This window comes from Phosphitispora fastidiosa (assembly GCF_019008365.1).
GTDB classification, from domain to species: domain Bacteria; phylum Bacillota; class Thermincolia; order Thermincolales; family UBA2595; genus Phosphitispora; species Phosphitispora fastidiosa.
Genome location: NZ_JAHHUL010000003.1, coordinates 1 through 115,343 on the forward strand (window position 1 = coordinate 1; position 115,343 = coordinate 115,343).

75 protein-coding genes (1 of these 75 running past the window's edge) are annotated in these 115,343 nt (G+C 43.6%); 56 read left to right on the top strand and 19 right to left on the bottom strand.

Going from position 1 to position 115,343, the window contains the following annotated elements:
• The 13 genes from Ga0451573_RS04235 to Ga0451573_RS04295 all read left to right on the top strand — a co-directional run.
• Positions 1-2,047 (top strand): LuxR C-terminal-related transcriptional regulator (locus Ga0451573_RS04235; RefSeq protein WP_231682642.1); only part of this gene is annotated, 2,047 nt, incomplete at its 5' end.
• Between the two features lie 99 nt (positions 2,048-2,146).
• On the top strand, positions 2,147-2,395 hold the full coding sequence (locus Ga0451573_RS04240; protein WP_231682643.1) for a DUF2442 domain-containing protein: 249 nt from the start codon (positions 2,147-2,149) through the stop codon (positions 2,393-2,395).
• A 52-nt stretch (positions 2,396-2,447) separates the two neighbouring features.
• Positions 2,448-6,953 carry a GLUG motif-containing protein gene (locus tag Ga0451573_RS04245; RefSeq protein ID WP_231682644.1) on the top strand — a complete coding sequence of 1,502 codons (4,506 nt, stop codon included), beginning with the start codon at positions 2,448-2,450 and terminating at the stop codon, positions 6,951-6,953.
• Between the two features lie 296 nt (positions 6,954-7,249).
• Positions 7,250-12,010, top strand: coding sequence for an S-layer homology domain-containing protein (locus Ga0451573_RS04250; protein ID WP_231682645.1), 4,761 nt, complete (start codon positions 7,250-7,252; stop codon positions 12,008-12,010).
• Positions 12,011-12,199: 189 nt separating this feature from the next.
• On the top strand, positions 12,200-12,676 hold the full coding sequence (locus Ga0451573_RS04255) for a DUF2975 domain-containing protein (protein WP_231682646.1): 477 nt from the start codon (positions 12,200-12,202) through the stop codon (positions 12,674-12,676).
• A 10-nt stretch (positions 12,677-12,686) separates the two neighbouring features.
• Positions 12,687-12,905 carry a helix-turn-helix domain-containing protein gene (locus Ga0451573_RS04260; protein ID WP_231682647.1) on the top strand — a complete coding sequence of 73 codons (219 nt, stop codon included), beginning with the start codon at positions 12,687-12,689 and terminating at the stop codon, positions 12,903-12,905.
• Between the two features lie 41 nt (positions 12,906-12,946).
• Entirely contained in the window at positions 12,947-14,005 is a 1,059-nt protein-coding gene (locus Ga0451573_RS04265) for an FAD-binding protein (RefSeq protein ID WP_231682648.1), read from the top strand.
• Positions 14,006-14,043: 38 nt separating this feature from the next.
• Positions 14,044-15,291 (top strand): DUF4153 domain-containing protein, encoded by a 1,248-nt coding sequence (locus tag Ga0451573_RS04270; RefSeq protein WP_231682649.1) that lies wholly within the window; start codon positions 14,044-14,046, stop codon positions 15,289-15,291.
• Positions 15,292-15,607: 316 nt separating this feature from the next.
• Positions 15,608-17,116, top strand: coding sequence for a L,D-transpeptidase family protein (locus Ga0451573_RS04275; protein ID WP_231682650.1), 1,509 nt, complete (start codon positions 15,608-15,610; stop codon positions 17,114-17,116).
• 215 nt (positions 17,117-17,331) lie between these two features.
• A complete protein-coding gene (locus Ga0451573_RS04280; protein ID WP_231682651.1) occupies positions 17,332-17,718 on the top strand; it encodes a BlaI/MecI/CopY family transcriptional regulator in 387 nt (128 codons plus the stop codon).
• Positions 17,711-19,570, top strand: a complete 1,860-nt coding sequence (locus Ga0451573_RS04285; RefSeq protein WP_231682652.1) for a M56 family metallopeptidase — start codon at positions 17,711-17,713, stop codon at positions 19,568-19,570. Before Ga0451573_RS04280 ends, Ga0451573_RS04285 begins: the two co-directional genes overlap by 8 nt.
• A 513-nt stretch (positions 19,571-20,083) precedes the next feature.
• Positions 20,084-21,328, top strand: a complete 1,245-nt coding sequence (locus Ga0451573_RS04290; RefSeq protein WP_231682653.1) for a DEAD/DEAH box helicase — start codon at positions 20,084-20,086, stop codon at positions 21,326-21,328.
• Positions 21,329-21,600: 272 nt separating this feature from the next.
• On the top strand, positions 21,601-22,545 hold the full coding sequence (locus tag Ga0451573_RS04295; protein ID WP_231682654.1) for a glycoside hydrolase family 130 protein: 945 nt from the start codon (positions 21,601-21,603) through the stop codon (positions 22,543-22,545).
• 5 nt (positions 22,546-22,550) lie between these two features.
• Here Ga0451573_RS04295 and Ga0451573_RS04300 read toward each other — a convergent pair whose 3' ends face one another.
• The 3 genes from Ga0451573_RS04300 to carB all read right to left on the bottom strand — a co-directional run bounded on the left by Ga0451573_RS04300 (position 22,551) and on the right by carB (position 28,547).
• A complete protein-coding gene (locus Ga0451573_RS04300; protein ID WP_231682655.1) occupies positions 22,551-23,558 on the bottom strand; it encodes a glycosyltransferase family 4 protein in 1,008 nt (335 codons plus the stop codon).
• A 308-nt stretch (positions 23,559-23,866) separates the two neighbouring features.
• Positions 23,867-25,267 carry an amidophosphoribosyltransferase gene (locus Ga0451573_RS04305; RefSeq protein ID WP_231682656.1) on the bottom strand — a complete coding sequence of 467 codons (1,401 nt, stop codon included), beginning with the start codon at positions 25,265-25,267 and terminating at the stop codon, positions 23,867-23,869.
• 52 nt (positions 25,268-25,319) lie between these two features.
• Positions 25,320-28,547, bottom strand: a complete 3,228-nt coding sequence (gene carB, locus Ga0451573_RS04310; RefSeq protein ID WP_231682657.1) for a carbamoyl-phosphate synthase large subunit — start codon at positions 28,545-28,547, stop codon at positions 25,320-25,322.
• A gap of 266 nt (positions 28,548-28,813) precedes the next feature.
• On the opposite strand from carB, the gene Ga0451573_RS04315 reads away from it, so the two are divergent.
• Together Ga0451573_RS04315 and Ga0451573_RS04320 are read left to right on the top strand one after the other, a co-directional pair.
• Positions 28,814-31,960, top strand: coding sequence for an InlB B-repeat-containing protein (locus Ga0451573_RS04315; protein WP_231682658.1), 3,147 nt, complete (start codon positions 28,814-28,816; stop codon positions 31,958-31,960).
• 198 nt (positions 31,961-32,158) lie between these two features.
• The gene (locus Ga0451573_RS04320; RefSeq protein ID WP_231682659.1) at positions 32,159-33,421 is read left to right on the top strand and encodes a copper amine oxidase N-terminal domain-containing protein; all 1,263 of its coding nucleotides are present in this window, start codon (positions 32,159-32,161) and stop codon (positions 33,419-33,421) included.
• 94 nt (positions 33,422-33,515) lie between these two features.
• On the opposite strand, the gene Ga0451573_RS04325 is transcribed toward Ga0451573_RS04320, so the two are convergent.
• Positions 33,516-34,274 (bottom strand): Uma2 family endonuclease, encoded by a 759-nt coding sequence (locus Ga0451573_RS04325; RefSeq protein ID WP_231682660.1) that lies wholly within the window; start codon positions 34,272-34,274, stop codon positions 33,516-33,518.
• 449 nt (positions 34,275-34,723) lie between these two features.
• Between Ga0451573_RS04325 and Ga0451573_RS04330 the strand changes: the two genes are divergently transcribed.
• The 8 genes from Ga0451573_RS04330 to Ga0451573_RS04365 all read left to right on the top strand — a co-directional run bounded on the left by Ga0451573_RS04330 (position 34,724) and on the right by Ga0451573_RS04365 (position 48,735).
• Positions 34,724-34,975 (top strand): S-layer homology domain-containing protein, encoded by a 252-nt coding sequence (locus Ga0451573_RS04330; protein ID WP_231682661.1) that lies wholly within the window; start codon positions 34,724-34,726, stop codon positions 34,973-34,975.
• Entirely contained in the window at positions 34,957-39,636 is a 4,680-nt protein-coding gene (locus Ga0451573_RS04335; protein ID WP_231682662.1) for a S8 family serine peptidase, read from the top strand. Before Ga0451573_RS04330 ends, Ga0451573_RS04335 begins: the two co-directional genes overlap by 19 nt.
• A gap of 201 nt (positions 39,637-39,837) precedes the next feature.
• A complete protein-coding gene (locus Ga0451573_RS04340; RefSeq protein WP_231682857.1) occupies positions 39,838-40,233 on the top strand; it encodes a GntR family transcriptional regulator in 396 nt (131 codons plus the stop codon).
• Complete coding sequence (locus tag Ga0451573_RS04345; RefSeq protein WP_231682663.1) at positions 40,220-41,122, top strand: ABC transporter ATP-binding protein; 903 nt, start codon at positions 40,220-40,222, stop codon at positions 41,120-41,122. Before Ga0451573_RS04340 ends, Ga0451573_RS04345 begins: the two co-directional genes overlap by 14 nt.
• Complete coding sequence (locus tag Ga0451573_RS04350; protein WP_231682664.1) at positions 41,100-41,858, top strand: hypothetical protein; 759 nt, start codon at positions 41,100-41,102, stop codon at positions 41,856-41,858. The genes Ga0451573_RS04345 and Ga0451573_RS04350 overlap by 23 nt, the downstream gene beginning before the upstream one ends.
• Positions 41,855-42,487, top strand: a complete 633-nt coding sequence (locus tag Ga0451573_RS04355) for a hypothetical protein (protein WP_231682665.1) — start codon at positions 41,855-41,857, stop codon at positions 42,485-42,487. Before Ga0451573_RS04350 ends, Ga0451573_RS04355 begins: the two co-directional genes overlap by 4 nt.
• A 117-nt stretch (positions 42,488-42,604) precedes the next feature.
• The gene (gene proA, locus Ga0451573_RS04360) at positions 42,605-48,457 is read left to right on the top strand and encodes an anti-phage protein ProA (RefSeq protein WP_231682666.1); all 5,853 of its coding nucleotides are present in this window, start codon (positions 42,605-42,607) and stop codon (positions 48,455-48,457) included.
• Positions 48,454-48,735 carry a hypothetical protein gene (locus Ga0451573_RS04365; RefSeq protein WP_231682667.1) on the top strand — a complete coding sequence of 94 codons (282 nt, stop codon included), beginning with the start codon at positions 48,454-48,456 and terminating at the stop codon, positions 48,733-48,735. Before proA ends, Ga0451573_RS04365 begins: the two co-directional genes overlap by 4 nt.
• 79 nt (positions 48,736-48,814) lie before the next feature.
• On the opposite strand, the gene Ga0451573_RS04370 is transcribed toward Ga0451573_RS04365, so the two are convergent.
• Complete coding sequence (locus Ga0451573_RS04370; RefSeq protein WP_231682668.1) at positions 48,815-49,564, bottom strand: type II toxin-antitoxin system Phd/YefM family antitoxin; 750 nt, start codon at positions 49,562-49,564, stop codon at positions 48,815-48,817.
• Positions 49,565-49,865: 301 nt separating this feature from the next.
• On the opposite strand from Ga0451573_RS04370, the gene mscL reads away from it, so the two are divergent.
• From mscL to Ga0451573_RS04400, 7 genes are all read left to right on the top strand, one after another.
• Positions 49,866-50,303, top strand: coding sequence for a large conductance mechanosensitive channel protein MscL (gene mscL / locus Ga0451573_RS04375; RefSeq protein WP_231682669.1), 438 nt, complete (start codon positions 49,866-49,868; stop codon positions 50,301-50,303).
• 156 nt (positions 50,304-50,459) lie between these two features.
• Positions 50,460-54,851, top strand: a complete 4,392-nt coding sequence (locus Ga0451573_RS04380) for an MBG domain-containing protein (protein WP_231682670.1) — start codon at positions 50,460-50,462, stop codon at positions 54,849-54,851.
• A 109-nt stretch (positions 54,852-54,960) separates the two neighbouring features.
• On the top strand, positions 54,961-55,395 hold the full coding sequence (gene mntA, locus Ga0451573_RS04385; protein ID WP_231682671.1) for a type VII toxin-antitoxin system MntA family adenylyltransferase antitoxin: 435 nt from the start codon (positions 54,961-54,963) through the stop codon (positions 55,393-55,395).
• Positions 55,376-55,501, top strand: a complete 126-nt coding sequence (locus Ga0451573_RS19690) for a hypothetical protein (protein ID WP_269438106.1) — start codon at positions 55,376-55,378, stop codon at positions 55,499-55,501. The genes mntA and Ga0451573_RS19690 overlap by 20 nt, the downstream gene beginning before the upstream one ends.
• A 15-nt stretch (positions 55,502-55,516) precedes the next feature.
• Positions 55,517-59,005, top strand: a complete 3,489-nt coding sequence (hepT, locus tag Ga0451573_RS04390) for a type VII toxin-antitoxin system HepT family RNase toxin (RefSeq protein WP_331459382.1) — start codon at positions 55,517-55,519, stop codon at positions 59,003-59,005.
• 1 nt (position 59,006) lies between these two features.
• Entirely contained in the window at positions 59,007-60,104 is a 1,098-nt protein-coding gene (locus tag Ga0451573_RS04395) for a response regulator (protein ID WP_231682673.1), read from the top strand.
• Positions 60,105-60,293: 189 nt separating this feature from the next.
• On the top strand, positions 60,294-61,898 hold the full coding sequence (locus tag Ga0451573_RS04400) for a stalk domain-containing protein (RefSeq protein ID WP_231682674.1): 1,605 nt from the start codon (positions 60,294-60,296) through the stop codon (positions 61,896-61,898).
• A 14-nt stretch (positions 61,899-61,912) separates the two neighbouring features.
• Here the strand turns inward: Ga0451573_RS04400 and Ga0451573_RS04405 are convergent, their stop codons facing one another.
• Positions 61,913-62,791, bottom strand: a complete 879-nt coding sequence (locus tag Ga0451573_RS04405; RefSeq protein WP_231682675.1) for an AraC family transcriptional regulator — start codon at positions 62,789-62,791, stop codon at positions 61,913-61,915.
• 258 nt (positions 62,792-63,049) lie between these two features.
• Here Ga0451573_RS04405 and Ga0451573_RS04410 point away from each other — a divergent pair, with 258 nt between their 5' ends.
• The 15 genes from Ga0451573_RS04410 (at position 63,050) to Ga0451573_RS04485 (ending at position 80,242) form a co-directional block, all read left to right on the top strand.
• Positions 63,050-64,789, top strand: coding sequence for a histidine kinase N-terminal 7TM domain-containing protein (locus Ga0451573_RS04410; RefSeq protein WP_231682676.1), 1,740 nt, complete (start codon positions 63,050-63,052; stop codon positions 64,787-64,789).
• A complete protein-coding gene (locus Ga0451573_RS04415; RefSeq protein WP_231682677.1) occupies positions 64,767-65,441 on the top strand; it encodes a response regulator transcription factor in 675 nt (224 codons plus the stop codon). Before Ga0451573_RS04410 ends, Ga0451573_RS04415 begins: the two co-directional genes overlap by 23 nt.
• 131 nt (positions 65,442-65,572) lie before the next feature.
• Complete coding sequence (locus tag Ga0451573_RS04420; protein ID WP_231682678.1) at positions 65,573-68,959, top strand: S-layer homology domain-containing protein; 3,387 nt, start codon at positions 65,573-65,575, stop codon at positions 68,957-68,959.
• Between the two features lie 146 nt (positions 68,960-69,105).
• Positions 69,106-69,264, top strand: a complete 159-nt coding sequence (locus Ga0451573_RS04425) for an ATP-binding cassette domain-containing protein (protein ID WP_231682679.1) — start codon at positions 69,106-69,108, stop codon at positions 69,262-69,264.
• Between the two features lie 65 nt (positions 69,265-69,329).
• Positions 69,330-70,475: an ATP-binding cassette domain-containing protein gene (locus Ga0451573_RS04430; RefSeq protein ID WP_231682680.1), complete on the top strand. Its 1,146-nt coding sequence runs from the start codon at positions 69,330-69,332 to the stop codon at positions 70,473-70,475.
• A 74-nt stretch (positions 70,476-70,549) separates the two neighbouring features.
• The gene (locus tag Ga0451573_RS04435; protein ID WP_231682681.1) at positions 70,550-71,659 is read left to right on the top strand and encodes a diguanylate cyclase; all 1,110 of its coding nucleotides are present in this window, start codon (positions 70,550-70,552) and stop codon (positions 71,657-71,659) included.
• A gap of 72 nt (positions 71,660-71,731) precedes the next feature.
• On the top strand, positions 71,732-72,445 hold the full coding sequence (gene rd, locus Ga0451573_RS04440; RefSeq protein WP_231682682.1) for a rubredoxin: 714 nt from the start codon (positions 71,732-71,734) through the stop codon (positions 72,443-72,445).
• A 22-nt stretch (positions 72,446-72,467) separates the two neighbouring features.
• Entirely contained in the window at positions 72,468-73,004 is a 537-nt protein-coding gene (rbr, locus tag Ga0451573_RS04445) for a rubrerythrin (protein WP_231682683.1), read from the top strand.
• Positions 73,005-73,243: 239 nt separating this feature from the next.
• Positions 73,244-73,711 (top strand): MarR family winged helix-turn-helix transcriptional regulator, encoded by a 468-nt coding sequence (locus Ga0451573_RS04450; protein ID WP_231682684.1) that lies wholly within the window; start codon positions 73,244-73,246, stop codon positions 73,709-73,711.
• A 97-nt stretch (positions 73,712-73,808) separates the two neighbouring features.
• Positions 73,809-74,978, top strand: a complete 1,170-nt coding sequence (locus Ga0451573_RS04455; protein ID WP_231682685.1) for an efflux RND transporter periplasmic adaptor subunit — start codon at positions 73,809-73,811, stop codon at positions 74,976-74,978.
• A gap of 3 nt (positions 74,979-74,981) precedes the next feature.
• The gene (locus tag Ga0451573_RS04460; RefSeq protein WP_231682686.1) at positions 74,982-78,101 is read left to right on the top strand and encodes an efflux RND transporter permease subunit; all 3,120 of its coding nucleotides are present in this window, start codon (positions 74,982-74,984) and stop codon (positions 78,099-78,101) included.
• A gap of 226 nt (positions 78,102-78,327) precedes the next feature.
• On the top strand, positions 78,328-79,236 hold the full coding sequence (locus Ga0451573_RS04470; RefSeq protein ID WP_231682687.1) for a peptidylprolyl isomerase: 909 nt from the start codon (positions 78,328-78,330) through the stop codon (positions 79,234-79,236).
• Positions 79,237-79,358: 122 nt separating this feature from the next.
• Complete coding sequence (locus Ga0451573_RS04475) at positions 79,359-79,541, top strand: hypothetical protein (RefSeq protein ID WP_231682688.1); 183 nt, start codon at positions 79,359-79,361, stop codon at positions 79,539-79,541.
• Between the two features lie 96 nt (positions 79,542-79,637).
• Positions 79,638-79,919, top strand: coding sequence for a type II toxin-antitoxin system Phd/YefM family antitoxin (locus tag Ga0451573_RS04480; protein ID WP_231682689.1), 282 nt, complete (start codon positions 79,638-79,640; stop codon positions 79,917-79,919).
• Positions 79,916-80,242 carry a type II toxin-antitoxin system RelE/ParE family toxin gene (locus Ga0451573_RS04485; RefSeq protein ID WP_231682690.1) on the top strand — a complete coding sequence of 109 codons (327 nt, stop codon included), beginning with the start codon at positions 79,916-79,918 and terminating at the stop codon, positions 80,240-80,242. Before Ga0451573_RS04480 ends, Ga0451573_RS04485 begins: the two co-directional genes overlap by 4 nt.
• Before the next feature lie 558 nt (positions 80,243-80,800).
• On the opposite strand, the gene Ga0451573_RS04490 is transcribed toward Ga0451573_RS04485, so the two are convergent.
• Together Ga0451573_RS04490 and Ga0451573_RS04495 are read right to left on the bottom strand one after the other, a co-directional pair.
• The gene (locus tag Ga0451573_RS04490; protein WP_231682691.1) at positions 80,801-82,411 is read right to left on the bottom strand and encodes an MDR family MFS transporter; all 1,611 of its coding nucleotides are present in this window, start codon (positions 82,409-82,411) and stop codon (positions 80,801-80,803) included.
• Between the two features lie 25 nt (positions 82,412-82,436).
• Positions 82,437-82,856, bottom strand: coding sequence for a MarR family winged helix-turn-helix transcriptional regulator (locus Ga0451573_RS04495; protein WP_231682692.1), 420 nt, complete (start codon positions 82,854-82,856; stop codon positions 82,437-82,439).
• A 211-nt stretch (positions 82,857-83,067) separates the two neighbouring features.
• On the opposite strand from Ga0451573_RS04495, the gene Ga0451573_RS04500 reads away from it, so the two are divergent.
• Positions 83,068-83,406 (top strand): response regulator, encoded by a 339-nt coding sequence (locus Ga0451573_RS04500; protein WP_231682693.1) that lies wholly within the window; start codon positions 83,068-83,070, stop codon positions 83,404-83,406.
• Here the strand turns inward: Ga0451573_RS04500 and Ga0451573_RS04505 are convergent.
• Complete coding sequence (locus Ga0451573_RS04505) at positions 83,372-84,718, bottom strand: DUF6179 domain-containing protein (RefSeq protein WP_231682694.1); 1,347 nt, start codon at positions 84,716-84,718, stop codon at positions 83,372-83,374. The two genes, Ga0451573_RS04500 and Ga0451573_RS04505, sit on opposite strands and share 35 nt — an antisense overlap.
• Positions 84,711-85,208 carry a DUF6323 family protein gene (locus Ga0451573_RS04510; RefSeq protein ID WP_231682695.1) on the bottom strand — a complete coding sequence of 166 codons (498 nt, stop codon included), beginning with the start codon at positions 85,206-85,208 and terminating at the stop codon, positions 84,711-84,713. Before Ga0451573_RS04510 ends, Ga0451573_RS04505 begins: the two co-directional genes overlap by 8 nt.
• 375 nt (positions 85,209-85,583) lie before the next feature.
• On the opposite strand from Ga0451573_RS04510, the gene Ga0451573_RS04515 reads away from it, so the two are divergent.
• Positions 85,584-86,063 (top strand): DUF6530 family protein, encoded by a 480-nt coding sequence (locus Ga0451573_RS04515; RefSeq protein ID WP_231682696.1) that lies wholly within the window; start codon positions 85,584-85,586, stop codon positions 86,061-86,063.
• Between the two features lie 132 nt (positions 86,064-86,195).
• Positions 86,196-88,079, top strand: a complete 1,884-nt coding sequence (gene htpG / locus Ga0451573_RS04520; protein WP_231682697.1) for a molecular chaperone HtpG — start codon at positions 86,196-86,198, stop codon at positions 88,077-88,079.
• Between the two features lie 121 nt (positions 88,080-88,200).
• Here htpG and yedF read toward each other — a convergent pair whose 3' ends face one another.
• Positions 88,201-88,785: a sulfurtransferase-like selenium metabolism protein YedF gene (gene yedF / locus Ga0451573_RS04525; protein WP_231682698.1), complete on the bottom strand. Its 585-nt coding sequence runs from the start codon at positions 88,783-88,785 to the stop codon at positions 88,201-88,203.
• A 271-nt stretch (positions 88,786-89,056) separates the two neighbouring features.
• On the opposite strand from yedF, the gene Ga0451573_RS04530 reads away from it, so the two are divergent.
• Complete coding sequence (locus tag Ga0451573_RS04530; RefSeq protein WP_231682699.1) at positions 89,057-90,367, top strand: DUF3298 domain-containing protein; 1,311 nt, start codon at positions 89,057-89,059, stop codon at positions 90,365-90,367.
• Between the two features lie 53 nt (positions 90,368-90,420).
• Here Ga0451573_RS04530 and Ga0451573_RS04535 read toward each other — a convergent pair whose 3' ends face one another.
• Positions 90,421-90,816, bottom strand: coding sequence for a hypothetical protein (locus Ga0451573_RS04535; protein ID WP_231682700.1), 396 nt, complete (start codon positions 90,814-90,816; stop codon positions 90,421-90,423).
• Between the two features lie 164 nt (positions 90,817-90,980).
• Here Ga0451573_RS04535 and Ga0451573_RS04540 point away from each other — a divergent pair, with 164 nt between their 5' ends.
• The 3 genes from Ga0451573_RS04540 to Ga0451573_RS04550 all read left to right on the top strand — a co-directional run bounded on the left by Ga0451573_RS04540 (position 90,981) and on the right by Ga0451573_RS04550 (position 96,113).
• Positions 90,981-91,757, top strand: a complete 777-nt coding sequence (locus Ga0451573_RS04540) for a MerR family transcriptional regulator (protein WP_231682701.1) — start codon at positions 90,981-90,983, stop codon at positions 91,755-91,757.
• 541 nt (positions 91,758-92,298) lie between these two features.
• Positions 92,299-95,025 (top strand): phosphotransferase, encoded by a 2,727-nt coding sequence (locus Ga0451573_RS04545; protein ID WP_231682702.1) that lies wholly within the window; start codon positions 92,299-92,301, stop codon positions 95,023-95,025.
• The gene (locus Ga0451573_RS04550) at positions 95,025-96,113 is read left to right on the top strand and encodes a BtaA family protein (protein ID WP_231682703.1); all 1,089 of its coding nucleotides are present in this window, start codon (positions 95,025-95,027) and stop codon (positions 96,111-96,113) included. The genes Ga0451573_RS04545 and Ga0451573_RS04550 overlap by 1 nt, the downstream gene beginning before the upstream one ends.
• A gap of 46 nt (positions 96,114-96,159) precedes the next feature.
• On the opposite strand, the gene Ga0451573_RS04555 is transcribed toward Ga0451573_RS04550, so the two are convergent.
• From Ga0451573_RS04555 to Ga0451573_RS04575, 5 genes are all read right to left on the bottom strand, one after another.
• Positions 96,160-96,918, bottom strand: a complete 759-nt coding sequence (locus Ga0451573_RS04555) for a formyltransferase family protein (protein ID WP_231682704.1) — start codon at positions 96,916-96,918, stop codon at positions 96,160-96,162.
• 917 nt (positions 96,919-97,835) lie between these two features.
• Positions 97,836-98,081, bottom strand: coding sequence for a hypothetical protein (locus Ga0451573_RS04560; protein ID WP_231682705.1), 246 nt, complete (start codon positions 98,079-98,081; stop codon positions 97,836-97,838).
• 15 nt (positions 98,082-98,096) lie between these two features.
• Positions 98,097-103,373 carry an RHS repeat domain-containing protein gene (locus tag Ga0451573_RS04565; protein ID WP_231682706.1) on the bottom strand — a complete coding sequence of 1,759 codons (5,277 nt, stop codon included), beginning with the start codon at positions 103,371-103,373 and terminating at the stop codon, positions 98,097-98,099.
• A gap of 16 nt (positions 103,374-103,389) precedes the next feature.
• The gene (locus Ga0451573_RS04570; RefSeq protein ID WP_231682707.1) at positions 103,390-104,334 is read right to left on the bottom strand and encodes a hypothetical protein; all 945 of its coding nucleotides are present in this window, start codon (positions 104,332-104,334) and stop codon (positions 103,390-103,392) included.
• A gap of 28 nt (positions 104,335-104,362) precedes the next feature.
• Positions 104,363-108,328 carry an RCC1 domain-containing protein gene (locus tag Ga0451573_RS04575; RefSeq protein WP_231682708.1) on the bottom strand — a complete coding sequence of 1,322 codons (3,966 nt, stop codon included), beginning with the start codon at positions 108,326-108,328 and terminating at the stop codon, positions 104,363-104,365.
• An 850-nt stretch (positions 108,329-109,178) separates the two neighbouring features.
• On the opposite strand from Ga0451573_RS04575, the gene Ga0451573_RS04580 reads away from it, so the two are divergent.
• Positions 109,179-112,244, top strand: coding sequence for an ATP-binding protein (locus Ga0451573_RS04580; protein ID WP_231682709.1), 3,066 nt, complete (start codon positions 109,179-109,181; stop codon positions 112,242-112,244).
• A 2-nt stretch (positions 112,245-112,246) separates the two neighbouring features.
• Positions 112,247-113,341, top strand: a complete 1,095-nt coding sequence (locus tag Ga0451573_RS04585) for a response regulator (RefSeq protein WP_231682710.1) — start codon at positions 112,247-112,249, stop codon at positions 113,339-113,341.
• 15 nt (positions 113,342-113,356) lie between these two features.
• On the opposite strand, the gene Ga0451573_RS04590 is transcribed toward Ga0451573_RS04585, so the two are convergent.
• Both Ga0451573_RS04590 and Ga0451573_RS04595 read right to left on the bottom strand, forming a co-directional pair.
• Positions 113,357-113,674, bottom strand: coding sequence for a type II toxin-antitoxin system RelE/ParE family toxin (locus tag Ga0451573_RS04590; protein ID WP_231682711.1), 318 nt, complete (start codon positions 113,672-113,674; stop codon positions 113,357-113,359).
• The gene (locus tag Ga0451573_RS04595) at positions 113,661-113,930 is read right to left on the bottom strand and encodes a type II toxin-antitoxin system Phd/YefM family antitoxin (protein ID WP_231682712.1); all 270 of its coding nucleotides are present in this window, start codon (positions 113,928-113,930) and stop codon (positions 113,661-113,663) included. Before Ga0451573_RS04595 ends, Ga0451573_RS04590 begins: the two co-directional genes overlap by 14 nt.
• A gap of 240 nt (positions 113,931-114,170) precedes the next feature.
• Between Ga0451573_RS04595 and Ga0451573_RS04600 the strand changes: the two genes are divergently transcribed.
• Together Ga0451573_RS04600 and Ga0451573_RS04605 are read left to right on the top strand one after the other, a co-directional pair.
• Entirely contained in the window at positions 114,171-114,590 is a 420-nt protein-coding gene (locus Ga0451573_RS04600; protein WP_231682713.1) for a LytR/AlgR family response regulator transcription factor, read from the top strand.
• Between the two features lie 70 nt (positions 114,591-114,660).
• Positions 114,661-115,343 carry the beginning of an S-layer homology domain-containing protein gene (locus tag Ga0451573_RS04605; RefSeq protein WP_231682714.1) on the top strand. It continues 3,514 nt past the right edge of the window, so 683 of the gene's 4,197 nt are visible here — the first part of the coding sequence; the start codon lies at positions 114,661-114,663; its stop codon lies off the right edge, out of view.

Here is a 115,343-nt window from a genome sequence, read left to right on the forward strand (position 1 = left end):
GAATGAACGAATTTTTGGGGGAGGAAACAAAACAGCCAGTTTTAGCCAGCCACCGCGTCAGCGGTTTCGTTCAACAAAGGAAACCTTCGAGCTTATGCCAAAGGAAATCATGGCGTATTACAAGACCTGCGGGATAACCCTTAGTGACAGTGAAGCACAGCAGCTTTATGCGGATACTGAGGGATGGATCAGCGCCCTGCACCTGATCATGCTGGAATACGCAGCCACGGGCAGCTATACGCCAGCCGAAAGCATCTATAAGCTGATTGAAAAGGCTGTATATATACCGCTTCCGGATGATATAAAAGAGTTCTTGATTACGCTGTGCATTTTTGACAGCTTTACGCTTAAACAAGCCACATATATGTGGGGGCAGGAAAATGCCGGTCGGTTCCTTGACCGGCTCACCGGTAATAACTCCTTCGTTAAATATGACAGCAAGTTTAAAACCTATCATATTCACACCATCTTCACAGAATTCCTGAAAGAACTGCTTGAGAGAAAAGAGGTAAGCAATCAACAAAACCTTTATAGAAAAGCGGCACAGTGGTTCATGGAAAACGGTGATTACCCCTCAGCCCGGCGATATTATTATGAGAGCGGGGATTTTGACGGTATTTTGCTGGCCCTGGAAGCGGACAGATCTAACGATTATACCGCTTTGAACAAAGAGCTGCTCACAAAGTATATGGCCGAATGTCCGGAGGAGATCAAGTCCCGGCACCACTATGCGCTGCTCATCTATGCCATGTACTTGTTTGTCCACAAAGAGCTTGAATTGTTTCATAAAACATGCGATGAACTCAGGGTCAATATAGAAAGGGATGAAGGCCTGGACCCCGGCATGCGAAACAGGTTTCTGGGCGAATATGAGCTTTTGCTCAGTTTTGCTGAATTCAATGACCTGAAAAAAATGTCGGTACGACATCAAAAGGCCTGGCAATTGTTGAATCAGCCGACATCCATTTATGATACCGGAATGAATTGGACTTTTGGGTCACCATCGGTATTGAGTCTGTATTACAGAGAAAGCGGCAGGCTCGAAGAGCATATAAGAGATTTAAAAAAGGCCATGCCTCACTTTAACCGTCTCACAAAGGGACATGGTTCAGGTGCGGAATATGTCATGGAGGCCGAAAGCTGCTTTAATCAGGGTGATTTTGAAAATGCTGAGATTCTGGCGGAAAAGGCATTGCTTAAGGCGAAGTCAGGTAAGGACGAAAATATTGTTTTTAGCGCACAATACTTTCAGATACTTATTGCTTTCATGAAAGGTAATTTATCCAGGGTAATGGAGCTTATGAATATAATTCATGAGTATATGCCGGACACAAACGAGTATTATTTTATCCATACGGTTGAAATCTGTGAGGGCTGCATCTACGCCTACCTTGACCAAACGGATAAACTACCTGAAAGGCTGCTGAAAGTTGATTTTGGCAATCCCCGGCTGAGATTTCCCGCATATCCGTTTTTTAATGTCATGTATGGCAGGGCGCTGTTAATCAAAGGAGAATACTTAAAGCTGATTGGCAGTGCGGAGCATTTTATCTCCATAGCCTCTGTTTTTTCCAATCTGCTGGGATATATTTATACATACATTTATCTGGCGGCAGCATATAGAAAGATATTCAGGGAGGATGAAGCGCTGTCCAGTCTGAAAAAGGCCCTTGATGTTGCCATGCCGGACAAGCAGTACATGCTCTTTGCGGAAAACTGTGATTACATTGCACCCCTCCTTGAGAAAATTGCCGCAGAAGGCAGTTACCGGGAGGATATTGCCAAAATATTGACACTGTATAAGACCTTCAAGAGTTCCAAAGAGCAAATGATTAAAGAATATTTTACGGAACAAAAGCCCAAGCTTACCCTAAGGGAAATCGAGGTAGCCCGTCTGGCGGCAGCGGGAATGACCAACATCGAAATAGGAAGACAGCTTTTCATATCGCCCAATACGGTAAAAATGACGTTAAAATCCATCTATGCAAAGCTTTCCATCAATAACAGGGTACTGTTGCAACAGCATTTGAATGGCCTTGGTTTGTAAAAAACTTAAAAATACTACCCGATGGGTAGTATCATCTCAAAAGGATCCACTATATCATTTTGGTATAGTGGGTTTTTATTTGTACGGAGGTGATGCTTCATGATTAGAATAAAAGGTGTCATACCGAAGAGTGGCTGCCGTTTGGAGGTACAGCTTGAAAACGGCAGCAGCATTATACTGGATTTTTCAGACAGGCTGCATACCGTCCGCTTTGGTTTGCTTACCGACAGAGACTTTTTCCGGCGTGCAGTCACAGATGGCGACTTTGTCAGGTGGGATAACAAAATCGAAATATCCGTCAGCGAGATATTTCAACTGGCACAAAAAGAAAAATTCCCGTCCGCATGACGGTGGACAACCACTGTTTATCATAAGGAGATAATAAAGGAGGTTGAAGGAAATGAAAATAGCAAGCAGAATCCTGCTGTTTGCAGCAGGCATGGTCTTGGTACTGGCTGTAATGTTTTTCGGAGGCGGTACGGCCTTGGCCCAAGGCGGATTTGCAGGTGGTACAGGTACTTTGGAAGACCCCTGGCTGATTGAGACCCCTGAGCAGTTGGCCAGGATTGCGGAAACGGTTTATAGCGACAGCCATTTCAAATTGAATACCGACATTGACCTTACCGGTTACCTGTCGGAGGGAGGCGGCGGCTGGAATGATGGCGCGGGCTGGGAGCCCGTCGGCACGTGGATCGACGTATCGGATCCGGGTAATCCCTTCACCGGTAGTTTCGACGGTGGCGGGCATACCATCAGCAACCTTTACATCAACCGGGATGAGACGGAGGGTGTGGGACTATTCGGTTACACGAATGGCGCTGTCATTAAAGACGTGAGGCTGGAGAATGCTGATATTACCGGTTATTGTTACGTCGGCAGCCTGGTGGGCTACAATAAAAACAGCACTATTGACGGTTCTTCCACTGATTCGGTGGTAATACAGGGCTATGGGTCAATAGGCGGCCTGGTGGGGTACAATCGTGAAGGCACGATCATTAACTCAAATGCCGCAGGCAATGTAACCGGTACTTTTTATACAATCGGCGGCCTGGCGGGCAGCAATGCTTTGGGAGAGATTACTAACTCATACGCCGAGGCTGTTGTACAAGGGGATTATATGGTCGGCGGCCTGGTGGGAGATAACTCTAACGGAAGCATTGAAAGCTCTTACGCTACAGGCACTGTGTCGGACATTGCTGTCCCAGATCCTGAAAGCGAGGGATACTTCGGCGGATTGGTAGGGCGTAACACTTACGATGGAACGATCACCGATTCCTATGCCACGGGCAATGTAGACGGCACTGTTTATGTCGGCGGCTTGGCGGGAAGTAATAAAGACGGCGGAATTATCACCAACTCTTACGCCACCGGTGATGTGACCGGCGCCAATCATGTCGGCGGTCTGGTGGGGTTCAATTTTCTGGATGACTATCTTTTTTACGATGATCCCCAGATTAACGGCTGCTATGCCAGAGGCGCCGTGGCAGGGACTCAATACATCGGTGGTTTGGTGGGGGTAAATGACGGCGGTAAGATTACTCAAGCTTACGCTGCCGGCGCTGTCACCGGCACTGATTATGTCGGCGGTTTGGTGGGGAGTAATAACAGTCCCATTACCTCCATTACCGGTTCTTATTACGACAGTGAAACCACTGGTTCGGAAACCGGTGATGGTGAATCTAAAACCACAATTCAGATGCAAACCCCTGTTACTTTTATTGATTGGGATTTTGCCGCGGTCTGGGGAATAAATCCGGAACAAAACGGCGGTTATCCTTTCTTTAGATGGCAGGCGGAATACACAGATGCCCAATTTGCCGGCGGCACGGGCGAGGCTGCAACACCATATCAGGTGGCGGCGCCGTGGCAGCTAAACAATGCAAGACTTTATCTGGATAAGCATTTTATCCTGGTGGCAGATATTAACCTGTCCACTTACCTATCGGCAGGAGGTGGAGGTTATAACGAGGGTGAAGGTTGGGAGCCCGTCGGTACAAGTGAAAATCCTTTCACAGGCAGCTTCGACGGCGCCTGGTATGCCATCAGTAACCTCCTTACAGATAAGCCGGGGACCAATTATGTGGGTTTGTTCGGTTATGTAGGCGAGAATGGCGAAATTCGTAATCTGGGTCTCGATAATGTGGATGTCACCGGCGGAGATTACGTTGGCGGTCTGGCAGGGTTTAACTACAAAGGAACAATTACCAACTCCCGCGTTATGGGCAGTGTTAACGGCTTCGACACTATCGGCGGCCTGACCGGGCAAAACCAGGGTACCGTTACCGGTTGCTATGCCATAGTTGATGTTACCGGCGCCCAAAACGCTGGCGGCTTATCGGGATTAAACTTCCAAAGTGACATCGAAAACTCCTACGCTGCAGGCACTGCAAATGGTGATTATTACATTGGCGGGTTGGTAGGGTATAACTACTCAAGCGGCAGTATCACTAATTCTTACGCCACAGTCGTTGTCGAGGGCAATAGTTCAGTCGCCGGGCTGGGAGTGAACGATGACGGTACGATCACCAGTTCATTTTGGGACACCCAGACATCAGGTCAGTCAGGCGCTTCCGGCGGCACAGGAAAAACTACCGCGGAAATGAAACAGCAAACTACTTTTACGGGAAACGGGTGGGATTTTGATAATATATGGGAAATTAATGTGGGCACATATCCTTATCTTTCATGGCAGACCGATAATTATGACTTTGCCCCTCCTGTCTTTGCCAGTGTTTACCCGCAGGCTGACAATGTTACCCATAATGCATTGGACCTGCTGCTTCAAATAGATGAAAACGCCACCGCTTGCTACGTGGTATTGTCCGATGAGGCCGCTGCGCCCACCGCCGCCCAGGTCAGGGCAGGTACCGGCGCTGATGATGAAGTGTTGGATGCAAACCGTAAGGGAAGCATCGGGCTAACGACCGGCACGGAAGAAACGGTATCCATTACCGGACTGGAACCGGAAACGTCCTACCATATCTACGTGACAGCCGAGGATGCCGCCGGCAACCTGCAGCCTGATTTGCTGATGGCCATGACGGCGGTGACTACGATAGAAGCGTCAGACACCACCGTCAACATTGCAGCTATCCCCGGCGTAACCCCTCCGGCAACTGGCGGCGTTCCGGTGACAACTATTAATGAAACAGAGCAGTACACCGGAACCATAAGCTGGGAGCCAGACCATGACCCGATCCAGGGGGAAACGGTGTATACAGCTGTTATAACCTTGACAGCTAAAGAAGGCTTTACTTTTAATGGCGTGGCTGCCGGCTTCTTTACAGTAGCGGGAGCCGAAACAGTGACTAATGAAGTCAATTCAGGAGTTGTAACGGCAGTATTCCCGGAGACAGCAGCAGTACCTGAAACGCAATATATCACAGTAACGTCCACCGGCCCGGTGAACGGCGCCACGGGTGTATCGCTGACGCCGACCGTTACCATAACCTTCAGCGAGAACATAGAGGCGGACAGCAGTTACGGCGGCATTACGATGAAAAACGCCGGAGGCGGCACCGTAGGCATCAGCAAAAGCATCAGCGGCAAAGTATTGACCATCACCCCGGACAGCAGCCTCTCCTATAGCACCACTTACACGGTAACCGTACCGGTGGCAGCCTTAAAAAGCACCGCCACGGGGGCTAACCTGGAAGAACAGTACCAAATCAGCTTCACTGTCCGGTCAGCGCCTTCGGGTGGAAGCGGAGGCAGCAGAAGTAGTACACCTGTTTACAATGCCGCGATTACAGGCGGCAGTGCTTCGGGAACCGGCTTATCGATTGATGTCAGCACCCGGCCGGGCAGCGCAGTGGTTAACCTGGGAGAACAGGCGGGAGATATTCTGGACGGTGAAGGAATTACGGTCATCACAGTACCCACCATCCCCGGAGTGAATAATTACACTTTGGAAATCCCCGGTTCTTCACTGTCCGGTACTTTAGGGGAAAACATCCTTACCTTCTCTACCGATTCCGGCAGTATTACTATACCGGACAACATGCTGTCCGGCACCGGATTAGAGGATAAAGGCGATATAGGGATTACCATAGGCGAAGGAGATAAATCCGGATTGCCGGACTATGTGAGGGATGACATTGGCGACAGACCCATTATCCGGCTTACCCTGACTTTGAACCAGGAGCAAACCGACTGGAACAATTCCGATGCCCGGGTTACGGTATCTATACCCTATCAGCCCACAGCCGATGAGCTTGCCAACCCCGAGCATATCACGATATGGTACATAGACGGTGCGGGCAATGTGGTGGAAATGCCCAATGGCCGCTATGACCCCGGAACCGGAACCGTAACCTTCAGCACTACCCATTTCAGCCGGTATGCAGTGGTATATGTAACCAAAACCTTTGACGATCTGGAAAGTGCTGTATGGGCTAAGAAGCCCATCGAAGTTCTTGCCTCTAAAGGCATATTGAAGGGCATATCGGAAAAGGAATACGCCCCACAGACAAATATAACAAGGGCGGACTTCCTGTATTACCTGGTCAGAACCCTGGGAGTTGATGCAAGGGTTGACGGAAACTTTGATGACATAAGCCGGGACGCCTATTATTACAAAGAGATAGGCATAGCTAAAAAGCTGGGTATCACCCATGGTACGGGAAACAACAAATTCAGCCCTGACGAGAGCATCACAAGGCTTGATATGATGGTATTGGCAGAGAGAGCGCTAAGAATGTTGGAAAAGCTTGAAGTGCAGGGTACGGCTTCAGACCTTGACAGGTTTGCCGACAAATCACTGATAGCGGACTATGCCTCAGATAGCATAGCCTCCGTTGTCAGGGAAGGATTGATCGTTGGCAGCGGCGACAGGCTTAATCCCCTTGGCCATACCACAAGAGCGGAGGCAGCGGCGTTCCTGTACAGGATATATAACAAGTATTGAACTTCAGGTTAGGTAGAAGGATTGGCTTTTGGGCGCATTGCCCGGCATAAATATAGTTACTCTGGAACAGAATTTGGCTAAAGCCTGTGCAGCTTGCTGTAGAGGCTTTTTAGCTTTATGCCCTGGATTACATACTAAAGCCGATTGCCAAAGAGCGCTTTGTACGTCTGTAATTTGACTAATGTGCGCTTATTTTTTTTTGGTTCGTATCGCATATGGGAGAATTTTGGGAGAATCGGGTGGTACAATGGGATACAGTTCAAGTAAGTATCGAATGAAAGGGGCTGGAAAGTAGGATGGCGAAAAAAAGGCAATGGAAAAAAGCAGGGGTTATCTTAACTGTAATGGTCTTATTGATGCAGTTGATTATACCGGCTGGCGGCGTTTATGCTGAAGCAGCTGCTGCAGCTCAACCCCCTGGAAGTGGAATGGAAGGAGACCCGTATCTGATTTCAACACCTGGCCATCTGTTATGGATGTCCGAAAATAATACCAGTAATTGGAGCTTTGACGGGAAGTATTTTATACAGAAAGCGGATATTGATATGACTGGGATAGACTTTTTGCCAATAGGGGATATGTGGAATTATTTCGCGGGCAAATATAATGGGAACGGTCATAAAATTTCTAATCTGTCCATAGATGCCGGCACTCGTACTGGTGTAGGATTATTCGGTTGTATTAAAGGGAACCAAACACTGGTAAAAAGCCTGACACTTGAAAATGTTACTATGATCAATAGTAAGACAACAGGGACATATAATTACGTTGGCGGTATTGCCGGTGAAAATGAAGCTACTATTGAATACTGCAATGTAACGGGCACAAGTACCATTTCTGCAACCGGTAATGCTATGGCCGGAGGTATTACAGGTTACAGTGCGGGTGGAACGGTAAGGAATTGTTCAAACTCAGCCGATGTTTTCACTAACTATACCGGCGATGGAGGTTCCCGCTCTGCCGGTGGGATAGTTGGAGAAAATGCTTCCTTCAGTGTTATAGAAAATTGTTTGAACACCGGAAGTATTACTCTGGGTTCTGCCACTTCAGCAGAGGCCGGCAGTGGTGGAATTACCGGTAAAAACTATAACAGCTATGGAGATCAGGGTACTGTACGATATACTTTGAATTTAGGTACTGTTACCAAAACCGATAATGGTCAGGCAGGCGGGATTATCGGCTATGATGAAGGCGGGATAACTACTTCAACTTACTTCCTGAGTAGCGCAGCTCCCAATGGAATTGGTTATGATGCTGCACTGGCGGGAGCAACAGATACTAATGCTGAGCCCCAGACTGCCGAAAATCTAAAGGATGTCAATACCTATACCGGTTGGGATTTTGACACGGTTTGGAAGCTGGACCCGCCGGTTAATAACGGATTTCCTCATTTGATTCCGCTGCTGCCGGAATTTGACGGTATTTCTGCGGAAATCGGCAATGACATGGGGGAAACGTTAATTAACATTGCGGATACTTTAGGGATCGACAACCGCCTGGTCATTAAGTTTGCCGAAGCGCCGATAGCAACACCTCTGTACGGGTCGGCGGCGCCGCAGGGCGAAACCGTAACAGATCCATATACATCCGGCCAAAACTTCAGTATCGATGCTGATGTCTATAAATATATTGGTGTATATGAAGTTAATCAAACTGATGAAGTAGTCAAATTCAGCGAGGTTACGCCAAACGTCAGGTATATGGAGGGACTTGGCACTGAAGAAGCCCCGTTTCAGGTTACCAATGCTCTTCAGCTTTCGAGGGTATATGGTAACCCCGATGCTTATTACAGGCTTATGGCCGATATTGATATGACCGGAATTTCTGACTACATTCCAATAGGCACAGAAAGTTTACATAGGTTCAATGGAACATTTGACGGAGACAACCATATCATAAGCAATTTGACATTAACCAGCGGTGATTACTCTTATTTAGGACTGTTTGGACAGATTGGCACCGGGACTGTTAAAGACCTGGAATTGAAAGATGTCTCAATAACCAATACACAGGCATGGCCGGACGGAACCGGAGGTTTAACCGGCTTGAATACAGAAGGGACAATTTCGGATTGCCGGGTCACTGGAAACAGTACCATTACCGGTGGTGCATCAGTAGGCGGTATAGCCGGTGAACATGATGGCGGCAGCATTGCTCAGTGCTCGAATAATGCAAGTATTGCAGCCAATGAAGATTCTTCCTATTATGTGGGCGGCATTGCCGGTGGATACTGGGGAGGCAATATTACAGACTGTTACAATACCGGTTCTGTCACAGGGGTCGATGGCGCTGAAACAGGGGGCATTGTCGGTGAAGCATGGCCATGGCCAGACGATTTCATCAGAAATTGTTACAATACAGGAACGGTTAGCACCGGCTCTAGTGTAGGAGGTATTGCGGGATATTGTGGCGACGGCATTCTGGAGAATACTTATTTTCTTGATACGTCAGCAGAATTACCTTATGGTGCCGATGACACGGGAAGTGCACAGGCAGTGGCCAGGACTTCTGCGGAGATGCAGGACCAGAATACTTACGCCGGCTGGGATTTTACAGCAATTTGGGCTATCGACAGTGATATCAATTCCGGGTTTCCCTATTTGCAGGGGGCCCAGGAGGAATTAACTCCAGTAGGGATAACCGGCAACTGGGCAGACAATGCAGCTGCAGTTGAGGGCACTGACTATTCCGTAATTGGAGCTGTTTATACCATTAAAACAGCTACAGGGCTTGCCTGGTTGGCCCAGCAGGTGAATGGCGGGGATTCGTTCAGTGGTAATACGGTTGAACTGGAACGTGATCTGGATATCTCAGGCCATTATTGGACACCTATTGGAACTGCTCATCCCAACTATTATTCATTTGCCGGTATTTTTGACGGAAAAGGCCATAAAATTACCGGACTCTATATTGGGACCAGTGTTGAGTCACCTGGTACAAATGGCTTTGAGGGACTTTTTAGCGTTATTGGCAGTGATGGTGAAATAAAGCGCCTGGGTGTTGAAGTGGCAGCAATATATGCCGGTGCCGGTGAGTATGGCGGAATACTTGCAGCAGTCAATTACGGTGAAATAACAGATTGTTATACAACAGGAGAAATAGTCGGCGCTAACGGTGCAGCATTTATTGGCGGATTAGTTGCCTCCAATGAAGAGGGGCTGATAGCAAACAGTTTTTCTACAGCTAATGCATCAGGCAATGATTACGATACTTTGCCTCCCGCAGCCGGGGGATTGGTCGGCAGAAATACGGGCAGCGGTGACTATGGAGTTATTGTCAACAGTTTTGCCACAGGTAATGTCAGTGTAGGTTCAGGCTCATTCGGAAATACCGCTTATGCCGGCGGACTGGTTGGAGTAAATGAAAACAAAGGCAGGATTGAAAACTGCTTTGCCGGCGGAAACATCACCGGTGGAGCAACTGCAGGAATTGGCGGAGTGGTTGGCTTTCTGCATAACGGCTTTGATGAACTGGTGCCTAATGCGAAGAATATTTACTGGAACAGTGATGCAGTCCATACGCTAAACGGCAGCGCCTTAGATTTGGCTGATAAAAAAGGCGCCGGTGAGATGCTGGTTGGTTTGGATACCACAACATCTAAGACAGCAGACGATATAAATGCCGCCGCTTTTGTTACTGAGCTCAATAACAATATAACCGAGAGCACGTCTGTGCCAGATATTGTCTATTTGGCCTGGGGTCCGGATGAGGCTAATGAAAATAACGGTTATCCTGTAATAACTGATGAACCTGTCAACACAGGTACACAGCCAAGCGGCGGCAGCGGCGGAGGCTCCACCGGTGACACCATCTCTGTAGAACAGGATGGCTGGAGCACTCAGGTGCCCGGAACAATTTCTACAGATACCGATGGAGAGAGGACTACTGCAACAATCAAGGCTGATGATGCGGCTATCCGGAAACTCGTGAACGCCGGCGCCAAGGGAACCGTGATTACCCTGCCGGTAAACAGCGGCGCCGATGTCGTTATCGGTCAGTTAAACGGGCAGACCGTGAAAACCATGGAACAGAGGGAAGCTGTTCTGGAAGTCAAAACAAGCAATGTAACCTATAAATTGCCGGCATCGGAAATAAATATTGATGACATAAGCAAACAATTGGGCCAACAGGTTGAACTTAAAGATATCAGGGTAGAAGTCACCATAGCCGCACCTTCCGCAGATACAGTCAAAATGGTTGAGGATACGGCTAATAAGGATAACTATCAAATAGTTGTCAAACCGGTAGAATTTAATATTACCTGCACCAGCGGCGGCAAAACGGTTGAAGTCAACAAATTCAATGCCTATATTGAAAGGGCCATAGCCATACCGGATGGGGTTGATACGGCCAAAATCACTACTGGGATTATCGTGGAGCCTGATGGAACCACAAGACACGTGCCAACAAAGATAACTGTGGTCAACGGCAGATATTATGCTGTCATCAACAGCCTGACCAACAGTACCTATTCAGTCATATGGCATCCCCTGGAGTTCAGTGATGTAACCGGCCACTGGGCCAGGGAAACCGTCAACGATATGGGCTCAAGAATGGTCATCAGCGGAATTGGCAACGGTATGTTTGACCCTGACCGTGATATCACCAGGGCTGAATTTGCGGCTATTCTGGTAAGGGGACTGGGCCTGCAGCCGGGAGAAGGGAGCAAGAGCTTTAAAGACGTGGATTCTTCCCAGTGGTACTCTGACTACATCAAAACGGCTTATGAATACAAGATTATCTCAGGCTATGATGCAGATACCTTCGGACCATCGGATAAAATCACCCGTGAACAGGCAATGGCCATGACAGCCAGGGCAATGGCAATCACCGGGCTGCCGGCGGATATTTCATCAGGTGAAACAGATGAACTTCTGGCCGGCTTTACAGATGCAGTCCAGGCGGCAGATTACGCCAAAGACAGCATAGCGGCATGTGTAAAGACCGGAGTTGTCTCCGGCAGAAGCAGCGCTATAGTTGCTCCGAAGGATAACATAACGAGGGCCGAAATTGCGGTTATCATCGGGAGACTGTTACAGAACTCGGACTTGATATAACTATAATCAAACGGCTTTTGTGTACGAACGTCAGGCAATTCACTGCCTGGCGTTTTCTTAATTGGTGCGCCCGGGCATGGGCGCAGTATAACGGGTGAAACACCCGAATTAGAAACGATAAAATTTTATTGTAAAACAATAAAATATATGTTAATATCAAATTAACATTAAATAAGTGAGGTGCTTAGCGTGAAACGAGAAACCCTCTTTTTAAAGGTAGTTGTTTTTCTTATTGGAATTGCGGTTCTTGCTTTGTGTATCTTTGGGTTGCCTGTGTTAGCCGAATTTGAAGAGTGGATTCCTGAGCTGGCTTATTTGCAATATCCCTTTTTAACCGGTGTGTATGCAGCGGCGATACCGTTTTTCTTTGCTCTGTATCAGACTTTAAAACTTTTAAGTTACATTGACAAGAACGAAGCCTTCTCGGAGCTATCGGTAAAGGCTTTAAAGAACATAAAATACTGTGCAATCACAATCAGTATCTTGTATATGGTAGAAATGCCAGTCTTATTTCTTATAGCACAGGCAGACGATGCCCCAGGTCTGGTAGCGCTCGGATTGGTCATTATTTTTGCTTCATTCGTGATTGCAGTCTTTGCCGCTGTCCTTCAAAAGCTGTTAAAAAGTGCTATCGATATAAAAACAGAAAATGATTTAACGGTTTGAGGTGAATAACATGGCGATTATAGTAAATATTGATGTTATGCTGGCTAAAAGGAAAATGAGTGTCACCGAACTTTCGGGGAGGGTTGGAATAACAATGGCTAACCTTTCTATATTGAAAAATGGAAAGGCAAAAGCGATTCGATTATCAACCTTAGAGGCGATTTGTAAGGCTTTAGAATGTCAGCCTGGAGATGTTTTAGAATATAAAAGAGACGAAGACAGTCTTTGAAATAGTTTGGGGATATTATAATTATTTTGAGAGGTTATTTTATGTATGATATTGTAATAGTAGGGTCAGGCCCTGCGGGATCTACCTTGGCAAGATTAATTGGTGACAAATATAAGGTTTTATTAATAGATAAACGGGACCTGGAAAATGAAAATCCTAAAAACCGCACAACTAAATGCTGTGGAGGATTATTAGCCCCCGATGCTCAGGAAATGGTTGCCAAGTTGGGTTTAGGGATACCTAAAGATATTCTGGTTGATCCGCAGCTTTTTGCAGTTAGAACCATTGATCTACCTAATAAGATAGAAAGGCTATACCAGAGATTCTATTTTAATATGGACAGGGATAAATTTGATAGATGGCTGGTTTCTATACTTCCAACCGGAGTTGATAAAAAGTTCAACTCATTTTTTAAAAACTTTGCTGAAATTCCAGGAGGATATGAAATCAGATATATTTTTAATGGACAAGAAATATCTGCAAAGACAAGAGTTATTATAGGCGCTGATGGTGCTCTTTCTAGGATAAGGAAATCCATTACTAAAGATACTCCTGAAAAGTACATTGCAATTCAGGAATGGTTTGAGAGTACAAATTATATCCCCCATTTCACAGCAATTTTTGATGAAGAAATAAGTGATTTCTACTCTTGGATAATACCAAAGGAGAATTATCTTTTATTAGGATCAGCCCTTAGACCTAGGGAGAGCACTTGGAAAAAGTATGATATGTTGAAAACAAAACTAAGACAGTTAGGCTTTAATTTTGATACCAAAATAAAAACAGAGGGGGCATATATCTATAGGCCTAAGAAGGTATCACAGCTTTATGTAGGCAGGGATGGTATAGCCCTGGTTGGAGAAGCTGCAGGTGCGATTAGCCCTAGCTCTGCAGAAGGAATCAGCTACGCATTAAAAAGTTCTTTATATTTAGCTCAGAGTCTTGAAGAGGGAATAGATGGATTTTTGGATAGATATAAACAGAAGGTTAAGGATATCAAGTTAAATTTACTCATTAAAAATTTAAAATCCCCAGCTATGTATAATCCTTTTCTTAGACAGTTAGCTATGAAATCAGGTTTGCGAAGTATTAAACAGTGATAATGGTTAATCTGACAATTATTACGGGAGGTATAACTATGGAGATTAATAATCCGGTTATTGAAAATATTGCCAACCCCCATGAGCTGGAGAGAATGTTTAGAAAAGAACCCGAAGCTTTTAAAAAGTCATTATCATCCGCCTGGGAACAAAACCCTGATTCGCAGGTTCTGGCCGTTTGGTATGAAAGATTGCATTTCAGGGAGATGGCAAATACAGAAAAAGCTTCCTTGCTTCAGAAAGATTTCTTAGCCATGGGCATTTTAGCGATTCTGGCCGGGATAAGCACCAGGATAATTTTGCATTTTGTCGAACAGCAGGCAATAGCCCCTATTAACCTTGTTTTTGGGATACTTCCCTTTATTGCCGCCTATTTTGTATACAATAATACCCCCAAAAGAAATGTTCTTTACACCCTTGCAGCGTTATTCCTAATCACCGGAATTTATATTAATATGCTGCCACTGGAGGAAAAAGACAGTATTATCCTGGCTTATCTACACCTTCCCGTTTTTTTATGGGTATTATTAGGGCTTGCATTTACAGGAAATGAATATGGTATAGGCAGCACAAGATTAGCCTATCTTAAATTTAATGGGGAATTTTGCATACTTTACGCCAGCATGGCAATCAGCGGAATGCTGCTAGCAGCATTAACCATGCAGTTATTTAGATTTGTCGGCATGGATATCGAGGAATTCTATTTTAGAAATGTCGTTTTATTTGGTGCTGCCGCGCTCGCTGTTGTGGCTGCATACCTGGTCTCAAAGAACCTTAAACTTGCTAAAAATATTGCGCCATATATAGCCAAAATTTTTAGTCCCCTTGTAATGGCCACATTATTGGTCTATCTTATAATGGTTATTTGGGTCGGGAAAAATCCATTTTTGGACCGCGATTTCCTCCTATCCTTCAACGGGGTACTCCTTATTGTATTAGCGGTCACCATTTTCTCCATTACCGAAAGCGGCACAGACGAGAAAAAGAGCATTTCTGATTATATAAATTTCGCCCTGATTGTTCTTGCTCTTATCATTGACTGTGTGGCTTTATCAGCCATAGTGTTCAGGCTTTCTTCCTATGGGATTACGCCCAACAGACTTGCTGTTTTAGGGGTAAACATACTTATCTGGGCCAATCTGATTTGGATTATGCTCTCCTATATGCGTTTTCTGCAAAACAAAACCGGACCTTCAACCATCCAAGATGCCGTTACTAAGTATTTGCCGGTCTACGGACTTTGGGCAGCTTTCGTTACATTTACTTTTCCTTTAATTTTTTATTAGAATGAGTAGGCAGCAGGATTTTTTATCATCTAGAGGCCTGGATGCAGTCTCCTCAGAATGCTGATTGAAGTATTCTGAGGGATTTTTTATTACCCGCATTTAATCCTGCCTAAAGTTTACTTAGAGTATGATGCATTTGTAAAAAATTAACTTGAAAAACTGTCAAGATAACTGTTTTAAGTATAAATTTTGAAACATAAAATGCGATGGAGGCTAATTAATAGATGCTTTAACCTCTAAAAGGGCAATGCCCTATCCGAGTTTTGTTGAAAAAGAGGTGAGCCATACGGAAAAGGAAACGGGAGGCACAGCAGAAATGCCTGCCAAAGAGCTCATAGAGACACCTGAAGAAGGACCGCCAGATGAACCGCCAGAAGAACCGCCAGATGAACCGCCAGAAGAACCGCCAGAAGAACCGCCAGAAGAACCAACAGAAGAAACTGTAAAGCAGCTGGCCCAACAGTATAGAAAATTTCTTGCCGACGGCATGATCCTGCTTTTTACGTTACTTGTTATTTATTTGGGAGTGGCATATTATTTTAGGGACCATTTTTATATTGGCACTGAAATCAGTGGCATAGATGTTGCAGGAAAGACTGTAGAGGACGTACAGGCACTAATGGCAGCGGAACTTAATGCTTATACCCTGAACCTGAAAGAACGGGGGGGTAAAATTGAACAGATAAAAGCTGGTGATGTGGGCTTACAGTTTGCTTCAGAGGGAGAATTTAAAGAAATTAAAGACAGTCAGAATTGTTTTAAGTGGATTTTAGGGTGTTTGCTAACTGAAGACTCAAAAAAGACAGTTGCCTTAAAATATGATGAGAAGCTGCTGCAGGAACGAATAGGCCGGCTGTCCTGTTTTAAGCCGGAAAATATAATTGAACCTGCAAATCCTGGCTTTAAATATGTGAATAACAGTTATGTAATTGTGGATGAAGTCATTGGAAACAAAGTGGATAAAGACCTGTTATACTCTCTGGCAGCGAGTGCCATGAGTAATCTGGAAGCTGAAATAGATTTGGAAGCAATGGGCTGTTATATAGAACCACAATATGATTCCAAGTCACCAAAAGTCATAGAAGTCAAAAACATCCTTAACAGGTATATTGCCACAAAAATCACCTATACTTCCGGAGACATTACAAAAACCCTGGACGGATCCCGGATAAATGAATGGCTTACAGTCGATGAAAATTTAAATATTATAGTCAGTGAAGAAAAGGTAAACGGTTATGTGAGTGAACTTTCCGCTGCTTTTAACACAGTTGGTAAGACAAGAAGTTTTACTGCATCATCAGGAGAAACAATCACAGTCAGCGGTGGTGATTATGGAAGGTCTGTAAATAAGGTTGAAGAAACCCAATTCTTACTCTCTGCCATCAGCAAAGGGGAGACCACAACCAAAGAACCGGTATTCAATCAAAATACTTTTTCCCAGGGCAATAATGATCTTGGAAATACCTATGTGGAAATATCCCTGGCAAACCAGCATTTATGGTTTTACAAAAACGGCTCTCTAATAGTACAGGGAGATACTGTTACAGGAAATGTAAGTCAAAATTATGCAACCCGTAAAGGAGTTTTCCGCTTAAAATATAAATCAGGAAATGTAATCCTGAGAGGCCCGGATTACGCTGTCCATGTAGACTTCTGGATGCCCTTTGACGGTGGTATAGGGATGCATGATGCTACCTGGAGAAGTGCGTTTGGACGTAATATCTATCTGACAAACGGTTCACACGGCTGTGTAAATCTGCCATACAATGTAGCCGAAAAGATATTCAACAATATTACGTCAGGTACTCCTGTCATTTGTTATTAGCTACTTGCACAAAATCACTTACATGATAATTTTAAGCCCCCTGTGAAAATTGCTCCCAGGGGGCTTATTTAATTTGGAGACATTTATGAACAATTTTGATTGACATTTACAGGTTACAAATGTAAACTATACATACAGGTTACGTCTGTAACCTGTATGGTGGGTTCCAATATAACCAATGTGGCGGGCTGTGCAACCCAAAAGGAGGGGCAGATGTGAGTACATTAGTTTCCAGGATTACAGATTCTGAGCTGGAGGTTATGCGGGTTTTGTGGCAAGCTGATGGTGAACTTTCCCTGGCAGCCATAAGAAAAACCCTGGAGCAGACCAGTAACTGGGAAACATCTACAATAAAGACCCTGCTGCGCAGATTGTGCAACAAAGGGGTGGTTGCAGCAGCAAAAAAAGAAGTATACTATTACAAACCCCTGGTCAGTGAGGAGGAATATACCGAATATACAACTCAGAGTCTGATTGACCGCTTATACTCAGGCAGCGCCAAAAACCTGGTAGCATCCCTTTTGGGCAGCAAAAAGCTTGATGACAAAGAGATTGAGGAGCTGCGCACGCTGTTTAAGGTAGGTGATGATAGGGATGAATGAGACAGTCAGGTTATTACTATCACTCTCCTTATCGGGGAGCATTCTCGGTCTGCTAATCCTGGTCCTTAAACCTTTGATAAAACACAGGGTCCCCAAATCAATCCAATACTATATATGGCTGATTGTGTTATTGAGGCTGGTGACCCCGTTTTCTCCGGAAAACAGCCTCATGAATGATGTCTTTTACAGCAGCGGTCCTGCAGGAGAGACCAATCCTGCAGGCGTACATAATCCTGAGGAAGTAAACAGTCAAACCGGTAACCAGTCCGGTATCCCCTTCGGTGTTCGGACTGGGGGCCGTACCGGTGAGCATAGCGGCATTTCGTTAACAATACCCAATATTAAGGATAATGCAGACCGCGGGGTTTATAACAATGATGCTGACCACATCAGGTATCTTCAGGACTTATTTACCCAGTATGTTATATACCTTTGGTTACTGGGGGTTGTCATCGCAATTACGGTAAATTTAGCCGGATATATAAGGTTTTTGCACTGCCTGAGGCAGGGATACAGGGAAGCCACGGATGATGAAAACAGCCTGCTGGCCGCCTTATTAAGGGGCCGAAAACGGGTAAGGCTGCTGCGTAATAAGTTTGTGCCCACGCCCATGTTAATTGGTATTTGGAGACCTTGTATAATTATTCCTGATGTTGATTTTGATGAAAAACAGCTAAAGAACATTTTACTGCATGAGGTCACACACCTGCGCCGTTTTGATATCCAGGTAAAATGGCTGACCATGACAGCTGCTTCCATTCACTGGTTCAATCCCCTGGTGTACCTCTTTAAGAGGAAAATCAATCAAGCCTGTGAACTGGCCTGTGATGAAGCAGTTATCAACAATCTCAGTCCGGCAGAAAAACAGGCTTATGGTGACACCTTAATCTCTGTGATAGCAGAGCATAAGTACCCTGTGGGGGTCCTGCAGGCGACCATGAGTGAAGAAAAAAAGAGTTTGCAGGAAAGACTGGTGGCTATTATGAAGCACCATCAGAAATCAAGGCAGATAATTATTTTATCGGGGGTTTTATTAGCAGTTTTCCTGTTCGGTGCGATATATCTGGGCGCCGGAGTGGGGACTGGAGCAGCTTCACCGCCTAACCTGTATATTGCCGCAGAAGGGGGAAAAACCAAAGCAGCCCTTAAAGGCAGTTATTCCTGGACAAATGGTAAACGACACATTCAGGCCGATTCCGACCACCCCGTCAATTTCGTATATAGTCTGGATAACACCGTTTCCGTAACAGGTAAGGAACAGCTTATTCTTGATACCCGGAAAACAAAAAATGATAAACAGTATGACTTTACCATTGAGGATTTAACTGTATATAAAGACAAACAGCCCGTAGATTTTGCGGCTGTAGAACCGGGCTTTATGAACAGAAGCCTATATCTTCAGGCGCCGCCGAACCCGGGAGAATACATCTACGTATTGATATTAAACATTAAGGATGATAAGGGTAAGGCTAAGGGAACTGTCAGCTACGGACTTGTTGTCAGAGTAGATATGATGACCTACAATCTGGCTGAGTATCCCAGGGAAGTTATTGACCTGGTGGAAAATAACCTGGAAATTATCATGTCATCTCCTAAAGAATCATCTAACCCAATGGATTACATCAAAGCTCATCAAAACGAATACGAAGCCATTATTAAATACAGCTATAGTTATAACAATGAAGAAGTACTAACTTACATGCTTTCTCAATTTGAAGAAGGAAATGCAGAAGGTTTGCGCGGGCATCTTTTGATGGGGCTATGCAAGGAATTATTAGGTGAAAGAAATAATGTAACAGATGAGTCTTTATCACCTATGCAATGGTATGAACAATATGACTTTCTCACTTGAAATGGGATGGTTTGATGTGATATCTAATATTATGGTATAATTAGCCGATAGTGCGAGCTGCGAAGCAGCACGCTAAGGCGTGATGTTTCCTCTTGAAAATGGAAGTAATTCTGTTTTCATTAGTAAGTTATTAACATATAGTAGGGAAATCCTATCAGGTAATACCTAACCAGTAGCCTGTACCTAGTCCTTGGAGCCGAAATGGTAACATTAGGTTTAAGCGTAGGGCGGGGAGCAAACGAGCCGAAACGAAAGTGAAGCTATTGAGCCACGAAATTATTATCTAAACGAAGAGGTCGATGCCATTATCGTGGTAGCAGACAAGATTATGCAAATCGTAATGGTGAGAATTGCATGACTCTTCCGGGGTCTGAGGGCTTGGCGAGTTTGATGTGAAGAGCCGTATGCCTTAATAGGGCACGTACGGTTCCGTCGAGGAGCATGGGCGGTAACGCCCATGTTTACTCAAGATAAATATGATGAGCAGAAAATGTTAAAGGAGACATAAAATTAATGTTATTTAAGGAATTGAACATCATTGATCCTATCCTGGAGGCCCTAACAAAAGAAGGGTATACCGAACCTACACCGATTCAGGAACAGGCTATTCCTGTTATCCTTGACAAAAGAGACCTGATTGGATTAGCCCAGACCGGGACCGGTAAGACAGCCGCCTTTGCTGTTCCCATCCTGCAGATTCTCGATGCTGGGCCTAAGAACGTCCAAGGGAAGCGCGCCCTTAAAGCGCTGATACTAACTCCAACCCGGGAGTTGGCCATTCAAATCGGTGAGAGCTTTACAGCGTATGGCAGGAATCTTGGTTTACGGCATACTGTTATTTTTGGCGGCGTATCCCAGGTATCACAGACCGACTCTTTAAAGGCAGGGGTAGACATCCTGATTGCCACGCCGGGTAGGCTGCTTGACCTAATGAATCAGAAATACATTAACCTGCGGCATATCAAGATGTTCGTGCTTGATGAGGCTGACCGCATGTTGGATATGGGATTTTCCCATGATGTTAAAAAAGTTGTTGCCCACTTGCCTGAGAGAAGGCAAACAATACTATTCTCCGCCACTATGCCCCGGGAAATTGCTAAATTGGCCGGGGATATTTTAGAAAATCCGGTCAGGGTTGCTGTAACGCCCACCTTATCTACGGTAGATGCTATTGAGCAAACCGTCTATTTTGTGGGGAAAAAGGACAAGAAACAGCTGTTGATACACCTGCTCAAAAACAGAGCCGTTGTCTCCGCATTGGTATTTACCCGTACCAAGCATGGCGCAGACAAGGTAACCAGAAACCTCATTAGAGCCGGGGTACAGGCCGAGGCTATTCACGGCAATAAATCACAAACGGCCAGGCAGCGGGCTTTGACAAAATTTAAAAACAGGGAGACCAGGGTTTTGGTGGCGACAGATATCGCGGCCAGGGGCATTGATATCGAAGAATTGTCCCATGTAATAAATTACGATTTGCCTAATGTGCCGGAAACGTATGTTCACCGCATTGGGAGAACCGGCAGGGCCGGTCTGGCCGGGGTGGCGCTTTCTTTTTGTGATCAGGAAGAAAAGGCATATCTCAAGGACATCCAGAAGCTTATTGCCAAGCCAATACCGGTAATTGAGGATCACCCCTACCCCCTAAGCGAAGATTCGCCAATGCCCTCCAAGGATATTCCCCCGCAAGCGGCTGTGCGCCAGACCGGGAAAATCGGGTATTTTAGGAGAAGCGGAAAAAAGAAATGCGGAAAATAATCAAGTGATTATAAGCTGGTGTTTTGGACAACCACCCCTGCTTTTTAATCGGACTTGAACCATTGAAAAGGTGAAGAAGACTACATTGGGATTGCAGCGCCCATATGAAATTGAAAGGATGTAAAGAAATCGTTGATTGAATCCATTCTTAATCTTGGTACAAGAGCATCGTCGTATAAGGACATTTTTAAATGTGATTATAGCAAATTTATTAAGCTTATTTGCGGGAGGATACATAATTACCGTTCTTCCGATATAACGAGAGGGGAAAGATGATGACTAACCCAATTGTAAAGCGCTATCAGGACAATCCTATATTAACCAAAAAAGATATACCTTATCCTGTACACACCGTACACAATGCAGGTGTAGCGAAGCATAACGGTAAATATTACATGCTTTTCAGGTCACACCTGGATACCGGACGCTCTATAATAGGTTTGGCTGAGAGTGATGATGGGTATAAATTCAAAGCACATGATAAGCCATTTCTCATCCCTGCAAAAGATGGATTTTTCAAGGAATACGAAGCACATGGTGTTGAAGACCCTCGTATTGCTTGTATAGAAGGTGAATATTATATAACATACAGCGCTTACTCAAAGCACGGAGTAAGAATAGGACTGGCAAAAACCAATGACTTTAAATCAATTGAAAAAATATCCTTGATTACCGAAGCTGACTATCGAAATACCGTCCTTTTCCCTAAAAAAATAAATGGGCGATATGTAAGACTGGATAGACCACACTCCGAAATCTCCCCCTGGTCAATATGGATTAGTTATTCAAAGGACTTAATATACTGGGGTGAATCTGAACTAATTATGAAACCTGAGCCTTATCATTGGGATGAGATGAAAATCGGTCCAGGGGCTACTCCTATAGAAACAGATAAAGGGTGGCTATCGATATACCATGGTGTTTTCCCGACTATGTGCGGTTCAGTTTACAGATTAGGTGTTGCCTTGCACGACCTCGAAAATCCTGCCAGAATACTTGGCGTTAGTGACAGTTGGATTTTACAGCCTGAGGACCCATGGGAAGTAACCGGGTATGTTAATAATGTTGTGTTTACTTGTGGCGCTGTTCCTGAAAATGACGGGACAGTTAAAATATATTGGGGAGCCGCTGATTCAGTGATGTGTGTAGGAACCGCCCAAATTGATGATCTCATAAACTGCTGCCTGAATAATGCCAGGCCGCCTATACCTGTTTAAACAGGCTATTTATTCACTATTTCCTTATACACTTCGATATACTCTTTAACCATTTTCTCCTGTGAAAATCTCTTGATAACTGTCTCCCGGCATAATTTTCTGGAAACATTCTCTACATCTTTCACCTTTTGTGCCATTTCTTCTATATTTGAGACAATAAAACCATTCCGGCCATTTTCAATGATCTCAGGCATGGAACCTTTCCCAAAGGCAAGTACAGGCGTACCACAGGCCATTGCTTCAACAACACTTAACCCAAAAGGCTCGTTAAAATTAATTGCATGAAGTAATGCGTAGGCATTGCTTAAAACAGAATCCTTTTCTGGCGGTGAGACACAACCGATATAAGTAATATCATCATTCAAGTAAGGCTGAACATATTCTTCATAATACCTCCGGTCCTGAATAAGCCCAGCAATAACCAGCTTCATTTTCGCCATTTTGGCGACCTGAATAGCCTCCCAGGTACCTTTATCAGAGTGTATTCTGCCAAAATAGAGCAAATAATCCCCTTTATTTTCATTAAAGGGGAAATTACTAATATCTATACCATGATAGACAGTCCTGATATAATCAAGGTCTGAGCTCCTATCAGCGTCACTTATGGAAACATAATGGGTTGTTGCATTATATTTCTGATAAACAGGCAAAATCTTCGGTGAAGAAAAACCATGAATTGTGGTAACCATTGGAGTTTTTATTAACCCACTATAAGTCAAAGGCAAAAAGTCATAGTTATTATGTATAATATCAAATTCGTCTGCCTGCTCCATTACTTCTGATATATGAAGGCATTCCCATACTTTGGGATCTATGGCTTTATCCTCCTCGTAAGGCGCTTGGCATATACTTCTTAACTTAGCCGACGTCAAGGAATCACCGGTGGCAAATAAGGTAACATCTATTTTTTCCTTAACAAGTCCCTCTGTAAGCAGTGATGCTACTGTCTCCCATGGGCCATAGTGTCTTGGCGGGGTTCTCCAAGCAATTGGTGAAATTATTGCAACTCTCATATAAAATTGCCTCCATATCATTATTCTATTATTTAACCAATTATACACAAATTGACCAATCAAAGCAATTTACACTACATAACTGTGCAGGAATTGTCGGATAGATGTGTACAATTTCTGCTAAGCAGAAGGGCCAGAAATCTTGTGGACCGAGAATAAAGATATAACTTCACCAAATCTGACTCGTGACTGGCAAAATGCCCTCTCGCAAGGCGCACGGTTCAACCCAACCGGAGGCATAATGGAATTATTCCGAGGATTGGGTTGAACCGCGTAACGAAGCGAGAGGGCATTTTGACGCACATGCACTATTCTTTGCCGTTCCAGCAATAGGTACACACATTGTCCCAGGGCAAGCCGATTGCATCCAGCATATCATACAGGGATTGATATTTTAATGTGGTAAAGTTCAAACGCATTTTAATCCAGTCAATCATACAACTGTATTTTTCTGAATCCGGTTTGCAATACTCATCCAGCGAAGCCGGCTCATTACCTTCCAGGTCCCGTATAGCCCGCCGGGCTACCAGGTCCATCTCTGAGTTTGACCTGGAGAAATTAAGGTATTTGCAGCCGAAAACCAGTGGGGGACAAGCGGACCGAATGTGCACTTCTTTGGCATTACAGTTGTAAAGCAGCTCAGTTGTCTCCCTCATTTGGGTACCGCGCACAATGGAGTCATCACAGAAAAGAATCCGCTTTTCTGCCACTAATTCAGTGATAGGTATAAGCTTCATCCTGGCGACAAGATTTCGGATATTCTGGTCCTGTGGCATAAAACTTCTGGCCCAGGTGGGTGTATATTTGATGAAAGGCCTGCCGTAAGGAACCCGGGATTCATTAGAATAACCTATGGCATGGGCGATACCGGAATCAGGTATTCCGGCGATTAGGTCTGCTTCCACATCATCATTGCGGGCTAAGGCAGCGCCATTACGATACCGCATGACCTCGACATTCATTCCTTCATATGATGAAGAAGGATAACCATAATAGACCCATAGGAAAGCACATATTTTCATTTTTTCACGGGGAGGTGAAATTTTTTCGATACCTTCAGGTGTTACAAGAATGGTTTCTCCAGGTCCAAGCTCATATTTCATCTGATATCCCATATTGGGAAAAGCACAAGACTCGAAGGATACACAGTAAGCTCCTTCTTTTTCACCGACAATCAGAGGTGTTCTGCCGAAACGGTCCCTGGCGGCATAGATTCCTTCTGAAGTCAGTATCAGCATAGTGCATGAACCGTCAATAGCTTCCTGCGCTTTTTGGATACCTTCTTTAAAGGACTCTCCTTCATCTATCAAAGAGGAAACTACTTCAGTAGGATTGATTACACCCCTGCTCATCTCTAAAAAATGAGTATTTTTTTTTGCTAAGGATTTATTGGCCAGATTCTGAATATTGTTAATCCGTCCTACAGTGGTTATTGCATAGTGGCCCAGGTGGGAATAAACCAACAGAGGTTGGGCCTCATTATCACTGATGCACCCAATGCCCATATTGCCCTCCAGACCTGATAAATCGTTCTCAAATTTTGCTCTGAACTGAATGTTTTCGATATTATGGATGGATCTTACAAAACTATTTCCGGTCCAAACTGCCATTCCACCCCGGCTTGTACCTAAGTGTGAGTGATAATCAGTACCGAAATATAAATCCATAACACAATTGCCTTTTGACGCTACCCCAAATAGTCCCCCCATAATATATTCACTCTCCTGCGTTTATTTAAAATACCTTGACTCCTGTTGATTATTATTCTTCTATAATGTCAGTATGGTAATCTTGCAGGGATCTTGCCTTATCTTCTTTCGAATGAGTTTCCCTGTAGGCTTTGATTCCTTTAACACTTGCCATTGCGGCAGTAAGGGTGGTGATATATGGTATCTTATGTTTGATAGCGGTCTTCCGAATATAGGAATCATCATGCTGGCCTTGTTTACCGATTGGTGTATTTACAATCAGCTGTACTTTTTTGTTCATTATAGCATCTGTTATATTTGGACGGCCCTCGTATAATTTCTTAATTAATTCTGATTTAATGCCGTTTTTGGCTAAAAAGCTGTGGGTCCCTTTAGTAGCTTTTATTTTAAAGTCAAGCTCGGTGAACATCCTGGCGACCTGAAGCGCAGCGGCTTTATCCTGCTGGGCGACACTGATTAAAACAGTTCCTGAGGTCGGCAGGGATACCTGGGTGCCCTCCTCTGCTTTGAAGAAAGCAAGTCCGAAGGAATTTGCAATACCTAAGACTTCTCCGGTAGAACGCATTTCCGGTCCTAGAAGAGGATCTACCTCAGGGAACATGCTAAATGGGAAAACAGCCTCTTTTACTCCAAAATGGGTAATCTTCCTGGGTTTTAACTCCTTGATCAGCGATTTTTTTCCTGTCAGGTTAGACAGAATAATTTCTGTGGCGATATGTGCCATGGATATATTGCAGACCTTTGAAACCAGAGGAACTGTTCGTGAAGCGCGGGGATTGGCTTCCAGAACATAAACACGATCATCTGCAATAGCATACTGCATGTTCATCAGACCGATGACTTTCATTTTGCTGGCGATTTTTGAGGTATATTCGTAAATGGTCTGCAGATGCGTCGGTGCAATATTGATTGGAGGGATTACACATGCTGAATCCCCGGAATGAACACCTGCCAATTCGATATGTTCCATTACAGCGGGTACAAAAGCGTCGGTTCCATCAGCAATGGCATCTGCTTCTGCTTCGATAGCATTTTCCAGGAACCTGTCTATCAGAATAGGCCGTTCCGGGGTTACATCAACAGCGGCTTTCACATATTGGTGAAGCATTCCCTCATCATAAATAATTTCCATGCCGCGTCCGCCGAGAACATATGATGGCCTAACCATCAATGGATATCCGATTTTGCCGGCAATCGAAAGCGCCTCTTCCAGGGTGCTGGCCATGCCGGATTCAGGCATTGGGATATCGAGTTCTTCCATAATTTGACGGAACATGTCGCGGTCTTCGGCAAGATCTATTGTTTCCGGGGTAGTGCCCAGAATTCTGGCTCCGGCTTTAGCAAGTTCTCCGGCAATATTCAACGGAGTCTGCCCGCCAAATTGAATGATTATCCCCAGGGGGTTTTCTTTGTGGTAAATGCTGAGTACATCTTCAACAGTCAGTGGCTCAAAATACAGCTTATCTGATGTATCATAGTCAGTGGAAACCGTTTCGGGATTGCAGTTTACCATTATGGTCTCATAGCCCATATCACGCAAAGCAAAGGCTGCATGTACACAACAGTAATCAAACTCTATTCCCTGACCGATCCGGTTAGGACCTCCTCCGAGTATCATGACCTTCTGCCTGTTGCTGGACTGGGTTTTGTCCTCTGCATTATAGGTTGAAAAATAATATGCCGCATCCTCTACACCACTTACAGGAACCGGTTCCCAGCCTTCAACTACTCCTAAAGCAATACGCCGGTTCCTGATTTGTTCCTCCGGGATCCCTAAAAGCAGAGCCAGGTAACGATCGGCAAAACCGTCTTTTTTTGCCTGGATAAGTAAAGCGTCAGGCAGTGAGTCCCCGGCATATTTCAGGATTTCTTCCTCCAATAAAACCAGTTCCTTCATTTGTTCAATGAACCAGGGTTTGATATAAGTTAAATTGCTGAGTTCATTAATATCTGCTCCCTTGCGTAATGCTTCATACATAATGAACTGCCGCTCACTGGATGGCTCTGTGAGCAATTCCAGAAGCTGCTTCAGGGAACACTTATTGAAGTCCTTGGCAAACCCCAGGCCATAACGGCCAATTTCAAGGGAACGAATAGATTTTTGGAAGGCTTCTTTATAGTTTTTCCCGATACTCATGACTTCACCGACAGCCTTCATCTGGGTGCCAAGTTTGTCGTGAGAACCTTTGAACTTCTCAAAGGCCCAGCGCGGAAATTTAACAACCACATAATCACCGGATGGAGTATATTTATCAAGTGTCCCCTCACGCCAATAAGGAATTTCATCTAAAGTAAGACCTGCGGCCAGCATTGAAGAAATCAGGGCAATAGGAAAACCTGTGGCTTTAGATGCTAAGGCTGAAGATCGTGAAGTCCGGGGGTTTATTTCAATAACCACTACCCGGCCGGTTTTCGGGTCATGAGCAAATTGCACATTAGTGCCGCCAATTACCTGTATTGCTTCTACGATATCGTAAGAGTATTTCTGCAAACGCTGTTGCAGTTCAGGACTAATTGTCAGCATTGGTGCCGAGCAGAAGGAGTCACCTGTATGCACACCAATGGCATCTATATTTTCTATAAAACACACAGTAATCATTTGGTTTTTGGCATCACGTACGACTTCGAGTTCCAGCTCCTCCCAGCCAAGTACCGATTCTTCAACAAGGATCTGTCCAATAAGGCTGGCGGCAATCCCCCGTTGAGCAATAACCCTGAGTTCCTCAACATTATATACCAGTCCGCCCCCTGTGCCGCCCATAGTATAAGCAGGGCGGATAACTACAGGGAATCCAAGTTCCAGGGCAATTTTTTCTGCTTCATCGATACTGTAAGCAGGTTTGCTTTGAGGCATCTCAATACCAAGTTTATTCATGGTTTCTTTAAAGGCAATTCTGTCTTCACCGCGTTCTATTGCATCTACCTGAACTCCAATTACTTTAACGTCATATTTTTCAAGAACTCCTGCTTTTGAAAGCTCTAAGCACAGGTTAAGGGCGGATTGACCTCCTAAATTAGGCAGCAGCGCATCAGGGCGCTCCTTAGCAATTATCTCAGATACCCTTTCCAGGTTAAGCGGTTCGATATAAGTTGCATCAGCCATAGCAGGGTCAGTCATAATAGTTGCCGGATTTGAGTTAACCAGTACGATTTTATAACCCAGCTTTCGCAGAGCTTTACAAGCCTGAGTACCGGAATAATCAAATTCACAGGCTTGTCCTATAATTATGGGTCCTGAGCCTATAATCAGTATTTTGTTGATGTCAGTTCGTTTTGGCATGTTTTATCTCCTTACTTTATTAATGTAGAGTCTCTCATGAAACATTATATAATAATTTAAACTTAATAACATTTTTTCTATGAAATTTTTTTCTATAAAATTTAAAAATGAAGGTTTATCAAGGTCTCTGGGTCTGTCCATGATGTTTGAGAAGGAAGTTCAATAACCTGAAGAAATTAAATTCGCCAAAATTTGTCGAAATAAAGGGAAACTTTGTATCAATCAATAATTATATTTATATATGTTTCAGGGAGGTGTTTCATGAGATGAATTATTACAAGAGAAGTTTGGAAATTTACGGTAAATTTTTCTTCGGTTGTTTAGCTTTGGTAATAGCGGTACTTACATTTTTGCCAGTACAGGTAAGTGCAGCGGAAATTTATGATGTGGATATACTCTTAAACGGTAATTGTGCCAATGGGTTCAATAACTGGGAGGGGGATACCGGAAGTTTTATTTCAGACACATCAGCTAATCTTGGATTGGATCCAAGTCCTGATGCGACTGATCCGGCAGGCTGGTGCTTTACTTTTTATCCAGGAGCGGCGGCAGCTGCATCTCTTTCACAGACAGTATCATTGACAGATTATGCTGTAAATATTTCAAATGGAGCAGTTAATCTTGAATTATCCGGATATGTTTCAAGATATAAAGCAGTATCTGCCAATAAAATAAGAATACAGTTACTGGACAATAGTGGAGTTCTTATTTCAGGGGAGGAATATGAAACTGTTGGAAGCACTGCCGATACGGATGTTTCATGGGAGCAAAAAACTATTAATATATCATCAATTCATCCAAACACGCGAAGTGTAAAAGTGATTCTGGAAGCTACAATAAACGTTTCGCCGGATGTAATAGCAGATTATATCCAGTATGATGGTATCCAACTTAAGTTACATGAAGTACCTACCTATACAGTAACTTATGATGGCAACAGCAACACCGGGGGTGCGGTACCCACTGATGCTACCAGCTACCATAATGGCGACACTGCAACCGTCATGGGAAATACGGGAAGCCTTGTCAGGACAGGATATACTTTTGCGGGCTGGAATACGGCGGCCAATGGGAGCGGTACGAGCTACACCGGGGGAGACACCTTTGCCATAGGCACCAGTAATGTCACCCTGTATGCCCAGTGGACAGTCGTGGATTACACCGTGACCTATAATGGCAATACAAATACAGGCGGTTCGGTGCCCACAGATGGCAATACATATAACATCACAGATACAGTTACCGTCCTGGGGAATACCGGAAGCCTGGTCAAGGCAGGCTACACCTTTGCAGGCTGGAATACAGCGGCTAATGGGAGCGGTACCAGCTACACCGGGGGAGACACCTTTGCCATGGGCAGCAGCAATGTCACCCTGTATGCCCAGTGGACCGAAAATACCTATACAGTAACTTATGACGGCAACAGCAACACCGGGGGTGCGGTACCCACTGATGCTACCAGCTACCATAATGGCGACACTGCAACCGTCCTGGGAAATACGGGAAGCCTTGTCAGGACAGGATATACTTTTGCGGGCTGGAATACGGCGGCCAATGGGAGCGGTACCAGCTACACCGGGGGAGACACCTTTGCCATAGGCACCAGTAATGTCACCTTATATGCCCAGTGGACAGCCGTGGATTACACCGTGACCTATAATGGCAATACAAATACAGGCGGTTCGGTGCCCACAGATGGCAATACATATAATATTACGGATACAGTCATCGTACTGGGGAATACCGGCTCCCTGGTGAAAACAGGCTACACCTTTGCAGGCTGGAATACAGCGGCTAATGGGAGCGGTACCAGCTACACCGGAGGAGACACCTTTGCCATGGGCAGCAGCAATGTCACCCTGTATGCCCAGTGGACCGAAAATACCTATACAGTAACTTATGACGGCAACAGCAACACCGGGGGTGCGGTACCCACTGATGCTACCAGCTACCATAATGGCGACACTGCAACCGTCCTGGGAAATACGGGAAGCCTTGTCAGGACAGGATATGCTTTTGCGGGCTGGAATACAGCGGCTAATGGGAGCGGTACCAGCTACACCGGGGGAGACACCTTTGCCATGGGCAGCAGCAATGTCACCCTGTATGCCCAGTGGAGAAAAAATAGTTCCGGAGGCTCAACAACACCGACACCAACTATAGATACCAAAACCGAGGTAGTCGTTGACGGTCAAGTGGAATTGGCCGGAACAACCACAAATGAATTAGTAAATGGAGAGACTGTAACAACTGTTACTGTAGATGAAAGCATTCTTGAAAAAATTCTTAATACCGAGGGCAGCAACATTACAGTTCAAATTCCCATCAGCGGTAACTCCGACGTTAATGTAGGAGAGCTTACCGGAAAGGTTATAAAGACTATGGAAACAAAAGGTGCTGTCTTGGAGATACAGACACAAACAGTAAAATACACTATTCCTGCATCGGAAATTAATATAGATAATGTGTTAGCAGAATTGGGAGGAGAGGTTGAGCACAAAGACGTGAAAATAAGCATAAAAATAGCCCAGTCTCCTAAGGACACTGTACGCATCATTGAAGACACTGCAAATAAGAACAACTACCAGATAGTCGTAAAACCCATAGACTTTCAAATAACGTCCAGCAGCGGAGAAAAGACGGTCAATGTTTCCGAATTCAACGGGTTTGTTGAAAGAACCGTTGCCATACCGGATGGTATAGACCCCTCAAAGATAACAACGGGTATTGTACTAAATGAGGACGGAACTTTCTCCCATGTGCCTACCCAGGTGATTGTTATTGATGGAAAATGTTACGCCAAAATCAACAGCCTGACCAACAGCACTTATGGCGTTATATGGAACCCCAGAGAATTCATAGATGTTAGGGACCACTGGGCCAAAGACGCTGTCAATGATATGGGTTCGAGGCTTGTCATCGGCGGTATTGGTAATGATATGTTTGCACCTGACCGTGATATTACCAGGGCAGAATTTGCGGCAATAATTGTAAGAGCACTAGGACTGAAGCCAGGAACGGAGAATAATCCATTTACTGATATAAAAACTGCCGATTGGTATTATGAACATGTACAAATTGCTTACGAGTATGGTATAGTATCAGGTTTTGGCAACAGCAAGTTTGGCCCTATGGACAAAATTACCCGTGAGCAGGCAATGACTATGATATTCAGAGCTATGAACATTACGGGATTAAAAGTAGAAATAATTGATGAAACAGAAAGTGTACTTGCTGAATATGTGGATGGAACCACAGCGGCAAACTGGGCCAAAGAAAGTATTGCTGCATGTGTAAAGACACAAATTGTATCCGGTAAAAATGGCAGTATTATTGCTCCCCGGGAGAATATTACCAGAGCAGAAGTTGCAATAATGGTAAGCAGACTTTTACAAAAATCGAATCTGATTTAAGCTCAATTCAAAAAACCGCTGACTAAGAGTGCTAAGACATCTTAGACGGCGGTTTTTTTACATATTAGATACAGGATGCATGGAATATTCTACCCGAAAAGGGATTTTTATTAAGCTGTCGAAATGTATTTGGTAAGTAAACCGAATGGGTAACACTGGAAGCTGCCAAATTATGAGTTTTAAGGGGTGATTTTTAGGATGAAAAAATTGATTCTTTTGTTATCGGTTTTTCTATTATGTGGTTCCTTTATCGGTTTTCCTGTTCTGGCACATGCGGCTGAAGTTAATTTGATTGAAACAGCTAACCAGATGAATGACCTGGGTAAAAGTGGTCAGTATGAAGGATGTATCAAACTGGCAGATGAGATGCTGGCAAAAGATCTATTAATTATGGAAGCTTATCGGAATAAGTCTAATTGTTATTTTGAAATGGGCAGGACCAGAGAAGCATTGGATACATTAGCGGAACAACTTAAACTAAACCACAACAACCAACTGGCTCTTTATAATGCAGCATGTGCCGGTGCCAAACTGGGGGAAAAAGATCAGGCAATTAATTATTTGAAACGGCTTTTAGCTTTGAATATCAGCGATAAAATTGCCATTCGGCAAGACAGCGACTTTAATGCCATTAGACAGACACCGGAATTCCAGAATTTTATTGGTATCAGTGTCCGAGTCGGAGGGGAACTGCTTGATTTGGACGTGCAGCCGTTAATTTCAGAAGGAAGAACCATGGTTCCTATGCGTGCAATTTTTGAGGCTCTTGGGGCACAGGTTTCATGGGACGGAAATGCCCGAACTGTTACCGCCAACAAAGACGGAACTACCATTGTTCTCACAATAGATAAAAAACTGTCTAAAATAAACGGCACAAACAAAGACTTGGATGTGGCTCCTTTTTTAAAGGATGGCAGAACACTGGTGCCGGTGAGATTTATCTCTGAAGCTCTTGGCGCTGAGGTTAACTGGGATGCAGATAATCAATTGGTAGAAATTTTAACTGATAAACCCAAGGGAATAGGCGCCGACTACGAAGCAGTTAAAAAGGAGTTGGACAATCTGATTACCGTATCGGTAGTTGATGGATTATGGCCTGAACCGTATAATCTCTATGCAACCGAAGGGATGACCCTAATTATTGCCAAGGATAAGAAGGCATTGGACTTAATGGATTCTTTGGACGACCCCTTAAGGGCCCGGTATATGTATGAAACTGCATATGATAATTTTGCATTAGTTATAGGGTGTGAAATAGTAAAGATGAAATTTATCTATGACGGTAAAGTATATTATTCGGGAGATATGTATTCTAAACAAGAGGGAGAAGGGATTGAACTGACGTATTATTCCAAAGGGTTACCGATAAATGTGGTAAAGCAGTATAAGGGGGTTTTAGATTATAAGGACTTCTATCAACTCCCTATAGAAGAACAAATCACTTCTCAAATCGATGATTAACTGTCTGATCCAATATAGGCGGTTTGTTTTCCAATACTATATTACTGTGCAGGTGAAAAACAGTTTCCGTGGTTTATCCGGAGGCTGTTTTTTCTTAATAAGTCTGCCACAAGGCCCCTAAGTCAATAACCAACTCGGGAAAATCCGGGTGTTCGACAACCTCTTCATCCATTCCGGATGCAGCAAGGGCATATATGCCATCCTTCAGAAAAAAACATTCCAGACTTTTTTCGTCCGGGTTCACCAGCCAATAGTGCAGGACCTGGATATTCCGGTAAATCCGCATCTTTGTCAGCCTGTCTTTGCGACCGGTTGAAGGAGACATTACTTCAACCACCAGTTTTGGAGGGCCGTCAATACGTTTTTTCTTTACGATTGGTTTTTGTTCCCCCGCAATATAGAACACATCTGGCTGGACAACAGTAATATCCTGAAACGTTACATCCAATGGTGCATTGAAAATTTCGCCACCGGGGTCAGCCTTCCAAAAGTAGTCTTCCAAAATTCGCTGCAGCCGGCGGGATACCCTCTGGTGCATAACATTGGGTGACGGGTCCCTGACCAAAACCCCTTCGAGAACCTCGAACCGGTATCCTGGTTCTTCCGGGAGTTCCAGGTAATCCTGATAAGTATACTTTTTAGTGGGGTCGATCTCATACCTGGCCGCATTTTCCTGAACGGTTGACCCGGCCAGCGCTTTAATTACATCGGCATAACGGTAACGGTATTGTTTATTGCCCAGGTCCACGCAGGGGATTTTTTTCTCTCGGGTGTATCTCCAGATTGTGTCAACAGCCAGGTTTAAAGTATCAGCCAGAACGTGGGCGGTTATCAGTTCGTTATTATCAGCCATGCTATCACCTCTGTTTCTATTATATGTTTGCCTCTATTGTATACCGAATATTAACCAAAGTAAACTGTAACCAACCAAAACAAAGAGCATCGACAATTTACATAAATCTACTATTTCCGACAGGATTTTCTGGTTGCTCATAGAAGTTATCAATAAGTATAAGCAAAAATAAATGCGGCTTATCTACAGAATATCAAGTGTTGAAGTAATGATTTTAAGGAAAGGGGTATTAAGAACAATATGACTTATAAGGGGGTAATGAACAAGCTGGAATAATACCGACCGACCCCGGTGCCACCTGGAAGCTGTACAGTGATGATAGCTGCACAAGTGAAATAGTTGATTGAAACGGCTGGAACAGATGCAGAGGTAATTATCAATGGTAAAGTTGAAAGTATAGGGACATGGCAAGGGCATTGGGTTTACAGCCTGGAACAGGTGAACAGGACATGGCAATGATAGACAGGGCGTCTGAGATTACAGGTCTCCAATATCAGGCCAATGCTCAGGAGTCGGAAAATTTGCTGGCAGAGTATAATGATTCTCACAAATCTGCTGACTGGGCGAAGACGAGTATTGCAAAGTGTTTAAAAATGGGTATAGTTTCAGGAAGAGATGATAAGACACTTGCACCAAAAGATAAGATTACGAGAGCTGGAATATTATTTTGGGGAGGGATTGCATGTTTGACAAAAAGATGATTCGAATTTTTAAAGCAGCTACAGTACTGATACTTATTCTTGTTGTGACCAGTACCACAGCAATTGCGTCAACACCTTCAGACATAACCTCACACTGGTCAAAGGACAAAATCCAAAAATGGCTTGATCAGGGTCTGGCGAGCGGTTTTCCGGATGGCACGTTTAAGCCTGATGAGAATATATCAAGGGCTGAATTCATGGCCTTTACAAATAATGCTTTTGGTTACACCGAAGGCAAAGAGATTAATTACAGGGATGTACCCTCAGGCATATGGTATGAAAATGTTGTGGCAAGAGCTGCAGCAGCGGGTTATATTGCCGGTTACCCTGATGGCACCATGAAACCTGAAGCGCCAATAACCCGTCAGGAAGCAGCGGCAATTATATCCAGAATTCAGGAGTTGCCGGCTAATCCCGGCGCTGTTCTCAAATTCAGTGACGGGGCTGATGTATCCCAATGGGCCAAAGGTGCAGTGGGTGCTGTAATTGAAGCTGCCTATATGAATGGTTACCCTGACGGTTCCTTTATGCCCGGGAAATATGTAACCAGAGCTGAGGCATTGGCAGCTTTGGATAATGTCATTTCCAATTCAATTACCGGGGTTGTTTATGAGCAGGCCGGTTTGTACGGGCCTGCAGACGGTATTGAAACAATAGCAAAGGATGTAATCATTAAAGCCGATGGCATCACTCTTCAGAATATAAAAGTAAATGGGGATTTAATTATTGCTGAAGAAGTGGGCGAAGGAACAGTAACCTTAAACAACGTAACTGTTGTGGGGACCGCCCGGGTAAGAGGCGGCGGACCTGACAGTATTGTTATTAACGGGGGCATGTATAATAGTATTGTTATTGAGAAAGTCAATAACAAAGTTCGCATAGTGGCCAAGGGTGTTAAAGGCCCGGAAGGTAAACTGGTGGGTGTTATCTTAACAGATGGCGTTACTGATAAAGAGGTCATCTTTGAAGGTGATTTTAGTGAAATCACCGTAGAAAAGAATTTAACCGGGGTCAATTTGATATTCAATGCAGGTACAAATGTTAACAATCTGGTGTTAAATTCACCGATAGATGTAAGTGGGCCGGGGAATATTGAAAATACTGTAAACGACTTTGAAGTCGAAACCCCTGGCAGCAGCAGCGGTGGCAGCGGTGGCAGCAGTAATAGGCCGCCCGGCAGTGCAAGCAGTCCTGCACCGGCAGCCGGAGCGGAAAATGTTGATTTTTTAAGCCCGGTGTTAGGCTGGACATGCTCTGATCCCGATGGACATGCTTTGACCTATGATATTTATTTTGGCACTGACCAAAACCTGGTTGCCGAAATGGATCAGGCAGTAAAAGCAGTAACCGGACATCAGGCTGCCACATATACGGCCGGTCTGTTGGAAGGAAGTACAAAATACTACTGGAAGGTAATGGCCAATGACGGCCGCGGCGGAGAAACGGCCGGTCCCTTATGGGAATTTACCACTAAGGCACCGGAGGTCATAACCAATGGCTTAGGGTATTTTAAAATTGAAAACAATGACAGTACCAAGTTCATCGAAGGCTTTGTCACCCACAACCGTGGCGGGGCCACAGTCCCCGGGGCAAAACTTACCTACCCTGTGGACATATTTGAACAGCCTGGTGATATTATAGTTACCAAAGCCGCTTATGCTGCCACAAGAATACAAAACGTTTATTGGAAGAATATTACCGGCTATGTATATGGTGAGGACAGTGTTCACGATGCGGTTTATAGTTGGGATGAACTAAATTATGTGTTTGAGGTGCCTGTCAGGGACACCTTTAATCCCGGCTGGACAGATACGCCTCCGGAACTCCTTATCGAAGGGATTAATCCCGGTGACGAGGTATCGGGAACCATAAGCTTTGATGTATCACTTAAATCGGGAAATGAATTTTTTGCCGGTTATGTTTACCTGGGCGGAGAGCAGCGGTATCCCAATGACGGCTTTGCAGTAGAGACAGCACAGATACCGGTAACGATTGATACAACCCGTTATCCCAATGGCAATACCTATATCAGAATACTGGTTTATGACGAAAATGACAACGCTGTCTTGTCAGTCATTCCGGTAGTTGTTGAAAACACTGCCGGCAGCACGGAGTTACCCGGTGCAATTACCAGTCTGAATTTATCCTCTGAAACAAAAAATATAAATTTCGGTTATTACTCTTTGCCGGTTGATGGGGTAGAAGGAGCAAATATAAAGCAGTCCGGCCTTGATCCCGTTGATGTTTCCATTTCTAACAGGCTAACCTGGGGTTTGGCCATGGGAGCAAGTGGTTATAAGGTTTATCGGAGTTTTGACGGGGTGGACTATACTCTGATTGGAACAGTAAAACTTGGAAGATTCGACGACTATAGCCACCTGCTCGAAATCGGCAAAAAAACATATTACAAAGTTGTTCCGTTTAACAGCTTCGGGGACAATGAAGGGGGCGCCTTGACCAGGTTTGTTATACCCCTGCCTGCTCTTTATGTCTATTTGGACAGCCCGCAAAACGGCTTAAAGGACGCGGGTCTTGCACCTATATTTAGCTGGCACGTCTCAACCGGCGGCGGTGATTTTGATGAATCTCTTTATGGTCCCGTTACCCAGGAGTTTCAATTTTCATTATATGATGCCACGGATTATCGGATAGATTCCCAATATTTTACTGACCGGTTTGATTATGTAGTACCCTTTGAGCTTAATCCCGGTGGAATTTATTCCTGGGATATAAGCTCGGCAGAGGCCTTCGCAATGTTTGAGTCCGATAGTACCGGATTTTCCTATGCCGTATCTACAGCCGGTAACGGTTCTGCTAATGGAGAAAATATCTTCACTACCACTGTTAATGATATCCAGTCACCAGGTAATATTTCAGTTGATTACCTGAACTATCAGGATAACAACTATGATAGCGGGCAGGTTTTGGTCAAAACCGCCAACCTGGCTGCTCTGGAAAAATCCCTGAAGCATTATGGCAGTGAATCTCTAAAGGTGTGGGAGAATATCGGCTGGAGCCTGGTAAAAACACCGGAAGGAGATACTGTAGAAAGCTTTATCCATAAACTGCTCAGAGACAGCGATGTCATTATGGCACAGCCCGATTTTATGATGGAAGCTCCTGAACCACAGGTGGCGGATGAGCAGCAGCAATTAATGAGCCTGGCGGCGGCAGAAGCTCCTGCAATTGATGTAGGGCCGGAGGCAGCCCTGGACAAATCATGGGGCCTGCAAAATATCAATGCCCAGGGGGCCTGGCAGCAAACCACCGGTGACAGTAATGTAATTCTGGCTGTCATTGATACCGGTGTGGACACGACCCACCCGGAATTTGCCGATAAGACCTTTATAGGACCCTATGATGCCACCGGTGAAGGTAATCCGAATGTTGACTTCAGCGGGCACGGCACACATGTGGCCGGGATTGCCGGGGATAACGGCAGGAACGGTAAGCTTGCCGGCATCGCCTGGGATTCTCCTATTATGCCGGTGAGAGTGGAAGACAGCAGTGGAAGAATTCTAACTTCATATTTGATTGAAGGGACTGAAGCTGTAGCGGATTATGTGTACAATAACCCGGATTACCGTGCTGTAATCAATATGAGCGTAGGGGGACGGCGGGATTACAATTTTGCCTTTAAAGACGCCATCGATTATGCTTTGGACAATGGTGTGGTATTTGTGACTTCTGCAGGCGACGGCTCCAAGAGAATTCCGAGTTACCCGGCATCTTATAACGGTGTAATAGCTGTGGCGGCTTCCACACCGTATAATACTGAGGCCGACTCCTCCAACACCGGGCCCTGGATTTCGGTGGCGGCACCCGGCGAAAAAATATATTCCACGTATAGTTACGAATCGTATCAATTCCTGGATGGCACGACAGCGGCTTCCCCATATGTTGCGGGAGCTGCGGCGCTGTTACTTTCCAAGTACCCCGACCTTACTCCCATCGAGGTAAAGAATCAGCTGGAACAAACCGCCCAGGGAAATGATTTCAACGAAGAACTGGGGTATGGGGTTATTGATTTAAACGCTATGCTGGGGGCTATTGAGCCGATGCGATATGGTTCATTGACAGTAAGCACCAATATTAAAGATACTGCCTCTGTAAGCGGAATCGGACATGGGGTAATTTCCGTTTTCGATATCAATGAAAACCTGGTGGCTTATGGACTAACCGGGGAAAACGGGGGACACGTCTTCCACTCAATGCCTTCCGGTGATTACCAGGTAGTGTTGTCGTACTATGATCACTACAAAGAAGAATACAGTTATCAAATACAGAATGTGAGCATTCAACCGTCAGAGTCCGTGGAAATCACAGTTAACTTCAGTATCCCGCAATTTGTTATCAAGACGTCGGTATATCTGGAGAACATCCAGAATACTGAAGGACAGCATGAAATACCGATAACCGTTGTGCAGGAAGGGATATATGAATTTACCACCTCTTACTACATGGAAGACTGTGATACCGTTTTGTATATTTATGATACGAACGGTACTGAGATTGCCTATAATGATGACTATAGTGACGGGTATTATTCCTCTATTATGTTATCTCTGTCCCCAGGAGATTATACCGTTCGCATTGAGGAATATGGGGGCGATGTATTGAATTGTGCTTTAGAGATCCTTGTGCTTGATGTAATATATTAACTTTCGTTGAGGTTTCAAAAGGGATAAAAAAATATCCTTAAATGACATTTAGCGCAGCACCAATTATGGTTGACTGCGCTAAATGTCGTTCAAATGAAGAAGTGAATGGGCTTTTTTTCTTGAATTATAGGCACAAATAGTGTATACTACATTACAACAGTAAAGTACTAATTTGGTGCTGGTTTTTAGGGGGTGTCGCAGCTGAAGCTTAACACCGAAGGAATGAAACCCATATATATCCAAATTGCAGAATGGCTGGAAACAGAAATACTTTCCGCAAGCATAAAGAGTGATGAAAAAATATACTCTCAATATCAACTTGCCGAGATGTTCAATATTAACCCGGCCACTGCAGCCAAAGGGCTTAATATATTGGCTGACGAAAAAATCTTATATAAAAAGCGGGGACTGGGTATGTTCGTGTCACCCAAGGCGAAAGAAAGTATTCTGGAGAAACGGAAAAATCAAATGTTAAAAAATTTGGTATTGGAATTGGTTACGGAAGCGGAGCGTTTAGGTGTAGATGAAAATGAACTGATTAGCATGATAAGGACTTCTAAAAAATTTATGGGGGGAAGGGATCATGAACGTAATTGAGTCCTGGGGACTTACCAAAACATATGGGAACCTGAAGGCTGTAGATAACCTTTCTTTTAATATCGAAGGAAATAAGATTACCGGGTTAATTGGGCGCAACGGGGCCGGTAAAACAACACTTTTAAAACTGATTGCCGGTTTCTTACATAAGACTTCAGGAGAGATTGAGGTTTTTTCGGAAAACCCTTTTAACAGCATTAAAGTATCTGCCAATATGATATTTATTGATGATAATATGAGTTTCCCGGCTTCTTTGCACCTCGTGGATATCCTTGAAACGGCAGATAATTTTTATGATAACTGGGATGCAGGACTCGCTAACGGCCTTATCGATTATTTTAATTTGAATCCCGGGCAGCCTCACAGTAACCTTTCAAAGGGTATGAAGAGCGCTTTTAATATGATCATTGGGCTGTCTGCCCGATGCCCGCTGACAATTTATGATGAGCCGACAACAGGAATGGATGTAGCAGTCAGAAAAGATTTTTACAGGGCTTTACTTAAGGATTACATTCAAAATCCGCGGACGATAATTATATCAAGTCACCTTTTAAATGAAGTGGAACATGTCTTGGAAGATATTTTATTATTAAGGGAAGGCCAAAAATGTATGCATATGCCTGTTGAAGAACTTAAGGAATTGGCCATTTGTCTAAAGGGGAAAGCAGGTATAATTCAGGAACTGGCGACAGGCAAAGAAATTTACCATAAGGAAAACATAGGGAAAGACAGCGCCTATGTTGTCGTAAAAAACGATTTTACGGAGGATAGGCTGCAAAATGTAAAGTTGTCAGGAGTCGAAATAACTCCTGTGGCAACTGAGGAGCTTTGTGTTTTTCTTACTTCCAGAAACAAAGGGGGTATTGATGATGTCTTTGACAGAAACTAATTTGATTGAAGTTACTAAAAGGCAGTATTTTTATAAGCTCAGAGGTTATATGAGCATGTTTTTAAATATGGTTGGAGTTCAGATAGTGGCGCTTCTGTTTTCATCCGGTGGGGTCTCGGGTTCTTCGGGAATGAGCTCTAATAATATACAATTTTCTGTTAACTGGTTTTCTGCGGATATGGTTATAAGTTTTACTTTAATGTGGGCTTTTGTGGTGGCGATTTATTTAACCACAAACGACTATCGAAATATTGATTTTGGTTTTGTATCTAATCGGCTGAGCAGTAATATATCTAATATTGCTTTTTTATTAACGGCAGGTGTTGCAGGTGGAATTACAGCATCTTTGGCAGGCTATCTGATAAGGGTTATAGTGTATTTGTCCACTGGAAGCCAAAATATTGTCAGCGAAAACTTCTTAATTTTACCTCAGGAATTACTTGCCGGCACTATAGCCGCAGCTTTATACATTATTTTGGTCAGCTCCCTTGGATATTTTGTGGGTGTACTGGCCCAACTGCATAAAATATTTGTTGTTTTACTGCCTGCACTTATATTTGGCGCCATGATTGCGGAAACCAGAATTGCGGGTAAGCCGCAGACTTTTGTAAAGCTGACCGAATTTTTTACTAATGAAGGGTCATTTACACTGTTTGCATTAAAAGTAATGATAACTGTCGTTGTACTTTTTTGGGGTGGAATAATTATGTCCAATAGATTGGAGGTAAGGCAGTGATGGTAAATAATAAAAAGTTACAGTGGATTTTAGGTATATATTTAGCTATCCTGCTTTTATCCGCTGCCGCTGTTTATATGATTCCCAAGGAGAGTTTTTTTGCTCAGGATATCCTTACTTCAGAAAAGATAGCAAAAGCTCAGCTTGCTGCGGGGAATTTATATGAAGCGGCAATAGAAGGGAAATTAGATCAGGTTGAAGGTGTATCCGTCAATGGGCAATGGAATTTTGATTACACTGGAAATGAACTTAAGATTATTGAGACAGACCATAATTTAACAATCGTAGCCCAAAGGAAGGAAGCAGACGATAATAAAATTGAAATAAGCAGTTATATGCCGCTTACTATTTTGGAGGGGATTGACTTCACCGGCAGGATAGAACCGCCAAAAGTTAGGTTATCAGGAAATGAATTAATAATAAAACCAATGGACCTTTATCAAGTTGAGTTTGTGAAGTTCAACAGGGATTTTACTGTGGCCCAATTTTGGGGTAACAGTGCAGAACAAGGCAGGCAGGGGCATCAAATAAGCCATGTTGCCGGAAACCCGCTGCTTTATTTACGTATTCCCAAAGGCCTCCAAATCGATTCTGATAATCCGGGCTTTCAGATTATTCCAAAAAGGTGAGCACCAGAGCTCACCTTTTTTGTAACCTGCCGAATCATATACAATAATTAATTATAGTGGTATAATATGGGTATTGTTTATGGACAGTTTTGCTCTGTTATGAAGGGGGTTAGAAAAATGGATGAAGGGATATTGGTTGAGGGTTCATTCAGTGATGTCGTTAATTTTGCCATGCAGCAGAACTATGTTCCAATCATAAAAAAACTAACCGTAAAAAACCTTCGCGAGGAAGATATCAGAGATATAGATATTGAGATTACAGTAGAACCGGAATTTGCCCATCAGTGGACCATGAGGATTGAAGTAATACCCGGATTACAGGCGGTAGAACTGGGTCCCCTGAATATTAAACTGTCTCCGGTGTTTTTATACAGCCTGACAGAAAAAATGTCGGGTACCGTTTTCGTTGAAGTAAAACATGGTGAATCCTTACTGGCAAGTGTGGCACATGATATCGGCGTACTGGCTTTTAATGAATGGAGCGGCAGCCTGATTATGCCGGAGATAATATGTGCCTTTATTACTCCCAACCACCCTAAGGTCACTGAGATTATCATGAAATCTAAGCCGATACTGCAGGAATGGTGTGGCAGCCCTTCTTTTACCGGATATCAAAGCAATAACATAAATGCGGTAAAAATGCAGATGGCTGCTATTTATGCGGTCCTGCAGAAAGAAAATATCACCTATTGCATGCCGCCGGCGAGTTACGAAAGCATAGGGCAGCGGGTCCGCCTCTGTGATACAGTGCTCTCTCAGAAGATGGGGACCTGTCTTGATCTGTCACTGTTGTATGCTTCCTGTCTGGAAGCAGTTGGTCTCAATCCCCTGGTTATTTTTCTAAAAGGGCATGCATTTGCCGGTTGCTGGCTGGAAGACCAGTGTTTTGCCGAATGTGTGCAGGATGATGTTTCCCTGGTCACCAAAAGGATAGCGGAAGGCATCAATGAAATTTGTCTGGTTGAGGCTACCTGCTATGTTGCCGGCAAAACAATGACTTTTGAGGATGCGGTTAAAGAAGGGAAAAATAACTTGACTGATGTCGGGCAATTTGATTTTCTGGTTGATGTTAAGCGTTCCCGGGGGAGCGGGATAAGACCGATTCCTTTATTGAAGACTTCGGATGATGGCCGGGTTATTTGTGATGAAATGGGTCCCGGGCAAACCTCGTCAGGCGGAATAGAGGATTTGGTAAATGTGCCTGAAGAACTTGAAGTATTTGAAAAGATAAAACAGGTTGACCATCTTGACCTGACCCGTCAGCAAATTTGGGAACGTAAGCTGCTTGACTTGAGTTTGAGAAACACCCTGGTCAACTTCCGGGTTACAAAAACCACTATCCAATTGATGGTCAGCCAATTGGGGGAACTGGAAGACGAATTGGCCGGGGGCCAGGAGTTTCAAATCATGGCAAAGCCCAGGGATTGGAACAATACGCTGCGTGATGCCAAAATATTTGCAGTGGAAAACCAGGCCTCGGCCTTGGACAGTCTGTCCCGAACGGAGTTTGCCAACAGAAGAATACGGACCTTTATTGAAGAAAATGAGGTAGCCTATCGTGTTACCAATCTCTACCGCCAGGCGAAGCTCAGCCTGGAGGAGAATGGCACAAACACGCTTTTTTTGGCGCTGGGTTTCTTAAAATGGTACGAGTCTGAAGTCAGTGAAAAGGCCAGATATGCACCGGTTGTGTTGATTCCCGTCGAGATTGTGCGCAAGTCTGCCCAGAAGGGCTATGTTATTCGCAGCCGTGATGAGGAACCGCAAATGAACATCACCCTGCTGGAAATGCTGCGTCAGGATTTTGGCCTGACTATTGGCGGTTTAGACCCGTTGCCAACTGATGCCAGCGGTATAGATTTAAAGATGGTCTTCAACATAATTCGCCAGGCTGTGATGGGAAAGTCCAGGTGGGACGTGGAAGAATTTGCTTTCATCGGCTTGTTTTCATTTAGCCGGTTCATTATGTGGAATGATATCCGCAATCGTTCGGATGATTTGAAGGAAAATAAGGTTGTCGCCAGTTTACTGTCAGGTAAGATGGAGTGGATACCAAATGAAGATTTCCCTTCTCCCGATACCCTGGATGATGTTTACAGCCCCCAGGACCTGGCAGTGCCTATCAATGCAGATTCATCACAATTGTCGGCGATTGCCGCGGCTGGCAGAGAGAACAGTTTTGTTTTACACGGACCCCCGGGGACGGGCAAATCGCAAACGATAACTAACATTATTGCCAATGCATTGTTCCAGGGTAAGTCTGTGCTCTTTATTGCCGAAAAAATGGCGGCCCTGTCTGTGGTGCAAAAAAGACTGGAGTCAATTGGGTTAGCGCCTTTCTGTTTGGAATTGCACTCCAATAAGGCCAGGAAAAAAGATGTGCTGGAGCAGTTGGAGAAGGTGCTGACAATTGGAAAATACCGGTCACCGCAGGAATATGAGTCCCAGGCCAACCGCCTGCACGGTTTGCGGAAAAAACTAAACAGTGTGGTTGCGGCGGTTCATCAGAAAAGGCATTTCGGATTTTCTCTCTATGATGCCATTACCTGTTTTGAGCAATACAGGGACTATGCCGACTGCATAAAGTTTACCCGGGAACAAATCAAAACCCTGACCCCGGAAAAATATACACTTTGGGTTGACCTGGCAGGTGAATTGAAAACCGCAGGCCTGGAATGTGGCGGCGCTGCCTGTAATCCATTAAGCGCATTTGCCAAATGCAGTTATTCTCAAAGTATTAAGGATGAAATCAGGAAAGACCTGAAAAATTATGTAGAGGCAACAAGCAATTTGCAGGATGGAATCATGAAGCTTGGGCGGCTGCTCGGGTTGGAAAAACCCCTGTCTTACCGCCAGCTTCGCGCCTTCATAGATTTAATTACACTGCTCAACATAACTCAAACCATACCGGGCAAGTTATTTGCCTATCAGGAGCTTAGCTTGCTGCAGGAAACTGTGGCCATGGTCTGTGAAGAGGGAGGGAAACGGAATGAGCTGCAGAAGCAGCTTTTATCCGAGTTTTCCGAGGCAATTCTTTCCTTCGATGCGGAGACTGCTATGCAGCAGTGGAGATTAGCGGAAACAAAATGGTTCCTGCCAAAACTCCTGGGGCAGAACAAAGTTGCCAAATCCCTTAAGGTGATGGCGAAAAATCCAGGTGAATTTAAAAAAGAGAAGACAGTTGTCTACATGAACCTGGTCTTACAGTATAAGGCAAAAGCAAAGGCAATTGATGAACAGAAAGATCTGTTTAATGAATTGTTCGGCTTATTGTGGCACGAGGGCCGGGCAGACTGGACGGCAATCAGTGAGACCTATGCCGCTGCCGTTAAAGGGAATGCCCTGATTTCGGCTATTTGTAACAGTAGCTCGGAGAGACAGGCCGTGAGGTCCGGAATTGTTGCCGAAGTGTTAACTGATTTAACCGGATTCCGGCACTCTTACGGGGATGCTTTAAAATCTGTGGCTGCCCACTGGGACCGGATAAAGGTGATCGAAGACAACCTTTCCCAAAAGGCTGGAATCGAGTTTGATAAGCTCAGAGAAAGCGCAGATTGGCCGGCAGACGTCCTCAAAAAGGCTGGGGAATGGTTGGAAAACCTGGAGAACCTGAGAAACTGGTGTACCTACTTAAGTACTAAAGCAAAAGTATCAGAAGCAGGACTGTCAAATCTGATTTTGGCCTATGAGAGCGGTCAGGCATCTGAAGAAGAACTTTTACCGGTGTTCTATCGGGGAGTCTCCCATGCGTGTGCCGTTTTTGTTGTTGAAGAGGAAAAATGCTTATCTGATTTTAATGGGGCTGTTTTTGAAAATGAAATCTCAAAATATAAGCAAACCTGCGCTGATTATGAAACCCTTACAAAATATGAACTTATTTCGAGATTGAGCGCCAAGATACCGGCGACCCCGGCTAGTTTTGCCAATTCCTCGGAAATCGGGATACTGCAAAAGGCAATCAGAAGCGGAGGCAGGATGTTATCTATCCGGAAACTGTTTGACGGTATTCCCAACCTGCTTAGAAGATTATGTCCCTGTATGCTGATGAGCCCGATTTCAGTTGCCCAGTACATTGACCCCCAATACCCCCAGTTTGACCTGATTGTGTTTGATGAAGCATCACAAATGCCGACCTGTGAGGCTGTCGGGGCAATGGCCCGGGGTAGCAATGTTATCGTGGTCGGTGACCCAAAACAGTTACCGCCAACAAACTTTTTTAACCCGGACAGGGTTGATGAGGACAATTATGAAAAGGAAGATTTGGAGAGTATCCTGGACGACTGTCTGGCATTATCCATGCCGCAACAGCATTTGCGGTGGCATTACCGTTCCCGTCATGAGAGTCTGATAGCATTTAGTAATATACAATATTATGGTAACCTGTTTACTTTCCCATCACCCAATGATCTGGTATCATGTGTGAAATATGTCCCGGTAGAGGGCTATTACGACAGAGGTAAAACAAAACAGAACCGGGCTGAGGCCGAGGCCGTAACCTCTGAAATAATCAGGAGATTAAGTGATCCTCTGCTTTGTGAACAAAGTATAGGGGTGGTAACCTTCAACTCGGTACAGCAGAATTTAATCGATGATTTACTGGTAGAGGTCTTTGCCAAAAATCCTGAACTTGAAGAAATAAATAACCGGTCATATGAGCCGATCTTTGTCAAAAACCTGGAGAATGTACAGGGTGATGAACGTGATGTAATTCTGTTTTCCGTTGGTTACGGCCCGGATGCTTCCGGAAAGGTAACCTTAAACTTCGGCCCGGTTAACCGGGAGGGTGGCTGGCGCAGATTAAATGTCGCAGTATCCCGGGCGAGAAATGAAATGATGGTGTTTTCCACCCTTAGGCCGGAACAAATTGATTTATCCAAAACAAGATCATTGGGAGTGGAAGGATTAAAGGCATTCCTGGAGTATGCGCAGAAGGGGAAGAGCGCTTTGGCTGCTAAGGCATCAAATATGTCTGTGAAAAAGGGGATTACCGAAAAACTGATTGCAGAAAAAATCCGGAAACTGGGCTACGAAGTTAAAACCAATATTGGTTGTTCCGGGTACAAAATTGATATCGCCATAGTTCACCCGGATAAAAAGGATGAATACATATTAGGAATAATGTGTGATGGGAAGACCTATCACTCGGCAAATACAGCACGGGACAGAAATATTCTGCAAAGTAATGTACTGCAGTCATTGGGCTGGAATATATACCGGCTGTGGATTTTGGACTGGTGGGAGAACCAAGACAGGGAACTGGAGAAAATCCGCACTGCCGTGGAGCAAGCGCTTATAAACAAAGAGGAAAAACCCATGGTAAAGGCAACCCCGGAAACTATCAGGCCGGTCAGATTTAATTATGCTGACAATAAAGCAGAACCCCCTGCCAAAAACACACCTGTTGATGAAAATGTCAGGTATGAGGTTTGTGTTTTACAGGGCAGCAGCGGCGGAGTAGATGAATTCTATCTGCCGCAGAATAACGGGCTGATTCAGACGCAAATCGAACAGGTTTTGGAAGTGGAAGCCCCGGTAAGCAAGAATCTGTTGTGCCGGCGCGTTCTGGGCGCGTGGGATATAGCGCGTTTGGGAACTCGGCTGGAGAAGCGGTTTGAAGAATTTTTTCGGGAGCTGAAGTTGAAGAAAAACATTTCCCATAATGTTGCGTTCTATTGGAACAGTTCGCAAGTACCGGCTGAATATACCATGTTCCGGGTCCCGGCAAGTGATGCCACCCGCAGAAACATGGAAGACCTTTGTTCCGAGGAAATAGCTAATGCGATAAAACACATTTTAAAAAGTCAGGTCAGTATACTCAAACCGGATTTAATCAGGGAAGTATATAAAATCTTCGGTTTTTCCCGTGGCAGTGCTTCTATTGAGAAGATTATTTCTGTGGGCCTAAAAGAGGCTGTAAAAAGAAATTATGTAGTCCTTGATGGTGCAGACAGGGTAATTATCAAAGGATGATTTTTTCTGAACATGAGAGGCTGGAGGTTGGTGACTTACCCGATTTGGAAGATTACCTGGTGGATTATTACGAGGATGATATCAGGGTTACAATAAAGGTAGACGAGTCAGACTGGGATTCTTTTTCAGCCTCTGAGAAGGAAGATTTTCTGCAAGGCATTTGTGACGACATTTGGTATGATTTTGAAGATGCCGATATTACCGGGACGGTCAAAGAAGGAAGCTCAATTCTGCAGACATTTGAGGCATCAGCCGGTGATGATGTATCGATAGAATAGAAAATATGATGGATGATAAACCCCCGCATCGGAGCTGCCGGAGCTAACTCCGTTTGGGGGTTCGTTTTAATTCCCTGCGCTAAGCCTCAAATATTTTGTCCACTGCTATCTCCAAACCCTCAAAGAAATAGGAAACTAAGGTATCTCCGGTCTTATAGCCGGCGTATTCATCAATGTCAAAGTCTTGAAAGCCATATACCAGGACTGAATGTTTTTGGGGATCGACAACCCAGAATTCCCTGACGCCTGACAGCATATATGTATTGAGTTTATCTACCATATCCTTTGTGCGGGTGCTTTTTGATAAAATCTCAACACACAGGGTGGGTGTACCCATATACCGCCCCTTTTCATTAACGGAATCCTTCAGATCACAGGCGATGAGCAGATCAGGTTGCATTACATCCGGTGTCTCAAATTCCTTTTTGAAAAAATGGACATCAAAAGGCGCATAAAACACCTTGCATTTGTTACCTTTTAGGTATGTATGCAAATGGATGTACAGATTACCGGAAATACTTTGATGGAAGGTATCAGGTGAAGCTAAAAGAACTATTTCGCCATTGATGTATTCCATTCTGAGGTCACTTTTCTCATAAATTTCCATAAACTCTTCATATGATACCTTCTTGCCGCCGTATTGATAATCCAGAGCATTTTCCTTGACTGTGAAATATCGTTCGATTTCTGTAATATATGGAGTGAGTCGTACGGCTTTCTTGCCGTTTTTGGTAACCACGACCTCGTGGTTTTCAATGACATAGTCAATGTACTTGCCCAGATTAGTCTTAAATTCTGTTGCGGTAACAACTTTTGTTGTATCATTCATATTTATCACCTCGTACGAAAATTATACCATATGGTACGAAAAAATACAATTAATAGAATATCGTGCGATATTCTATGATTATGCCAAAAGTTGAGCAACGCGTATGTTAATATGATATAATTTGGGGTAAAAGGATGGATGTAAAGTAAAGCCGACAGATTTTGTCGAGCTGGATTACAAGAGAAACCTGGAATACCATGGGCAGATTTTTACCAAAGAGTTGAAAGTTACTAAAGAGGAGAGATGATATGGCTTTTAACACAAACAATAAGAAAATAAAGGAATAAGAGGGGGATTTTTTATGTGGAAAGAACTCAGGGAGTTTGCTATGAAGGGGAACGTCATAGATCTGGCAGTAGGTGTCATAATTGGCGGTGCATTTGGAAAGATTATCACATCACTGGTAAATGACATAATAATGCCCTTTATTGGTCTGCTGCTCGGAAATGTCGATTTCACCAATCTTTTCATAACCCTGGGTCAGGGCAGTTTCAAAACCCTGGATGAAGCCAGGAAAGCCGGGGTGGCCACTTTAAATTACGGACTTTTTATCAATAACATTCTGGATTTCGTGATAATAGCCTTTGCTATTTTTATTGTAATCAGGAAGCTGAATCGTTTTGCCAGGAAAAAAGAAGAAGAACCGGCACCCGCAACCACCAAGAAATGCAAATACTGTTACAGTGAAATACATATTGATGCCAGCAGATGTCCCAACTGCACTTCTGTAACCGAATAGTGAATTTACGAATTCCCCGTTTAAATGGGGAATTTTGTTCTTTATATTGCCATAACTGTATGATATTATTAAAAGTAGCAATAATGGCACTTTTTACTAATATAAAAGTGATATTATAGGTGGGCATATTGAAGAATTATTGAGGGGGAAAACAGCATGAAAAAGATATTACGGTTACTTTTTCTGACCAATATTGTTGCTGTACTGATATTGTTGGGACAGGCATGCTTGTCTCCGGTTCTGTCTGCTGCAGAAGCTGGGGAAATCAATATGGAAACAGTGAGTGGAGACGGTGCAGGCTATACTTATTTGGACAGTGTTGTCATAATCACTCAGGATGGCAGCTATATCCTTACCGGCACAGGAACTGAGACAGCAAACCGAATTGTGGTCAATGGCGGCGTAACAGCTGATATTACAATAAATAATGTAAACATTAATTCGGGCAGCGGGGCTTTTGTGATGACCGGGGCAACGGTGAACCTCACCCTGAGCGGCAGCAACACTCTCAGAAGCGGAAGTGGATTTGCCGGCCTGCAGGTTTGCAGCGGAACACTTACTATTACCCAGACCAGTACAGGCAGTCTGACAGTGTATGGCGGCTATAACTCTGCGGGAATCGGGGCGCCGGACAGGGTTAGGCCTAATGCAGGCACAATCATAATTGAGGGCGGCACGGTCAACGCAAACGGCGGGACATACGGCGCAGGTATCGGTGGAGGGTTATACAGTGAATATGGCACCATCATCATCAGGGGTGGAAGCATAACCGCCAATGGTACGACTTCGGCGGCCGGTTTAGGCGGCGGTGATTATAATTACCCTGGGACAATCACTATTGAAGGTGGCACAGTGACCGCAAACGGTGGCTATAATGGTGCAGGCATTGGCGGCGGCTGTGACGGGGTAGGCGGTATTATAAATATCCTGGGTGGTACGGTCAACGCAAACGCCGGAACCAACGGCGCCGGCATAGGCTGCGGACGGGGCGGCAGCCCACGCAGGGCTGCCGGAGGCACAGTAACTGTATCCGGAGGTAATACTGTTGTGAATGCACGCGGCAGTGGCAGCGGAAAAGATATCGGCTCAGGAGATAATTATGACCAAACTATCAGGGATGGCGGGACACTTACGGTTGATGACAGCGCCACGGTTAACCTGAATGCGACCGGAACAGATGCACAGACAGATTTTATCACCTGTACAATCAGTGGCGGGGGAGCGGGACTACATTCCGGGACTTATTTGAACGGGCATAAAAAAATTACTTTAAGCAGCTTTACTGCTCTTCCCAATAGTCAGGTAAATGCTTTGGATAATATTACTTTTTCGGTAAATGTTAATGGGCTCTCCTATACTGATCCACAAGGGAGTATTTCCTTTAAGGCCAATGGGGCTGAAATTGCAAGTGCTCCCATCACCCGTGAAGGTGTGGTTGCAGCCGGCACAGCCGGTATAACTGAAAGTGATCTTCCCGGCGGCAGCTACACATTTACCGCGGAATATGTTCAGGACAGTGTTGACAGCTATTATACTACTGATTTACCACAGATTACGGGCTATACGGTCAATAAGCTTAATCAGGCTTTGCTGCTGAGCGGCATTCCAGATACCATAACGTACGGTGATGCAGCTTTTGACATGGTTGTCAGCGGGGCAGGCGGTACGGGCTTATTGAGCTTTAATGTTACTTCCGGTGATGCTGTTACAGTGAGTGGGAGTGGTGCAGTTACCATTTTAAAGGCAGGAACGGCTGAAATTACCGTAACCAAAGCAGGTGATGACTATTATAATGGGGATTCAGTTATAGTTCCTATTGTTGTAAATAAAGCCACACCTCCGGCAGTGACATTCCCGGCTGCTTCACTCACCTACGGGCAGAGCCTTGGGGAAGCTGTGCTTACGGGCGCTGCGGGCGATGGCAGCTTTGCCTGGGAGGACGCTGCTGCTGTCCCGCCGGTACAGAATGCAGGATATCAAATGGTGTTCACCCCCGCTGATTCTGTAAATTTTGATTATTCCGGGGTGGTGCTGCAGCAGACTGTAACCACGATAGTAGAGAAAAAAGACTTAACCATCAAAGCCGCAGATAAGACCAAGGTCTATGGAGAATCAGACCCCCTGTTTACAGAAAGCTATATGGGATTTGTCAATGGTGAGGATAAGAGCAGTTTGACCGGTATCCTTGCCCTGACCCGCCAGGAGGGGGAAAATGCCGGGACATATACCATCACACCATCGGGGCTGACCTCCGCAAACTACAATATCATTTATCAGACAGGACAACTGGAGATTACACCGATAGCCTTAACCATTACCGCGGATGCCGGAAGCAAGATTTACGGCGAGCCGGATCCCGAGCTTACTTATGTGATAACATCAGGTGCCTTGCTGGGAGCTGATGGAATTACTGGAGCCTTAGCCAGGATACCCGGTGAGAATTCGGGAACCTATATGATAGAACAGGGCACTTTGACTGCCGGCATTAACTATGATATCACTTATGCCGGAGCAGTCCTGACCATCACTAAGAAGCCCCTGACTATTAGAGCCGGGGATAAGAGCAAAGTCTACGGGGCGGCTGATCCCGCTTATACAATAAGCTGTGACGGGTTTATCGCAGGTGAGAATGAAAGCGACCTGCTCGGAACACTTGCCTTTGACCGCACAGAAGGTGAAGATGTGGGCGAATATACCATTACACCTTCAGGCCTGACCTCGGTTAACTACGAAATTACTTATGAAACAGGAATACTAACTGTCGATAAGAAAGCTTTATCCATTAGGGCAGAAGATAAAAGCAAGGTTTACGGAGCGGATGATCCTGTCTTTACGGTTACATACGATGGATTTATAACAGGAGAGGATGAAGAAAATCTAAGCGGAACACTTGCCTTAGACCGTGCAGAAGGTGAAGATGCAGGCACTTATACTATTACACCTTCGGGCCTGAGTTCGAATAATTACGAGATCACCTTCATACCGGGAACTTTGCGGATTTTAAGCACTAATGCCCACCTGAGCGGCCTTTCCCTCAGTAATCCTTTGAACCTAAACAATTTGACTTTCAGCCCTGCTTTTGATTCCGGAATAACGAATTATATTGCCGGTGTGGCGAATCGTGTGGGAAGCATTACTGTCACACTCATGGCGGAGGACAGCAATGCCAGCATTAGCATCAATGGTTTATCGGTATCCACTGGACAGGCTTCCGATGACATCATCCTGAATACTGGCCTTAATACCATCAATGTTATGGTGACAGCGGAAGATGAGGTAACTACAAAAACCTATCTTGTGACCATTAACCGAAGCCATGGCGGCAGCAGTATCATCCCTCAGCCCGAGCCGGAGCCTGTGGCAGAAATTTCGGAGCAGCTTACAGGAGGGACTTTTGACAGTGCAACAGGAAATGTATCTGCATCAGTGGATGATAGGCTGCTTGAATACCTCTTTGGAAAGGCTGAAGCCAATGAAGGAGCAAGAAAAACTATCCGACTGGTGATTCCTGAGGTAGAAGCAGCAAGCTCATATACCCTCGAAGCTTCTGTGACGGGATTGTCTTCCACCGGAACGGATAAAGAAATGCTGTTAACGACTCCCTTAGGCACAATCGGCATACCTGATGACATGCTGACAGGATCGGAAGACGCGGCAGGAGAAAAAGCGGCTGTTACCATAGGCCGGGGGGACAAGGCCAGCATGTCCGCTGATGTGAAAGCAGCACTTGGTGACCGTCCGCTGGTACAGCTTTCCCTGACCATAGACGGCCGACAGGTGGCGTGGAACAATCCGGATGCTCCGGTAACCGTTTCTATTCCTTATACACCTACAGCAGCAGAACAGCAGGATCTGGAACATATTGTTGTCTGGTACATTGATGGAAGCGGAAAAGCAGTATCGGTGCCCAGCGGCCGTTATGACCCGGAGACTGGATGCGTGACCTTTACCACCACCCATTTCAGCAACTATGCAGTGGCCTTTATATATAAAACTTTTGGTGACCTGTCCCGTGTGGAATGGGCCCGAAAACCCATCGAAGTCATGGCCTCAAAGGGCATCATCAACGGGACCGGAGCGGATACCTACTTACCGGCTGCCAATATAACCAGAGCTGATTATCTGGTGCTGCTGGTAAAAACCCTGGGTCTGACAGCTGACTTTGACGGCAACTTTAGTGATGTGGCATCTGGGACATACTACTATGAAGCTGTTGGCATTGCCAAAGAACTCGGCATTACCGCCGGCAGCGGAAGGAACCGGTTTAGCCCGAATGAGAAAATTTCCAGGCAGGACATGATGGTATTGACAGCCCGTGCCCTGGAGGAATTCAAAGGGCTAAAGATATTAGGCGACTCTACCGTGCTGGATCAATTCAGTGACAAAAATGATATAGCCGGCTACAGCGCAGAAAGTCTGGCGGCACTTGTCAGTGAAGGTCTTATTACAGGCTCGGGGGATAAGCTGAACCCCCGCGCTAATACTACCCGTGCCGAAGCAGCAGTATTCCTTTACAGAATTTACACAGACCGTTTCTCAAATCGGTGATTAACTTTTTGACCCAACAAACATTAGAGGAGCAATAAATGGAAGTATTTGTGATATAATAAAGGAAAGCCACCTGACAAACTGGCAATTTAAAAGACGGTGAGAAAAAATGCAAGATAAAGTGCAAGAAAAAACGCAGGAAAAAATGCAGGAATTGGCACAGCGTTTTCAACTGAATTTACTCGTTTTATTGGGCAGTTATGCTGCCGGTGATTTTAGACAGGGAGAAAGTGATATCGATCTGGCTTATTTAGGTGATGAGATAAAAGGGATTGAGAGGCATTTAGAGCTGATCAACGAGCTGTCCCGGATTTTTGAGTATAGCAAAATAGATCTGATTGATTTACAGAAAGCTTCCGGGTTATTGAAGTATGAAATTGCTGTTAAGGGAAGGGTTTTGTTTGAACGTTCTGAAGGGCTGTTTGAGCGATATAAGCTGTATTGTTACCGCTATTACTACGATACCGATAAATTCCGGCAAGGGAAAAAGGAATTTTTCCGGGAGCAGTTGGAGGGATTATTGAATGGGAAGAATAGAGCTTGATATTATTATGGAGAAACTGGCTGCTTTACAGGGTTATTACAAGGAATTAAAGGAATTGGAGCACATTTCTTTTGAAGAGTATGTTCATAATACCCTCTATAAGTGAACAGTTGAAAGAATAATTCAGCTTATTGTTGAAGCAGCGACAGATATTAATAATATGCTGTTAAAGTGTTTGGATAAAGGCCCGACAATTGACTATTATTCTTCGTTTATTGAATTGGCAGAAGCCGGAATACTACCGGTGGAATTCGCCTTAAGTATAGCGCCATCAACAGGGCTGAGAAATATTATCGTCCATGAATACCAAAAGATAGATGATGGTAAAGTCTATGCTTCAATAATAAACCCCTCTCTGGAGACAGAGAGGGGTTTATCGATTTTTAAAACCATGTTTCGACATTTCTTGCAGGAAATTTCTACTATGCAGAGGAATTATTGTTTTATTACTGGTTCGTACTATTATCCGATTTTGCGCCAGAGGTGTATTTTGAGAATGCTGATATATAAAAAGAGATTTATCACAGTATTAATCACTCTGCCGGTTTTAGCGGCGATATTTGTCATTGGTTTCTCTACATTGGCAAAAGAGCATTACACGAAACCACGTATTCAAAAGGGTATTATGGATTTGTCTGATTGGAATCCGGGCAATGAGGTTAATCTTAACCTCAACGGCGAGTGGGAGTTTTATTGGCAAAAACTGCTTACTTACGATGAGCTTTATAGCGATAATATAGACCCGGACTTGTTTGCTGAAGTACCTAAGGTATGGAACAGTTACAATATTGACGGCAAAAGATTACCCGGCTTCGGCGCTGCAACATACAGGCTGCAGGTAAAAAATGCGCCGGAAAATCAGGAATTAGCTATTAGAATGCCGACAGTTTCTGCTGCTTATAAGCTGTACATAGATGATAAACTGGCAGGTTCCATTGGCAGGGTCGCCCTGGACAACCAGCATTTTATACCGGAATACCGCCCTGTTATGGTAGAATTTACCCCGCCTTCCGGAGATTTTGACATAATTATTCAGGCTGCTAATTTTTCTTATGCCCGCGGTGGTGTATGGAATCCTATTTTTATGGGCTCACATGAAAATATGGTCAAGTACGATAAAACCATAGGCTATAAGGATTTGTTCCTGGTTGGGGCTTTCCTGATTATGGCGCTTTACTATCTGTGCATTTTTTTTATGCTCAAAGAAGGCAGGAGCAGTCTTTACTTTGCGTTGTTGTGCCTGATCGCCATAAGTATGACTGTTATTTACGGGGATTTCATTATTAACCGAATTGTTCCTCAGACCGGTTATCATGTTATTGTTGCCATAGATTATGCTGCGACGACGTGGGCTCCCATAGTCCTTGTCTTTCTTATGGGAGAACTTTTTCCGGAGCAGGTTTCCAAAAAAATCAAAAAACTGTTACTAATCTATGCAGTTTTAACATTACTGCTTATCTTGTCATTTCCAATACATGTTTATACCGGTTTTTTATATCTGTTTCAGACTGTGGGCCTTGTTACGGCAGGATATGCAGTCATTTGTGCCGCCATGGCTTTTGCCAAAAACCGGGGTGATTCTGTAATTATAGTGGCAGGAGCGTTGCTTGTTACTTTGGGAGGCATCCATGATGTGCTTTATCATGACAACATTATCTCCTCTGATTTTGGGGAACTATCTTCCTTTGGTTTTCTTATCTTTCTTTTCCTGAATGCCATTATCCTGGCAAGACGATTCTCAGAAGCCTTCAAAGAGTCGAAACTGCTGTCAGAAAAGCTGATGAAGCTTGATAAAATGAAGGACGAGTTTCTTGCCAACACATCCCATGAACTGAGGACTCCACTCAATGCCATGATAAATATTGCTGACGGAATATCCCGGGGAACGGAGGGAGCGGTAAATGAAAAACAGAAAGCCGCACTTAGCCTGATTACCGGCAGCGGGAAGCGCCTGGCCAACCTCATAAATGATATCCTGGATTATGCCAAACTTAAAAACCTCGACCTCCAGTTGAGTTTCAGGACGGTAAATGTGAAACGTATTGCTGAAAGCGTTGTCAATGTACTTGGAAGGTTAAATAAGAGCGAAAGTGTCCAGATGCTTATTGATCTTCCCGATGACCTCCCGGACATTCATGCAGATGAAAACAGGCTGCTCCAGATTTTATACAACATTGTGGGAAATGCCATTAAATTTACGGAAACAGGATATATCAGGATATCGGCAGCCCAGGCGGACAACATGGTTGAAATTTGTGTCGAGGATACGGGAATTGGAATTCCTGAAGACGAACTTGAAACTGTATTTGAATCTTTCCGGCAGATTGAAAATTCCCTGACCCGAAAAAGCGAAGGCACAGGATTAGGTCTTTCTGTAACCAAATATCTGGTTGAAGCCCACGGCGGGGAAATTCGTGTGGAATCGGAGGCAGGGGCAGGTTCGAAATTCTGTTTCTCTGTTCCTGTGGCTACAGAAACTGACAAAGAAAAATCATTGTTAGATGACAGAGTTGAAGCCGAAATAGCTGCTGCCGAAGACACCGGAAATTACCCTGATACGCTTTCATGCAGGTATGGGGGGGAGGGCCCCCATATCATGCTGGTGGATGATAACAACTCCAACCTTATATCCCTGGCCGGGATTCTGAAGATGGAAAACTATGCAGTCACCGCTGTTGCTTCAAGTGAGCAATTTTTTGAAGAATTTAAAGCTGCAGGCGATGTCAGCCTTGTCATTCTGGATGTAATGCTGCCAGGCCTGTCAGGGTATGAGATATGCCGTGAAATCAGAAGAACCTTTACTGTTTCTGAGCTTCCTGTACTGATGCTGACAGCCAGGACAACCACTCAGGACATCGTTATGGGTATGGAAGCAGGAGCTAATGATTATCTTGCCAAGCCTTTTGATACAGACGAGCTTTTAGCAAGGGTAAAGACCCTTATCCAGCTCAAGCAGTCGGCAGACAGGGCCAGGACTTCCGAACTAGCCTTTTTGCAGGCTCAGATCAAACCACACTTTTTGTATAATGCTTTAAACACTTTTGTTTCAATTTCCCAATATGACATAGAAAAAGCCAGAAAACTGATTATAGATTTTGGGAATTATTTGAGAAGAACCTTTGATTTCAAGGATTTAAGCCAGCTTGCCCCGCTGCAGAATGAACTGGAGCTTGTCAGGTCATATCTTGAGATTGAGAAGGCGCGTTTTGAAGAAAGGATTGAAGTAGTCTATGACCTGACAGATGATCTGGAAGTGCGGGTTCCGATACTGGTATTACAGCCTATTGTAGAAAATGCGGTGGTACATGGCATATTACCACAAGAAGAAGGCGGACGTATTGAAATCGGTATAAGAAGGGATGAAACAGCTTTGTGTTTTAGGGTTAAGGACAATGGCGCCGGTATGGATATGGAAAAGGAGGGCGGAGTTTTTGAACATAAATTTGGAAGCGGTGTCGGCCTGTCCAATATAGATAACAGGCTAAGGAAACTTTACGGAAAGGGACTGCAGATAAAAAGCAGTCCGGGGAGGGGCACTGAAGTTACATGGTCTGTTCCGATAAGACTGGTGACAGAGAGGGGTTTTAACAGACCGGAAGGGAGTGCATAAAGTGGTAACAGCAATTCTGGTGGATGATGAAAGACCGGCGCTTCGGGGACTTGAATTTTTCTTAAGACCTTATCCGGAGATTTCAATAGTGGGAATGTATACAAATCCACTTATAGCTTTAGATGAGATAGGACGATTAAGACCTGAGGCTGTGTTTCTCGATATCAATATGCCGCAGTTAAAGGGAGTTGACCTGGCTTCCAAAATACTGGATGTGAGCCCCGGCACAGATATTGTTTTTGTAACCGCCTTTGACCAATATGCTGTCGAAGCCTTTGAGATCCATGCGTTGGACTACATATTAAAACCTATTAATCAGGAACGTTTAAGAAAAACCGTAGAGCGTTTGGTGCAAAAGAAACCTTTGCTAAAGGAAAAGAGTGCCCGGAAGCTTCAAATAAAATGTCTGGGGTGGTTTCAGGTAACCTGGGAAGGTCAGGAACCTATTAAGTGGCGCACTGAGAAAACAAAAGAGCTTTTTGCATTTTTGCTTTACAACCAGGGACGGGATGTCTCCAAAGACGAGCTTTTAGACAGGCTTTGGACGGAGATTGATCCTGAAAAGGCCATCCGGCAGCTCTACAATGGGATTTATTATATCCGTAAGGCTTTGGAGGAATATGACGTAGACAGAAGCCTGATATGTATTGACAGCAATTATAATTTAAAGTTGGGACCGGTCGATTTTGATGTAAAGAATTTCTGTGACCTGACGAATAGTACCGAATCTGATACTTTAGAGACCCTGGAAGTAATGGAATCCCTTTATGCAGGCGATTATCTGGAAGGTGAAGACTACCAGTGGACGGATTCTGAAAGAGAGAGCCTGGCAAGGCTGTATCAACAGTGCCTGATAAAGCTTTCTCAACACTATGTTAAGAAAAAGAATTTTGAAAAGGCAGAGAGCATTCTAATCAAAGCATATCTTAAAAACCCTTATGAAGAAATTATTACCGAACTTCTGCTGAGACTTTATATGGAAACAGGTGAAAAAAGTAAAGCAGTAATACACTTCAATTCATATTCAAAGCTTTTACAGGAAGACCTTGATATAGAACCAAATGCTAAATTGTATCGGATCTACCAATCTATAAAATAGCTAAGACATAAAAAGCTGTTGGCCTGTCATATCCTGACAGAGCGACGGCTTTTTTCTTAATACAAATAGATATAGCAATTATAGAAACAAATAGAGCAATAATTGAAACCATTTATAATAGATAAAAACATAAAATATAAGGTGAGGGTAAAACAACATAAAAATGAACCATAAAAAGGAGGAGTAATATTGATTACAAAAAAATGTTTTTTGAAGTCTGCAAAAGCAATGATAATATTTACTTTATTAATATTATCATTACTTGTATTGAGTGCGGTACCTGTATATGCAGCTTCTACTTGGGAAACGGTAGGCAATACAGGATTTTCCGCAGGGTGGTCAGAGTATACCTCAATGGCCATGGACAGCAGCGGAAAGCCTTACGTGGTATATCAGGATGACGGAAATGGTCTAAAGGCAACAGTGATGAAGTATAATGGAACCAGTTGGCAAGCCGTAGGAGATCCAGGGTTTTCAGCAGGTATGGTACGTTATACTTCAATAGCGATAGACGGTAGTGGGATGCCTTATGTGGTATATAGAGATGAGGCAAATGATAATAAGGCAACAGTGATGAATTATAATGGAACCAGTTGGGAAGTCGTAGGAAACGCAGGCTTCTCCGCAGGTACGGCTGATTATGCTTCAATAGCAATAGACGACAACGGAACCCCTTATGTGGTATATCAAGACGGAGGAAATGACGTTAAAGCTACGGTTATGAAGTATAATGGAACCAGTTGGGAAGCGGTAGGAAGTGCAGGTTTCTCACCAGGAGGGGTAGAGTATACGTCGATAGCCATAGACAATAGTGGGAAATTATATGTCGCCTACAGGGACGGTTATGAGCTTTATAATAATAAGGCAACAGTGATGAAGTATAATGGAACCAGTTGGGAAGCCATAGGAAACCCGGGATTTTCAGCAGGTAAAGCAGCATATACTTCATTAGCCATAGATGATACCGGGACACTTTATGTGGCTTATCAGGATCTTGGAATGGATTATAAAGCCACAGTAATGACGTACAGTGGGAATAGTTGGGAAGTAGTGGGAAATGCTGGTTTTTCACCAAGCTGGGCAGTTACTACTTCAATAGCCATAGACGGCAGCGGGACCCCTTATGTAGCTTATAAAGACGTAGGAAGCAATGATAAAGCTTCAGTAATGAAGTATAATGGAACACGTTGGGAAAGCGTAGGCAGTCCAGGTTTTTCAGCAGGTGGAACAAATTATACTTCAATAGCGATTGACGGTAGTGGAGTGCTTTATGTGGCATATATGGATGGTGAAAACAGTGGGAAGACAACAGTGATGAAGTATGGCTCAACAGTTCCCGCTGCAACAACTCCACCTGTTACAGGCATTATGGCAACAAAATCAAATGTCAATGTTATTGTAAATGGTAAAGCAGTCAGTTTTGATGCTTACAACATAAATGGTAACAATTATTTCAAGCTTCGTGACATTGCTATGGCTCTAAATAGTTCTAATAAACAGTTTGAAATAACATGGGATAATACGGTAAAAGCCATTAATCTAATTGGCCAAAAGGCTTATTCACCTGTTGGCGGGGAACTTAGTATGACTACAGGGCCATCTAAAACAGAGGCAAATTTGTCAACCGCAACAGTACTGTTAAATAGCCAAGAGATATCTGTAGTAGCATACAACATCAACGGCAACAATTACTTTAAGCTTCGTGACTTGGGAAAAACCCTAAACTTTGGGATTACTTGGGATGGTACTACACAGACGATAGGAATTGATGCAGCGAGTAATTATGTTGAGTGATAAATATAGTTTAGTTAAACTCTGTTGAAATATTTGTAAGCGGCTGAATTTCTATAAAAGGATGGTGTCATACCCACCATCCTTTTAAATATTGTAGAAAAGTGAGTACGGTTAGCAAAACCGCATAAAAAACTTACTTCACTAATGGAGTAACTCTTTGTTGCTAACAGACCTTTAGCTTTTTCAATTTTTAATTCTGTCAGATACTCAAAAGGAGTTTTCCCGGTGTGCTTTTTAAATATACGTATAAAGTGATAGGGGCTGTAGTTTACAAAAGATGCCAGATCATCCAGTGAAAAATCGGAACATAAGTGGCTTTGGAGAAATTCTTTGGCGCGTTTTACGGCCCTGATATCACTATATTCTTTGGGTCTCGAATCATTTGAAAGATTGTTACTTACATTTCTTAATAGGCTGACTGTGATTTGTGAATTAAGACTCTGGAGAACAAATTCATACCCGAGCTGCTTGTTTTCGGCCTCTTCCATAAATTGAAACACCAGTCTGCTTATGTTAGGGTGCATATTAAAGGAGCCGTTATTATAGAATATGCCGCTTTTTCCTGAAAGTAAGTGGGAAAATTCTTTCATATAATCGGTTTGAATAAAAATAGGTATAAAAGTCTCAACTGATTTTTCTTCATTAAACAGGTGAACCTGATCGGGATTTACAGGAAAGATTTTTTGCTGTTCCAGGTGATATTTCTTTTTTTCTACCACGGCTACAGGCATATTCCTTGCAGGAAGCAGAAATTTATAGCATCCAAATCCCTTGGGCTCTGAAAACACGTTTCTTGCTTTTAAAATAGTTATTTTATCGCTGGAATACGTCTTTACTATATTTGGAATATCCGGAGGAAACTCTGTAAATAATTCTGTGGAATATAGCTTCATAGTATTCCCCTGAGATTCAGACTTAATATTAATACCATTATATAGTAATTATGAAAACAATCAAGCTAAAGTACACAACCATTAACAATCTAGAGCACTCAGCCATTAACAATAATGAAACGAATTAGTGAAAAAGTGGCCGCTAATATGGTATAATAATGGTGTATTTTGTCGAACAGGGCAAAATGCACCATTACTTTTTCTATTCTAGTCAGAATCGAATATATGCTAAAAGGCGGTAAATAAGGGGGGGAGAAGATGCAGTATCAGTATATTCCATACATCTGGCTTCTGATGGCGTCTGCAGTGATCTCCCTGACCCTGGGTCTATTTGCACTGTCCAGGCGGCGTAATTCAAAAGGCGCTACAAGCTTTATACTCAGCATGCTTGTGGTGACAATATGGTCTTTAGCCAATGCCCTGGAAATGACAGCAACTGATTTTTCCACCAAGCTGTTCTGGGCTAATGTGCAGTATTTTGCTTATTGCTATTCCCCTGTAACGTTGCTGGCATTATGCATGCAATTCACCGGTTTTGACAGGTTGATTCAAAATAAAAAGGTTCTGTGGTTTGCAGTTATACCTACCATTATCTTAATGCTTGTATGGACCGACGGATGGCACGGCCTGATGAGATATAATATGCATATGGACTACAGCGGACCCTTCCCGGTAATCGTGAAAAAATACGGGACTGTTTTTTTTATTCATGCGGTATACTCACATTCTTTGAATTTAGCCGCAGGGGCAATTTTAATAAGGGCAGTATTTTTCCGGAATACGGTTTACCGGAAACAGGCAATTGCACTACTCATTGGATTATGTTTAATCGAAATACCGAATATCTTGTATATTTCCGGTATCAGCCCAGTGGAACGGTTTGATATTACACCGGTATTCATTGGACCTTCCGGCTTGGTGATTGCATGGGGTATTTTTCGGCTTAAGCTGTTGGATTTGGTGCCATTAGCGCGCACCACAGTTATTGAGACAATGGATGCAGGTGTGATGGTACTTGATTTACAGAACCGGGTATTGGACATCAATCCTGCCTTTGAAAAAATTGTTGGTTTATCTGCTTCCCAGATTTCGTCCCGGAGAGCAGACGAAGTCTGTGGTAAAATTCCCGAACTGGCTAAGGCTTGTATGGACAGCAACATTGCTGATACAGAGTTTTATATAAATACAAAGGGAACAACACGGGTTTACGAGGTCCTGCTTTCTCCTCTTACCGACAGTAAGGGCATACTCATTGGGAGACTCGCAGTAACCTATGACATAACGGAAAAAAAACAGGCTCAGCAGGCATTTTTAAAGCAGCAGCGTAAGCTTGCTGTCATTCAGGAGAGAGAGCGGATGGCCAGGGATATGCATGACAATTTGGGCCAGGTGCTGGGGTTCATCAATCTTCAGGCACAGGGCATCAGGCAGGAATTAATAAACGCCGGCATAGAAATTACAACACATAAGCTTAACAAACTGGTAGATGCCACCCAAGCCGCTCATCATGAAATCAGGGAATATATTTGCAATGCAACGAATGCAGCAAAATTGGAAAAGGATTTTATTACTGAACTGGCTAAGGTTATTATCAGATTTGAGGAACAGACCGGCTTAAGAGTAAAGCCTGATATCCCTATTGATTTTACCGCCCAGGATCTGGAACCCAATGTCCAGCTTAGTGTACTTAACATTGTCAAAGAAGCTTTGCACAATATCGGGAAACATGCCGGAGCTGACCATGTAAAAATAGCCTTTTCACTTGCCCGGGAGGAGTTGTCTGCCGCCATAGAGGATGATGGCAGGGGTTTTGATGTTTTTAATAGTCATAATGGGAATCAAACCAGGTTTGGATTGGACATAATGCGGGAGCGCGCGTTGGAGATAGGAGCTCAGCTGGACATTGAATCAACGCCGGGGAAAGGGAGCCGGATTGTTTTGCGTGTACCCATCAGCAAGGGGGAGGGGAATAGAGATGAAACTGATGTTGGCAGATGACCATCCTTTATTCCTGGAAGGCCTGCAATACCTTCTGGAAACTCATGGTATTCAGGTTGCCGGTGTGGCCAAAGATGGTAAAGAAGCGGTTGTTCAAGCCCGGATGCTTCAGCCGGATATTATCCTGATGGATATTAAGATGCCTGTGTGCAGTGGAATGGATGCCTTGAAGCTGATTAAGGCGGAAATGCCTGAAATTAAAATTGTTATGCTGACAACTTCGGAGGAGGATGAAGATCTCTTTGATGCAGTCAAATATGGCGCCTCAGGATACCTTTTGAAAAGCACTAATGCCCGGGAGCTTGTGGACATGCTGTCTGACCTGGAAAAAGGAGAGGTTCCTCTGTCACCGGGCCTGGGTATCCGGTTGTTAAAAGAATTCAAACCTAGTGGAGCATATGACAATAATGCCTCACCTCAAAGGTCAGAGGAAGCTAAGAGGGTACAGCTCACCGAACGGCAGTTGGAAATACTGGAAATGGTAGCCAGGGGGATAACCTATAAAGAAGCGGGGGATGCCCTGGGACTTACAGAACGGACTGTAAAATACCATATGGGAAGAATTATTGAGCTGCTGCAGTTGGAAAACAGGGCTCAGGTGATTGCCTATGCAGCCCGGATGGGGCTGGTAAAGTACAGGACTCTTGAATAAAGGGACTGTACTTTTTTTATGTGGAGACTGTACTTTGGTACATTGTTACAAAAGAGCGAAAAATATATAATTATGGTGAAATCTCTATATATAACAGAGATTTTGTAGAAATATATGTCAGGGGGGATTTCATGAAGAGGAAAGCATTGGTTTTTCTGCTATCTGCAGCCTTGGTTATTGCCATGCTGCCAACAGTAGTATTTGCCGCAGGATTTGCTGATATGCCAAATGACTGGTCCACACAAGCTCTTGAAAATGCAGTTGCAAATGGTTTGCTCACAGGGGCAGATGGAAAACTTATGCCAAAAAACAATTTAACCAGGGCGCAAATGGCGGTGATTATCAACCGTGCTTTTGGCGCAGAGCAGCAGGCTTCGTTAAATAGCTACACTGATGTGGCCTCCGGCGCGTGGTACTATGCCGATATGGCCAAGGCGGTGCAGATGAAAACATTTGTCGGGAGCGGCGGCAGGTTGAATCCTGAAAGCAATATTACTCGGGAGGAAGCCTTTGTGGTGCTTGCCCGTGCCTTCGAACTGGCAGGCAGTGCAGACAGTACGCTTGACAGATTTGCGGACAAATCTGCCATCAGCAGTTGGGCCAAAGACGGCATTGCATCACTTGCATCAGCAGGTTATGCCGCCGGCTCTAACGGCCGGCTGAATCCAAAACAGAACATTACCCGGGCTGAATTCGCCCAGATTATGGACAACCTTTTAAAGAGCTACATCAAAACCGCAGGCACCTATACAGAGGTCTCAGATGGCAACGTCATGATTAACGCTGCCGAGGTAACCCTTAAAGATGTTACGGTAAAGGGCGATTTAATAATTGGCGACGGCGTCGGTGACGGCAATATTATTCTTGATAATGTCAAGGTAACGGGAAGAACGGTGGTTCGCGGCGGTGGCGTTAACTCCATAAGGATTATCGGAGGCAGCGAAATTGCCAGTGTAATTATATCCAAGGTTAACGGAAATGTCCGTGTCGTTACCGAGAGCGGCGCGATGGTAGAAGCAGTATATATTGATGATGGTAAAGATGATGTTGTTATCGAGGGTAATATTGGCAGTATCGAAGTTGCTGCTTCCAATGTTCCCGTTGTCATTCAAAACGCAGTGGTTACAAGTGTGACAGTAACCGCCCCGGACGCAAGCCTCACTGTTGGCAGCGCCGCAACGGTAACTACGGTTTCTGCAACTCAGGCGGCCCGGGGTGCGACAATTACTGCGGGTAATGGTGCAACCATTACCAACGTCAACACAGCAGCTCAGAACACAACGGTTGGCGGTACAGGGACAGTCAAAAATGCAAACATAGAGGGAGATAACTCCAGTATAAATACGGTAGGGACAAAAATTAAGGTTGGGACAAATATAAGCGGCACTAAAGTTGTCGGTGAATTAGTTGTTGGGGGTACAGCAGGTACATCGATCTCCACCGGAGGTATAGCTGCACCTTCCACAAGCAGTGGCAGCAGCGGTTCATCAAGTGTAGCTGTTGTTTCCATCAGTGTTACCGGTGAAGGTGGTGCAGCCACTGTTGTCAATGGTGGTACCTTACAGCTAAATGCAGCTGTAGCGCCGGAGAATGCAACAGATAAGACGGTAACATGGAGTGTGGCAACATTAGTATATGGCACAGCAACAGTTGACACAACCGGATTATTGACCGGGACCGGAGATGGAACAGTACTGGTAACAGCAGCTAATGATGCTTCCAGTGTGACAGGGACTTTGGAAGTTACAGTAGTTACAGTTGACAAAACTGCCCTCACAGCAGCAATTACAACAGAAGTAGGAGCAGATCATGCGAACCCGGTATATGAGTTGACCCAGGCTGATTATACAGCAGAGAGCTGGACTGCCTATGCAGATGCCATTACAGCAGCGATAGCTGTGGAAGCAGATGTCAATGCAGTACAAAGTGAAGTAGATGCAGCGATAGCACCAATTGGCACCGCTAGAGCAGCGCTGGTATTTGCAGGTCAGGCTGACCTTGACATAGCAGAAGCAGCTGCGGCAGGTTTAACCCAAACAGATTATTCGGCAGCCTCATGGGCGGTCCTCACTGACGCATTGGCATTAGCGGAAACGACAAATGCATTGGTGGTTGATAAGACTACAGCAATCAATAATGCGATAGCAGCCCTTGTGTTTGCCGGTCAGGCAGACCTGGATACAGCAGAAGCAGCTGCGGCAGGTTTAACACAGGGACATTACACAGCAGCCTCATGGACAGTTCTTACAACTGCATTGGCTTTACCGGCAACAACAAATGCAGAGGTAGAAACCAAGACTGCAGCAATCAATGATGCGATATCAGGGCTGGTGTTTGCGAACCAGGCAGCCCTGGCTACAGCAGTGACAGCAGCCCAGGCAAAGGCAGAAAGCGATTACTCAGCAGCAAGCTGGGCATCATTTATCGGTGCAAGGACAACCGCCCTGGCAATGCCTGAAACGACCTATGCAGAAGTGGATGCCAAAATAACCGCTCTCAATGATGCCATGGCAGAGTTGGCAGTGGATAAAACTGCCCTCACAGCAGCAATTACAGCAGAAGTGGGAGCAGATCATGCGAACCCGGTATATGCACTGACTCAGGCTGATTATACGGCGGCCGGCTGGACAGTCTATGCAGATGCCATCACAGCAGCCATAGCTGTGGAAGCAGATGTCAATGCAGTACAAAGTGAAGTGGATGCAGCGATAGCACCAATTGGCACCGCTAAAGCAGCACTGGTATTTGCCGGACAGGCTGACCTTGACATAGCAGAAGCAGCTGCGGCAGGTTTAACCCAAACAGATTATTCGGCAGCCTCATGGGCAGTCCTCACTGACGCATTGGCATTAGCGGAAACGACAAATGCATTGGTGGTTGCCAAAACTACTGCAATCAATGATGCCATCGCAGCGTTATCAGTAGATAAATCGGCCCTCACAGCGGCAATAACAGCTGAAGTGGGAGCAGATCATGCAAATCCTGTATATGTATTGACTCAGGCGGAGTACACAACAGCCAGCTGGACAGCCTATGCAAACGCCATCACGGCAGCCATAGCTGTGGAAGCAGATGCAAATGCAGTACAGTCAGCAATAGATGCGGCAGAAGATGCAATCACATCAGCAAAGGCAGCACTCGAACTGCTTACCTACACCATAAGCGTAGATAATATGGAAGATCCAGTGATGCTGAGCGGTCAGTATGGCTGCATCTCCACTTATACAGCGGCAGATTATGGGCGTTTGTGGGTAATAAGTAAAACAGGAACCGGGGACATAACTAATCTGGATGCAGCATTGAGTGGAGCTAATCCGGAAGCATTTACACTATATAAAGAAGATAACTGGGGGAATTATTGGACTTCAACGTTAACTGACAGTTCGCCGGGCACGTATCTTGGATTGAGGCCTAATGAAGGGTTGGCAGGGGGAACGTATACAGCAACAGTCACCATAACTGCAGATCATGGGGTAAGTTTATCCTTTGGTGTAAACTTTATTGTAGTGGAAGTTTAATAATTTGGTGACAGAACGATCACAGAACGCTAGGCAATTTTTGCCTGGCGTTTCCTCTTTTTTTGTTGGGATGCCTGTACTTTGGTACATTGTTACAAAAGAGCGAAAATAATTTTCAAAGTATCTGAGACTTAAGAATATCATGGTTGAGTACCGGCAAAATCGAGAATATAAACGGAAAAGTAGATAAACAGGATAAAATCGGGCTTATTGGGGTGAACGGTATTGGGAAAACCACACTTGTTAAACTTAAAACAAAGGTACTTAAGCAGGTTAAACAAGACATTACTGGTGATATCCCATGACCGGTTTTTCCTCGATAGGGTTGTGAATAAAATATGGGAATTAACCTCAACAGGCCTGAAGCCATATGAAGGCAATTACAGCGACTATAGAATTCAGAAGGAAATTGAACTTAATTACCAGGGAGTATCAGAAGCAGCAGTCGAGAATACTGAGTCTGGAAAAAATGATTGCTGCCAGAAAGAATTGGTTTGCCAGCGCCCATAATGCAGCAGGGCAGAATGATTTTTACAGGTCGAAGGCAAAAAAGCATACCAGTGTTATCAAGGCTAAGGAAAGAGAACTGGAGCGCCTGGAAAATAAAAAAATTGATAAGCCTGAGAAAACAGTGACACCTGCCTTTGATATTATTAACAAAAACATTATCATAAAAAAACTGCCTCCTGTACTGGTGCGGACAGCGAAGGTCAGTAAAGCCTTCGGAGAACGGACAATATTTAAAAATATTTCGGTCAATATCAGGCGTGGCGATAAAATAGCACTGCTTGGCTCCAATGGTTCAGGTAAAACTACTTTACTGAAGATTATAAACAATACTGATGCAGACTACGAAGGTTCTGTGACGGTAAACCCCTCTGTTAGAATAGGATGTTTTGCCCAGGAGCTTGATAATTTAAATCATGCAGCCACTGTTATTGACGATGTTTTATCAACTGGGGCGACAGTTGGCGAAGCGCGGCTGCTCTTGGCATGTTTGCTCTTCAGAGGGGATGACGTTAATAAAAGAATCGGCAGTCTAAGTATGGGAGAGCAGTGTAGAACAGCCATGGCCAAATTAATTTTGTCAGGAGCTAATCTGCTCATTCTGGACGAGCCTACCAACTATATGGATATTGTTTCTAAGGAGAAGATTGAAGAGGTCCTGGAGGATTTCAGGGGAACTGTGCTTTTTGTTTCTCACGACAGGTACTTTACCGGAAGAATAGCTAATCGCATTTTTGAAATCCGGGACCAGACTGTAAGGTGCTATGAAGGAAATTATGATTATTATTTATCAAAAAGCCGGCATGAGCAGATGAATGCCAATACAGATGGGGACTTGAATCAAATAAGTGATAATATCCGGCGTCTGGAATGCCAACTGGCTTTTATAAGTGGAAAACTGGCCGAGCCTGCGGAAGAAGTAGTAAAAGAACATTTGAATGCTGAATTTATAAAGGTTGCCAGAGAACTTAATCAATATAAAGAGACCGTCAAAAGACTGCAAAAGTAATTTCTAAAGAGGGAATTTGGATGGTCTCAAAGAAATATACTGATTGAATCTGGAGTGGGGGGTGTGCTTGAACAGTGGAACAAAATAATTCTATCCAGAAGGCTATTGGAGAATTGAATTTATTTGAACGCTTATATGATTATATAAGAATGGTTGACCCTGTGAATAAAAATGTTGCTTATTACCTGAAACCTGATGTAACGGAGATAGGTGATGGAGAACACCACTGTTACAAACTCTGGGGTAAAGGAGATTTGTGTGAGAACTGTATTTCGGTAAGGGCTTATAATCAGGGGGATACCTTTGTTAAAATTGAATACCAGGCTGATAAGGTCTGGATGGCGACAGCAGTTCCCGTCGTTATAGAAGACAATAAGGTCGTGATTGAATTTCTAAAGAATATTACCGAAACCGGAATCATAGATATTGAGGGTAAAGAGACCGGCGAGATTCATAAAATCATTAACAAAAAGAATAGACTGATCGTTAGTGATGCTCTGACAGGTCTTTACAATAGCCGCTTCATCAATGAAAGACTGCCATATGACATTGTATCATCCCGGGAAAACAGCAGACACCTTACGTTGGTTTTTATCAGCCTGAATAATTTTAAAGCGATTAATGATACATATGGTCACGCGGCAGGTAACCACATAGCCAAAGAACTGGGGAAAATCATAAAAAAATACTGCAGGGACAGTAAAGATTGGGTTGCCAGATATGGCGGGATGGAATTTATTATGCTGTTATCTGATACCGATAATCAACAGGCCCATCAGGTGTACAAGCGCCTTTATAAAACGATTAATAACACAAGATTCCATTACGGGGGAAATGACGTGAAGATTGCTGTCAGCATTGGGTTTTACTCTATGCTGAATGAGAACATAACAGCAGAGGAATTTGTGAAAAAGGCTGAAAAGAGTACATATATAATGACTGAGGCGGGCAAAACAGATAAAAAAGCTGTATTTGAAGAACTTGAGCAAAAGCTCTTTCTGACTGTTCGTGAGGGTGAGGTAGCGGAGCTGCTTTTAAAGGGTCTTTCTAACACCGAAATTGCGGAGCAGATATTTGTCAGCAATTCGACTGTCAAAAAACACATCTCAAGTATATTTAATAAAGTGAAAGTAAAATCTAGGTCGGAATTCATCTCTAAATATAGCTATATCACAAGGTTATAATTGTCCTTTTGGCCCATATTTTTCATCTCTTTCATATGTTATACTCACTATAAAAAAGGAGGTCAGGAAAAAATGGATACTAAAGCTTTTTACAAATTAAGCTACGGATTGTATGTCATTGGTTCTACAAAAGAAGGTCAGTTGAATGGACAGGTAGCCAACACTGTTTTCCAGATTTCTTCAGATCCGGCTACAGTGGCAATAAGCATCAACAAAAAGAACCTTACCAATGAGTTCATTAAATCAAGCAAAGTATTTTCAGTTTCTGTTTTGTCCAAAGAAACTCCTTTGGATTTCATCGGGCACTTTGGCTTTAAATCAGGGCGGGACATCGAAAAGTACAAAGACATAACTTTTAAATTGGGCTTAAATGGCGTTCCGGTTCTTTTGGAACACACAGTAAGCTGTATAGAGGCTGAAGTAATTGCCAGTTATGAAGTGGAAACACATACCATTTTTATAGGAAAGGTTCTTGATGCCGAAGTGCTTGACAGTGGTGAGCCAATTACCTATGCCTATTACCAGCAGGTCAAAAGGGGGCAGACACCCGCTGCGGCGCCAACTCAGGTAAAAGAAGAAAACGAAGGGCAAACCGGTTCAAAAGGAGCTGGGGACAATAAGATGAAAAAATATGTTTGTTCAGTCTGTGGGTACGTGTATGATCCGGTGTCCGGTGACCCGGATTCGGGCATTGCCCCCGGAACGGCTTTTGAGGATATCCCTGAGGATTGGGTGTGTCCGGTATGTGGGGTGGGAAAAGATCAGTTTGAAGCCGTAGAAGAATAATAAAAAGAGGGAGGAAACTTAAATGAATTTAAAAGGGTCAAAAACTGAGGCCAATTTAATGGCGGCTTTTAGCGGAGAATCAATGGCCAGGAATAAGTACACTTACTATGCCTCCAAGGCCAGGAAAGAGGGCTTGAACCAAATTGGCGACTTCTTTGAGGAGACTGCCGGCAACGAAAAAGAGCATGCTAAGATTTGGTTCAAGCTGCTGCACGATGGGATTCCAACAACGGCAGAGAATTTGGAAGACGCTGCGGCAGGTGAAAAGTATGAATGGACAGAGATGTATGCAGAATTTGCCCGGATTGCCAGGGAAGAAGGCTTTGAGAAAATTGCTGTTCTCTTTGAAAAGGTGGGCGCCATTGAAAAAGAACATGAGGAAAGATATCGGAAATTACTGCAGAACTACAAAGAAAACAAAGTTTTCGTAAGAGAAACCAAGCAGTCATGGATTTGTGCCAATTGTGGGCATATTCATTACGGTGAAGAGGCCCCTGAGGTTTGTCCTGTCTGTGACCACCCGAAAGCCTATTTTAATATTAGGGCTGAGAATTATTAGAGAGCCATTTGTGGAAAACAATAGTTAGTAGCGAAATATTTTCTATTTACCTACAATATGTATCGGGTAGATATATTCCTGCGGCAGTTGACAGAACTGCTTTTGGGAATACATCTACCCCTTTGTTATTTTTTCAGTAAATTCCGTTGACAAAATAGTTGATTTAATTAATAATTAACATGGTAAATAGTTTAGTATATTAAATAAATGAAATAATTTATTAAAAAAGAGGTGATTTAATGGAAAATGGAGAGAAAAAGGCTATTGCCGAGGAGCTGGCCGGCACAATAATGAGGTTTAAGAAGCTTGACGGGCCGCATATTTCCTTCAAGGGTGTTAAACGCAGCGAATTCTTCCTGCTGGCCACTCTTGCTTATCATTCCACACCGGATTCGCAGGGGATAAAAATTTCGGATTTAAGCGCTAAAATGGATATTACGCCTCCGGCAGTAACACACATGATCAATTCTCTGGAAGAATTGGGACTTGTACTGCGTTTGGCAGATTCCAGCGACAGGCGTGTAGTTCTTGTCAGCCTGACAAGGAAAGGGAAGGATGTTGTCAAAAAGATTCAGGAGGAGTTCCTTGATAAATTGATAGGGTTGGTAGAGTTTTTAGGGGAGAAGGACAGCAAAGAATTCATCAGACTTTTATCGCTGAACCTGGATTATCATAAAAAAATGTGCCGGCAGAATATAGATGCATAAAAAGTATATGGATTGAAATATAACTGTATAACTGTATAACTGTACAACTGTATAACTGGATGAAAGTGGATGTATACATATGGGGAGATGATGTTTTTTGAATTTTAAACAGCGGAAAGTAAAGATTGCACTAATTGCAGCAGTTGGACTGATAATCCTCGCCATTGCGTGGGGAGCAATGTCTAAAAATAAAGATGTGTCTGCTACCCAGGATGAGGAGGTTACTCCTGTAAAAATCGTAAAGGCGGCTAAGGGCGAGTTGGTTTCCACTCTGAAGATCAGTGGCAAAGTGGCAGCTTCAAAAGAAGTGACCATAGTTCCCAAGGTTGGGGGAAAGGTTACTGATGTGAAGGTTAAAGAAGGCCAGAAGGTCAAGCGGGGTGACTTACTTATTGCCCTTGATGATGCGGATATCAGGGCACAGATTAGGGTGACTGAAGCGTCCCTGGAAATGTCAAAGGCAGGACAGCAGACGGCAGTGATTGCCTACCAGGAAGCCCAGGCCAACCTGGAGCGGATGAAGGCCCTGTTTGCCGAAGGAGCCATATCAAAAAGTCAGCTGGAGACTGCTGAAAATAATTTTGCCAGAGCTGCCGCGTCCTACACTCCTGATGCCGGAGGTACCCAGACTGCAGCTCAGATTAAGCAGGCCCAGGCCCAACTGGAAGCGGCCAGGATTAATCTGCAGAATACCAGGATTACAGCACCAATTGACGGCACTGTGGCAGCTAAAAATATTGAGCCCGGTGAAATGGCCGGTCCCGGTTCACCGGTGCTGACAATTGCTGATATGGACCAAATGGTTGTGGAAGGCAACCTGGCAGAGAGTGAAGTTAATTTCGCCAAAGTGGGTGATGAAGTTAAGGTTTATGTAACCGCGGCAGACGAGGAACCCTTCCAGGGTTACATAGAAAGTGTCAGCCCTATTGCGGATCCTGTGACTAAAGCCTATTCCATAAAGGTTTGGCTTGAAAACGGAAGCCTGCTGCTTAAAGGCGGAATGGCTGCAGAAATATATATGACCGCTGAAGCCCGGGATGAGGTCCTGGTGCTGCCGCGGGAAGCTCTGTTAGACCAGGGGGACAGGCAGGTAGTGTATGTTGTCGATGGCGATAAGGCCCGGGAACGGGTCGTCACCCTGGGGCTTACTACCGACGAGATGGCGGAAATTGTTTCGGGACTGAAGGCGGGCGAGCAGGTAGTAATTTCCGGTCAGCAGTTTTTGATAGATGGTACCAAAGTCACAGTGGCATCCGGGGGCGAATAAGTTATGAAAATATCTGATTTTGCTGTCCGGAGGCCTGTCACTATTAGTATGATTGTCCTGGGGATTATCCTTATTGGAGTCGTTTCCCTGGGGAAACTGGCAATTGATTTATACCCGGAACTTAATTTCCCAATCGCGGCGGTGATTGCCAACTATCCCGGGGCCGGCCCCGAGGAAATCGAGAATCAGGTTACCCGGCCGCTGGAAGAAATCATGGGAACAGTAAATAATGTGGAGAGTGTCATGTCAGTTTCTTCACCAGGCAGTTCGATGGTGCTGATGATGTTTAACTGGGGCACAGACATTAATTTTGCCACACTTCAGATGCGTGAAAAGGTAGACCTTATCAAGGCGGGCCTGCCAGATGATGTGGGCACACCTACAGTTTTAAAAATGGACCCCACAACTATGCCAATTATACAGGCCGGTGTAAGCGGCAGCCGGGATCTGGCCAGTCTGCAGCAGATAACCGAAGATTTGATTAAGAACCGCCTGGAAAGAATTGCAGGGGTGGCTTCAGTTGCCATCACGGGAGGCCTGGTCAGTGAGGTGGAGGTTAAGGCTGACCCGGTCAAAATGGATGCTTACGGTCTTGCAGTTAACCAGATTATCCAAACTTTACAGGGCGAAAACATGAACCTGTCTTCAGGAGAAATTGAAGACGGGAAGGAAAAGCTGCTGGTGCGGACCGTTGGAGAACTTAAGCGAATTGAGGACTTTGAAGAAATCGTCATCAGCGGTTCCGGCGGCGTTCAGGTTAAGCTAAAGGATGTAGCCCAGATTAAGTTTACCCATCAGGAGCCGACCCAGTATACAAGGGTTAACCAAAAGCCCAGCCTGAGTATAAATATTCTTAAACAGTCGGGTAGTAATATTGTTCAGGTTGCTGATAAGGTTAATCAGGAAATTGAAAACCTGCAGAGAGAACTCCCGTCAGGGGTGAAAATCGATATTGTGGTTGACCAGTCACTGTTTATCAAGGATTCCATAAGCCAGATGGCCCGGAATACGATATCCGGTGGAGTTCTTGCCGTGCTGGTACTCCTGGTGTTTTTGAGAAATTTTCGCAGTACGCTGATTATCGGACTTGCGATTCCTTTTTCAGTTATATCCACATTTATTCTGGTGTACTTTGCCGGAATTACCCTCAATGTTATGTCCCTGGGCGGGCTGGCTTTGGGTGTCGGGATGATGGTGGACAGTGCAATCGTTATCCTGGAAAATATCTATCGATACCGTCAGCTTGGTCACGGATATATCGATGCCGCTATCAAGGGAAGCAGTGAAGTGGGTAGCGCTGTAATGGCCTCTACATTTACAACTGTCGCTGTATTTTTGCCGATAGTGTTCGTAGAAGGGTTGGCATCAGAGCTTTTTAAGCAGTTGGCATTAACAGTTACTTTTTCTCTTTTGGCTTCGCTTTTTGTGGCATTGACCCTGATACCCATGTTATCTTCCAAACTATTGAAGGTTAATCCCCAGGAAGAATCTGCAAGAACGACACCCTTAGCCAAGATGGCTAACAAAGTGCAGGGGGCTCTGGGGGCATTGGACGAAAGGTATCGCCGGCTATTAAACTGGGCGCTGCAGCACAGGAAAACCGTGGTCATAGGGGTAACTGCAGCTCTTATAGGCAGTTTTGCCCTGATACCTCTTGTCGGGATGGAGTTTATGCCACAGGTTGATTCGGGAGATATTGCGGTAACTGTGGAGCTTCCCAAAGGTGCGGTGCTGGAAGATACGGCCCGCATTGCCACTGAGGTTGAGGACATTGTTAATCAGGTAGATGAGGTTAAATCAATTTTTACCAGTATTGGCAGTACCGGTCAGATGATGGGAGGCTCATCAGGAACGGTTTCACAGATGCAGTTAAAGGTTGGCAGCAGGACCGAACGGGAGCGCTCGACTGATGAAATAATGGAAGATTTGAGAAAACGGCTGAAGGGTGTTACCGGGGCCAAAATAACAGTATCTGGCGGAGCGCAGCAGCAGATGGCCGGCGGGAGCCCTATAGATATAGCCATCAAAGGAAAAGATCTGGAAACCTTAAAAGATTTGTCCCTACAGGCGGTGCAGGTGGTCAGCGGAATTTCCGGCACCAGGGAAGTGGAAAGCAGCCTTGAAGAATCACGACCGGAAATCCAGCTGGTGATAGACCGTCAGAGGGCCGGGCAGTTGGGCCTGACGTCAAGTCAGGTGGCAACCGGTGTCAGAACTGCAATCAGTGGGACAACTACCTCTACATACAGGGTAGGGGGCAGGGAGTATGATATCAGGATTAAAGTAGGCGAAAACAACCCTAACTTAAGGGAACTGGAGGGCATGACTATTGTGGCCCCCACGGGTGCCAGGGTGCCGCTGCGGGAAGTAGCCGAGATTGCCAGGGTCAATGGACCTACCAGTATTAACCGGGAAGACCAGTCTCGGGTAGTCAATATTACTGCTAATGTAGTCGACCGGGATTTGGGGTCTGTGACCACAGAGCTCAAGCAGGCTATGGATAAGGTGAGATTACCCGGGGGGTATTCTATTGAATACGGGGGTCAGAATCAGGAGATGATGGAATCTTTTGAAAGCCTGGGTTTGGCCTTGATTTTATCAATAATATTAGTTTATATGGTTATGGCATCCCAGTTTGAATCTCTGATGCATCCCTTTGTAATCATGTTTTCCATACCCACCACTTTTATTGGCGTCATTGGCGGCTTGGCTGTGACGGGCAGGTCTTTGAGTGTGCCGGCTTTTATCGGGGTGATTATGCTGATGGGTATAGTTGTTAACAATGCTATTGTTTTAGTTGACTATATTAATACCCTCAGGAGAAGAGGGATGGAACGGGCAGAGGCTATTGTCCAGGCCGGACCAACGCGGCTCAGGCCGATCCTGATGACAACCCTGACCACGGTCTTGGGATTAGTACCCCTGGCCTTGGGTATTGGAGAAGGCGCCGAGGCTCAGGCGCCTATGGCCACGGTTGTTGTCGGGGGACTGACAATGTCTACTCTTTTTACCCTGGTATTTGTTCCGGTAGTATATACTATTATGGATGATGCCGGTCAGTGGTTCCGGAAGAAACGGGGCCAGGCCGAGGCTCGGGAACAGGGCCAGGGAGCGGTAATTTAGGCCACATACCGTTTTCAGAAGCGCCAAATGTTGTGTAAGTTCTTCGCCTTTTATAGGTTTTCCATGACTGGGGATGACCAGGGATGGTTTCAAGTCCCTGAGGTGTTGTACTGACTTTTCTGCGGCCTCCCAATCTGTAGTCAAGTATTTTGGATACATTGGACACACATTGGACACATTTATGTGCTATAATATTACCTAAATATTAAGGAGTGTGATTGGGCAAGTGGAACTAAAATTCCCCAAAATTAAACGCAGTGTAATCATCAGTTTTTTAATCCTGAGTATTACCTTAGCTTTTGCTGCCGGCTGTAGTAATGGTAATTCCAATCAAGATGTTGTGGCCAGTGTGAATGGCGAAGACATCACTAAAAATGAGTTATACGAATTAATGGTGAAACAAAATGGTCAACAAGCGCTGGATGCACTAATTTCTCAAAAAGTCATTGAACTTGAAGCCAAAAAACAAAAGATTGTTGTATCTGATGAAGATATCCAGAAAGAAATGGAAACTTATTATGAGACATATGGAGGCGAGGAAGCCTTTGCCCAGACTCTGGAAATGAGCGGCTATTCCCTGGATGATGTAAAAAAAGAGCTGGCTCTGAATATAAAAATCAATAAGCTGTTGGAACCCCGGGTTAAAATTACAGAAGATGAATTAAAAACCTATTTTGAAGAAAACAAGGCACAATTCGCCCAGCAAAAGCAGGTGAAGGCAAGCCATATTCTGGTTGAGACTGAGGAAAAGGCAAACGATATTAAGAAGAAACTGGCAGAAGGACAGGATTTCGCCCAATTGGCAAAAGAAAACTCAACAGATGCGCAGAACAAGGATAAGGGCGGAGATTTGGGATTTTTTGGCAGCGGTGATATGGTCAAGGAATTTGAGGAAGCAGCCTTTGCCTTAAAAGTTGGAGAAGTCAGCGCTCCGGTGAAGACCGAATTTGGGTATCACATCATTAAGGTTTCAGAAGTAAAGGCAGCCCAGGACGCGAGTTATGAACAGAGTAAGTCCCAAATCAGGGAAACCCTGTTTGGGGAAAAAGCCCAGGCAGAATATAGTGTCCTGATGCAGGAACTGCAAAAAGAGTATAAAATCGAAAATTATCTGGAAAAGAAAGCAGAAAAATAACAAGTGATAAAATATTTACCGAGGCCAAAACGGCCTCGGTTTTTTGTCTGGCTAAAATTAGTTTCTAATGCCATTTAACAATATTTCGAAGTGCTGCCGAACGGTCAGGGTGCTAATTCACCTTGGCCGATTTGTATTCCACGATGACAGCACGTATTTCGACTGCCGGAATTATTGCCGGAACACTGCTGCTGTGGGGAATATTTACTTCGTTTATAACACGTTTTGCTACCGGTGAGATGTATATCGCCATTGCTTCTACAATGGTCTTCACCTTGCCGGGAATTGGAATTTTTCTGTTTTAAATCCTTACAGGAACTGACCGCTGCAAGAATAGCTAAGCGATTCATTGACGAACCGGTCTTAATTTGGTATCATATTTATACCGAGGTGATGTTGTGATGAACATTAAAGAAGATATCAGACCGATTTCCTACATCAAAGCAAATGCGGCTGAGATTTTGGAACAAGTCAATGAAACCCACAGACCAGTCTATGTTACCCAAAACGGAGAGGCCAGGGCGGTATTACTGGATCCTGAATCATACGAAAAAATGAAGAAGGCTATCGGCTTATTAAAATTGCTTGCCCAGGGGGAAAGTGACATAGTTGAAGGAAAGGTTTCACCACAGGAAGATTTTTTTTCCGACCTGGATCGTGAATTGGATGATATGAGGCCATGACCAAAGGGGTATTTCAGGTTTTCTGGACACAAACTGCTCAGCAGGATCTAAAAAAGATTATTAAATATATAGCTGCTGACAGTAAAAATCATGCTGGAAGGGTATATGATGCCATTAAACAAAAAGCCCATAACCTGATGCAGATGCCCTTACAGGGAAGGATTGTTCCCGAACTGGGATACTATGGTATCCTGAATTACAGGGAACTAATCAGTTCACCCTGGAGAATAATCTATAAGATTGAAGGAAAGAAAGTATGGGTGCTGGCAGTATTTGATGGCAGGAGAAACGTGGAGGACCTGCTGCTTGAACGGTTCATTTAATATATGGAGGCTCCATGATTAAGTAATGACAATTGCTGTTTTAATTTAGAGATTTAAATTAGGAAGCGGCTGATGTGTTCCGAACGACGAGTCTGACGTCCGTCGGCCTGCGACCCGCACAGAGTGCGGGAGCAGTTTGCCGACGGAGTTGTAGCCGTCGTGAGGAATATATCCAGCTGCTTCCATACTTTAAAAGCTCAAATGAACATATTGGCGGCTTAATTATGGGACGTCCCTTTCTGCATTTTCCTCCCTTAAATTGGGTAAATTTTAACGTGACACTTCCCCCGGCAGGATGGTATTGAAATTGAAATAGAAGGGTCAAAAAGGGTAGCATTGGCCAAACAGATTGCCGGTGAACTCACTCTCCCGAATACTACCGTAAGTCTGACGGAAAATGCTGCAGTTAAGATACCATTTATCTGAAACGCCTTATCCGCCAGGACGAAACGGGGATCTGGTCAGTTGTCGGCTATGACCCACGGTAATTAGGAACTGTTAACTTAAAATCAACCCCCTGCAGCACCGGTTGCCGCAGGGGGTTGATTACATTCAACATTATATTGCCGAATTCTTTTCCGGATTTTGTGTAACTGCATTGCCTGCTTTGTGGACTGTGGTGCGAAGCGGAACTTCCTTAAGGAGGAAGGTCAGGACAAATGCTGCTGCCAGAACGATGGTCCCGGTTAAGAAAACATTTGACAGGGATGCAGCCAGGGCTTCCCGTAAGGCTTCGGTAATTTGTGTAAAGACCGGCTGGAGAGGTGCCGGCAGGCTGTCTTGAATTGCCATAAGCTTGGGTTGGTCCAGAAGAATCTGGGGATTTTGTAATTGAGCCAGCTTGTCGGTCATGGCTGGGTCCACTAATGCCGGGTTTATTCCGCTGTCAGGGGTGAGCAGGTTCTTCATTTTACCGGCCATGCTTGTGGAAAGAATAGTTCCCATCACAGCGATACCGATGGTCCCCCCAATGCTGCGGAATAATTGAATTGATGCTGTAGCCACTCCCAGATCCTTGGAAGCGGCGGCATTTTGGACAGCGATCGTGAAGACAGGCATTCCGAGACCGAGGCCGAAACCGAAGATAAACATACTGATTGCAGCCATCAGGATAGTATTCATTGTAACCATTAGAGCCATGCCAAAAACCATCAGGAAGGTTCCCAGCAGGGCCATCTTTTTGTATTTACCCGTCTTGGTCATGCGGCGTCCTGTATAAGCGCTTACGGTAAACATGCTCAAAGACATGGGCATGGCAACATAGCCGGCATAGGTTGCCGAAACGCCCATGACGCCCTGCACGTACAAAGGCATGTAAATCAGGGCCCCAAACATGCCTGCATTCATCAGGAATCCAATGACATTGGAAATGGCTATCACCCTGTTTTTAAATAAGGACAGGGGAAGGATCGGGGTTTTTACCCTGGTTTCGGTGAAAATAAAGAAAGCCAGAGAAACAATCGCCAAGGCGAAGAGTTCTAAAATCAGGGGTGAACCCCAGGGATATTTTGTGCCTGCCCACGAGAAGGCAAGCAGCATGGGGACGATTGTCAGGGTAATAAACAAGGAACCCAGGTAATCGATGGATTCGGATTTTCTCCGCTTCACTTTGGGGAAAAGGAGCAGAATCATGAAAAAGGCCAGGAAGCCCAGCGGCAGGAACATCCAGAATACCCAGTGCCAATCCATGTGGTCTACAATATAGCCGCCGACACCCGGACCCAGGATACTGGATATTCCAAAGGCCGCGCTCATCAGGCCGGCCCAGCGTCCTCGTTCCCGCGGGGAGAAGAGATCACCAACTGCAGTAAAGGCCGTAGCCATGATAACACCTGCCCCGATCCCCTGAATGCCGCGGTAAATTATCAGTTGGATGATATCTTTGGAAGTTCCGGAAAAGAAGGCTCCTATCATAAAAACCACAATTCCAAATAAAATAAAGGGCTTTCTCCCATAAATATCTGAGAGCTTGCCGACCAGAATCGTAGAGATTGTCGAGGTTAACAGGTAGATGGTCATAATCCAGGTGTAATAATCCATACCGCCGAGTTTGGCGATAATGCGAGGCAGGGCCACACCTACAATTGTCTGGTTAATCGAAGAAAAGAACATGGCTACAATGATGGCAACCATAATCGTTATTTTGCGCTGGTGAGATAAATGTTCCACAGATTTATTCTCCTCCGTAATAAGGCTACTGGTTGTCGAGATTGCCGGAAATTATATGGTAAATCCGAATCAGGTGGTCGATATCCTCCTCAGGTAACCCCTCAAAAAACTTCGCCATTACCTTGTTTTGATTCTCAATCAGAGAGTCTGTGAGTTGTTTCCCTTTAGCTGTGATTTCCAGGTAGACGACGCGCCGGTCTTCTTTTGCCCCCTTGCGTTCAGCATAACCCTCCGCAACCAGTTTGTCTGAGGCCCCGGTAATAGCACCAGGCGTTATTTGAAGCGTTTCAGCAAGTTCCGTTGCTTTTTGGGGACCCCCATGTATCAGAGCCTTCAAAATAAGGTACTGGGTGGGGTTGATATCATAAAGCTGTTTATGCCACTCTTTTTTCATTTTTCTCAGGACACTGTAAAAAAGTTCAAGTAACTCTTGGTGTTCAGCCATGTCCTACTCCTTCACTGTTAAATATTTTAGAACTGAAATATTTAGTGAATAACATTTTTTATTATACTTTTTTGTTTTATAATAGTCAATGGATGAGAAGCAGAAACCATCCATCTGTTAATTGGCAGATTGATGGCTTTTGTTTTGGGAGAATTTTGGGAGAATCGGGTTGTACAATAAAAGCAAAGGCAAAGACTCAGGAGGTGGATTGGTGAGAGTATTCATTCTCCACACAGGCGGTTCCGGGTTGGATAAAATCGTCACCTGGCTGGCGGAGAAAACCGGTATTAAGGAAGTAGCAGTGATGAAAAGTCCGGACGGGTTTTTGGAAAGGGTTGAGCGGGATAGGCCGGAAATGGTTTTTATCCGCATCGGAAACAGTGAAATTCCAGGACTGGGGGTTGCCCAGATGGTAATCGCTATAGACCGGAACATCAGGATAGTATTTGTTGCCGAGGAAAAGGATTATGCATTGGACGCTTATGAAGTAGGCGCCTATGGATATCTGTTGTGCCCTATTGAGAGGGAAAAATTTGAGCTCTTATTCTGACCAAATCCATTTCCTTTAAAAAGCTGTTAAGCCTTTGGTGCCATTCTTTCTCGTTTTCTGTATAGTGAAGGTCGGAATCTGCTGCGTTTGCCGGAAGCCTTTTTGAAAGCAGTGCCAGCTCCATATCCCCAAGTGATTGAAATAACTGAGAAAATTCATCATTAAAGAGGCAATATCCTTCGAGGATATCCACCAGATCAGCCATACTGTGAATTTCCCTTCTAATGATTGCTATTTTATCTGATACATATCTGCATTGTCTGATTTCGTCTAAAATTTTGCGGAATAATTCATCATCCATTTTCCGGCCGTCTTCAAACTTAACGGCAGGTTGTGGGTGGTTTTCTTTTAAACTGATAAATACTGCTTCCAAACGGTTATTTTCTAACGCATTTTTTATTCTTGGTGATATATCAGGGATAGTTGCGGTGATGTATGTCTGTAACAACCCGCCCGAGATATTAAATTCTTCAAAGAGTTGTTTGGATGCATCATGCAGTATTGCATCCAATTGGTTTTTAGTCATGTTCACCAGTTTTTGCTGCAGGTACTGCCTGTCAATTGGTTCAATATTGAGCCGGCGGGTGCTTTTGTCTGCCAAATTGCAGCCAATCGCATTTGTTAGCACGACTCCAAAAATATTTATCAGCAAATCCTGATAATGGGCATCATATCCGTACAGCAAGCAATGAATATCATGGGTGGTGAAGTTTTTACAGAATTGATTCTCCATTAGCAGTTTTTGCAGATAATAATTGATATACTCTATGCCGGTCAACTCCATTTTGTCGCTGCTTAAAGGATAATCTATGGAAGCAGGCGTTTCGTGGGCGGCATAGTCAACCTCATAGGCAGAGAAAAAAGCCGGGATTCCATTCTGTAAAGTATCATTATAGGCATGATTACCGGTGGTGATGCAGTTATCTTGAACTTGATTATAGATTTGTTTGGCATGCTCTAATTGTGTTTCCACCAGTTTTTTGCCCTCCCGGTATAGTTCGGTCAAGGGCTTCTGTTTAAGTATTTCTATGCTTATGTCCGCATCGGGAAGGCTCTTAAGATAGACTCCAACAGTGTAAAAGATCGACTGAAAAATATTGTGCGCAGTTTCCTCCATTATGGAACTGCTTTCACCGCCTGTATAGCGCTCTGCCTGTCTGGCCAATAGCTGTATGCACTGTAGTTGAATATTTTCCAATTCCGAATCAGTCAACAGATTCAGGCGGCAGGCTTCCTGTAAAACTGATTGGAAGTAATGTGTCTGATTAAGGTTTTCACTTTTAATCAAATGCTGTTTTTCCAGATTAGTCATAATGGTCCTCCTCATCAATAGATTCTTCGCTGTCTTGGCTTAGATCCGTGTAATTTCTGACTCCATACCGGATATTGCGTGCCAGTAATTCTAACTCCCGGTGCTGCAGGAGTTCGATGGAACCCTGGCAGTTGTGGTCAAAATACTTCTTCATTAATGAAAGCAATTCGTCATCACCGACTTCATCAAGTGTTTCGTTTTTAAAGTAATAGAAGGTTTCTATTAAGTCATTCAAGGTGGCGGTATAGTTATGCTTCGAAAGGAAGGGGGAGTCACAAAATTTCAAAATCAGTTTATTTATGATTCCGGCGCCGAATTCGATGCGTCCATTGCTTCTTAGGGCTGCTGCCCGTGTTTCAGCAAGTTCCACGGCCTCCTCGGAGGAAAGCGCCAGACCGTAACGCAGGGTTATTACGTTGCAGTTTATGATTGTGGAAATTGCCGCTTTGTTCATAATAATTGCCGGGAACAGTAAAGCATTATCAGCCATTTTTTGCTCCTTTCAATTATTTTTTTAAGGCTATTGACAAAGGGTTTGCTTTGTGCTATAGTATAGTTGGATAAATCTATCTATACATAATCAACTTTCGTCAAATTTCAGTATACCATGGGCTCTTTAAGAAGTCAATGGTTTTTAGATTAGTACCAAATCGACTACTTCCAACGTCCGTTTAAGGGCGTTTTTTCATTATTAGGGGAATTACTGTTTTGCAGGGTTGTGGATAATATAATATTGACAAAATGCATACATTAACGTATAATCAAAACAGTTAATTTACTAAACAACTAAACCAGTAATGTTAGTAGTTTAGTAAAGTAGCAAAAGCAAGGCTATAATATCATCAAGAGTATGAGGAGGCAAACAATGAAAATACCAACTGTTTTGAAACACAAACCGGTTATTGTATCAGAAAACTATGAAAATATTGATGGCAGAAATGCCTATAACTCAGACACAAAGGGGCTTTCACTGGGATTAGCCCAATGGAATGACAGAGGAAAGGTAGATATTTCCGCTAAAGTGTGGCGGTATACAGGAGAAAAATGGTCGCGGCAATCTGAGGAACTGCCCTTACACCGCGTTCTGGACCTGGCGATTCTCGTTTGTCGGACAAGGCTTCATTTCAGAGAGGCTTATCGATATGATAAATTATATGACAAAGAAAATCCTGTTATTGACAGAGTGGGCCTCCAGGGAGATGCTATGACAGTGGCTGTATGTACCGACAATGATAAAATTGATGAAGATATTAAATTATTCAGCCAGGCTCTCAGTCACGATGATGAACTAATTGGTGAACGTTTACGTACCCTGGCAAGGATTCTCAGGGAGATGGGTTATTGATTTTTTCTAAAATATTGACATCAGACTCATATTTTGGTATATAATAATTGTTATTGGCACTCTGAGAATCAGAGTGCCAATAACTTGGGGATGAATTTGAATTATTAATTAGAAGGAAAGGAGAGACTTGCTTTGCCGAAAAAACAATTTAAAGCTGAATCAAAGAGACTGCTGGATTTAATGATTAACTCAATTTACACCCATAAGGAGATTTTTTTAAGGGAGCTTATTTCCAATGCCAGTGACGCTATTGACAAAATTTATTACAGGGCACTAACAGATGACTCTCTGAGCTTCAATAGGGACGAATATTATATTAGAGTAGCAGTGGACAAGGAAAACAGGGTGCTGAAAATATCCGACACCGGTATCGGGATGAACAGGCAGGAGCTTGAAGATAACCTGGGAGTTATCGCAAACAGCGGCTCATTGGCTTTTAAAAATGAGAATGAAGTAAAAGACGGGTATGATATTATCGGGCAGTTTGGGGTCGGATTTTATTCGGCATTTATGGTGTCTGATACAGTGACTGTGATAACTAAAGCTTTGGACAGTGATGAGGCTTACAAATGGGAATCCCAGGGAGCTGACGGCTATACTGTTAAGCCATATGAAAGAGATTCTGTCGGTACTGATGTCATTCTCAAAATTAAGGAGAATTCAGGAGAAGAAAATTTTGATGAGTTTCTGGAGGAGTATAAATTAAGGTCTATCATAAAAAAATACTCTGATTTTATCAGGTATCCCATTAAAATGGATATCACCGGATCAAGATTAAAGGAAGGCAGTGACAACGAATACGAGGAATATAAAGAAGAACAGACTGTTAACAGTATGGTTCCTATCTGGAAAAAGAACAGAAACGAACTTGCCCAGGAGGATTATGACAACTTTTATTCTGAAAAGCATTATGGCTTTGACAAGCCGATTAAGCATATTCACATCAGCGCCGAAGGTGCGGTCACCTATAAGGCAATATTGTTTATTCCGGAGAAAATGCCCTTCGATTTCTATGCCAAAGAGTATGAAAAAGGGCTGGAGCTGTATGCCAACGGTGTTTTGATCATGAATAAGTGTGCTGAGCTGCTGCCCGATTATTTCAGTTTCGTTAAAGGAATGGTGGATTCGGAAGATTTATCCCTGAACATATCCAGGGAGATGCTGCAGCATGACAGGCAGCTGAAATTTATTGCCAAAAACATCAAGACTAAGATAAAAAACGAATTGGAAAGCCTGCTCCAAAATGAAAGGGACAAGTATGAGGAATTCTATAAATCCTTCGGCAGACAGTTGAAGTATGGGGCCTACAGCGATTTTGGCAGCAACAAGGAGGTCCTGCAGGATTTATTGATGTTCTATTCTTCCAAAGAGAAAAAGATGGTTACTTTAGGTGAGTATGTCTCCAGGATGCCCGAAGAGCAGAAATATATCTATTATGCATCCGGAGAATCCATTGACAGAATTGATAAAATGCCGCAAACAGAGCTGGTATCAGATAAGGGATATGAAATTTTTTACTTCACTGATGATGTTGATGAATTTGCCATTAAGATGATCGGGACCTATCAGGAAAAGGAGTTCAAATCAGTATCCAGCGGTGATTTGGGCATAGAACCTGAGAAAAGCGAAAATTCTCAGGACTCAGATGAGAAGGACAAGCAGGAACTCTTTGAACAGATGAAGGCTATCTTGTCAGATAAGGTTAAGGATGTCAGAGCTTCAAAGAGGCTGAAGAATCACCCTGTCTGCCTGGCTAATGAAGGTGAACTTACAATTGAGATGGAGAAAGTGCTGAACTCGATGCCATATAATGACCAGAATATCAAGGCAGACAAAATCCTGGAAATTAACGTAAATCACGATGTCTTCAAAGCGCTGCAGGAAGCCTATGAACAAGATAAAGATAAGCTGCAGATGTATACAGATTTATTATATAACCAGGCGCTGCTTATTGAAGGGCTGCCAATTGAGGACCCGGTGGAGTTTACCAATAATATCTGCAAAATGATGAGATAGGCGGGGTTATTTGGATATTATGCCTGAAATTAGCCGTGAATTAAAGCACAGAGTTCGATAAGGGGCTCTGTGCTTTCATAATTACCGGGGTTTGAAAGGTAACCGGGCAGATAGCAGCTGATTAAATTGTAATAACCTTATCTGCGGCGGACATTTTCTCATAAATGGTGTACATATTGGATACCTGTCCAACGGCAAGCTTGTCCTTCAGATTGAAGTAATCCAGGCAGGTGCCGCATGACAATATTTCCACACCGCGGTTCCGCAGGTTTATCAGATGCTCCAGCACCGCTGAATCAGCACAGGTGAGATAAACACCGCTATTGACAAACAATATTGTCTGTGGCACTTTATCACTTTCTACAAGAGTGAACACAAAACTCTTCATTAAGATATCGCCCAGTTCCGCACTGCCTCGTCCCAATTCTGATGCCGAGATAAGAAGTACGATGTTACCAGTAACCAGATCATCGGAACTCATTTTGACATTTTTTTTGGTGATATGAACCCTGTATTCATTTCCTTCCTGTTCTATCTCTACCCCGCACCCCATGCTGTTAGCCAGCGCTTTAACATTGTCTTTGGCCGCTTCATTATCAACCAGGGTGGTTACAGGGCCTTCTTCCATTGCTTCCAGTACTTTTTTGGTGTTAATAACAGGCATGGGGCATGCCATGCCGCGGGCATCAATGGTTTTTGATTCCATATATATCACTCCTCCACACAAGTTTTCACTAATCCAATCATAATTATAATACAGGACCGGTGCCTATAACCAATAAAAAAAGAAAATACTTTCCAGACATACAATAAATATTTTTTATTCTGTCATTGTTTTTACTTTCTCAGTTGAATTGTGACAGGAATTTAGGGGCGTTATGCAGAAATGACAATTAATATTAACTAACAATTATTTACAATACACGGAGTATATTTTAGTAAAAGTAAATTAATACCGGGTAGGAGGAGGAAGCAAAATGGGAATAAGGCTGAGACTAATTTTGCTGTATCTGGTGATAGGAATCGCTCTATTGGCGGGTGCGGGATGCTCAAGCGGAAAGGAACCACAGGAAGCTGAAGCAGATGATGCCCAGGGTAAATATTCCCTGGAGTATATCCAGGAGTCCTTAAAATCAGACAAAAACGCTGCCGATATATCATGGTCAAAAAACAAGTCCCGGGTGGCCTTTTTTAAGAACACAGAGGATTATGAAGTCCAAATGTATCTCTGGAATGTCGGGGAGGCAAGAGAAAATAAAGTTGCAGGGGCCAGTGGTAACCTGTATGACCTCAAGTGGTCTCCTGACAGCAGGTTTGTTACCGTAAATGAAGGGACTTCAACAGTTTATGAAACACTGATAATCGACCCGGATAATCTGACAATAGCAGATAAAATCGTCAATGCAGGCGGCCCTGTGTGGTCCCCTGACTCCGCCAGGCTGGCCTTTGCGGTCTTAAATAATAAGAAACCTATTGTTGCAGTGGAATGGGATGGTACCTGTGACCTGGTGATATATGACCTTAAGACAAAAAATGCAGACGTTATCCTGGCTGCTGAAAATGATTTCTATTACAGCCCTAAGTCCTGGGATAAAGGCGGTCTGAGGTATGAAAAATGTTATTTCGATGACAGGAAACCGGAAGTATTGATACATCAGGAGGGCAGTCAGGGAAAAACCGGCAGTAACAGCAGCCCGTCTTTTACAAACGCTTATAATATATCCACACAAACCTACACCGATCAACAGGTGAACATCGAAGTAGAGATAAAGTATCCAGTTATCACAAAGATGCAGAATAAGGATATAGAAAACAGAATCAACAGCATCATAGAAAATAAATTCGGCCTTCATGATGAGCCGACAGAAACAGGTGATGAAACATTTAAGGAAACGCTGAATGTAAATTATGAAGTTAAGCGCCGGACAGAAAATGCCCTCAGCCTGAGGATTTTCTTTTCAGCATATATGGAGGGCGCTGCACATCCCAGCAATTTTATTGAAGGACTTACCATCAACTTGAAAACCGGAAAGGAACTGCAGTTACAGGATTTATTTGCGCAGGGTGTTGATTATAAGAGTATCTTGGATCCCATCTTAAAGGAGAAGGTAAATAAACTGGATTATGAACTATTTGAAGAGTTTAAGGGTATTGAGGATAAACAGGGATTTTACCTGACCGATACGGCTTTGGTTATCTATTATCAGGAATATGTATATACCCCGCATGCAGTTGGGCCCCTTGAATTTGAGATTGACCTAAATGAGATAGACTGCCTGATAGAATAAATAAAAGAACCCACTAAAGAGCAGTATGGCAAAAACCATACTGCTTTTCTTCTTTAGGTATCTTTTAACATATCGAAGTGGCGGCGATACCGCTGCGGAATGTGTATGTCCACCTTATAGCCTACAGCCTGCAGAGCCTTAGAGATTTGAGTGATTCCGTCACTGTAAAAGACTTCTATCCTTTTCTCTTTGCTGCTGATACCTTTGTAGGTACTGGGGCAAACAAAGGTCCAATCGACACCTTCCCTGTTAACTATAACCCTAAAGAACCTGTCTATCTCATTTTCTTTATAGTCCAATTTCTTCAAAAGAATGTGATGTTCAAAGGCATCATCAATATTAGCAAGCAGTATTTCCCGCCCATCATAAGAAACGAGCATCAACAATGGGTCATCAGCCTGCATAGCTTCTTTTACATGCGATTCGCCTGGATAATACTTGATAACCATGCAAAATTCCTCCTTAAACGTGTATGGCCAAACGGCCAAATACGCTTGTGTAAATTATAGCCCAATTTGATTCCCGACTCAACATTCTCCTGAATTTTTTCTGAAATGGTGTTGACATTGACGCTGCGTAAAGGTTTATAGTAGAATTGTCAGGAGGTGAGGACATGGAATACACAGTGCAGAAGCTGGCCAGAATGGCGGGTATCAGCTCCAGGACCCTGCGTTATTATGATGAAATCGGAATTCTCCGGCCATCTAGAATCAATTCTTCAGGATACCGGATTTACGGGCAGAGAGAAGTTGACCGGCTGCAGCAGATACTGTTTTACAGAGAATTGGGTGTCAGTCTGGAAGACATCAGGGATATCATCACCGGGCCGACTTTTAGCGCTGCCGGTGCTCTCAGAGAGCACCGTGAAAAACTGCTGGCAAAACGGGAACAGCTGGATTTGTTGATAGCCAATGTGGAAAAAACGATTTCTGCCGAGGAAGGGAGAATGAAAATGAGTGATAGAGAGAAATTTGAAGGCTTTAAACAAAAAATGATTGATGAAAATGAGAGGAAGTATGGTAAAGAAATCAGAGAAAAATACGGGGATGAGCAGGTTGACAGGTCAAACCAAAAAGTTAAAGGCATGACTCAAGAGCAATATGCTCAGGTTGAGAAATTGGGTGAGGATGTCATTACTACCCTGGAGAAGGCCTTTGCCACCGGTGACCCTGCCGGTGAACTGGCTCAGAAGGCTGCGGACCTGCACCGGCAGTGGCTAACCTTTTTCTGGGACAGTTATACCAAAGAAGCCCATGCCGGAGTGGCTCAGATGTATGTGGATGACGAGAGGTTTACAGCATATTATGACAAGAAACAGCCGGGTACAGCCGCTTTTCTGCGGGATGCGGTTTTCATTTACACAGGTATGGTTGATAATGATAACGCATAACAAATACTTGCCTTTGGCGCCAGTGGAAGGCTGTCCTATTCATACAAATGGGGCAGCTTTCCTTTTTGGCCGCAAAATCACTAATAAGCAGGAAACATGAGACATTTTGGAGAAATTATAGATAAAACTGAAACATAAACCTGAAATATTTTGCATAAGAATGAGGTTTGATGCCAATGAGCCTTTATCAAAGAGGGAAGTAAATCGTTATTGAATTCAAAGGGTGATGTTTTGCTTCAGAAAACTTATAAAGTTGATTGGCTTTGAAAAAAGGTTTGTAAATAAATGTGAGGTTTCCAAGTATTATGTTGAGGAAAGCCATCTTTCGATTATTGATAAAGAACCTGGGAAGCGGTACAGCTTGAAATGAAGAGAAGAAGAACCTTTGTAGAGAATCATGGTATCGTAAAAATAGAACACGCCACACTTCTTCAAAATATTTCCTATTAAGAAAATTCTTAATAGGAAATTTAAATTATGGAAGGAATTAACACTTAATTGGCGAAAAGTAATGGAAAAAACGATATTAAGGAGTATACGGATGAAGTTTGTTGACAGCCGCGTATATAACTCACAATTGGTTTTTCACGAAGGCAGGCAGCCTGTTGTAATTATGGTTGCGGGATCCAAAACGTATGGTGGCAGACTTTTGGAAAAGTCAGACGAAGGTCTTATTGTGGTTATGGATGAGGAGCCAACGGTTAATATTGATGATGTGATATCAACCCTGCATATTGGTGAAATCGGTTCTGAATTCTCCGTAAAGGGACTTAGAATAGCCAGTCTTACTAAATACTCAGCAACTCAACAGGTGAGTATTTGTCTTGTCCCGTCGTCCGAAGATGTTCAGAGGCGCATTACTGAAGTTCTTCAGTTGATTATTGAAGGAAAAAAAGAAATTCAGGGTGAATACAGTGTCGAAAAGATTCCGTCAACACGCAGCAGACTGCATTACTCCAAGGAAGCTGTTAACGAGCGTCTAAATTGGGCTCGGGCAGTTTCGGGCGCAAATTTGAATCATATTTCAGAATCAAACTTAGACCCTGAAAGTCTTGCGGGCAATATAGAAAACTATATTGGCAGTGTTCAAGTTCCTCTGGGATTAGCTGGTCCCATTCTTGTCAGGGGGACATATACTAACGGATATTGCCCTGTTCCAATAGCAACGACTGAGGGCGCTCTCATATCGTCAATATGCCGGGGGGCGCGGGCCTGCAACCTGTCAGGAGGTATTCGTGTTCATGTAACCCGTCACAGCATGGTGAGGGCACCAGTATTCTTTTGCGAGGACATGGATGGCGCTATAAAGCTGGAAAACTGGATAAAGTTCAATCAGCAAGAAATTGCAAGTAAGGCCAATAGTGTCTCATCAGTGGCAAGGGTTATAAAATTAAATACTCTTCTGTTTGGTAGTATCCTGCATCTTCAGTTTTACTTTTCTACGGGGGATGCGGCTGGTCAGAACATGACGACAGCATGTACTTGGTTTGCCTGTGAGTGGATTGTTAGAAAGATTAGTAGTAACAAGCAAATCAAATACATATCATATTGCATTGACGCAAATCTTTCCGGAGATAAAAAGGTTAACCTGCAAAATTTCGTTAATGGACGGGGAGTTTCTGTTACTGCTGAGTGTCTCATTTCCGACGAAACATTGCAACAGGTTTTGAGAGTCAGTCCCAGAACTCTTCTTCACCTCGCCGCTGCTGGCGAAGTTGCCGGCTTGGTTACTGGTATGGTTGGGGTGAATATTAATTTTGCCAATATAATTGCTGGCATATTTACTGCAACCGGCCAAGATATTGCTTCCGTCCACGAATCCTCGACCGGCATATTTAAGTATAGAGAAACATACCAGGGAGTTATCTTTACAGCCTATCTTCCATCCCTGGTAATTGGTACTGTGGGCGGTGGTACTCACCTGCCTACTCAAAAAGACTGCTTGGAACTAATGGGCTGTTACGGTTCAGGTAAGCTTTTCCGGTTGGCGGAAATTATCGCTTCTGCATGCCTGGCCCTTGATATTTCTACCCTTTCGGCAATTCGAAATAATGAATTTGTGAAAGCCCACGAAAGGTTAGGCAGAAACCGTAATAACAGAAAATTTACCAAATCGGAGATAAATGCAAGGTTTTTTTCAAAATTGCTTTCAGCTAGGAAAGTTAAAGTAACCTCTTTTTCAGAAGAAAAAATTAAAAATATTGACGGTATCGTTTCAAATATTGTTGGTAAGAAATCAGGGGCGTCGGTAGGACTATTTAAGTATAAGTTAAGGATTAATACTGACAAGGGACCCCGGGAGATGCCCGCTGTATTAAAATTAAAGTCCGCAGAAAGTGATCTTCTTAATACCGGCGTGGGGCTTGTTCGTCTTTCGGGAGAAGATAGGCTGCCCGGGCTTTTTGAGAGGCATCAGCACATTTTCGGGTTTGAAAACAGTACCATAAGGGAAATCGCGTTTTATAAAGATGCCAAACCTGAGGTTCTGAAATTTTGTCCGGAAATATACGGAACAAAAATAGAAGAAGACAGGGCTTTATATGCAATCCTGATGGAAGATCTTTCAGGAAATGCTAACTTTAGCACTATTGATGACCCGGCACAGTGGGATGAAAACAGCATAAAAGCGGTTTTAGAAGGCATGGCCTCAATACACTCGGCTTATTTTAATGATTTTCAGAGTATACCTGAATCCATGCAAATTAACAGGTTTGATCCGGAATCACTTTTTGCTGCCAGCGAGTTTCTGAGAGAATTAACTGATTTTAATGCCGGGAAGTTTCCGGAATTAATTACTTCTCAGGTTAGAAAACTCTACCATGATTACATAACAGGTTTTTCCTCCAATTTAAAGAAGATGCAGGATTTTGCCATGACTTTGGCTCACAATGATTTTAATACCCGAAATCTTTGCATAAGTAATCAAAGCGGACACAAAACTCTGGTTTTGTATGACTGGGAGCTGGTTTGTTACCAGAATCCTCAGCATGATCTGGCTGAATTCCTGGTTTTTGCTTTAGGTGAACAAGCAGATGTAAAGCAATTTTACAAATTTACGGAATTCTATCGGATTCAACTTCAGGAAAGAACCTGCATTACGATACCAAAAGAAAGCTTTAACCAGGTATTGCGTCTGAATTTGATGGATCTTGCCACTGTCAGGTTTAATCTTTATCTGCTTGCCCACAATTTATTGCACTTTAAGTTTATACCCAGGGTGTACGGAAACCTTACAAGGTTTATAGTCGAGAGTGACGGAGGTTACTAATGTCTGTTCATGATGAAGTACGGTTTGATTTTATCAGGTATGCAAACTGCTGGGAAGATGCTGACATTTTGGCGGAGGCTCTGAGGATTAAAAAGGGTGATAACTGTCTTTCCGTTGCTTCTGCTGGGGATAACACCTTAGCGCTTCTTTTAAAGGACCCCGAATTGGTGATGGCTGTTGATTTCAATCCGGCCCAGCTGGCCTGTCTTGAACTTCGTATGGCGGCCTTCGCCAACCTTGACTATGACGAAACTCTGCGATTTATCGGTATCGATGAAGAGAAGGAAAGAAAACTGATTTTCAGAGATTTACGTTCCTGTTTGTCAGAGGAGTCCAGAAAGTTTTGGGAGTCACATCCGGAATATATAGATCTGGGGATTATTCACGCGGGGAAATTTGAAAATTATTTCAGGATAATACGTAGGTACATGCTGCCTTTAATTCACAGGAGGAGGCATATCGATCTATTACTTGATCAAAAAGAGCTAACTGCTCAGAAAGTATTTTATGAGCGGGTTTGGAATAATGATAGATGGAAATTACTGTTTAAGATTTTCTTCAGTAAAGCAGTTATAGGCCGCTTTGGGAGGGACCCTAAATTTTTTCGGTATGTTGAGGAAAATGTGGCCCTTAATATTCTGAAACGAACTGAATACGCTCTTACTTCTGTTTCGAATTACTCCAATCCTTATTTAAATTACATTGTCAAAGGAAATTTTCCAAAGCACGCCCTGCCTCTGTACCTTCGAAGGGACAGTTATCAACAAATCAGAAAAAACCTGCATAAAGTTAAAATATTTAAAGGCGGAATCACTTCCTGCATTGATGAACATAAAGAAATTAAGTTCGATGCTTTTAATCTTTCAGATATATTTGAATATATGGATGTGCCCATTTTTCATAAAACCCTACGAATAATCCATAGGGCAGCGGAAAAAGGAGCCAGGGTGGCCTTTTGGAACATGATGGTTGATAGAACTATTCCGTCTGATTTTCCGATAAAAACCGATTTCAATCTCTCTGAAAAACTTCACCTTAAAGATAAAGCGTTTTTTTACAGAAGGTTTATTGTCGGAGAAGCTATTTGAAACAACACAAAGGCCCTCGTATAGTAGATAAGCAGGTGAACACCATTTATAATCTAAACCCCGTTTTTGTCATTAGCCTGATTTGTTTTAGGGAGGGATTTTTAGTATATTTTGGCCTCATGCTAATGTTTTTGTCACTGAAAAAGTATCCTGACTGGGAAATTTTTATAAGGCTCAAGAGAAGTTGCTCCGACTCGGCAATACTGGAAATGCGGGGTATGTCGGGGTATGTCTTAACTTTTGACAAATCGATTTGTTTTGTGATAATAATATTTCCACCATCGATTTCTTCATTCATCCAATGAATCGAAAAACCGACCGGTCTGTTTTCAACCCAAGCCCAAAGGTCACACATGGTTCCCCGGTTATCAGGCAGAATTCCATGATGAATGTTAATGCAGCCTATTTCAGGTAATGACAGGATTTCCTTCTTATAAATATTTCGTGTACGAAGATTAACAATCAGGTCAGGTTGTAATTGACGGAGTTTACATAATGACTCCGTGGAGTTAATATCTTTGACTTTTAGGATAGGGATGTGCAGTGATTTAAGCAGTCTGATTCGGGGATCGTAAATGAATGATGTCAGCATGTTTTTTAGAAGGGTTAACGAAAAGTGCCTGGCTCCTATGAACATTAAAAAAATCACTTTAAGGAGTAATTGTAAAGAAAAGGTTTTTATAAAAACAACACAGGAGATCTCTGTGTTTTCTGGCAAATTATTTTTATCGGTAACTTGTTTTAAAAGATAATAATAATTACCTTTGACATATGTAAACTGTGATGTTACTAAAATGACTTTCATGCCGGATACCTCAGTTTTTGCCTAAATTATATCATAATGGTAAAATTGTGACAATGTTGGAACGAGGTAGGCAGATGCACTCTTGGTTCAATGGTTTATCCGAGGAGTCTGTCCGAGAATAAATCTGCAAACAACATTCTCCCCCGGTTTTAATTATGGTAACTGGGGAATTCATTTGTTGGGCTTATGCAATGAATTCTTAAGATAAATTGGTGGAAGACTTGTACTCCTTTGACTTAGCCAAATACGGGTTTAACCGTTTTCTGACGCAGTTGGTATTTTTTTCGACCGCGTTTGGTTTTAATTTTTCTTTGCATATTTTATTTAACACTTAAGTTGCCTGGGATTTGTCTTCGCGAAGCCGGTTCTTTAAACCGGGAATGAGGCTGCTTATCTGGAGGTATGTGTATGCATCTATCACCTCTTTTTCAAGAAACCCAATATTATCTTCACTGAAATACCCGGCATCCGCCGATATTTCGTTAGGATTATGACCAGTGTTGGTGTTAACAGCATGTGCCATGAATTCTGAATGGTTTACATCAGTTGCCTGATTCGTTACTCCCTTGATTTACCTGAATATCTCAAATCCTATCGATTGGCGGGCTGAAATCAGTCAGCTTGCCTTCCGGCGAAGAATGTGGGAGCATTATATACTGTTATTAATGACGACCAAATTGCAGAGTGCTAATTCCCGAGTTCGTCGGCTGCAGCAAGAGCAGACCGGTACGGAAGGCCAGGTCAACCTCCGAACAAAAAAGTTTCCTTCCCTAGAAATGGTTAACCAGGAAGGAAACTTTTTTTGTGAGCCACAGGCAGCTGGTAACGGGTGGGGGTTGATGAAGATATGGCCCATTCAGTTGTTGCAAGATATTCTATTATGGTTTTCTGGCTTAAAGACTCATTAAGGCTTTCCTTTAATTTTGTTTACGTATTTTTTTCAATATAATTGATGTGATTATTAATAAAATAATATTAACAAATGTAAACTCTATGAACTCTTCTAGTTTCTGGCCGTTATAACCAATGTCACCAACAAATCTTTCTTTTAATCCAATTAATATAGTGGTACTTCCTAAGATAACAAGTACTGATAAACAAATAAATATAAATGTTAGTATAGTCTTTATTATTTTAACCGAGATAGTTCCTTTTTTGTCCATAACATATTTCACCTCTTAATCTGGCCATATAACCACATACCAAGGAAGCTTATACTCATTACCTGTCAATTTCTTGTAATCGTTTGTTAAACTTTGTATCTCACTGAAATTAATTTGCCATTCATTAGTTATACTTTTTTGGTGTTTTCCAATTTCTCTAATTTCCTTATAATCTCGAATAATTTGGTTTGTTCTTCGCTCTATATCCTCCTTAATATTTTTAAGATCATCTTCAATCTCTTTGACTTTTGCCTGGTTTTCTTTTTGGGTCCAGAATAATAGCAAACCCGTTTTGATAGCTATTTCTGTCTTTGATTCAGCAATAACTGCAGAATTACTTGCAATATTTACTGTTAAGCCTAATTGGGTTTGTTTATTCTCAGAAAACTGCCTTTTAAGTGATTCATTTCTATTAATGAGTGTATTAATTCTATCTTGAATTCTTTTTATTACATCCGATTTATTAATTAAAGGACGATCATTATATAGGTTTATTGAGTTACTATGAACAACAGTTACTTCACCTTTAATAACTTGACTATTTTTGTTTACAGTTTTTTTCTTCTGCTTGCTGCTTTTGTTTCTATTATTATACTTGGCAATATTTATTCTTGCCTTTATTATAGCACTTGCTATTGTGGATACGCTTTTAGGCAAGAAGAAATGCCCACTCGGATCAATATACCTCACCGGATTATTAGCAGCATATGAATAAAAATGCTCCTGCCAGGCTGCCCCAAAGGCTATCGCATAAGAATCCTCCTGCGTAAACCTCTGCACGCTTGGGTCATAGTACCGGGCCCGCAAGTAGTAGTTGCCGGTCTCCTCATCCAGGTACTCCCCACAATAGCGGAAGGGGTTGTCAATCTTCTCTACTTCCTGCCGCCATAATTCAGTCGTCTGCTTACCGCCAAATGCAGGTAGAGGATTGACTTCTTCCTGCCCAAAGGGATCATACCGGTAATCCTTAATAAGTTGGCCCTCTTCATCCAGTAGCTGGGTGACATCCCCATGAGCATTGTGCAGGTAGAATAACATCTGTGCATCAACCTGACCGGGGTTATTCTCCCGGTAAATCAGTTTCAGACCGCGGATGTTTCTTGCCGTAACTGCATTATTCTTATCTGTCTCCAGGATAATATTACTTCCATTGTAGTAATAATTTGTTGCCGTATCCCCAAAATCCTTCTTAGTTCGTAATCCGGTTCCATTATACGTATACTCAACGAATCTACTGTCCGGGGTCTGTACGCGCTGCAGCTGGTTAAACCCGTTGTAGTAATAGTTAAAGGACTTGGTGGCCATGGTATTGCCATTGATTTTAAATACATCTTCCTTGGTCAGCTGGTTTCCCACCGCATCATAAGTAAACCTGTGCTGAACCGTTTCTCCGCTTTTTGTTGTTTCCTGGAGCATAAGGCGGTTGTTCTTGTCATAGAGGTATGATGTTTCTTCAATCTTGTTCCCGGTTATTTCAGTAATCGTCTTGATATTGTCCAAGTCATCATATTCATAGTTTTGAATTTTGTCATTTGGCAGCAAGGCAGTCTTAATCCGGGATAGGGGGTCATAGTAGTACTTGGTAGTCCCGTTTCCTTCATCCTTTTGAATTTGGTTGCCGCGCTTATCATACTTATACTCATAACTGCTGACAATATTGCTGCCATCCCAATGACGCAGGTTTTTGACATTACCTGATGGGTAGTACTGATAGGTTGATTTAATTCCCGTAACCCCGTTAAGTTCTTCCGTTAATTGGCCAATATCATTGTATTTGTAGCTAAATCTCTTGCCATTATCGTTGAGTGTTATTAACCTGCCCACATTGTCATATTCATAGTTCAGGTTAATCTGTGTCAGGCTGCCCTGCAGCACCTTAAGGGCAGAGACCCGGTCAACCCTGTCATAGGCATAGTTCTGCCTGATACCGTTTCCGTAATTTACAGAGGTAAGGCGTCCTAAGTTATCATAATCAAAAACAGTGGTTCCGGAGGCATCAGTCATCTGCCTGGTTTGCCCCAGCTTGTCAATTGTTATATTAATAGCTGTTTTCTTGCCGTCCTTACTGTTTTGTTTCTGTACCAGCCGGTTCAGACCATCATAAGTATAGGTTGTGGCAACCTTATTCCGGTCAATCAGCCTCACCAGGTTACCATTATTATCATATTCATATCGTGTTTCCTTATCGGCAGCATCTGCTGAGAGGATGAGTCTGTTCAGGGAATCATATTCATACGAATATGAGGAGGACTCTTTATCCTGCCAGGAATTTAGCCCTTTGACAACCTTTGTGGTATTACCGACCCTATCATATTCGAACTTGGTGATATTGGACTCTGTAGAGCTAATTACCCGTTCTGTCGCCGACAGGAAATTGCGGCTTGTATAATATTGCCTGGTCTCAAAACCTTCCGGGTCCACTGTCTTTATCAGGTTGCTGTTGTTGTCATAATAGAATCTGGAGACAGCAGACTTTCCTGACTCGAAAGGTGCCTTAACAACTATCTGCCGGCCCAAAGAGTCATATTCAAAAGATACCGTCTGCCCCAGGGCATCAGTTTGGGCTATCATATTACCCAGCCGGTCATACCGGTATTCAGTACTGCTGTCTTCGGCATCAGTTACCTTGGTTAACTGGCTGAGGGCATCATACTTGAAGAGGGATTTTGTTCCGGCAAAATCAATCGCTTCTGTCTGGTTGCCCAGGTAGTCATACCTGTATTGAGCAAATTCTTCTTTGTTTCCGTTAAATCTACCCAGTTTGGCCAGCCATTCGAAGGTATCAAAATAATAGTTAGTGACTCTGTTTTCCCGGTCACCCTTGGCAGTTACTGTTACCTTAAAGAAGGGATTGCCGAACTTGTCATAATTGGCCTCATCATAGGACACCCTTGTATCAGCCAGAATCCTGCCGCTGCGGTCAGCGTGGCTGACTGCGCTAATCCGGTTCAACTCATCATATTTGAGATATTTAGTGTTCTTGTTACCGTCCTTTTGCAGGATCGGGTTTTCCAAGTCATCATACTGCAATTCAGCAAGAACGGTGTCTGTCTCCGGGGCAGTAACCCGTAATAAATCCCCCAGGCCATTGTAGTCATAAACTAACTTATCACCATTGGGGTTAGTTACCTCAAGGATATTATTTAAATCATCATATTTATATGTTGTTGAGCTTTTATCAGGATACGTCTCCTGTAAAAGCCTGTCCAGGGCATCATAACGGAAGTAAGAAGCATTTCCTTTTCCGTCAACAGAAGTAAGTCTGTTACCGGTGGCCAAATCATAGGTATATTCCGTTTTAATATCCCTGGTGCCGCCATCAGCATCCTTGACATCTTCTTCAATAACTGCTGTCAGGTAAGCCCCTTTATATTTAGAGCTAAACAAGAATCTGGTAGTTACCCATTCACCCGGTTCCTTTTCAATCTTTTGGCTGGTAACATTTCCATACCCGTCGTAAGTATATTCTGTCTGCGCCAGAAGTTTTCCGTTGCCGTAAAAAGTCTCACTGGCAACAGTCTTTTTATCTGGGCTGAGGGAATACCGGACTTCAGCGGTGGTGTTTTCATCCTGCTTGAATTTCTTGCTCTTTAGCAGGTTGTAAGCGAAATCATAGCTGTAGAATATCTTATGTTCATCACTGTTAATTTCATCAGGATCATCAGGATGGTTTTCGGCCACTATGTTCCCACGGTGGTCATATTCATATGTATCCACCTTTTCTGAGAAATCATACTTGGCATTATATGTTTTGGTAGTATCTCTTACAGGCAGGTTATATTTATCGTGATATTTGGTAAAGACTTCACTTAACAGCCGGTCTGAACGGAGTTCCGTCGTGTATAATTGGTGTTTCCCATTATACATGTATTTAGTTGTTACATCTTTTCTGTCGGTGACCGTAGAATAGTATTTATAGAGTTCATCTATTGAATCTGCCTTATATGTTGGATACCCGTCGGGTTCGTTATAGTATTGGTATCTTAAGAGGTTATAGGTTCTGTCTCCATCAACATCCCGGCGCTCTTTGACCTTGAAATACTCCATGAACCCACTGTTCAGGTTTTTCTTGCTTTTTTCATAGACATATTGGGTCTTAGCTCCGGTAGGGTAGGATATTTCTATCAAATTGGCATACAGATTATTTTCCGAGGACTTATTTCCTATCTGGTCAAAAGCAGCTTCCTGGAAGGTATATTTATAGGAGAATTGGCGCCCCTGGGTATCAACAAATGATGATAAGTAGAATTTTCCCGTTTGACCCGGAATTTGAGTTTTAATCAGACGAACACTGCGTCCGCCGGATTTAAAAATAGTACCGGTATCGTTATACTGGATATCCACAACACGGCCTACCGAGTCAACAACTTTGGTTAACAGCCTGAGACCATTAATGGTTTCATAGTAGTACCTGATGGAATTGTGGGACCGATCCATCTCCACCAGCAGTTCACCATTAGCAGAGAAATAGTAGGATGTCCCATCGGCATAATAAAGCCTATAGGCAGAGGGATCCTGGCCATTATCAAATGTAGTATCTTTGGTAAAGACTATGTCACTCAGCTCATAATCAGCCAAACCTGTTCCGGTGGTAAAGTCAGCCTTATATGTTTGCCCATTGGGCAGGGTAACCCATACTGTTTTATTATCATCTTCTCCATCTACTTCTAGAGTAGGGATATCAAGGCTCCAGCCTTCCCCGAAGATATATTTGGCTGCTGAATCAGCACTTTTTGCTCTGGGCTTATTTACTATATTGCTGGTAGTTAAATCAGGAGTTCCTGACTCGAACTGGAGATAACCGGTAAATACCCATTTATGCTCGTCTAAAGTTGTTTCACCCAAAATAGTTAATTCGGCTGGATATTTTAGCGCTCCTGTTTTTAACCAATACCCGTTGGCATCAAAAACATCATAATAGGCAATTACAGTTTCCCCATATTTAATGCCCCCGGCGCTGCTGGTTCCTTCATCGAATGCTTTGGCATCCCTGTTACGGTATTCCAGGACCAGGGATAAGTCCATGCCATTACGCCCCGGGATATCAAATATGGTGTTCCGGATATTTAATTCACCGGTTTCAGTACTTACTGTTTCCCGTATCCCACTGGTGGCCTTGGAGAATGGAGCATTTAACTCAATATTATATAGTGCCTTCTGTTTATCTTCCTTGAGGACTTTCATCAAAGAAGAGACCGTAGTAACCTTAGGTGTCTCAGCTACAGCAGCCTGACACCATAGCATCATTCCGGTAAACAGGAAGGCTATAAGAGAAAAGCAAAACTTCTTCATTCTCAACCTTCCTTTCTTATCCGGAATAACTGTTTATTATCTCTTCCCAACTCTTGCCGGCTTTTCTTTCCTGCAGGATTTCATCCATTGAAGTTCCGGACTTCTCTGCCAGGCGGGCCGCATTTTTTACTTCCCAGACAGAAAATCCGTCTTCTTTGTATTTACCCAGTTGAACCCTAGTTAGATTATGCTCCCTGCAAATCTCTTGTTCAATTTTCTCTTTTTCCTTTTCGGCCTCGGCATTAGCTTTTTTTACAGCAGATTCATAGTCTTCTGCCGAAATAGTCTGGTTACCGGCAGCCTTTTTGATGTTTAGGGTGGCCTTATCGTTTGCATTTTCAAATTTGTATGCAAGCTGATTGCCGACTTGTTCCCAGGATTCAGAGTTCTTTTTTAATTCCAACACTTTTTCAATATTCATATCCTTTGCCCTGGCGATACTGTCAGCATTTAAAATATCCTGTGGCGTGTAGCCGTCTTTCATCCAACTGCGTATCAATTCCTCATCGGCAGGCTTATAATGCTTGAAGTCCTTCATATTTAAAGCATTGGAGAGGACAAACTGCATTTCTGTCCCTTTGGCATGCTCAGCCAAAAGCTCTCCCGCCAAGCTGAAATCAGAATCATTGGCTGCCAGGAATTCATATACTGCTAGAACATCTTCTGCCTTGTATTTTGTTATTAAACCGAATACTTCTTTATAGGCAGCCTGTTTTATTTCTAATGTATCTAGTATTTTTTTGTATACAAATATGTTCTGCCTGACTGTATCCCAGTCTTCTATGGCATCATATAACCGAAGTACCGCACTTTTTGACAGCCCGGACATGGCGGCAATATCACTAGCCAGTTGATTGTTGTCTGCAGATTTACCGTTTCCCACTGCCCAGACTGCTGCACCTGCAAACAAAGCTATTAGGCAAACTGCCAGAATTACGGTGTTGCGCTTTGATAACCTCATTTTTTCACACTCCTAACTTGGGGTGAATCTAACTCTCGTCAACTGAAACGAATTGAACGTTATAGTAGTTTATAAAATCATTTGTAGTAGGAATGCGGTAGAAAATGGAACCTCTATTATACTGTCTTTCATTAATCCATTCCATAAAGTCTTCTACAGAATCTTCATCAAGGCCATTGTAGGTCTTAATAGTCCCATCGGTCATTGTAATGTTTAATATTAAATTAGGCAGCACGAACAGGTCTTCAACATAATCCACCGTAATCAAGCTGTTATACCCTTCGGTTGACATGTCATCAACCTTCATGGCATTGACAACAGAGAAACTGGTCCCTGCAAGTTGACTGGTTAGGTCCAATTCAGGGATGGCTCTTAATTCTTCTGCACTCATCCCCTGCTGGGTAACGGCAATCCAATTGTTTTCAACATCAGCTATTAAATCGGCACTAACAGTTGTCCACTGATTGTCCTTATAGGAGTAGTAAACTGGATTTGTTGGGTCTTTAACAATGAAATAGTGCATTTCAGCAGCTTTGGGCTGAATTTCTACCGGGTAAATCCTTCTGATTTTCCTCCAATTAGATGCATCAAAAGACTGACTTTTTGTGGTATATAAAGCCTTTTCCAGTGATATATCACCTGAATAGCTGTCACCGCCATTGAGTGTTACTGTTATGCTTTTTAGAGATGGACTAATATAGGGGTCCACTGAAGCAAAGTATACTGCTGTATCAAAATACAGTACCTCACGTCCGCCGGCATAGAGGGGCGCAAAATCACTTTCATCCATGGCATTGACCTCGTCTATGGTCATTCCATGTTGTTGGAAGTCTTCGTCTAAAGGAGTAGCGCCTGTTTTGACAACTGCCCATGTCCCTTCTTTGTATGTATGCCATGAATTCTTGCCGTCAAAGGAGAATAAGTAACGCTCAGGTCGTTTCACACCATTGAAATAGTAGGTTGAGAGACCATTAACAGCAATATAGGCCATTTTGGTGCCTGTATCATTCACACTAAATTGATAGCTATCTTCAGCATCAGTAGGGCGGATGTCTTTTAATGTATCTGTTTCGGTATCGTAAAGGTGATATTGATCATTTCCATCATTAAGAATTAATTTATTGCCATCAGTGACTTTGATAATATTTGAGTTGTTATTTACATCAAGTTTCCTGGAGGTTTCTGATGAAACCTGATAACTATACAGGTCTCCATAAACTTTCGTGAAAACTAAAGATCCATCCGAATTTGACCACAGCCCTTGGACAGTATCCTTTGCAGTCATTAACTCAGAACTCTGCCAGCCTGTTGGAGTTTTTACTACTTGGAATAGCTTGTCTGCATTGGTATAGAATATCTGGTTTCCTATTCTGGAACTGTCAAGATGACTAGCTGTTGAACTGATCAATAACTCACCAGGTGATGTTGTTGAGTACAGATATATATTGCCTTCACCGTGATAACAAACGGAACCATCATTTTGAACTGAATAATCTGCAACACCTGTCTTAACAAGAGTCGTTTGTTTGGAAATGTCATCATAAACGTATAAATCATTTGATGCAGTTTTAAAAGCAACTTTATTCCCTGTTAAATCTGTTTTAATGGACACAGGTACATAACTGGATAGTTCCTTTTTTTCCCCGGTTCTTAGATCAACTAAATATAACTTATTTCCAGCATCGGGGTTTGCATAAAAGATTCTGTTTCCGTCTCCTGACAGGGTAACTACTGTAGGTTTAGCAGTAGAGTATGTTCTTGTGACTGGAAGAGAGCTTATTGTTCCTGAATTGTCAATATATGATGAGTCAATGGAAACCTTTGACATTTTACCTATTGGTAAGACGGAGAGACAATCTCCAGTTATTGTTAAGTCTTGCAACTGAGAGGTAATAAAAGGGTCATTAGATGTCAAAGTTACTTTATATTTCAAAACTGCGCTTGATAAATCCGTTTCTGCAGAAACATCTGGGATGAAGCCACCATTTGAAACTGCTTTCCATCCTTGCCAGCTAACCCCTTCGTCTAAAGAAACGTTGGTTTCTACTGATAATCCGGTATTTGCAGGAACAATGGAAGTCCAGCTAATGATTAAGTTGGTAGGATTTTGAATAGTTGATAAGTCTACTGTTGCTTCATAGTATCCTCTGGTATGGTTTAGAGCAAAGAAAGAGCTTGTTTGAGGGCTTGTAAACCGAAACGTGGCAGTTCCATCTATCTGCCCCCATGAGTTGCTTCCCCAAGCCCACACTGTACCATCAGATTTTATAGCCATTGAATGCTTTTCCCCAGCAGCAATCGAGACTACATCGGTTAGACCGATTACCTGTCCTGGGGTGGGCTTGGTTGTAGTAGTACCATCTCCTAATTGCCCATCCATGTTGTCTCCGCAGGTCCATACTGTACCGTCAGATTTAAGTGCCATTGAATGACGCGCCCCAGCAGCAATAGAAATCACATCCGTTAGACCGCTTACCTGAAGAGGGGTGTACCATACAATTGTACCAGTTACATATCCTAACTGGGCACAACTATTATACCCCCACCCCCAAACTGTCCAATCAGATTTAAGTGCCATTGAATATTGGAACCCAGCAGCAATTGAGACTACTTCGGTTAGACCGCTTACCTGAACTGGGGTGTAACTGTCTGTAGAAGTACCATCTCCTAACTGGCCAAAATTGTTTTTCCCCCATGCCCACACTGTACCATCAGATTTTAATGCTATGGAATGATCATTTCCAGCGGAAACAGAAACTACATCGATCAGACCGCTTACCTGTACCGGAGTGTATCTGTGTGTAGTAGTGCCATCTCCTAACTGTCCATTACTATTATAGCCCCAAGCCCACACTGTACCGTCAGATTTTAATGCTACAGAATGCATAGATCCAGCAGCGATAGTAACTACATCGGTCAGACCGCTTACCTGTACCGGAGTGTACCTGTGTGTAGTAGTACCATCTCCTAACCGGCCAGCATAATTACATCCCCAAGCCCACACTGTACCATCAGATTTTAATGCTATGGAATAATCATATCCAACGGAAACTGAAACTATATCGGTCAAACCGCTTACTTGTACTGGGGTGGCTCTGTATGTAGAAGTGCCATCTCCTAACTGGCCATACTCGTTCATACCACTTGCCCATGCTGTACTGTCAGGCCCTATTAAAAGTGAATGTTTTAGTCCCCCATCAATTATAACTTTTTTATTTAACTCTACTGCCCCATCATTGGTGGGAATTACACTGCTTAAAATACCCTGTTGAAAATCCGATTTAGTTGTGTCCTCTTTGAGGATGTTATTCTGTGTTACCATAATGGTAGGGTTTGTATTATATGTATTTGGTAAAAAATCTGGCTCGGTTGGATTTGAATTAAATCGTAACCCTCCATTAAGATAAACAGTCTGAGAATTAGCCATTTTGGGGATATCTGATAAATAAGTTGGAGAATAGACAGATGTTAATTCATCAAAGTACCAGGTTGAAGCTTCGTTACAATGAACTTGGATACTATTTACCTCAGATATCTGGGGATCCAATGCAGCCAAATCCAACGTTAATGAATTCCATTGCCCACTGTTTAGGTCTTGTCCGACATAAAATTTGCCATCCTTATTTGAATCATTTTTTACCTGAGAGTCATCTGCCCAAAATTCTATCCATTGTGCACCGGCCACTGGCTTAACCCACAAGTTAATTTTGCTATATCTGTTTACAGCACATGAAGCGGAGGCAGCAGCTAAAGTGAAATCCACATAATCTTTAGTGCTATCAACACCACACTGAATTTTCACAGCATAATTTTCGCTAATTCTGTCTTGGACCAATGACTTGGTCCCTGAAGTAATATTGGCTATACCATCTGTGTTTTCCATTTCATCATAAAACGGTAAATTTTGCTGTACTTCAGCTGCCTGAACTATATTAGGAAACAGAGACAAAATCATCATCAAACACAAAATAAGAGAAATTTTTTTCTTATACATTTAATTACCTCCAATAATTTTTACTTTAAAAAAATTTTTGAGACTACGATGCTTTCAGAACGAGCTTATAACATTTAGCAGCGAAAACTGGAGACTCTTTCCGGCAACACCTAGGTCCAACAGAAAAAACAATGACACAGGGCTGAACCAATTGTAGGCCTTTCCACTCCACCTCCTATTCACATTAAATCACCCAAAAAATACCCTTTTTTCAATTAAAAGCAGATTACCCCATTTTTTACAAATGACTTTTGTTCCTACTATTGTATAACATCAAACCTGCTAACAATGTCGAAATAGCAGGACTAGGGGTATGCAAATGCGGTCGAATTTGTCATCTTAATGTAAAGATTTCAAACTGGACAATCTCCTCATTTCCTGAAATGCGGTTTTTGGGGTACAAAATACGGTCTTAGGGGTTTAAAATACAAAAAAAACCACGAAATTAATCGCAGTCTTTTTGAGTATCAGCAAAAATTTTTTACTTTTCTTAGCTTGCCCTTATCAAGTTGAAGCATTTTAATTTTGTGGACGAAATTATTTCACCCGATTCTTGTCAAAATTTAGATTCTTTACATAACCTGCCTCGTCATGGGAAGTATCCCGTAGATATTTTCCAGAATTGTTTATAAGATCCCAATATTTTTGTAACGGTAGCGGCACGTTCAGCCTTTGCTCTTTGTCCATGTTTCTCATTTTAAAAAAATAACCTGCTTTTCATCTACTACTTTCTAGATATTCTTGCCATTGGTTGCTGTTACCAGTAACTGATTAGCAGGAAATATAAGACATTTTGGAGAAAGCATATATAAACACGAAATATTTTGCATAAGAATGAGGTTTGATGCCCATGGGCTTTTATCAAAGAGGGAAAAGACTCGTTATTGGTTTCGCCATTGCAGTAATGATTGCCGGAATAAGTTTTGCAGTTATTGCTTTTACAGATACCAACGCGAAGTTTTCGCCCCTTTCGGCCCGAAACGGAATACTGGACCTGGCCGGATGGGATCCCGAAAGAGACGGGATTTTGAGCCTGGGTGGGGAATGGGACTTCTATTGGAACAGGTTCCTCAGCCATGATGAACTTAAGGATTCGGGTCCGGAAGCTGATGTAAAGGCTGAAGTGCCGGGTGTCTGGAACACTTACAAAATCAATGGCAGTAATCTTCCCGGTTTCGGGTATGCAACCTACCGGCTGAAGGTGATTAACGCAGATACAGATGAAATTATGGCCTTCCGGATACCTTCAGAGTCTACTGCTTATCGGATGTACATCAATGACAGGCTGGTTGCCTCTACCGGGAATGCAGCAGCGGACAGGGCTAACTTCAGACCGGAATTGAATCCTCATACGGTTCAGGTTTTACCTCCGGGAGACCAGTTCGATATTATTGTACAGATGTCAAACTTCGTTTATTCCCGCGGGGGCATGTGGTTTTCAATCGAAATGGGCACATCGGAACAGATTCAGTTTCTGGACAGGCGGATTATCTACCGTGATATTTTCCTGTTTGGCAGTTTTTTCATTATGGGAATGTACTATTTAAGTATTTTCCTGATGAGACGTGAAGACAGGAGCAGCCTGTATTTCGTCCTCATGTGTATTGTTGTCATCGGCAGGACGAGTATACACGGGGACTATGCGGTGTACAGGCTGCTGCCGTTAATTAGCTACCAGGCCGTAGTTTTTATTAATTATGCCACTTTATACTGGTTTCCCACAGCTTTTCTCTTACTCTTGAGGGAGTTGTTCCCTGAAGAGGTGTCCCAAAAGGCAGTCAGAGCAGCTGTCATCTATGCGGCAGCAGTGACAATTGCGACGTTGCTGCTCCCTGTCCATATCTATACAAGGTATACCTATTTTGCCTTGGCAATGCTAACCCTGACATCTGTATATGCCGTTGTTTGTACCTTTATTGCCTTCATGAGGGGAAAACAGAATTCTTCAATAGTGTTATTTGGAGGGCTGGCGCTGGTCGGCAGTGCCGGTTACGATATCCTGGTTCATTTAAAGTTGATTCCTCAATATGTTGGCGAATTATCAAATTTTGGCTTTTTTGTGCTTCTCTTTCTACAGTCTTTTGTCCTTGCCAGGAGGTTTTCACAGGCCTTCAAAAATGTGAACGAGCTGTCCGGTGAACTGCTCAGGATGGATAAGCTCAAAGATGAGTTTCTTGCCAATACATCACATGAACTGCGGACCCCGCTCAATGGTATCCTTGGCATAGCTGAGGCCATGCTCAGGGGTAGTGAAGGGGATCTGAATGAAGAGCAGAGACAGAATTTATCCATTGTGGCGGTGAGTACCAGGAGGCTGGCCAACCTGGTTAATGATATCCTCGATTATTCCAGGCTGAAGCACCGTGATATCAAGCTCAGCCTAAAGCCCCTGCGGGTAGAAGCTGTCATTGAGACAACATTAAATGTTTTCCGGCAGTTGACTGACCGGCAGCAGGTGGAAATATCCAGTGTCATTCCGGGCGGACTTCCCCCGGTCATGGCTGATGAAAACCGGCTGGCACAAATCATGTACAATCTGGTAGGCAATGCGGTGAAATTTACCAGACAGGGATATATCAGGGTTACGGTAAAAGAATCGGGTGAAATGCTGGAAGTCTGTGTGGAGGATACCGGTTCGGGCATCCCTGAAGAAAAATTTGACGATATATTCAAGTCCTTTGAACAGGTAGACACATCTATTACCCGCGAATACGGCGGAACCGGACTGGGCCTCCCGATCACAAAATTTTTGGTGGAATCACATGGGGGCAGTATATGGGTGGCATCAGAGGTGGGTAAAGGCTCAAAGTTTACTTTTACCCTCCCGACGGCAGAAGAACAGGCCGCAGAAAATGAAACAGACGTTCCGGTCTACGAGCCTGTCGCCGCTGCCCGGCAATCCCTGTCCTTCAGGATAGCAGGAGCAGGAGCCCATGTTTTGGTGGTTGATGACGAGATAGTTAACCTACAGTCGGCTGCAGCCATTCTAAAAACAGAGGGATACTCTGTTACAGCGGTGGACAGTGGCCAGGCAGCATTGGAAGAGGTCAGGAAGCAAAAAGATATTTCTCTAGTGGTATTGGATGTGATGATGCCGGAGATGTCCGGTTATGAAGTCTGCCGGAAAATAAGGGATAATAGGTCCCACTATGACCTGCCGGTTCTGATGCTGACAGCCAAAACCAATACTGAAGATATTGTAAGGGGCTTTGAAGCAGGGGCCAATGATTACCTGCCAAAGCCGGTGGAGGTCGAAGAGCTGCTGGCCAGGGCGAAGACACTGGTGAACCTGAAGGACTCGGTAGATAAGGCAAAAGCGGCTGAAGTGGCCTTTCTGCAGGCCCAAATCAAACCTCATTTTCTCTTTAATGTCCTGAATACCATATCGTCATTTTGTGATACCGACCCGGAACGCGCAGGTAAACTAATCAATGACCTGGCCAACTACCTCAGGCACAGCTTTGATTTTAAAAATCTCGACTTGTTTGTCCCCCTCAACACAGAAATCAGCCTAATTAAGTCTTTTCTGGCAATAGAGAAGGCTCGGTTCGGTGATGAAATGAAGGTGGAATTTGTTTTGGATGACAGTATACAAATAGATATACCTCCTTTGTCCATACAGCCCCTGGTTGAAAATGCCATCATGCACGGCCTGAGGAAAAAACCGGGAGGGGGCACTGTCACCATATCGGTCGGCAAGGCCCCGGACGGAGTGCAGGTAACCGTCAGCGATAATGGGCCGGGGATTCCTGCTGATAAGCTGGACAAAATTTTGACAGACGAAAATTTAAGCGGTGTTGGCCTGAAAAACATTCGTTTCCGGCTGAAGAAGATTTACGGAACAGGCCTGGTAATAGAAAGTGAAACCGGTAAAGGAACACAAGTTTCATTTACTGTGCCTATTGGAGGTGTTTAATCTTGATTCGGGCAATAATCGTTGAAGATGAACGTCCTTCAGCTGATAAGATGGAGAAGCTGCTGAGAGATAGCGGGATTGTGGAGATAACAGGGAAGTTTACAAATCCGGTGGAAGCGCTGGAATTTATAAAGAAGGTTAAGATAGATGCAGCTTTTCTTGATATTGAGATGCCGGAGCTGGACGGTTTCCAACTCGCTAACCATATACTTGACCTGCAGAGCTGGGCCGCAGTAGTATTTGTGACCGCTTATAACGGATATGCAGTAGAGGCCTTCCATTTAAATGCGCTGGATTATCTGATGAAACCTGTGGATAAAGACAGGCTTCAGGAAACCCTGGACAGGATCATTCAGGAGAAAGAGATCCAAATGAATCCTTCCCAGATGCAGGTGCGCTGTTTTGGCAGGTTCAAGGTAATCATCCGGTCCAGTGAGGTAAAATTCCGTACCGGTAAGGCGGAGGAATTACTTGCCTACTTTATTGACTGTAAAGGCAGGGAAGTCAGCCGAAATGAAATTATTGACCGTTTATGGCCGGACTATGACGGTGACAGGGCTGTCACCCATTTTAATACCACCCTGCACTATGTCAGGAAAGCCCTGTTGCGCAATGGTATTCAGGTTAGTATTGAGCATTTAAGGGGTTCATACCGGCTTGATACCAGCTCAATTGATTGTGACGGCCACAGGTTCCTGACGCGGGTGTCTGCTGCGGATAAGATCAGTGATATTACCATTTCGGAATATGAAGAGACTGCTGCCCTTTACACAGGGGATTATCTGGGGGACAATGAATTTCAATGGGCGGAAAGAAACAAGATGCTGTACAGGGAAAAGTATATCCGGCTAATTATAAAGATGGCTGATTATTATAAAACGGCCGGAAATTACAGCAGGCTGGTTGAACTGTTGAAAACCGGCCTGACCCATGAATCACTGCACAGTATTTTGAATTACAGGCTCATTGAGGCATTACTGGCGGTAAAAGATACAATTGCCGCAGTCCAATATTATGATATATATAAGAGAGGCTTAAAGAATGATCTGGGTCTTGAACCTGAGGCAAAGTTCAAGAAGCTGATGAGGCAGAATTAAATTTCCCCCTTTTCTTTATTTCTGCGAATCTTTCAAAAGGTGAGAGTAATTCCTGGCACCGTGTAAAATACGATAGACAATGACCTTGCTGTCTATTATGCGATAGAAGGCTATATAAGGATCAACAATGACCATTCTAAAATTGAAATTTTTTAGAGGACGATCGAATAGCGGTGCACCAGAATGCGGATAACTCTCAAGACGATGTAAGGACTGTATGATACTTTCGAGTATTCCGTCAGCCGCCTGGGGATTTTCTGCCATTATATAGTCGAATATTTCATCCAAGTCTGAATAAGCGGCAGGTAATAACTCAACGTTATATCGTTCCATTAATTTTTTCCTTCAGCCGCTTGTGAGATTCGTTAAGTGAAATTGTCGGTTCGCCTGAAAGACGTTGTTGTTCAGCAAAAAGAAGTCTTTCACGAAGGTCAAGCATAGCTTCCCGGCGTTCAAAGGCCTCGATGCTCATAACGACAAGGTCACCCTCGCCATTGCGTGTAATGTATACCGGTTCGGCTTTTTCACGGGCAAGTTGTGCAATGGCATTATAATCATTCCGTAGTGTAGTGGATGACTTTATAATCATATTGATATCCTCCGATCAAATTATTCTACTATTATTATACTATAATTCAGTTAGAATATAAACAGATACTTTAGAACCTGAGAAGATGGAGAGAATGATAGTTTTAAAAGAGTTTACCCAAAAATCGCAGGCGCCGAAAAAAGTGAATAGGAATAAGACCGCCGGTCAGGTGCGATGTGAATGCCTGAGCGGCTATTTTTTTTGCCTTTGTTTAGTGGTGGTTTAGTGAGGCTTTGTATAATGAAACCGGAAGCTAAGAAAAGGAATGATATGATGTATAATGCTGCGGTTATTGATACTGACCCCGCAACTCTTGAAGCCATGGCAGGTCTGTTGGGCAACAATCCCCATGTTGACCGGATTTCCTGTTTCAGCAGGATGCCGGATTTCTTTAGTGAACTGGAAAAGGGGTGGGTCCAAATTGCCTTTATCCGCGTCGGCGGTCCGGGGCTTCAGGGACTGTCCCTGGCCAAGGAAATAATAAAGATTTCTCCGGCTACCAGGGTCGTCTTTATGGCCGGTATCGCAGGATATGCCCTGATGGCTTTTGACGAAGGGGCCCGGGGATACCTGCTGCTGCCGGCTGACCAGAAACGCTTGGATGAAGTGATTGAAAATATCAGGAAACGTGATAACCGGAAACGGGGTGGTTCACCATAGAGATGTTTGAAGACCCATAGAATTCTAAAGTGTGAAACCGGAAAATTATGTGAGATGGGAGGAAATGAAATTGAAAGGAAAAACCATATCTAGAGGGCTATTAATAACTGTAATGATACTCTCAATGTTGGCGGTCATGTCAGCGACAGTGTTGGCAGTTCCGGCTGATGTCTGTGAAATCGACGGGACCGGTTATTCCACATTAGATGACGCCCTGGCTGCAGTTGAGGACGGAGAGACAGCAACAATTACCCTGCTCCAAAACATTGATTACGAATCGGGTACGGGCATCAGTGTTATTAATAAAAATATCACATTTGACCTGGGCACATATACTCTGAATCTCGGATTATTCCACACCGATCCTGTACTTGAAGCAGGCAGCGGCGGGGTAGTCGATATTATTGACACAGACGGCGGCTTCCTAAACATCGCTGGGGGATACAGGGGTGTATATGCCCATGACGGCGGCACGGTCACGGTGTCCGGCATTTCAGGGATTTATGGCTATGGTGTGGCTGCTGACTCCGGCAGTTCAGTGACTGTCAAGGGGAACATTTCGGCTATGAACAATGTTGGTACGGGCTTACTTGTTAACAGCGGCGCAAGCGTTCACGTGGAAGGCAGTGTGCAGAGTCTTACCGGTATAGGTGTACACGGCACAGACACCTCGGTCACGATTGATGGTGATGTTTCAGCCTCCAACGGCACCGGGGCAAGTGTAAGCGCCGGAGCGAATCTCACAGTGGCAGG

Excerpts from the sequence above, each read along its gene's own strand:
- Ga0451573_RS04305 (WP_231682656.1), bottom strand. The coding sequence starts at position 25,267 with ATGGGGGGACTATTTGGGGTAGCGTCAAAAGGCAATTGTGTTATGGAT.
- Ga0451573_RS04290 (WP_231682653.1), top strand. The coding sequence starts at position 20,084 with ATGTTATTTAAGGAATTGAACATCATTGATCCTATCCTGGAGGCCCTA.
- proA (WP_231682666.1), top strand. The coding sequence starts at position 42,605 with ATGGATGAAGGGATATTGGTTGAGGGTTCATTCAGTGATGTCGTTAAT.
- carB (WP_231682657.1), bottom strand. The coding sequence starts at position 28,547 with ATGCCAAAACGAACTGACATCAACAAAATACTGATTATAGGCTCAGGA.
- Ga0451573_RS04345 (WP_231682663.1), top strand. The coding sequence starts at position 40,220 with ATGAACGTAATTGAGTCCTGGGGACTTACCAAAACATATGGGAACCTG.
- Ga0451573_RS04485 (WP_231682690.1), top strand. The coding sequence starts at position 79,916 with ATGACCAAAGGGGTATTTCAGGTTTTCTGGACACAAACTGCTCAGCAG.
- rd (WP_231682682.1), top strand. The coding sequence starts at position 71,732 with ATGGATACTAAAGCTTTTTACAAATTAAGCTACGGATTGTATGTCATT.
- Ga0451573_RS04370 (WP_231682668.1), bottom strand. The coding sequence starts at position 49,564 with ATGAATGATACAACAAAAGTTGTTACCGCAACAGAATTTAAGACTAAT.
- Ga0451573_RS04270 (WP_231682649.1), top strand. The coding sequence starts at position 14,044 with ATGGAGATTAATAATCCGGTTATTGAAAATATTGCCAACCCCCATGAG.
- Ga0451573_RS04595 (WP_231682712.1), bottom strand. The coding sequence starts at position 113,930 with ATGATTATAAAGTCATCCACTACACTACGGAATGATTATAATGCCATT.
- Ga0451573_RS04415 (WP_231682677.1), top strand. The coding sequence starts at position 64,767 with ATGAAACTGATGTTGGCAGATGACCATCCTTTATTCCTGGAAGGCCTG.
- Ga0451573_RS04410 (WP_231682676.1), top strand. The coding sequence starts at position 63,050 with ATGCAGTATCAGTATATTCCATACATCTGGCTTCTGATGGCGTCTGCA.
- Ga0451573_RS04450 (WP_231682684.1), top strand. The coding sequence starts at position 73,244 with ATGGAAAATGGAGAGAAAAAGGCTATTGCCGAGGAGCTGGCCGGCACA.
- rbr (WP_231682683.1), top strand. The coding sequence starts at position 72,468 with ATGAATTTAAAAGGGTCAAAAACTGAGGCCAATTTAATGGCGGCTTTT.
- Ga0451573_RS04265 (WP_231682648.1), top strand. The coding sequence starts at position 12,947 with ATGTATGATATTGTAATAGTAGGGTCAGGCCCTGCGGGATCTACCTTG.
- Ga0451573_RS19690 (WP_269438106.1), top strand. The coding sequence starts at position 55,376 with ATGGGAAGAATAGAGCTTGATATTATTATGGAGAAACTGGCTGCTTTA.
- Ga0451573_RS04285 (WP_231682652.1), top strand. The coding sequence starts at position 17,711 with ATGAATGAGACAGTCAGGTTATTACTATCACTCTCCTTATCGGGGAGC.
- Ga0451573_RS04240 (WP_231682643.1), top strand. The coding sequence starts at position 2,147 with ATGATTAGAATAAAAGGTGTCATACCGAAGAGTGGCTGCCGTTTGGAG.
- Ga0451573_RS04295 (WP_231682654.1), top strand. The coding sequence starts at position 21,601 with ATGATGACTAACCCAATTGTAAAGCGCTATCAGGACAATCCTATATTA.
- Ga0451573_RS04570 (WP_231682707.1), bottom strand. The coding sequence starts at position 104,334 with ATGAGGTTATCAAAGCGCAACACCGTAATTCTGGCAGTTTGCCTAATA.
- Ga0451573_RS04405 (WP_231682675.1), bottom strand. The coding sequence starts at position 62,791 with ATGAAGCTATATTCCACAGAATTATTTACAGAGTTTCCTCCGGATATT.
- Ga0451573_RS04430 (WP_231682680.1), top strand. The coding sequence starts at position 69,330 with ATGAAGGCAATTACAGCGACTATAGAATTCAGAAGGAAATTGAACTTA.
- Ga0451573_RS04320 (WP_231682659.1), top strand. The coding sequence starts at position 32,159 with ATGAAAAAATTGATTCTTTTGTTATCGGTTTTTCTATTATGTGGTTCC.
- Ga0451573_RS04460 (WP_231682686.1), top strand. The coding sequence starts at position 74,982 with ATGAAAATATCTGATTTTGCTGTCCGGAGGCCTGTCACTATTAGTATG.
- Ga0451573_RS04300 (WP_231682655.1), bottom strand. The coding sequence starts at position 23,558 with ATGAGAGTTGCAATAATTTCACCAATTGCTTGGAGAACCCCGCCAAGA.
- Ga0451573_RS04260 (WP_231682647.1), top strand. The coding sequence starts at position 12,687 with ATGGCGATTATAGTAAATATTGATGTTATGCTGGCTAAAAGGAAAATG.
- Ga0451573_RS04540 (WP_231682701.1), top strand. The coding sequence starts at position 90,981 with ATGGAATACACAGTGCAGAAGCTGGCCAGAATGGCGGGTATCAGCTCC.
- Ga0451573_RS04565 (WP_231682706.1), bottom strand. The coding sequence starts at position 103,373 with ATGAAGAAGTTTTGCTTTTCTCTTATAGCCTTCCTGTTTACCGGAATG.
- Ga0451573_RS04545 (WP_231682702.1), top strand. The coding sequence starts at position 92,299 with ATGAAGTTTGTTGACAGCCGCGTATATAACTCACAATTGGTTTTTCAC.
- Ga0451573_RS04580 (WP_231682709.1), top strand. The coding sequence starts at position 109,179 with ATGGGCTTTTATCAAAGAGGGAAAAGACTCGTTATTGGTTTCGCCATT.
- Ga0451573_RS04250 (WP_231682645.1), top strand. The coding sequence starts at position 7,250 with ATGGCGAAAAAAAGGCAATGGAAAAAAGCAGGGGTTATCTTAACTGTA.
- Ga0451573_RS04505 (WP_231682694.1), bottom strand. The coding sequence starts at position 84,718 with ATGACTAATCTGGAAAAACAGCATTTGATTAAAAGTGAAAACCTTAAT.
- Ga0451573_RS04335 (WP_231682662.1), top strand. The coding sequence starts at position 34,957 with ATGTTTGACAAAAAGATGATTCGAATTTTTAAAGCAGCTACAGTACTG.
- Ga0451573_RS04560 (WP_231682705.1), bottom strand. The coding sequence starts at position 98,081 with ATGGACAAAAAAGGAACTATCTCGGTTAAAATAATAAAGACTATACTA.
- Ga0451573_RS04325 (WP_231682660.1), bottom strand. The coding sequence starts at position 34,274 with ATGGCTGATAATAACGAACTGATAACCGCCCACGTTCTGGCTGATACT.
- mscL (WP_231682669.1), top strand. The coding sequence starts at position 49,866 with ATGTGGAAAGAACTCAGGGAGTTTGCTATGAAGGGGAACGTCATAGAT.
- Ga0451573_RS04530 (WP_231682699.1), top strand. The coding sequence starts at position 89,057 with ATGGGAATAAGGCTGAGACTAATTTTGCTGTATCTGGTGATAGGAATC.
- Ga0451573_RS04365 (WP_231682667.1), top strand. The coding sequence starts at position 48,454 with ATGATTTTTTCTGAACATGAGAGGCTGGAGGTTGGTGACTTACCCGAT.
- Ga0451573_RS04590 (WP_231682711.1), bottom strand. The coding sequence starts at position 113,674 with ATGGAACGATATAACGTTGAGTTATTACCTGCCGCTTATTCAGACTTG.
- Ga0451573_RS04380 (WP_231682670.1), top strand. The coding sequence starts at position 50,460 with ATGAAAAAGATATTACGGTTACTTTTTCTGACCAATATTGTTGCTGTA.
- Ga0451573_RS04555 (WP_231682704.1), bottom strand. The coding sequence starts at position 96,918 with ATGAAAGTCATTTTAGTAACATCACAGTTTACATATGTCAAAGGTAAT.
- mntA (WP_231682671.1), top strand. The coding sequence starts at position 54,961 with ATGCAAGATAAAGTGCAAGAAAAAACGCAGGAAAAAATGCAGGAATTG.
- Ga0451573_RS04600 (WP_231682713.1), top strand. The coding sequence starts at position 114,171 with ATGAAACCGGAAGCTAAGAAAAGGAATGATATGATGTATAATGCTGCG.
- Ga0451573_RS04245 (WP_231682644.1), top strand. The coding sequence starts at position 2,448 with ATGAAAATAGCAAGCAGAATCCTGCTGTTTGCAGCAGGCATGGTCTTG.
- Ga0451573_RS04510 (WP_231682695.1), bottom strand. The coding sequence starts at position 85,208 with ATGGCTGATAATGCTTTACTGTTCCCGGCAATTATTATGAACAAAGCG.
- Ga0451573_RS04330 (WP_231682661.1), top strand. The coding sequence starts at position 34,724 with ATGGCAATGATAGACAGGGCGTCTGAGATTACAGGTCTCCAATATCAG.
- Ga0451573_RS04550 (WP_231682703.1), top strand. The coding sequence starts at position 95,025 with ATGTCTGTTCATGATGAAGTACGGTTTGATTTTATCAGGTATGCAAAC.
- Ga0451573_RS04315 (WP_231682658.1), top strand. The coding sequence starts at position 28,814 with ATGAATTATTACAAGAGAAGTTTGGAAATTTACGGTAAATTTTTCTTC.
- yedF (WP_231682698.1), bottom strand. The coding sequence starts at position 88,785 with ATGGAATCAAAAACCATTGATGCCCGCGGCATGGCATGCCCCATGCCT.
- Ga0451573_RS04275 (WP_231682650.1), top strand. The coding sequence starts at position 15,608 with ATGCCTGCCAAAGAGCTCATAGAGACACCTGAAGAAGGACCGCCAGAT.
- Ga0451573_RS04480 (WP_231682689.1), top strand. The coding sequence starts at position 79,638 with ATGAACATTAAAGAAGATATCAGACCGATTTCCTACATCAAAGCAAAT.
- Ga0451573_RS04515 (WP_231682696.1), top strand. The coding sequence starts at position 85,584 with ATGAAAATACCAACTGTTTTGAAACACAAACCGGTTATTGTATCAGAA.
- Ga0451573_RS04535 (WP_231682700.1), bottom strand. The coding sequence starts at position 90,816 with ATGGTTATCAAGTATTATCCAGGCGAATCGCATGTAAAAGAAGCTATG.
- Ga0451573_RS04420 (WP_231682678.1), top strand. The coding sequence starts at position 65,573 with ATGAAGAGGAAAGCATTGGTTTTTCTGCTATCTGCAGCCTTGGTTATT.
- Ga0451573_RS04575 (WP_231682708.1), bottom strand. The coding sequence starts at position 108,328 with ATGTATAAGAAAAAAATTTCTCTTATTTTGTGTTTGATGATGATTTTG.
- Ga0451573_RS04495 (WP_231682692.1), bottom strand. The coding sequence starts at position 82,856 with ATGGCTGAACACCAAGAGTTACTTGAACTTTTTTACAGTGTCCTGAGA.
- Ga0451573_RS04350 (WP_231682664.1), top strand. The coding sequence starts at position 41,100 with ATGATGTCTTTGACAGAAACTAATTTGATTGAAGTTACTAAAAGGCAG.